The 99,666-nt window shown below is 43.3% G+C and carries 95 protein-coding genes and 2 riboswitches; of the genes, 22 read left to right on the plus strand and 73 right to left on the minus strand.

Annotated features, from left to right (window positions below):
- Nucleotides 1-92: 92 nt before the first annotated feature.
- The 6 genes from A7K50_RS02780 to A7K50_RS02805 form a co-directional block, all read right to left on the minus strand.
- Nucleotides 93-428, minus strand: coding sequence for a P-II family nitrogen regulator (locus tag A7K50_RS02780; protein WP_020491821.1), 336 nt, complete (start codon nt 426-428; stop codon nt 93-95).
- Between the two features lie 18 nt (nt 429-446).
- Complete coding sequence (locus A7K50_RS02785) at nt 447-1,064, minus strand: molybdenum cofactor guanylyltransferase (protein ID WP_243103613.1); 618 nt, start codon at nt 1,062-1,064, stop codon at nt 447-449.
- A 197-nt stretch (nt 1,065-1,261) separates the two neighbouring features.
- Nucleotides 1,262-3,721, minus strand: a complete 2,460-nt coding sequence (locus A7K50_RS02790) for a CoA-disulfide reductase (protein WP_020491819.1) — start codon at nt 3,719-3,721, stop codon at nt 1,262-1,264.
- A 74-nt stretch (nt 3,722-3,795) separates the two neighbouring features.
- On the minus strand, nt 3,796-4,092 hold the full coding sequence (locus A7K50_RS02795) for a metalloregulator ArsR/SmtB family transcription factor (RefSeq protein ID WP_020491818.1): 297 nt from the start codon (nt 4,090-4,092) through the stop codon (nt 3,796-3,798).
- A gap of 178 nt (nt 4,093-4,270) precedes the next feature.
- Nucleotides 4,271-5,110 (minus strand): DegV family protein, encoded by an 840-nt coding sequence (locus tag A7K50_RS02800; RefSeq protein WP_020491817.1) that lies wholly within the window; start codon nt 5,108-5,110, stop codon nt 4,271-4,273.
- Between the two features lie 36 nt (nt 5,111-5,146).
- Nucleotides 5,147-5,605, minus strand: coding sequence for a MarR family transcriptional regulator (locus tag A7K50_RS02805; RefSeq protein WP_020491816.1), 459 nt, complete (start codon nt 5,603-5,605; stop codon nt 5,147-5,149).
- A gap of 386 nt (nt 5,606-5,991) precedes the next feature.
- Here A7K50_RS02805 and A7K50_RS14135 point away from each other — a divergent pair, with 386 nt between their 5' ends.
- On the plus strand, nt 5,992-6,255 hold the full coding sequence (locus tag A7K50_RS14135) for a hypothetical protein (protein ID WP_165904919.1): 264 nt from the start codon (nt 5,992-5,994) through the stop codon (nt 6,253-6,255).
- A 250-nt stretch (nt 6,256-6,505) separates the two neighbouring features.
- Here A7K50_RS14135 and A7K50_RS02815 read toward each other — a convergent pair whose 3' ends face one another.
- From A7K50_RS02815 to A7K50_RS02885, 15 genes are all read right to left on the minus strand, one after another.
- A complete protein-coding gene (locus A7K50_RS02815; RefSeq protein WP_020491815.1) occupies nt 6,506-7,342 on the minus strand; it encodes an NYN domain-containing protein in 837 nt (278 codons plus the stop codon).
- A gap of 242 nt (nt 7,343-7,584) precedes the next feature.
- Nucleotides 7,585-10,260 carry a formate dehydrogenase subunit alpha gene (fdhF, locus tag A7K50_RS02820; RefSeq protein WP_083916765.1) on the minus strand — a complete coding sequence of 892 codons (2,676 nt, stop codon included), beginning with the start codon at nt 10,258-10,260 and terminating at the stop codon, nt 7,585-7,587.
- Nucleotides 10,261-10,375: 115 nt separating this feature from the next.
- A complete protein-coding gene (gene nuoF, locus A7K50_RS02825) occupies nt 10,376-12,322 on the minus strand; it encodes an NADH-quinone oxidoreductase subunit NuoF (RefSeq protein WP_026156363.1) in 1,947 nt (648 codons plus the stop codon).
- Between the two features lie 13 nt (nt 12,323-12,335).
- Entirely contained in the window at nt 12,336-12,833 is a 498-nt protein-coding gene (nuoE, locus tag A7K50_RS02830) for an NADH-quinone oxidoreductase subunit NuoE (RefSeq protein WP_020491811.1), read from the minus strand.
- Between the two features lie 40 nt (nt 12,834-12,873).
- Complete coding sequence (locus tag A7K50_RS02835; RefSeq protein WP_020491810.1) at nt 12,874-13,449, minus strand: 5-formyltetrahydrofolate cyclo-ligase; 576 nt, start codon at nt 13,447-13,449, stop codon at nt 12,874-12,876.
- A 341-nt stretch (nt 13,450-13,790) separates the two neighbouring features.
- A complete protein-coding gene (tsaD, locus tag A7K50_RS02840; RefSeq protein ID WP_020491809.1) occupies nt 13,791-14,810 on the minus strand; it encodes a tRNA (adenosine(37)-N6)-threonylcarbamoyltransferase complex transferase subunit TsaD in 1,020 nt (339 codons plus the stop codon).
- A gap of 32 nt (nt 14,811-14,842) precedes the next feature.
- The gene (gene rimI / locus A7K50_RS02845) at nt 14,843-15,328 is read right to left on the minus strand and encodes a ribosomal protein S18-alanine N-acetyltransferase (protein WP_026156362.1); all 486 of its coding nucleotides are present in this window, start codon (nt 15,326-15,328) and stop codon (nt 14,843-14,845) included.
- Between the two features lie 73 nt (nt 15,329-15,401).
- Complete coding sequence (tsaB, locus tag A7K50_RS02850) at nt 15,402-16,112, minus strand: tRNA (adenosine(37)-N6)-threonylcarbamoyltransferase complex dimerization subunit type 1 TsaB (RefSeq protein WP_020491807.1); 711 nt, start codon at nt 16,110-16,112, stop codon at nt 15,402-15,404.
- Nucleotides 16,113-16,147: 35 nt separating this feature from the next.
- A complete protein-coding gene (gene tsaE, locus A7K50_RS02855; RefSeq protein WP_020491806.1) occupies nt 16,148-16,573 on the minus strand; it encodes a tRNA (adenosine(37)-N6)-threonylcarbamoyltransferase complex ATPase subunit type 1 TsaE in 426 nt (141 codons plus the stop codon).
- A gap of 17 nt (nt 16,574-16,590) precedes the next feature.
- Nucleotides 16,591-17,814 carry an amidohydrolase gene (locus A7K50_RS02860; RefSeq protein WP_020491805.1) on the minus strand — a complete coding sequence of 408 codons (1,224 nt, stop codon included), beginning with the start codon at nt 17,812-17,814 and terminating at the stop codon, nt 16,591-16,593.
- Nucleotides 17,815-17,880: 66 nt separating this feature from the next.
- On the minus strand, nt 17,881-20,019 hold the full coding sequence (locus A7K50_RS02865) for a Tex family protein (RefSeq protein ID WP_020491804.1): 2,139 nt from the start codon (nt 20,017-20,019) through the stop codon (nt 17,881-17,883).
- A 173-nt stretch (nt 20,020-20,192) separates the two neighbouring features.
- Nucleotides 20,193-20,543: a type II toxin-antitoxin system PemK/MazF family toxin gene (locus tag A7K50_RS02870; RefSeq protein ID WP_015043684.1), complete on the minus strand. Its 351-nt coding sequence runs from the start codon at nt 20,541-20,543 to the stop codon at nt 20,193-20,195.
- Complete coding sequence (locus A7K50_RS02875) at nt 20,533-20,820, minus strand: ribbon-helix-helix protein, CopG family (protein ID WP_034382236.1); 288 nt, start codon at nt 20,818-20,820, stop codon at nt 20,533-20,535. Before A7K50_RS02875 ends, A7K50_RS02870 begins: the two co-directional genes overlap by 11 nt.
- A 159-nt stretch (nt 20,821-20,979) precedes the next feature.
- Entirely contained in the window at nt 20,980-21,780 is an 801-nt protein-coding gene (locus tag A7K50_RS02880; protein WP_020491802.1) for a glutamine amidotransferase, read from the minus strand.
- The gene (locus tag A7K50_RS02885; protein WP_026156360.1) at nt 21,777-23,204 is read right to left on the minus strand and encodes a Mur ligase family protein; all 1,428 of its coding nucleotides are present in this window, start codon (nt 23,202-23,204) and stop codon (nt 21,777-21,779) included. The genes A7K50_RS02880 and A7K50_RS02885 overlap by 4 nt, the downstream gene beginning before the upstream one ends.
- A gap of 143 nt (nt 23,205-23,347) precedes the next feature.
- Here A7K50_RS02885 and A7K50_RS02890 point away from each other — a divergent pair, with 143 nt between their 5' ends.
- Nucleotides 23,348-23,965: a gamma carbonic anhydrase family protein gene (locus tag A7K50_RS02890; protein ID WP_020491800.1), complete on the plus strand. Its 618-nt coding sequence runs from the start codon at nt 23,348-23,350 to the stop codon at nt 23,963-23,965.
- Between the two features lie 107 nt (nt 23,966-24,072).
- Here the strand turns inward: A7K50_RS02890 and A7K50_RS02895 are convergent, their stop codons facing one another.
- The 7 genes from A7K50_RS02895 to glp all read right to left on the minus strand — a co-directional run bounded on the left by A7K50_RS02895 (nt 24,073) and on the right by glp (nt 29,449).
- A complete protein-coding gene (locus A7K50_RS02895) occupies nt 24,073-24,513 on the minus strand; it encodes an MOSC domain-containing protein (RefSeq protein WP_020491799.1) in 441 nt (146 codons plus the stop codon).
- 87 nt (nt 24,514-24,600) lie between these two features.
- The gene (gene mobB / locus A7K50_RS02900; RefSeq protein WP_020491798.1) at nt 24,601-25,098 is read right to left on the minus strand and encodes a molybdopterin-guanine dinucleotide biosynthesis protein B; all 498 of its coding nucleotides are present in this window, start codon (nt 25,096-25,098) and stop codon (nt 24,601-24,603) included.
- A gap of 25 nt (nt 25,099-25,123) precedes the next feature.
- Nucleotides 25,124-25,618, minus strand: a complete 495-nt coding sequence (locus tag A7K50_RS02905) for a MogA/MoaB family molybdenum cofactor biosynthesis protein (protein WP_026156358.1) — start codon at nt 25,616-25,618, stop codon at nt 25,124-25,126.
- A gap of 23 nt (nt 25,619-25,641) precedes the next feature.
- On the minus strand, nt 25,642-26,133 hold the full coding sequence (gene moaC / locus A7K50_RS02910) for a cyclic pyranopterin monophosphate synthase MoaC (RefSeq protein ID WP_119774537.1): 492 nt from the start codon (nt 26,131-26,133) through the stop codon (nt 25,642-25,644).
- An 8-nt stretch (nt 26,134-26,141) separates the two neighbouring features.
- Nucleotides 26,142-27,104, minus strand: a complete 963-nt coding sequence (moaA, locus tag A7K50_RS02915; protein ID WP_119774538.1) for a GTP 3',8-cyclase MoaA — start codon at nt 27,102-27,104, stop codon at nt 26,142-26,144.
- A gap of 51 nt (nt 27,105-27,155) precedes the next feature.
- Nucleotides 27,156-28,175: a molybdopterin-binding protein gene (locus A7K50_RS02920; RefSeq protein WP_119774539.1), complete on the minus strand. Its 1,020-nt coding sequence runs from the start codon at nt 28,173-28,175 to the stop codon at nt 27,156-27,158.
- Nucleotides 28,176-28,231: 56 nt separating this feature from the next.
- Nucleotides 28,232-29,449, minus strand: a complete 1,218-nt coding sequence (glp, locus tag A7K50_RS02925; protein WP_020491793.1) for a gephyrin-like molybdotransferase Glp — start codon at nt 29,447-29,449, stop codon at nt 28,232-28,234.
- Nucleotides 29,450-29,522: 73 nt separating this feature from the next.
- Nucleotides 29,523-29,657, minus strand: a riboswitch (molybdenum cofactor riboswitch).
- 634 nt (nt 29,658-30,291) lie between these two features.
- Between glp and A7K50_RS02930 the strand changes: the two genes are divergently transcribed.
- The 4 genes from A7K50_RS02930 to A7K50_RS02945 all read left to right on the plus strand — a co-directional run bounded on the left by A7K50_RS02930 (nt 30,292) and on the right by A7K50_RS02945 (nt 34,754).
- Nucleotides 30,292-30,951, plus strand: coding sequence for a redox-sensing transcriptional repressor Rex (locus tag A7K50_RS02930; RefSeq protein WP_026156355.1), 660 nt, complete (start codon nt 30,292-30,294; stop codon nt 30,949-30,951).
- Between the two features lie 335 nt (nt 30,952-31,286).
- Nucleotides 31,287-31,766, plus strand: a complete 480-nt coding sequence (locus A7K50_RS02935) for an NAD(P)H-dependent oxidoreductase subunit E (RefSeq protein WP_020491791.1) — start codon at nt 31,287-31,289, stop codon at nt 31,764-31,766.
- On the plus strand, nt 31,750-33,036 hold the full coding sequence (locus A7K50_RS02940; RefSeq protein WP_243103614.1) for an NADH-ubiquinone oxidoreductase-F iron-sulfur binding region domain-containing protein: 1,287 nt from the start codon (nt 31,750-31,752) through the stop codon (nt 33,034-33,036). The genes A7K50_RS02935 and A7K50_RS02940 overlap by 17 nt, the downstream gene beginning before the upstream one ends.
- On the plus strand, nt 33,036-34,754 hold the full coding sequence (locus tag A7K50_RS02945) for an NADH-dependent [FeFe] hydrogenase, group A6 (protein WP_119774540.1): 1,719 nt from the start codon (nt 33,036-33,038) through the stop codon (nt 34,752-34,754). The genes A7K50_RS02940 and A7K50_RS02945 overlap by 1 nt, the downstream gene beginning before the upstream one ends.
- 289 nt (nt 34,755-35,043) lie before the next feature.
- Here A7K50_RS02945 and rpoN read toward each other — a convergent pair whose 3' ends face one another.
- From rpoN to A7K50_RS02960, 3 genes are all read right to left on the minus strand, one after another.
- Nucleotides 35,044-36,429: an RNA polymerase factor sigma-54 gene (gene rpoN / locus A7K50_RS02950; RefSeq protein WP_026156353.1), complete on the minus strand. Its 1,386-nt coding sequence runs from the start codon at nt 36,427-36,429 to the stop codon at nt 35,044-35,046.
- A 279-nt stretch (nt 36,430-36,708) separates the two neighbouring features.
- Nucleotides 36,709-37,377: an HD domain-containing protein gene (locus A7K50_RS02955; protein WP_020491787.1), complete on the minus strand. Its 669-nt coding sequence runs from the start codon at nt 37,375-37,377 to the stop codon at nt 36,709-36,711.
- A 98-nt stretch (nt 37,378-37,475) separates the two neighbouring features.
- Nucleotides 37,476-37,919: a PPC domain-containing DNA-binding protein gene (locus tag A7K50_RS02960; protein WP_165904931.1), complete on the minus strand. Its 444-nt coding sequence runs from the start codon at nt 37,917-37,919 to the stop codon at nt 37,476-37,478.
- A 235-nt stretch (nt 37,920-38,154) separates the two neighbouring features.
- On the opposite strand from A7K50_RS02960, the gene A7K50_RS02965 reads away from it, so the two are divergent.
- Nucleotides 38,155-38,523, plus strand: coding sequence for a metalloregulator ArsR/SmtB family transcription factor (locus tag A7K50_RS02965; RefSeq protein ID WP_020491785.1), 369 nt, complete (start codon nt 38,155-38,157; stop codon nt 38,521-38,523).
- A 21-nt stretch (nt 38,524-38,544) separates the two neighbouring features.
- The gene (locus A7K50_RS02970) at nt 38,545-38,910 is read left to right on the plus strand and encodes a NifB/NifX family molybdenum-iron cluster-binding protein (protein ID WP_020491784.1); all 366 of its coding nucleotides are present in this window, start codon (nt 38,545-38,547) and stop codon (nt 38,908-38,910) included.
- Nucleotides 38,911-38,988: 78 nt separating this feature from the next.
- On the opposite strand, the gene A7K50_RS02975 is transcribed toward A7K50_RS02970, so the two are convergent.
- From A7K50_RS02975 to gltB, 3 genes are all read right to left on the minus strand, one after another.
- Nucleotides 38,989-41,595 (minus strand): PEP/pyruvate-binding domain-containing protein, encoded by a 2,607-nt coding sequence (locus tag A7K50_RS02975; protein WP_119774542.1) that lies wholly within the window; start codon nt 41,593-41,595, stop codon nt 38,989-38,991.
- Between the two features lie 243 nt (nt 41,596-41,838).
- Nucleotides 41,839-43,323 carry a glutamate synthase subunit beta gene (locus A7K50_RS02980; protein ID WP_119774543.1) on the minus strand — a complete coding sequence of 495 codons (1,485 nt, stop codon included), beginning with the start codon at nt 43,321-43,323 and terminating at the stop codon, nt 41,839-41,841.
- A 2-nt stretch (nt 43,324-43,325) separates the two neighbouring features.
- Nucleotides 43,326-47,882, minus strand: a complete 4,557-nt coding sequence (gene gltB, locus A7K50_RS02985) for a glutamate synthase large subunit (RefSeq protein WP_119774544.1) — start codon at nt 47,880-47,882, stop codon at nt 43,326-43,328.
- A 310-nt stretch (nt 47,883-48,192) separates the two neighbouring features.
- On the opposite strand from gltB, the gene gdhA reads away from it, so the two are divergent.
- A complete protein-coding gene (gdhA, locus tag A7K50_RS02990; protein ID WP_119774545.1) occupies nt 48,193-49,527 on the plus strand; it encodes an NADP-specific glutamate dehydrogenase in 1,335 nt (444 codons plus the stop codon).
- A 222-nt stretch (nt 49,528-49,749) separates the two neighbouring features.
- Here the strand turns inward: gdhA and alr are convergent, their stop codons facing one another.
- The 5 genes from alr to A7K50_RS03015 form a co-directional block, all read right to left on the minus strand.
- Nucleotides 49,750-50,868: an alanine racemase gene (gene alr, locus A7K50_RS02995; protein ID WP_119774546.1), complete on the minus strand. Its 1,119-nt coding sequence runs from the start codon at nt 50,866-50,868 to the stop codon at nt 49,750-49,752.
- A gap of 13 nt (nt 50,869-50,881) precedes the next feature.
- The gene (locus A7K50_RS03000; protein WP_119774547.1) at nt 50,882-52,447 is read right to left on the minus strand and encodes an NAD(P)H-hydrate dehydratase; all 1,566 of its coding nucleotides are present in this window, start codon (nt 52,445-52,447) and stop codon (nt 50,882-50,884) included.
- A gap of 116 nt (nt 52,448-52,563) precedes the next feature.
- On the minus strand, nt 52,564-52,920 hold the full coding sequence (locus tag A7K50_RS03005) for a holo-ACP synthase (protein WP_119774548.1): 357 nt from the start codon (nt 52,918-52,920) through the stop codon (nt 52,564-52,566).
- A gap of 71 nt (nt 52,921-52,991) precedes the next feature.
- Nucleotides 52,992-54,299 (minus strand): histidine kinase, encoded by a 1,308-nt coding sequence (locus A7K50_RS03010; protein WP_119774549.1) that lies wholly within the window; start codon nt 54,297-54,299, stop codon nt 52,992-52,994.
- Nucleotides 54,300-54,320: 21 nt separating this feature from the next.
- On the minus strand, nt 54,321-54,926 hold the full coding sequence (locus A7K50_RS03015; protein WP_119774550.1) for a TrkA C-terminal domain-containing protein: 606 nt from the start codon (nt 54,924-54,926) through the stop codon (nt 54,321-54,323).
- Between the two features lie 329 nt (nt 54,927-55,255).
- Here A7K50_RS03015 and eam point away from each other — a divergent pair, with 329 nt between their 5' ends.
- Complete coding sequence (gene eam, locus A7K50_RS03020; RefSeq protein ID WP_119774551.1) at nt 55,256-56,518, plus strand: glutamate 2,3-aminomutase; 1,263 nt, start codon at nt 55,256-55,258, stop codon at nt 56,516-56,518.
- 11 nt (nt 56,519-56,529) lie between these two features.
- Here the strand turns inward: eam and A7K50_RS03025 are convergent, their stop codons facing one another.
- The 4 genes from A7K50_RS03025 to amrA form a co-directional block, all read right to left on the minus strand.
- Nucleotides 56,530-57,462 carry a TIGR01212 family radical SAM protein gene (locus tag A7K50_RS03025; protein WP_119774552.1) on the minus strand — a complete coding sequence of 311 codons (933 nt, stop codon included), beginning with the start codon at nt 57,460-57,462 and terminating at the stop codon, nt 56,530-56,532.
- A 316-nt stretch (nt 57,463-57,778) separates the two neighbouring features.
- Nucleotides 57,779-59,041 (minus strand): ammonium transporter, encoded by a 1,263-nt coding sequence (locus A7K50_RS03030; RefSeq protein WP_119774553.1) that lies wholly within the window; start codon nt 59,039-59,041, stop codon nt 57,779-57,781.
- A 283-nt stretch (nt 59,042-59,324) separates the two neighbouring features.
- Entirely contained in the window at nt 59,325-60,272 is a 948-nt protein-coding gene (amrS, locus tag A7K50_RS03035) for an AmmeMemoRadiSam system radical SAM enzyme (RefSeq protein WP_119774554.1), read from the minus strand.
- A gap of 21 nt (nt 60,273-60,293) precedes the next feature.
- On the minus strand, nt 60,294-61,556 hold the full coding sequence (gene amrA / locus A7K50_RS03040) for an AmmeMemoRadiSam system protein A (RefSeq protein WP_119774555.1): 1,263 nt from the start codon (nt 61,554-61,556) through the stop codon (nt 60,294-60,296).
- 352 nt (nt 61,557-61,908) lie between these two features.
- Here amrA and A7K50_RS03045 point away from each other — a divergent pair, with 352 nt between their 5' ends.
- Nucleotides 61,909-64,005: a glutamine synthetase III gene (locus A7K50_RS03045; RefSeq protein WP_119774556.1), complete on the plus strand. Its 2,097-nt coding sequence runs from the start codon at nt 61,909-61,911 to the stop codon at nt 64,003-64,005.
- A 125-nt stretch (nt 64,006-64,130) separates the two neighbouring features.
- Here the strand turns inward: A7K50_RS03045 and A7K50_RS03050 are convergent, their stop codons facing one another.
- Nucleotides 64,131-64,649, minus strand: coding sequence for a DUF2179 domain-containing protein (locus A7K50_RS03050; RefSeq protein ID WP_119774557.1), 519 nt, complete (start codon nt 64,647-64,649; stop codon nt 64,131-64,133).
- Nucleotides 64,650-64,916: 267 nt separating this feature from the next.
- Between A7K50_RS03050 and A7K50_RS03055 the strand changes: the two genes are divergently transcribed.
- From A7K50_RS03055 to splB, 4 genes are all read left to right on the plus strand, one after another.
- Nucleotides 64,917-66,062, plus strand: coding sequence for a hydrogenase small subunit (locus A7K50_RS03055; protein WP_119774558.1), 1,146 nt, complete (start codon nt 64,917-64,919; stop codon nt 66,060-66,062).
- Between the two features lie 22 nt (nt 66,063-66,084).
- Nucleotides 66,085-67,782: a nickel-dependent hydrogenase large subunit gene (locus tag A7K50_RS03060; RefSeq protein ID WP_119774559.1), complete on the plus strand. Its 1,698-nt coding sequence runs from the start codon at nt 66,085-66,087 to the stop codon at nt 67,780-67,782.
- 77 nt (nt 67,783-67,859) lie between these two features.
- Entirely contained in the window at nt 67,860-68,606 is a 747-nt protein-coding gene (gene cybH / locus A7K50_RS03065) for a Ni/Fe-hydrogenase, b-type cytochrome subunit (protein WP_119774560.1), read from the plus strand.
- Nucleotides 68,581-69,645 carry a spore photoproduct lyase gene (gene splB / locus A7K50_RS03070; RefSeq protein WP_199698213.1) on the plus strand — a complete coding sequence of 355 codons (1,065 nt, stop codon included), beginning with the start codon at nt 68,581-68,583 and terminating at the stop codon, nt 69,643-69,645. Before cybH ends, splB begins: the two co-directional genes overlap by 26 nt.
- A gap of 33 nt (nt 69,646-69,678) precedes the next feature.
- Here the strand turns inward: splB and A7K50_RS03075 are convergent, their stop codons facing one another.
- The 6 genes from A7K50_RS03075 to A7K50_RS03100 all read right to left on the minus strand — a co-directional run bounded on the left by A7K50_RS03075 (nt 69,679) and on the right by A7K50_RS03100 (nt 74,159).
- Nucleotides 69,679-70,818 carry a hydrolase gene (locus tag A7K50_RS03075; RefSeq protein WP_119774562.1) on the minus strand — a complete coding sequence of 380 codons (1,140 nt, stop codon included), beginning with the start codon at nt 70,816-70,818 and terminating at the stop codon, nt 69,679-69,681.
- An 87-nt stretch (nt 70,819-70,905) separates the two neighbouring features.
- Nucleotides 70,906-71,658 (minus strand): SGNH/GDSL hydrolase family protein, encoded by a 753-nt coding sequence (locus tag A7K50_RS03080; RefSeq protein ID WP_119774563.1) that lies wholly within the window; start codon nt 71,656-71,658, stop codon nt 70,906-70,908.
- 57 nt (nt 71,659-71,715) lie between these two features.
- The gene (locus A7K50_RS03085; protein ID WP_119774564.1) at nt 71,716-72,234 is read right to left on the minus strand and encodes a DNA-deoxyinosine glycosylase; all 519 of its coding nucleotides are present in this window, start codon (nt 72,232-72,234) and stop codon (nt 71,716-71,718) included.
- 1 nt (nt 72,235) lies between these two features.
- On the minus strand, nt 72,236-73,132 hold the full coding sequence (locus A7K50_RS03090; protein WP_199698214.1) for a pentapeptide repeat-containing protein: 897 nt from the start codon (nt 73,130-73,132) through the stop codon (nt 72,236-72,238).
- A gap of 37 nt (nt 73,133-73,169) precedes the next feature.
- On the minus strand, nt 73,170-73,748 hold the full coding sequence (locus A7K50_RS03095) for a DUF3795 domain-containing protein (protein ID WP_119774565.1): 579 nt from the start codon (nt 73,746-73,748) through the stop codon (nt 73,170-73,172).
- 36 nt (nt 73,749-73,784) lie between these two features.
- Complete coding sequence (locus A7K50_RS03100) at nt 73,785-74,159, minus strand: DUF1801 domain-containing protein (protein ID WP_119774566.1); 375 nt, start codon at nt 74,157-74,159, stop codon at nt 73,785-73,787.
- A gap of 222 nt (nt 74,160-74,381) precedes the next feature.
- Nucleotides 74,382-74,467, plus strand: a riboswitch (cyclic di-GMP riboswitch).
- A 95-nt stretch (nt 74,468-74,562) separates the two neighbouring features.
- Here A7K50_RS03100 and A7K50_RS03105 point away from each other — a divergent pair.
- The gene (locus A7K50_RS03105) at nt 74,563-75,624 is read left to right on the plus strand and encodes an HD-GYP domain-containing protein (RefSeq protein ID WP_119774599.1); all 1,062 of its coding nucleotides are present in this window, start codon (nt 74,563-74,565) and stop codon (nt 75,622-75,624) included.
- 59 nt (nt 75,625-75,683) lie between these two features.
- Here A7K50_RS03105 and A7K50_RS03110 read toward each other — a convergent pair whose 3' ends face one another.
- The 3 genes from A7K50_RS03110 to A7K50_RS03120 form a co-directional block, all read right to left on the minus strand.
- Entirely contained in the window at nt 75,684-76,124 is a 441-nt protein-coding gene (locus A7K50_RS03110) for a CoA-binding protein (RefSeq protein ID WP_119774600.1), read from the minus strand.
- Between the two features lie 169 nt (nt 76,125-76,293).
- A complete protein-coding gene (locus A7K50_RS03115; protein ID WP_119774567.1) occupies nt 76,294-77,085 on the minus strand; it encodes a lipid II flippase Amj family protein in 792 nt (263 codons plus the stop codon).
- A gap of 198 nt (nt 77,086-77,283) precedes the next feature.
- The gene (locus tag A7K50_RS03120; RefSeq protein ID WP_119774568.1) at nt 77,284-78,393 is read right to left on the minus strand and encodes a saccharopine dehydrogenase NADP-binding domain-containing protein; all 1,110 of its coding nucleotides are present in this window, start codon (nt 78,391-78,393) and stop codon (nt 77,284-77,286) included.
- Nucleotides 78,394-78,673: 280 nt separating this feature from the next.
- Between A7K50_RS03120 and A7K50_RS03125 the strand changes: the two genes are divergently transcribed.
- Nucleotides 78,674-79,240: a DUF4352 domain-containing protein gene (locus A7K50_RS03125; RefSeq protein WP_243103615.1), complete on the plus strand. Its 567-nt coding sequence runs from the start codon at nt 78,674-78,676 to the stop codon at nt 79,238-79,240.
- Between the two features lie 269 nt (nt 79,241-79,509).
- On the opposite strand, the gene A7K50_RS03130 is transcribed toward A7K50_RS03125, so the two are convergent.
- Complete coding sequence (locus A7K50_RS03130) at nt 79,510-79,953, minus strand: DUF3788 domain-containing protein (protein WP_119774570.1); 444 nt, start codon at nt 79,951-79,953, stop codon at nt 79,510-79,512.
- Between the two features lie 279 nt (nt 79,954-80,232).
- Between A7K50_RS03130 and A7K50_RS03135 the strand changes: the two genes are divergently transcribed.
- The 4 genes from A7K50_RS03135 to A7K50_RS03150 all read left to right on the plus strand — a co-directional run bounded on the left by A7K50_RS03135 (nt 80,233) and on the right by A7K50_RS03150 (nt 82,461).
- Nucleotides 80,233-80,463, plus strand: coding sequence for a helix-turn-helix transcriptional regulator (locus tag A7K50_RS03135; protein WP_119774571.1), 231 nt, complete (start codon nt 80,233-80,235; stop codon nt 80,461-80,463).
- Nucleotides 80,453-80,752 carry a hypothetical protein gene (locus A7K50_RS03140; RefSeq protein ID WP_119774572.1) on the plus strand — a complete coding sequence of 100 codons (300 nt, stop codon included), beginning with the start codon at nt 80,453-80,455 and terminating at the stop codon, nt 80,750-80,752. Before A7K50_RS03135 ends, A7K50_RS03140 begins: the two co-directional genes overlap by 11 nt.
- A 608-nt stretch (nt 80,753-81,360) precedes the next feature.
- Nucleotides 81,361-81,840 (plus strand): sigma-70 family RNA polymerase sigma factor, encoded by a 480-nt coding sequence (locus tag A7K50_RS03145; protein ID WP_119774573.1) that lies wholly within the window; start codon nt 81,361-81,363, stop codon nt 81,838-81,840.
- A complete protein-coding gene (locus tag A7K50_RS03150; protein ID WP_119774574.1) occupies nt 81,841-82,461 on the plus strand; it encodes a zf-HC2 domain-containing protein in 621 nt (206 codons plus the stop codon). It abuts the gene before it with no gap.
- Nucleotides 82,462-82,677: 216 nt separating this feature from the next.
- On the opposite strand, the gene A7K50_RS03155 is transcribed toward A7K50_RS03150, so the two are convergent.
- The 18 genes from A7K50_RS03155 to A7K50_RS03245 form a co-directional block, all read right to left on the minus strand.
- Entirely contained in the window at nt 82,678-83,688 is a 1,011-nt protein-coding gene (locus A7K50_RS03155; RefSeq protein ID WP_119774575.1) for a nitrogen fixation protein NifH, read from the minus strand.
- 76 nt (nt 83,689-83,764) lie between these two features.
- Complete coding sequence (locus A7K50_RS03160) at nt 83,765-84,094, minus strand: nitrous oxide-stimulated promoter family protein (protein WP_119774576.1); 330 nt, start codon at nt 84,092-84,094, stop codon at nt 83,765-83,767.
- 203 nt (nt 84,095-84,297) lie between these two features.
- Nucleotides 84,298-84,837, minus strand: coding sequence for a DUF1697 domain-containing protein (locus A7K50_RS03165; RefSeq protein WP_119774577.1), 540 nt, complete (start codon nt 84,835-84,837; stop codon nt 84,298-84,300).
- A 232-nt stretch (nt 84,838-85,069) separates the two neighbouring features.
- Nucleotides 85,070-85,441 (minus strand): hypothetical protein, encoded by a 372-nt coding sequence (locus A7K50_RS03170; protein ID WP_119774578.1) that lies wholly within the window; start codon nt 85,439-85,441, stop codon nt 85,070-85,072.
- A gap of 215 nt (nt 85,442-85,656) precedes the next feature.
- Nucleotides 85,657-86,181: a hypothetical protein gene (locus A7K50_RS03175; RefSeq protein ID WP_132102124.1), complete on the minus strand. Its 525-nt coding sequence runs from the start codon at nt 86,179-86,181 to the stop codon at nt 85,657-85,659.
- A gap of 136 nt (nt 86,182-86,317) precedes the next feature.
- On the minus strand, nt 86,318-86,929 hold the full coding sequence (locus tag A7K50_RS03180; protein WP_119774580.1) for a hypothetical protein: 612 nt from the start codon (nt 86,927-86,929) through the stop codon (nt 86,318-86,320).
- A 192-nt stretch (nt 86,930-87,121) separates the two neighbouring features.
- On the minus strand, nt 87,122-88,045 hold the full coding sequence (locus tag A7K50_RS03185; RefSeq protein ID WP_119774581.1) for a TIGR01777 family oxidoreductase: 924 nt from the start codon (nt 88,043-88,045) through the stop codon (nt 87,122-87,124).
- 331 nt (nt 88,046-88,376) lie between these two features.
- On the minus strand, nt 88,377-88,664 hold the full coding sequence (locus tag A7K50_RS03195) for a DUF2442 domain-containing protein (protein ID WP_119774583.1): 288 nt from the start codon (nt 88,662-88,664) through the stop codon (nt 88,377-88,379).
- A 13-nt stretch (nt 88,665-88,677) separates the two neighbouring features.
- Nucleotides 88,678-88,938, minus strand: coding sequence for a DUF4160 domain-containing protein (locus A7K50_RS03200; protein ID WP_119774584.1), 261 nt, complete (start codon nt 88,936-88,938; stop codon nt 88,678-88,680).
- A 465-nt stretch (nt 88,939-89,403) separates the two neighbouring features.
- Complete coding sequence (locus tag A7K50_RS03205) at nt 89,404-89,775, minus strand: zf-HC2 domain-containing protein (RefSeq protein ID WP_119774585.1); 372 nt, start codon at nt 89,773-89,775, stop codon at nt 89,404-89,406.
- Entirely contained in the window at nt 89,769-90,251 is a 483-nt protein-coding gene (locus tag A7K50_RS03210; RefSeq protein ID WP_119774586.1) for a sigma-70 family RNA polymerase sigma factor, read from the minus strand. The genes A7K50_RS03205 and A7K50_RS03210 overlap by 7 nt, the downstream gene beginning before the upstream one ends.
- Before the next feature lie 642 nt (nt 90,252-90,893).
- Nucleotides 90,894-91,649, minus strand: coding sequence for a hypothetical protein (locus A7K50_RS03215; RefSeq protein WP_199698215.1), 756 nt, complete (start codon nt 91,647-91,649; stop codon nt 90,894-90,896).
- Nucleotides 91,650-91,818: 169 nt separating this feature from the next.
- Nucleotides 91,819-93,162, minus strand: coding sequence for a hypothetical protein (locus A7K50_RS03220; RefSeq protein ID WP_119774587.1), 1,344 nt, complete (start codon nt 93,160-93,162; stop codon nt 91,819-91,821).
- 227 nt (nt 93,163-93,389) lie between these two features.
- A complete protein-coding gene (locus A7K50_RS03225) occupies nt 93,390-94,103 on the minus strand; it encodes a hypothetical protein (protein WP_119774588.1) in 714 nt (237 codons plus the stop codon).
- Between the two features lie 242 nt (nt 94,104-94,345).
- Nucleotides 94,346-94,702 carry a DUF3784 domain-containing protein gene (locus tag A7K50_RS03230; RefSeq protein WP_119774589.1) on the minus strand — a complete coding sequence of 119 codons (357 nt, stop codon included), beginning with the start codon at nt 94,700-94,702 and terminating at the stop codon, nt 94,346-94,348.
- A 240-nt stretch (nt 94,703-94,942) separates the two neighbouring features.
- Nucleotides 94,943-95,875, minus strand: a complete 933-nt coding sequence (locus A7K50_RS03235; RefSeq protein WP_119774590.1) for a HEPN domain-containing protein — start codon at nt 95,873-95,875, stop codon at nt 94,943-94,945.
- Between the two features lie 261 nt (nt 95,876-96,136).
- Nucleotides 96,137-96,808 carry a hypothetical protein gene (locus A7K50_RS03240; RefSeq protein WP_119774591.1) on the minus strand — a complete coding sequence of 224 codons (672 nt, stop codon included), beginning with the start codon at nt 96,806-96,808 and terminating at the stop codon, nt 96,137-96,139.
- A gap of 221 nt (nt 96,809-97,029) precedes the next feature.
- Nucleotides 97,030-97,605, minus strand: coding sequence for a hypothetical protein (locus tag A7K50_RS03245; protein WP_119774592.1), 576 nt, complete (start codon nt 97,603-97,605; stop codon nt 97,030-97,032).
- A gap of 285 nt (nt 97,606-97,890) precedes the next feature.
- Between A7K50_RS03245 and A7K50_RS03250 the strand changes: the two genes are divergently transcribed.
- Complete coding sequence (locus tag A7K50_RS03250) at nt 97,891-98,766, plus strand: AraC family transcriptional regulator (protein ID WP_119774593.1); 876 nt, start codon at nt 97,891-97,893, stop codon at nt 98,764-98,766.
- A gap of 131 nt (nt 98,767-98,897) precedes the next feature.
- Here A7K50_RS03250 and A7K50_RS03255 read toward each other — a convergent pair.
- The coding region (locus A7K50_RS03255) for a polysaccharide deacetylase family protein (protein ID WP_243103616.1) at nt 98,898-99,666 on the minus strand (769 nt) is incomplete at its 5' end.

Genomic DNA, 99,666 nt, shown 5'->3' on the forward strand with positions numbered 1-99,666 from the left:
TTCATCAATCTTTAAATTACTATAACGCCTAATAAATACGTTATATAGAATAACCGTAATTTTCCTTATTTATTCATTATTATTAGCAGATTTCAATCAAGAAAATTTTCACCGGTACGGATCCGGCGGAAGTCTTCAACAGGGGTCACCCAGATGACACCATCGCCAAATCTACCGGTTAGAGCATTCTCCCTGATGGTTTCCTGAACACTTTCACTTTCCGAGTCATTAACAATAATTTCGAGTTTGACTTTAGGAAGTAGCCGGACGGATACTTCCGTTCCGCGGTAAACCTCGGTAATATTCCCTTTCTGCCTTCCCCAACCAAGAACCTGAGATACGGTAATCCCGCTGATTCCCAAATTACTGAGTGCCTTTTCCACTTGGTCAAGTTTATTGCTGCGAATCACTGCCTCAATCTTTTTCATTCCGACCTCCCCAAAGCATTATTGTATTTTTTGTAAAATGAGATCCCACTCCTGAGGCGTATTGACATTCAAGAAACTTTCCTCAATCACTTCCTTCAGCGTACTGCCTTCCATCTCCTCAGAAATATTCACGATCTTATGCCTGCATTCATCAGCAATATCAAAGAGACGCAGTTTGTCCTCTTTAATCCGTTTCTCCACAACTTTAAACACATTTTTGTGGTAAAAGGCGTGCAGCGGATGCAGTCTGTCCCGAACATACGGGAAGACCAACTTATAATCCTCAATTCGTTCATAAATATAGGCAATGGCTTGACTGCTCAAGAACGGCATATCACAGGCAGCCACGAAGACGTAGTCATACTTGGCCACCGGGAGGACGGAATACAGCCCGCCCATCGGCCCTTTACCTTTGATTTGGTCGGCAACCACCTGATAACTGTATCCCGAATATTGTTCAGACTCCCTACAGCTGATCAGGACCTCGCTGCAGATACTGTCCAGCACTTCCAAATTTCTTTCCAGAAGTGGTTTTCCGCCTATCTCAAGAAATGCCTTATTCCGGCCCATTCTTTTACTTTCTCCTCCGGTAAAGAGCACTCCTGTGATCTCCAGCTTTTTCTTTTCCACGCGCATCTTCCTTCAGACATATTTGAACCTTACGATTTAGACGTTGCCTGTAAAATACCTCTAAATACTTGTGAACCCTAAAATAATTATGATGGTATATCTGGTACTAGGTCTGTACTTAATAATCTATCATATTTTCAGTGGAGATTACAAAACTATTTTACTGAAAGTTGGAAGATCCTTGAAACCAACTATTTTATGTTTTAGAAAAACAGGTTCAAGTTTGATTCCTCAGCCTTGGCAAGCATTGTGGCAACACCGCCGATTTCCACTCCATCGATCAGTTCTTCCTTCTTGATGCCCATCACATCCATCGACATGGAGCAGGCTACAAGCTTAATACCCATTTTCATCGCGTTGTGCAGCAGTTCTTCCAGACTATCAACATTTTTCTTTTTCATAACATGCTTGATCATTTTCGCACCCATGCCACCCATATTCATATTGGAGATAGGCAGTTTTCTGGGTCCGCGGGGCATCATAATGCCAAAGGCTTTCGCCAGAGAATCCTTGCTTACCTTAGGTGCGTCATATTTTTTAAGAATATTCAGCCCCCAGAATGTGAAGAACATCGTTACGTCCTTACCCATGGATGCTGCGCCGGTCGCAATGATAAATGAGGCAAGGGCCTTATCCATATTCTGCTCGAATACAATCAGCGTTGCACCTCTGGGTTTTTCCTCCACCGCAACATTTACCTGCGGCTGGCCAACAGGCTTCACGCTTCCTTTGCGCAGATAGACCTTCAAATAATCTCCGTTTAATTCTGTTTTCAGTAGCGTATTGCCTGTCTTGCTGCACCAGAACTCAATATCCCTTGCAAATCCGGGATCCGTAACCAAGATCTCCAGAACCTGGCCATCTTCTAGCACCTTCATATTTTCAAATACCAGTTTAATTGGTCCGGGGCACTGCAGACCGCAACAATCGATCACTTTATCCGCTGTGATTTTAGCCTCCGGGGATTCGGTGAAAGCTTTTCCGGTATCATCAACTTTTACCGTTCCTTTATCCTTTTTTTCAACCGCCCAGTAAACACTGGTATACGTCCGGAAACCTCCGTCAAGGTTGATCGGGTCATAACCATGCTGCTCTAGGATTCTAGCCGCAATATATCCCCTGAGGCCGACCTGGCACGTCAGGTAGACCGGCTTGTCTTTCGGCAACTCTCCAAGCCTCTTTCTGAGCTCCGGAAGCGGGATATTGATTGACCCGTTGATCTTGCCCAGTTCTACTTCTTCTGGCTGTCTCACATCAACCAGAATATTTCCGGCAGCGACGATGTCGTCGATTTCATGGTATTGAACAGTCTTGACCATATGATCCAGCAAATTGGCCGCAGCATACCCAATCATATTGACCGGGTCTTTTCCTGAAGAATAAGGCGGTGCATAGGCCAGTTCCAAATCCTGCAGGTCATAAACAGTTAAATTGCCTTTGATAGCCGTCGCGATTACGTCAATTCTCTTTTCTGCACCCTTACGCCCGACGGCCTGCGCGCCAAGTATTTTTCCGTCTTCAGTGAAGACCATCTTCATATCAAGCACCGTCGAACCTGGATAGTATCCGGCATGGGAATTCGGGTGAATATGAATGACCCTATAAGGTATTCCCATTTTAGCTGCTGTTTTTTCATTGATGCCCGTGGAAGCGGCCGTCAAATCAAATACTTTGGCAACAGAAGTCCCCAAAGTTCCCCTGTAAGGCTTACGGCTGCCATACAAATTATCGGCTAGAAGCCTACCCTGCCTGTTTGCCGGCCACGCCAGCGGTATATTTGTCGGAAGTCCTGTAATATAGTTTTTGACTTCAATTGCATCACCGATTGCATAAATATTTTCATCACTGGTCTGCAGATATTCATTAACCCGGATAGATCCTCTTTCGCCGATCTCCAGACCGGCCTGAACGGCGAGTATGCTTTCCGGACGAACGCCGATAGCCATTACGATTAGATCTGCTTCAATCTCCTGACTGCTCTGAAGATAGACCTTTGATCCTTCCAGCTTCACGACACTGTCCTTCAGAATCAGCCTGACACCTTTTTCGCGGAGATGCGTGTGTAGAAGGCTTGCCATTTCATAATCCATTGAGGGTTGTACCTGATCAGTGGCTTCAACCAGATAGACATCAAGGTTACGTTCTTTTAGATTTTCGGCCATTTCAAGGCCGATAAATCCGCCGCCTATAACGACCGCTGTTTTAGCCTGGTTTTGATCAATATAACTGTCAATGGCTTCGGCATCGGGAATTGTTCGAAGCGAGAATACCCTCGGGTTGTCGGTGATGCCCTCAATCCCCGGAATGATAGGACTTGCTCCGGGCGAAAGAATGAGTAGATCATAGCTTTCCTCATAGACGACACCTGTGGCGAGGTTTTTTACCTGAATCTTTTTATCCTGCCGGTTAATCGCGGTTACTTCTGATTTTATCCGGATGTCCAGATTGAATCTGTTGGTCATTCCTTTAACGGTCTGGACAAGAAGTTTATCCCGTCCTTTGATCACGCCTCCAATATAATAGGGCAGTCCGCAATTCGCAAAAGAAATATGTTCGCCTCTCTCGAATATAACGATTTCCGATTCTTCATCAAGTCTTCTTAATCTTGCAGCAGTGGTTGCTCCTCCAGCGACCCCACCGACAATCGCAATTCTTTTATGCATTAGATACGACCTCCTCGACCCTATATTATTAATGTTTTTTTAGTTTATTGCTTAATAATTCAAATTCAAAATATTTAATATTGTTCGAAGAACATCAGGTGGATCAGCTTTTTCACTAATGGATTCTGAACCGAGTAAAAGACCTCTAGTCCTTCGCGTCTACCCCTTATAATTCCCTTATTTCTCAACGCAGATAAGTGCTGAGAAATTGTCGACTGCGGAATACTCAGACAATTCTGCATGCTCATTACGTTGCTTTCCCCATTTTCCATCAGGCCTTTAACAATGCAAAGCCGGACAGGGTGGGAAAGTACTTTTAATATGTCCGCCCTTTCTTCGAAATAAACCGGATTATCTTTGTAAGTCAACAAGCAAACCCCTCCTCCATTCTTATATTCTAATATTACGATATAGCAATATATTTGTCAATTTTGCATTCCCGTTATCATTCTTTTATTTTCTCTATCCTTAAATTCTATTTTTGAGATTTTAAAACCCGCACCTCCTACTGAAGATGCGGGGCAAATCATCATAAACCGGTCTGCTTCCCTATCCCAAACAGCTTATCCCTATGCAGCCTGCACCAGCGTGGGTTCCAATCACAGGGCCTAGCGAAAATACCACAATTTCTTTTGGCACATATTCTTTGAGAATGATCTGTTTAAATTCCTCCAGACTCTCAGGTGCTGCAGCCTGAGCAATACAGATTCTCTTATTATTCAAATCCACATGGTTGTTTTTTAGGTTTTCCAGAATCCAAAAGAAGGCTTTCTTTCTTCCTCTGGCTTTTCCGACGACAATGACGGCTCCATCTTTGATAGAAATAATTGGCTTAATACCCAGGATACTGCCGGCAAATGCACTGGTCGCTGATAGTCTTCCGCCTTTTTTCAGATTCTCTAGATTTTCAATAACACCATAGAATTGAACCTGATCTTTCAGAATCTCAATTGTTTGAACGATCTCTTCCGCACTTTTACCTGCAGCGGCCATTTCGGCTGCCTCAATGACCAATAGTCCAAGTCCGAAAGTGGCGCTATTAGAGTCGATTACATAGATTCTGCCCTTATTCATGATCTCCCTGGCCATCACAGCGGAATTATACGTTCCGCTCAGCTTGGAAGAAATAAAAATACCGATGATTTCATCGCCTTGGTCTACGTGTTTGGCAAATTCCGCGACAAATTCACCCGGATTCACCTGGGCTGTCGTCGGCAGTTCTTTATGCCTGGCCATTTTAGCGTAAAACTCTTCGTTGGTAATATCAATTCCGTCCCTGTATTCCTCTTCCCCAAACAAGACTTTCAACGACACAATCGTAATGTTATATTTCTCTATTATATAGCCGGGGAGATCACTGGTACTGTCCGTAATAATCCTGACTGGCATTCTTTCCAACCTCCCGTATCTGTTCAGCTTGCTCTGTTATTTTTCTCTTCTTTTCAAATTATACTTGACCTTAAAATACCCATTGATATTTTCGAGAGCCGAAACAAGCACTTCCATTTCCTCACCCGAAAGTCGGGAAATGGTTGTTTGGATCATTTCATCATGAAACCCGGCGTGATGCTTATACGCCTGTACACCTTTGTCCGTAAGAGAAACTAGCACAATTCGTCGGTCATCATCACTTCTAATCCGGTTCACATAGCCTTTTTGCACAAGGTTATTAACCGAAATGGTCAGAGTCCCGATCGTAATGTCCAAGTCTCTGGCTACAGAAGACATGTTGCGCTTAGCGAGGCCAATTGCTTCAATCACATGTATTTCTGTGATAGAGAGATCGCTAAACTCATTGTCCTTAAGGGACAATTCTTCGATTTGGAGAATGTCGTTAAATAACTTTACCAGAAGTTCATTTAAAGTCCCATAAAGATTATTCATAGCGTATCACTTACCATCATACTTCTTTATTTTGACGTTCAAACTAAATTAGTTTTACTATATGTCAGGCCAATGTTTTTGTCAATTCCGAAATATGTTTTTAGAAATATTTTTAGAAAAATACCATAGAATCCCTTGGATTATGAACATACCTCAGACAAGCCGAATAATATAAAAAGACAAGTCGATGCTGTGACTTCATCATTAACCCAATCGCGATTCTGTCCGGTCTGGTCTTACTGCTTCTCGGGATCATCCTTTTCCGTTTGAGTCTCTAAAGGGATATAGCAGTTTGCGGCTGTCCAGATATTTTGGGGGCAGCCCACGTTCCTCTTATCTTATTAAAGCCCCTTGGGCCTATTTCCATCTTAAGAGGAGGAATCTCAATGTCACTACTTTTTAATCGACGGTTAGGCGGCTGCTGCAAGTGTGCTCCTTTCCCCTCCAGGTCACCTTTGTTTACTATTCCGCCTGTTCAGCCACTTTCACCAGTCTCTCCACCGCCTGTTATTGGTTTTATCCCGCGACTGATAGGCGGAATTGTTTTAGCAAGTTTATTCCTTATTATTAACTTTTTTATCTTTTTTCCGGTATTGATCATCGCCTTTGTCATCTTGCTTATTGCATTAATGATTTTAGCCCTCAGATAAGCGCTGTTATGGAATAGGAAACACAAATAGGAGCATCTGGTCTTACGGAGGATTCTTTGCTAAGAACCCTCCTTTTAATATACAAAATAATGTCAAAAAACTCTGGTATGTACGCCAGGTACAAAACCAGAGTTTGAATGCTGAGCTTAGAACCTTACTTGGAGTGTTTCGAGAACCTGATTAATCGGATTAATAATTGTACTTTGATTTGAGCCGCCAAACAATAGACCTACAGCCCTGTTTCTTCCTGTTACTTCTCAACAATTTCTGAACTTAGTCTTGTGTAACGGGCTGCAAGCTGTTCTGTCAAATTACTGCCTAGAATTTTTGTGACCAATGGGTTGACCAGGTTTAATAAATAAATTTTGGTCTTTTTGATGACAAGGTTTGGATCATGTAATTCTTTTTCTATCAAGCAGTTCTCCGTCAAAAGGTACTGGATAAAATCTTTGACTTCAGAGGCCGTTCTTCCAAGCTTAATACTTAAATATGACCGGGCCCTGGTAGAAGCAACATAGGGCAGTCTCATCTGCATCTCAGCAATCAATTCGATTCCTATCGACAAATCATCAACAGGCATATACTTGGCATAATCCTTATTGAGAAGATTGCAGAAAACATCCAGGCTTTCACAGTAAGGGATCAGCAGGTGATTGATTTTGTCCTTAACGCCGATGATTCGGACTTCTTTCCCCCAGGCACGAATTCTTCGGATGATAGGCAGGAAATCGCCATCACTTGTAAATAAAAGAAATAACTCTGCGGCTTTCGGTCTGGTCACTAGAATTTCTTGAACCTCCAGCATCAGTTCCGTATCCGCTGCATTTGCACGGACTTCAGTTTTCACATAGTTATTTTTTCCATAGACATGACGCGTGAAGATGTTTCTCTTTTCAAAGGCAGTTTGGGTCCTCCAGAATTCTTCCTTGTCAAAATTTGCATACAAATAGACGGCCTTCAGATCGACTCCGATATGATCAGCATAATCCTCCAGAAGCTGAATAAACTCCTCTGGCATCAGCCTGTAGCCGTATTCGTGAAGGCCTTCCCAGATATTTTCGTAATCAACAAATGCTATTGCCTTCAATGAAGATACCCCTTTTGCTCATTGTTCCTCTACCAATATATGTCTGCCTCGGACAAGGAGTGACAGGCTTATGTTTATTAAAAGTCTGTCACTCCTTTTTACAGAAAATAAAGTCTTCCCCCGGTTTTAACTCTGAAGGAAGACTTTTTAGTTTGTAACAAATTTTTGTATTTTTGGCCTTTCATGCATATTTGTTTAAATTTATCTTGATGATGCAATACTAAGCAGCTGCCTGTATGGTTTTATTTTGAAATTCTAACTGCGCACACCTTGTATTCGTACGTACCCGAGATCTTGTCACAAGCTGCGTTTGTCAGGACGTTGACTGGGGAGCTCACATAGTGGAATGTCATGAAAATCATTCCGGGCGGAACCTTGTCTGTCAGCCTAACCTTTGTCTCCACTTCACCCCGGCGTGAGGAGACCCTGACCTTATCACCGTCACAGACATTTAAGTTCCTGGCATCTTCAGGGTTGACCTCGGCAAATTCTTCTGCCGAATAAGCACTTAATACGTCTGAATAGCGCGTCGAGATGTTATAGTGGCTCAGTTTGCGTCCGGTACTAAGCAGGAAAGGATACTCCTTATCAGGCAGCTCATCCGCAACTCTGGCTTCAATTGGCATAAACAGCCCATTGCCCCGTGTGCAGCCATCCATATGCAGAATTGGAGTACCCGGATGGGTCTCACAGGTAACCGGCCACTGCAGGCCATTCGTTCCGAGACGTTCGTGCGAAATACCCGCGTACTGCGGCGCCAATGAAGAGACTTCATTCATGATGTCTGCCGTTGAACGATAGTTGAAATCAGAGCCCATTCTTTTGGCAATGGCACTGATAATCTGCCAGTCCGGTTTGGCGCCTTCAGCAGGCTCAACCGCTTTGTTGACCATTTGCACGCGGCGTTCGGTATTCGTAAATGTTCCGGTTTTTTCCGCGTAGCTCACGCCAGGAAGCACAACATCGGCCAGTTTGGCTGTCTCGGTAAGGAAGATATCCTGGACAACCAGAAAGTCAAGTGCCTGTAGCCCCTTGCGTACATGATGAGCATCCGCATCCGTTGAAACCGGGTCCTCACCCATAATATACATTGCTTTCAGCTTCCCTTTAAGAGAGGCTTCAAACATATCCGGGATCATGTACCCTTTGTTCTGGTTTAAAGGTACTCCCCAGACCTTTTCAAATTTGTCTCTTGCTTTTTCGTCTTCCACTTTCTGATATCCCGGGAAGAAATTCGGCAGCGCACCCATATCACAGGCTCCCTGGACATTGTTTTGTCCCCGCAACGGATTGACGCCGGAATTTTCTTTGCCAAGATTGCCGGTTAACATGGCCAGGTTGGCCAGGGACATCACATTGTCCGTACCGGTGATATGCTCGGTAATGCCCAGTGTATAGAAGATTTGGGCACTTTCGGCCGTGGCATAGATCTCCGCAGCCTGGTAAAGAAGTTCCTCCGGAACCCCGGTAACCCTGCTGACATACTCGGGCGTATATTTGGGGAGAATCGCCTTCAGTCCTTCAAAACCTTCCGTCCGTTTAGCAATAAAGTTTCGGTCTTCCCAACCTTTATTCAGAATAATATACATCAACCCATTAATCAGCGTGATGTCCGTTCCAGGCCGTAGTCTCATCCAAACTTCGGCAAACCCGGTCAGCTCAATTCCCCTCGGGTCGGCTACAATCAGTCTGCAGCCGTTCAAGACTGCCTGCTTGATCTTGCCGCCGATGACGGGATGGGCTTCAGTCGTATTGGAACCGATCACAAAAATAACCTTGGAATGCGGTATTTCACCAATTGAGTTCGTCATAGCTCCCGAGCCAAATGAAGTGGCCAGACCGGCCACAGAGGGAGCGTGTCAGGTCCGGGCGCAATGATCGATGTTATTGGTCCCAATCACTGCGCGCATCAGTTTTTGCATCAGGTAATTGTCTTCATTGATACAGCGTGCTGAGCTTAAAGCACCCAGCGAATCAGGACCGTTCTCGGCCTTGATTGCCGTAAATTTCTCTGCGATAAGGTCAAGGGCTTCGTCCCAGTCCGATTCGACCAGTTTACCGTCTTTTCTGATCAGCGGCGCTTGCAGGCGATTTGGGCTGTGGATCGTATCATATCCAAACCGTCCTTTCACGCACAGTGCCTTGCCATTGACCGGTGCATCGGAACTGGAGGTTACTCCGATCACTTTGCCATCCTTGACATTCAGGTCAAAATTGCAGCCTGTTCCACAGTAAGGACACGTGGTCCGAACCTTTTTAATTTCCCAGGGGCGTCCTTTGCCGATCATTTGTTTTTCAGTCAGCGCACCAACCGGACAAACGGCCAGACATGAACCGCAGAATACACAATCTGAGTCACCGTACGGCAGGTTAAAAGCAGGCCCGACCTGGGTTTCAAAACCGCGTTTGGAATAATCCAGAACGTTATTGACCTGAATCTCGGCACAAGCCCTCACGCATTTGCCGCATAAAATGCATTTATTCATATCCCGAAAAATGAACGGATTGCTGTCATCCAGGTCGGAGCAGCGTTTCTCTCCCTGAAAAGTATTTCCTTTAACCTGATATTCATAGGCATAACGGGAAAGATCGCAGTCGCCCATCTTTTCGCAGGTTAGGCAGTCAATATCATGGTTCGCTAAAATCAATTCCAGGATGGTTCTGCGGGCTTCCCTAATTTCCGGTGTTGAAGTCCTTACGACCATCCCCTGTTGTACTTCCATCGTACACGCTGTGGCCAGGTTTCGCATGCCTTCTACTTCGACCATGCACAACCTGCAAGCGCCCCAATTGGTTAGCTCGGGAGCATGGCACAGTGTCGGAACAGAAATCCCGTTTTTCCGGCAAGCTTCCAAAATCGTGGATTTCGCAGAGGCCAATACAGTTTTTCCGTCAATTTGGAGTTGAACCTTTTCCACACTCTCACTCCTTTTCCACTTTTCATTCAAGCAAACAATACAAATCACTCGACATTCAAATATACGAACACCCGATCAGCCATTCTTAGGCTTATCTAGATAACTATTTGAAATACTAAGCTAGGCTGATTGCATTAAATTTGCATTTTTTCAGACAAGCCCCGCATTTAATGCATTTCTGCGTATCGATCACATAGGGTGTATCTTTATCCCCAGTGATGCAGCCGACCGGGCAGACTTTGGAACATTGCCCGCAGCGCTTACATTTTTCATTATCAACCGTATATTCCATCAGCGCGGTACAGGCATGCGCCGGACACCGTTTCTCAAAGATATGGGCTTCATATTCGTGACGGAAATAGCGCAGTGTTGCAAGTAATGGATTCGGAGCTGTCTGGCCCAGACCACACAGTGATGTCCGTTTAATAACCTTGGCCAGATTTTCCAGCGTATCCAAGTCCTCAGCTTTCCCCTCACCTTTGGTGATCCGGATCAGGATTTCGAGAAGCCGCTTCGTTCCTTCCCGGCAGGGTGTACACTTGCCGCAGGATTCCTTCTGGGTAAAACTTAAGAAAAAACGGGCAATATCGACCATACATGTCGTATTATCAAGAATAACCAGTCCGCCTGAGCCAACCATTGCTCCTGCGGCGGTCAGATTATCATAATCGACTTTAATATCCAGCATTTCCTCGGGAAGACAGCCTCCCGAGGGCCCCCCGATTTGAACAGCCTTAAATTGGTTTCCGTCCTTGATCCCGCCGCCGATATCAAAAATGATGTCTCTCAGCGTGATACCCATCGGTACTTCCACCAGGCCGGTGTTATTGACCTTGCCGGTCAGAGCAAATATCTTGGTGCCTTTGCTTTTTTCAGTGCCGAATTGCGTATACCAGTCTGTGCCATTCCGTAAAATATACGGTACATTGGCCCAGGTCTCGACGTTGTTAATATTGGTCGGTTTTCCCCAGAGGCCTTTGACGGCAGGGTAGGGAGGCCTGACCGTCGGCATCCCACGCTTGCCTTCGATGGAAGCAATCAGGGCCGTCTCCTCGCCGCAGACAAAAGCGCCTGCACCGGCTTTGATCTTTAGTTTGAAGTTAAATCCGGAATTCAGGATGTTATTGCCCAGTAATCCATTTTCCTCAGCCTGGGCAATCGCGGTTCTCAGCCTGTCGATCGCGAGCGGATATTCGGCCCGGCAGTAGATATAACCCTCGTCGGCGCCAATCGCGTAAGCGCCGATCAGCATTCCTTCAATCACCGCATGCGGGTCTCCTTCAAGAACGCCCCTGTCCATGAATGCACCAGGATCTCCTTCATCGGCGTTGCAGATCACATATTTTTTCGCGCCCTCTGACTGGCGGCATAGACTCCATTTAAGTCCTGTCGGAAAACCTGCACCTCCGCGGCCTCTCAAGCCTGATTTTTTAACTTCCTCCACAACCTCGTCCGGGCTCATGGTTTGGATCGCTTTGGCCAAACCCTTGTAGCCATCTTTAGCGAGATAATGGCTGATTTCCTCCGGGTCAATCTTACCGCAGTTATCAAGGATGATCCGTTTCTGTTTGGCAAATAGATTCACGGTCTCAAAATTTGCCGCGAGTTTTCCAGATACCGGATCCTCGTAAAGAAGTCTTTCAACTTTTTCATCACGTAAAATATCTTTTTCAATAATTTCAGAAATGTCCTCTTCCTTGACCTTCGTATAGAAAGTCTTATCCGGTTCAATGATCACGGTCGGCCCTTGTTCGCAAAAACCGTGACAGCCCGTAGAGCGGACGTCAGCCGTATCAATGCCTCTTGCAGCCAATCCTTCCCTGAGTAGATCAATTAATGTCTGGGAACCTGAAGAAAAGCAGCCTGTTCCATTGCAGACCAGAATCTGCTTATTTCTTCTGTCTGGTTCCAGGATCAAAGACATCAGTCTCTGCCTCTGCTGTTTACAGGAAACATCGTCATGGCACAATGGCCCTTCCGTCCTGCATTGAACATAATCGGAACAGGGAGTGGATGCTGTATGATGACATTTTTCACAACACGGGTTCACTAAAACCTTCATCGTTTCCCCTCCCTTATTTAAATCTTTTCAGAATATCCGGCACCAGGCCGGAATTCATATTTCCAAAAACCTGACCATTGATGGTCATGACAGGAGCCAGTCCACAGGCTCCAATGCAAGCAACGGTTTCCAACGTGAATCTTTGATCAGCGGTAGTCTCTCCGGCAACAATTGCAAGTTCGCGTTCAATCTCAGAAAGTACTTTCTGAGCGCCTCTGACGTGACAGGCTGTTCCCATACAAACCCGGATCAAATTACGGCCTGTTGGTTTCAGTCTGAACTGAGCATAGAAAGTAACGACGCCAAATACTTTTGCCTCAGGGATCTTCAGTCCTTTGGCAATGGCCCGCATGACGGCTTCAGGAAGATAACCATACATTTCCTGAGCCTCTTGGAGAACCGGAATAAGAGCACCATCATGACCCTGATAAGCAGAGATAATCTCATTCAGCCTGTGTTGATTGGAATCAGCAAATACTGCCTCTTGTTTGGAGTCACAACACTTACACATATTCACTCTCCTTAATTTGTCCTAATCTTAGCAAATGTGATTATGGAACATAGATTACACCATTTTCTGTAAGCAGTAAAGACATTTTAAAATCATGATCCTCTGCTGCAATTTTTTCAACCAGCTGGCAATCATACGCCAAACCGATGATGCAAACGTCTTTCCTTAATTGAGGCAGGAAACGATCATAAAAGCCTTTGCCAAAACCAATCCTTTTGCCTTGCCTGTCAAATACGACACCCGGAACTAGAATCAGATCAATTTCTTCTGGGGGTATCGGATGTAAGTAGTCAGGACCCGGCTCTCTGATCCCAAAAGTCCCTAACTGTACATCATCTTTAATATTTTTGATTTGACACGGAATAATGGTTTCCCCCTGACAAAACGGAATAATCAACTTTTTTCGTGCTTTGAGCGTTTCTTCCGCAACCCCGGTAGTTTCTACTTCATCCCAATAATTTAAGTACATCATAATTATCTCCGCGTTCTGATAAGCTGGCAAAGACGTTATATTCCTTTGAATCCGATCATTTTTTTGCCTGCGTTCATCAGCTGTCATGACCCTCCTGATTTGAAGAACTTTTTTTCGAAATAAATCTTTTTCTTTTTTGTTCACGTTCTGTCCTCCTGGTCATATGTCTGCATTACAGAGCAAAATTAATCATATTTTCGACATTAATCACTTCAAAAATCATAATTTCTTAAAAATGGTGTTCATTTAGCATTTTTTCCTAAAAATTATCCCCAGCCGCACTAGCCAAAGAACAAGTTTTTTCATGGTTTATCCACATTATCCACAACCGTTGTGGATAAATATTGCATTCTATGTTTTTCTTATACCTATTCTTTTTTGTCGATTTTTTTACCATAATAAATAAAAAATATAAAGTTTTTGATTATTCAATCAATTATTAATGAATAATTGAAAATAAACCGATGTAACTGCGTCCTCCAATTTTACATATTCAAGCCAGGAACCGCATTTAACTTCCATGAAGCATAATCATCATTCATAAAGCGATAATAACCGGCCAGTGCAATCATCGCGCCATTGTCGGTACAGTATACCGGTGAAGGATAAACAAAAGAGATTGCGCGGTGATCCAGTTCCTGCTGCAGCACTTGCCGCAAATTGCTGTTTGCTGCAACCCCGCCGGCCAGGGCCAAGGTCTTAATCGGATATTTTTCCAAGGCCCGGAGAGTTTTCTGCACAAGCACCTCTACAACGGCAGCCTGGAAAGAAGCTGCCAGGTTGGCAGTATTCAAAATTTCGCCCTTCATCCGAGCACTGTTTAAGGTATTAAGAACCGAGGACTTTAATCCGCTGAAACTGAAATCAAAGCTCCCGGTTTCCAGCATTGCTCTGGGAAAATCAAAAGCTGCTGCATTTCCTTCGAAAGCAGCCTTCTGGATATTCGGACCGCCCGGATATCCAAATCCAAGCGCCCGGGCTACTTTGTCAAAGGCTTCTCCGGCAGCATCATCCCTGGTTCTACCGATCACTTCATAGTCTAGATGTCCCCTAAAAATAATCAGATTGGTGTGTCCGCCGGATGCCAAAAGCGCCAGCAGCGGGAAACGCAAGTCCGGATGCTCCAAGAAGTTGGCATAAACATGCCCCTCCAGATGGTTGACGCCGATTAAAGGAATGCCTGCTGCATAGGCCATGGCTTTGGCAGCAGATACTCCCACCAGGAGAGATCCCACCAACCCAGGGCCGTACGTCACTGCAACTGCAGAAAGATCTTTAAATCCCATACCTGCTTGTCCGAGGGCCTCTGAAACTACCTGACTGATATGCAGACAGTGTTCCCGCGATGCTATTTCCGGGACAACGCCTCCATACTTTTGGTGGGTACCAATCTGAGATGAGATGATGTGGCTTTTTAAATCTGTACCGTTGACTAAGACCGCAGCCGACGTCTCATCACAGCTTGTTTCAATACCTAAAATTATTACATTTTTGTTATTGTCCACAATACTCCTCCAACGAAACTAGTTAAGTTCTACTAGAGACTGGCCCACATAATCAGTGCATCCTCCTGGTTGTCGGAATAGTACCCTTTGCGTACTCCGGCTGCCTTGAAACCTAATTTTTCATACAGATTCCGCGCCGTCTGATTGGATACCCGAACTTCCAGTGTAAACCGCATCACACCTTTAGCTATCATCTGATAAATCACGTTTTTCATCAGGTACTCGCCCCAGCCCTTACCGCGGCATCCCGGCCAGATTGCAACATTTGTAATATGCCCCTCTCCCATGACGATCCAAAGCCCTATATAGCCAATAACCTTGTGATCCAGCTCTAGGCAAAAATAATTGGCTAAAACATTATTTTTCAATTCTGATGTAAAAGACTCCGTTGTCCATGGCGTGGCAAACGATACTTCCTCAATCGCCACAATGGATGGGATATCCCCAAGCTGCATAGGGCGAACGATAGCCTCGGCCTCAGGTTCCCTATTCTGTTTGGCCCGATCTCTTTTTAACATTTTTATCACCTAATATCAGTATTCCTCTTAAATGATGTTTCAGAATCATAGTATGTTGAGAATACCAATATGACTACTGCATTTTGCCTTGTTTCTTAAGATAATTGGTTTCAGCTTCTGAGAGACGAATATAAATGGGTTCCAGCGCATGAAAATTCCCGTCAACGCATCTTATCTTCCACTGTTCCCAAACCTCACATGCTGCATAGGCTCCTCTTGGAAGGTACTGGTATTCAGACAGTATAACGGCCTGGCTACCAAGTTGTTCCTCCAGAAATTTTCTACCCCCGCTAACCGCGTCCCCAACAAAAAAGCAAGATTTTTGAAGTTCCTTCAATTCCGCTGTGAGCGCTTCCGGCTTAACAGCTTTCGGCCCGTCCAGGCATTCTCTGTCTTCCCTCCAAATATATCGAGCATAATACCATTCGTTTTTGCGGGCATCTAGGATCACAACGGTTTCTTCCGACCTGCCCTTTCCAGCCCAGGCCAACGTATCCAGCGAAGTAATTCCGACCAAAGGAATATTGAGGACCTGTGCAAGTCCCTGGGCTGTGGCGATTCCGATCCTGATGCCGGTAAATGACCCTGGACCCCTGACTGCGCCGATAAAATCAAGATCCACGGGTTTCCAGTCTGCAGCATTCAGCAGCTGATCCAGCATCGGGATTAGTCTTTCAGAATGGGTTTTCCCAGTGTTCAGGAATCCCTCTGCGACTAGCCTGCCATCCTGCCCCAGGGCCAGCGCAGTTATCTTTGTTGTTGTATCGATTGTCAGATATTTCATAGGCCTCACTGCTTTTAATTATTTTTTCGCAAATGTCAAAAATTGAGCATAATTGAACGTGTTTGATTACCGCTTCCCTGAATTCTGATTTCGAGCCTGTCTTCCGGCAGTAAATCTACAATGATTTCCGGCCATTCCAGCAGGCAGACGCAGTCATCCCCGAAATAATCGGCAACACCGATGATTTCTGCTTCTTCCGGGTGGTGGAGTCTGTATAAATCCATATGAATCAGTTTCAGTCCATCAATTTTTGTACTGTATTCCTGAATCAAGGTAAATGTCGGACTTGTCATGGTGTCCGTAACCCCGAGCCCTTCACCGAGCCCTTTAGCCAGGACTGTTTTGCCCGAGCCCAAATCTCCATAAAGACAGATGACCGTACCTTCCCGTAAACTTTGTCCGAGCAGTTTTCCGAGAAGAAAAGTCTCCTCAGAACTTACCGATTCAATCAGCCGTTCCATATTTTCACGCTCCCGTCTCACTCGGGCTTTACGATCAGACCATTGATCAATACTGTATGGGGCGTGGCCTCAAAACTGAGCGGTTTGCCCTCCCATACGACAATATCAGCATCTTTTCCTACTTCCAAAGATCCGACTCTGTCGGCGACCCCGAGTATTTCAGCCGGCCAGATCGTGATTGCTTTCAGCGCGTCTTCCTCCTCAAGTCCGTTGCGGACAGCCATCGCTGCACACAGCGGCAGATGCTCGATAGGGGTAACGGAATGATCCGTGATGATCGCTATTTTAAGTCCCGCTTTGTTCAATACTCCCGGCGTGCTAAATGTTTTATCTTTAAGCTCTACTTTGGCCCTGTTCGTGAAAGAAGGACCGACAGCCGCAGGGTAGCCATATTGCTGAAGCACATCGGCAATTTTATGACCTTCAGTACAGTGGTCCAAAACCAGATCTACGTCAAACTCGCGGGCTATCCGGATAGCGGTCATTATATCATCCGTCCTGTGGGCATGAGCTCTGAGCGGTATTTTTTTGTCCAGTACAAGATTGATTGCTTCGAGTCCGAGGTCCCGTTCAGGAAGTTTGTCCAAATCCTTTTGGCCTTGTTCCAGTTTCTCCCGATAGTTCTGAGCATCTACCAACGCCTGCCGGAGCAAGGCTGCTGTTCCCATTCGCGTCATCGGCATTTTTTTCTGTTCTCCGTATACAAATTTGGGATTCTCACCGAACGCGATTTTGAGTCCTGCAGGGTCTCTCAGAATCATTTCTTCGACCACACGTCCCGCCGTTTTGACAACAACACCTGTACCTCCAATGACATTTGCGCTTCCGGGGCAGGTAAAAGCAGCGGTGACTCCTCCGAGCCGTGCATCCCTGAAGCCTTCATCTTCGGGATGGATTCCGTCAATCGCGCGAAGTTCCGGGGTCAGGGGATCCGTCATTTCATTCAGGTCGTCACCTTCATGCTGATAGATTTCTTCTCCAATCCCGACGTGGCAGTGCGCATCAATGAAACCAGGCAAAACCCATTTTCCCCTGGCAGATACAATGTGTACCGACTCTTCCGTACTTAGGCCGAACATTTCTCTGAACGCGTTTTCTTCGTCTTCATCTGTCGCCGTAACCAAATGCTTTATAATTTTTGCAATTTTACTATCTTTGACCAAAATACTCCCTGTAAATTCGAGCTCTCCGGTCATCGGTTTGATATTTCCGCCGGCAATAATGATCTGTTGATTGCTCATATGAAATATTTCCTCACTTAAAAGTATTTGTCGTCGATGCTCCGCTTACAGCGGAAGAATGACTTATTATATATCCTTCATTGAGAGGCTGACTCGGCCTCTAGCCAGATCGATACTGAGGACTCTGACCTTCACGATATCGCCGACCGAGATAACTTCCATCGGATGTCTGATATAACTGTTGCTGAGTTCCGAGATATGAACCAATCCGTCATTCTTGACGCCGATATCGACGAATGCGCCAAAGTCAACAATGTTCCTGACAGTCCCCTCCAAACTTACTCCTACCTGCAGGTCCTCCAATTTGGTGATATCCTGACGCAGCAGTGGGCGCGGCAGATCCTCACGCGGATCCCTCCCCGGTCTCAGCAAAGCCTCGAGAATATCTTTAATGGTTGGTACGCCTGCCTGAAGTTCCGCAGCTAATTCCTCAGCGCTGAAACCTCCAAGCGCAGCGCGCACCTTCTCTGGATTTGTTTTGAGGTCGATCGCTGTTAAATTGGCTTTTTTCAGGATTGCCGTGGCAACATCATAAGACTCCGGATGAACCGGCGTATTCTCCAGATAATTATCGCCATCCGGCAGCCGAATAAAACCGGCACATTGAATATAAGTCTGCTCCCCGAGCCTGGATACCTTCTTCAATTCTTCCCTTCGCCGGAATTTACCATTCTTCTCCCTGTAGGAAACAATATTTTTGGCGACCGTATAATTCAATCCGGAGACAAATTTCAGAATAGACGGCGAAGCTGTATTCAAGTTGACTCCGACTGTATTGACGCAGGATTCGACGACACCGCCCAGCGAGCTTTCCAAAACCTTAGGCTGGATATCGTGCTGATACTGACCAACGCCGATTGCTTTCGGTTCAATCTTGACAAGCTCAGCCAAAGGATCCTGCAATCTGCGGGCGATGGATACCGCGCTTCTCAGTGAAAGATCAAAATCCGGGAATTCCTCTTTGGCCAGTGGCGAAGCCGAATATACCGAAGCCCCTGCCTCACTGACAATAATGTATTCCAACGGAAGCCCACTTTCCCGGATGAATTCGGTGACGAGCTCCTCCGTTTCGCGGGAAGCCGTTCCATTGCCGATTGCAATAATCTGGACGCCATACTGCTCCACCACTTTGGCAATGAGTTGTTTGGCTTCTTGCTTTTTATTCTGTGGAGGGTTTGGATAGATCACCCCTACCTCTCCGAGTTTTCCCGTATCATCGATCAGGGCCCATTTGCAGCCTGTCCTGTAACCGGGATCGAGCCCCATGATCACTTTATCTCTTACCGGCGGCTGCAGCAGAAGCTGCCGCAAGTTGGCGGAAAACACCTTGACAGCTTGTTCTCCTGCCCTGCTGGTAATCTCGGCCCGGATCTCCCTTTCGATTGATGGGTAGATCAGCCGCTTATAGCTATCCTGCAAAGCCCCTTTCATCAACTCCTGGCAAGGGCCCCCCTGCAGGTATTTCTTTTCCAATAATTGCAGAATCTTATCCGCTTCAATCTCAAGCCCTACGGAAAGGAATTCTTCCTTTTCTCCTCTATTCAAAGCCAGAACCCGGTGCGGCGGAATTTTACGGACAGGTTCCTTATATTCATAGTACATCTCATACGGCGAACGCTCTTCTTTTTTTGCTTTGGCTGTGATTTCCGCCCATTCATAGATCCTGGTCCGAACTAGTTTTCTTGTTTCCGCATCATCGGAAACGTTCTCAGCAATTATATCCTGAGCCCCGCTCAATGCCTCAGCAGCATCATGGACACCCAAATCGGGATTAAGATACTTAGCGGCCTCTTCCTGCAGGCTTCCTTCGGCAGGCTGGTTGAATAACCAATCTACCAAAGGCTCCAAACCCTTTTCTCTGGCTATCGAGGCCCTGGTTCTTTTTTTCTGCTTGTAGGGCCGGTACAGATCTTCGACTTCCTGCAGTTTCGCTGCAGCTTCTATTTTGGATCTTAAACCGTCATCGAGCTTGCCCTGTTCATCAATCAAGCGAATGACTTCCTCTTTTTTGAGCTCCAAGTTCCGGAGATATTCCAGCCGGTCTGCCATGGCTCTGAGCACAGTTTCATCAAGTTCTCCGGTTGCTTCTTTGCGGTAGCGCGCAATAAACGGAATGGTATTCCCCTGGTCCAGGAGCTTTACCGTTTCCCCGACCTGCCAGGTTTTCAGTCCTAACTCCCTTGAAATGACGCTAATAAAGTCCATTATTATTTTTTCCTCCAATCATGGGAACATGGGGACGTTTCTTTTATCCCTTCGAGGGGATAAAAGAAACATCCCCATGTCTCCCCTCCGTATAAAAAACAGCGTCAGGTGTTAGAAGCCTGTACGCTGCGTTATTCCGTACTATGTAATTTGGCCTCATCCATTGAAATCCTTCAGATCTCCGTCAGCCCAAGGCTTATTTCAATCGCTTCATCAACCCTGAGCATTACTTCCTCATCGAGCACTGCGACTTTTTCCTTCAAACGGCTTTTATCGATCGTTCTGATTTGCTCAGTCAAAATAACAGAATCTCTTTCCAAACCACTTCGTTTCGCTTTGACTTCCACATGGGTCGGCAGTTTGGCTTTCGAAATCTGGGATGTAATTGCTGCGATAATTGTTGTCGGGCTATACTGGTTCCCAATATCATTCTGAATAACCAAGACCGGCCTAGTGCCGCCTTGTTCAGAACCTACAACGGGGTTTAGTTCCGCATAAAAAATCTCCCCGCGTTTAATACTCATACCCGACACTCCAAGCTAGTTTCCCTTCATAGCGCATCGTTGCCTCTTCTTCAGCCTGGCATAAATCTAATGCCATTGACAGGTTAATTTGAGCCATTTCAACATATCCCTGCCGCATCTGCTCTCGTATTCCTGCTTTTCGCCGTTCAATCAATACACTGTAAACAGCTTCTTTGATAAAATCACTCCGGTTTAATTTCTCTGACGATACGATTTCGTCTACTTCCTCAATAATGCTTTCCGGCAAACATACAACAATACGCCTAGTCTCTGCCAAGCAAGGCACCCCCTTCATGGCCACGGAAGGCCCCATTAAGCAATCCTATTTTATTATAGCGACTCACCCTCTAAAGTGTCAACGAAGACACGGGTGGGTACAAGCAATATTCAATCATTCTTTCTGATTTCCAGCATGTAATTTTTTCCTATTGTAATCCTATTTAGATCCGGCTATGGATCCTGCCGTAAGAAAACGTTCTATAACCGCATGATGTGCTGCTTTTTCCAGAGAGTCTTTCAGGATTTGAAGCTGATAAGCCGGATCCTTTCTTCTTGTCGCCAGACCCAGCAGCAGGTCGGCAATATGGGGATTTTTAGGCAGCAACGGTCCATGAAGGTAAGTTCCAAAAACATTTTTATACCTTACACCCTCCTGTAAATCCTCACCGTTATTGCCATAACCCCTCAGCACTCTTCCCAAGGAATTCAACTCTGGTCCAAGATAGGTCTTCCCAGAATGGTTCTCAAATCCGACCATGGTATTGTGCACCCCAACTTCATCGGACTGCTGGGAAATGTTTTCTGACATGGAACCCAAAAGCTCAGGTGACGTTTCAACAATGACATTGCCAATCAGTCGTTTATTTCCAGCAATAGTATAAAAGTCCAGTATGCCCAATCCCGGGATTTTCTCCCCGTCTCTGGTCTGATAATACTGCCCCAAAAGCTGGTAACCGCCGCAAATGGTCAACATGACAAGTCCATCGTCAATCGCTGCTTTAAGCTCTGAGGATCTTGTGCTTAAATCCTGAACCAAAAGACTTTGCTCCCGGTCCGAACCTCCTCCCAGAAAAAGAATATCCGCCTCGGAAAAATCCATTTCTTCTCGCAAAGATATTCTGCGTATCTCGACATCGATTCCACGCCACCTGCATCTGGCAGCCAGCGCCAGAACATTTCCCCTGTCCCCATATAAATCAAGCAGATCCGGATAAAGATGAAAAATCGTAAGCTTCATACATTTACCGCCTTACGCTGTTTTTCTCCGGTTTTTCTTCTCACCAGAATATCCCGTATCGGGAAAAGGGCAGTATAGGTTGGCAGAATAAATACGGCTCCTCCCTCTGCTATGCTTGCAGCCGCCTTGAGCGCTGACGCCGCGCTGATGCTTGGCTGTTCCAGCATCTCCACCGCTTTTTCCAGAGAATGTTCCATTGTAATTCTGTCTTCCTTAATTCCGGCATACTTCAGTCGCAAAGCCATGTCCTCAGCTCTTAAACCGGAGCATATGATTTGTGGTACGTCATCCTGACGCAAAGCCAAAATTTCAAAGTCGACATCCCATAACCAGGATATATCCCTGCCATCGGCCGCCAGATCGTTAATCGCAATCAGCAAGCGGACAGACTGAGGTAGCTCTGCAATGGTATGGATGACCTGATTAAAACCTGTTGGATTTTTCACCAGGGTCAGCGTCGCCTCACATCCAAGGAGCGAAAACTGTTCCATTCTCCCTGCATCGGAAACATACCGGTTCAGTCCGGTACCAATATCTTCTCTGGATATCTGCAGACGGTCCGCAGCACAGAAAGCTGCCAGCACGTTGTACAGATTATAATACCCTTGCAAAGGTACCTGATAGACGTGGTTGTCATGGTCATCATCTATCCTGAACGAAATCTCCCTGCTTTCCATTTTGACTTCTTTCGCTTCAATATAAGGATTAGGCCGGCTGAAACCGCAGCTAGGACACCTATAGTTCCCTAACTGGCCGTAATGAAACAGCGTGTAAGACAATTCCTGACCGCAGTGCGAACAGTATCGTCCTTCCCGCGTTTCCGTGCTGTCGGCAGAGCTTGTGGGCAGTGTGCTTACCCCAAAGTAGAATACACCTTTCCGGCCGGTTCCGATCTGAGCAACTAGCGGATCATCCGCATTCAACACCAATTCTGTTGCGGCAGGTAGCGACTCTTTTACCAGCTTGATCGTCGTATCCAATTCGCCATACCTATCCAGCTGATCCCGGAAGAAATTCGTAATCACAGCAAGCCTCGGAGTCAGCTGCCTGCATAACCCCGGCAGTGTAGCCTCATCCACTTCGAGCAGCAGGACAGAAGCTTGCGGCATACCTGCAAATGTAGTATTCTGCAGCAATGCTCCTGCAATACCCGTAAGCATATTGGCTCCTTCCCGGTTAAAAGCAATCTTTTTTTCGGCTGTCTTCAGAATGGAAGCCAGTAGGTTGTTCGTTGTCGTTTTGCCGTTGGTTCCTGTAATAATTACTGCACCTTCCGGAAAACGGGAAGCCAAGAATCCAATCATATTCGGGCAAATTTTAAGCGCAATAAATCCTGGGAAGGTTGTGCCTTTCTTCCCTAGAAGCCTCATCAATATCGATACGATCTTTCCTGTCCAAAGCGCCAGGTAGAAACGGACTGTCATCAGAAGGTGCTCCTTATCTTTTAATTGCTGTAACACCATATTCGTTTGTTATTTCCAAACATTCTTAAACATCCTTATTAATATAACCTAACTTACACCTAAAATAAACAGCAACTTAAGGGTTTGTTGTTATTTAAGAAAACGTGGCTTCTGCCAAGCCTTTTGTTGGCAGGTCTTTTATACTTCTCGACAAAGGCCGTTCTGAAATCTATAATATTTTTAAAGCCAAAAAGCAAGGAGCAACCATTCTTATGATCATTCCCTATCAAGACGTTAAACCTTCGGTCTCAGAAACTGTCTATGTGGCGGAAGGCGCAAAAATCATTGGCAGAGTAACCATTGGAGACTACGCAAGTATCTGGTACAATTGTGTTTTACGCGGAGATATTGCCCCAATTGTCATCGGTAAAAGAACAAACATCCAGGACTTAAGTGTTATCCATGTGAATACTGATCTGCCGACGCTTGTAGAAGATGAGGTTACTGTCGGCCATGGGTGTATCCTCCACAGCTGTACAATTCGTAAAGGCTGCCTGATTGGGATGGGCTCCATCATCATGAACGAATCTGTCATTGGCGAAAATTCGATCGTGGGAGCAGGCTCCCTGGTCCCGGAAAGAAAGATATTTCCTCCAAATTCACTGATTCTTGGCTCTCCCGCGAAGGTAATCAGAGAAATTACGCCGGAAGAGCTGGCCTCCATTCGCCAAATGACAGAAAGATACGTTGCCAAAGGCCAGGAATATCTCGTTCAAGGATAGCCGATATCGTCATTGTCTTTTCCCTCTGAATTTTGGTAGTATGAAAAAGATAGTTGAAATACTTTTATCAACTATCTTTTTCATTTGGTTTGTTTGTAAGAAATGGTTTACTGTTCCACGATCTCAATGCTATCCCCCGGTTTAATCCATCCCGGAGACAGGACTTTGGTAAAAATCCCCTCACGCGGCATTACGCAGTCCCCGGCAAGCCGTTTGATGGCGCATCCGCTGTTATGGCATTGTTTGCCGATCTGGGTCACTTCCATCAGCGTCTCACCGATTTTAAGCTTCGTACCAATGGGAAGCTCATACAGAATGATGCCTTCCGTCGTGAGGTTTTCCGCAAATCTGCCGTTATCCAGGCCTGTGAGTCCAGCCTGTTTTAGTTTATCGACACTTTCAGTCCCAAGCAAACTGACCTGTCTATGCCAGTTGGCAGCATGCGCATCTCCGACTAAACCATGATCCACTTTGAAGTAGCCCTTTTCAATTTCTTGTTTTGGAACCCCTGTTGTCTCACTGATATTGACAGCAATTACTTTTGGCATGTGGGGTACTCCTTCCTTTTTTGGTATGTTCATCTTATTTTAGACTGCTAAACAGATAGGATTAAGCAAATAATCGTCAACGGATACTCAGGACAGATACTTTTCAGCGATAAGATCCGCTACGGTTTGATAATCGTTAATATCGATCACCGGAACCGGAACAGCAAGATCATTGACATCTGTGATAATGCCAATTAAGTTCTCCAACGGAGAAACAATGTCGGTGCCCAGCTCTCTTCTTACAACTTCAAATCTTGGTCTTTGGGACATTTTGAACCCTTCGACCAGGATGATATCGACACCTTCAATCACTGCAATTACATCTTCAATATCTTTCTTCATCTCGGTTTTCTGAATGACAGCATATTGGTCGGGCCCGATAATCGCCGTAGATCTTGCACCCGCCTCAGCAAATCGCCAGCTGTCTTTACCTGGTTTATCAATATCGAAGCGGTGGGCGTCGCTCTTGATCACTCCGACCCTAAAACCACGTTTCGTCATTTCCCTGATTAGTTTTTCCAAGAAAGTTGTCTTTCCGGTGCCTGATTTCGCGGCAACAAAACATATGACTGGAACATCATTCACAGTGTTCTCCTCCCTGTCGTTTTTGTTAAAATGGCTGCGCACACTCTCCGGTAGTCCCTTTTAGAATTTCTATGCCGTGCTCCAACGACTGCAGAACAACTGCCAGACATTCTTTAACACCTTTCGGGCTTCCCGGTAAATTGATAATCACAGTTTTGCCTCTGATTCCAGCGGCTGCTCTGGAAAGCATCGCTCTGGACGTGACCTTTAGGCTCTCCAGTCTCATCGCCTCGGGAATTCCCGGGGTGAGCCTTTCGACGACAGCCAGCGTAGCTTCCGGGGTCACATCCCTCGGTGAAAACCCGGTTCCTCCGGTCGTGAATATCACATCGACTTTACGTTCGTCGGCATATTCAATCAGCTTGGCTTCAATGATCTTCTGTTCATCCGGAACAATTTCCAGAATCTTAACTTCCCAGCCAATCTCTTCGACCATATTTTTAATGACCTGTCCGCTTAAGTCTTCGCGTTCTCCTCTGGATCCTTTATCACTAGCTGTGATAACGCCTACAGTGATCATCATTCTTCACCTCTCCGAAGAGTTTATTTTTTTGTTTTATCCGCTCGGATATAATTGCCGCTTTTGCCGCCGGACTTGCTGACCAGACAGATATCCCCGATCACCATATCCTTTTCTGCGGCCTTGCACATGTCATAGATGGTAAGCGCTGCGACAGAAACTCCCGTAAGTGCTTCCATCTCGACGCCGGTCTGCCCGGAGTTATTAACTGTTACCTGAATTTCAATCTTACTTTCCTGCTCGTTGATTTTAAAAGAAACATCTATTCCCGATAACAGCAGCGGGTGGCACATCGGAATAATATCAGAAGTCTTTTTGGCACCCATGATACCTGCAACCTGCGATACCGCCAGCACATCCCCTTTAGCTATGAGTCCTTCCTTGACCAGCGCCAGGGTTTCAGGCTTCATCCGGATCTCACCGCGTGCTACCGCTACGCGAGTGGTTTCAGCCTTCCCGCTTACGTTAACCATTCTGGCCCGTCCCTCTTCATTGAAATGTGTCAGTTCACTCATGTTATTTTTCACCCGCCTATTTCATGCATATTTCTTATTACCGGCTGATAATTACTGCTCTGGATACAATGCCGGGTGGGTTTTGCCATGATTCCATCCATCAGAAACTTCTCAAGTCCGTTTTCAGCGTAATTTCGGATATCGATCTCAACATTGGAATGAAGACATGGTTTCAGTTTGCCATCGGGCGTAATCCTGATCCGGTTACAGTAATTGCAGAAATGGCTGCTTAACGGGCTGATCAGACCAACCTTGCCTTTGCTGTTCGGAAGTTTGTAGAGACGTGCTACGCTGCCATGTCTTTTAAACGGCAACGGGATCAACGTCGGTACTCTTTTCAGTATTTCTTCGTTGGACAAGAAATGCTCCTGGCCCCACGCTCCGGCTTCCCCGATCGGCATAAGCTCAATAAAACGAACTTCGATATCATGATCCATCGTCATCGCAACAAAATCTTCAATTTCATCGTCGTTAAACCCGCCAATAAGAACGACATTGATCTTTAATGGGAATAATTTTACTTCTTTTGCTGCCCTAATCCCTTCCAGAACATCCTGGACATTGCCGCAACGGGTAATTTCCTTATATTTGGTCGGATCCATGCTGTCAATACTAATATTCACCCGCGTCAACCCAGCTTTTTTCAGGTCATCCGCATATTGTTTCAGAAGCAGCCCGTTGGTCGTGAGTCCCAGTTCCTTGAGTCCTTTGTTTTTCAGCAAGGCAATATTTTGGACCAGATCCAGGATCCCTCTCCTTACCAATGGCTCTCCGCCAGTGAGCCTGATCTTGGTGATTCCGAGTTTAACGGCTGTCTCGGCAATTTTCTCCATAGTTTCCAGGCTTAAGATATCGCAGCGTTCTTTTTTCTCAATACCTTTTTCCGGCATACAGTACGTACATTTTAAATTGCATAAATCCGTTACAGATATTCTTAAATAATTGATATCCCTGCCATATGCATCGATCATTATCTCAACTCCCCACTTACACTCGTATACCCGTACACTGAATGAAAATTCTTATCTGCAGAAATAGCAGTTTGGATATTGACACATCTGGCAGTTCAAACATAAACCGCCTTCACCCATCCGGATAAAATCATTTTTGTTCAGTGTCTCTCCAGCAAAGATCTTCGGCAGTACCACATCCAGGACAGTTGTCCTAAAATAGGCGGCAGCTCCGGGGACCCCTAAGATAGGTACCCCGTTCAAATAAGCCAGCATAAACATATTACCAGGCTGAACAGGAACACCATAAGTTACAACATCTGCACCGGTGCCCCGGATCGCTCCAGGGGTAAGATCATCGGGATCTACGGACATTCCCCCGGTCATAATAATCATGTCAGCTTTTTGCTCCATATAACCTGTGATCTTCGCTTGAATTAATTCCAATTCATCAGGACAATATTCCTGACCGATGATTTCCGCGCCAAAATACTCAAGTTTTTTCCTGATCACAGGCCCGAATTTGTCCTTGATTCTTCCTTTATACACTTCACTTCCGGTAATCACAATCCCAACCGTGAGCTCTTTATACGGCTCAACATGAAATACCGGACCATAAAGGGTGCATAATTCCTCTACTTTGCGAATATTTTCTTCTTTGGTAACCAGCGGTATAATCCTGGTTGCAGCAACTTTCTGATTAACTTCAACCTTGAAGTTATTCGGTAGGGACGGTATCGTAACATGTTCGATCGAATTGATTTCGTGCAGCAATGAGCTTTTGATCCTCAGCAAACCTTTTTGAGTCGAAATCAACGTAGTTTTACCTTCCTGAGGTTCCGAAAAACGGATGTTCTGACCCATGACAGCTTGGGCCATTCTGATCGCCGCATCGTCTTCATGGATTTCATCGGCATTTTCTTCCCAGACGTAGATGTGCTCTTTACCAAGACTCAATAGTTCCTCGATATCTTCCTGCTTGATCACATGATTTCTTTTAAAAGCGGGGCCTTTGAATTCCCCAGGAATCACTTTCGTTATATCGTGGCAAAGGACCATGCCGACTGCATCCTGAACTGCTATTTTTTTCACTTTTATTCATCTCCTTAGATTCCATTCTTATTGATTCCAACTTTTTCATTTTGCTTCTATTCAATAATATAAGCGATTAATTTTTCACCGGCCTTGACCGGGCCGCTCTTTTCCGGAATTTCCGCCAGGATATCACAGCCGAGCATGGAGCGCAGCACACCATTGCCTTGTTCTCCAGTCGATTCCATGATGACCATGCCATTCTCGTAAAGCATTCTACCGCGCAAAAATCTTCGGCGAGGACTTGGTTTTCGAAAATCCTTCTTCAGAATCACTTCGATCTTCCGGTAATAATAATCCTTTCTGCCAGCCATTTTTTTAATGTAGGGGACAGCCATCAGCTGAAAAGTTACCATTGCCGCTGCCGGATTGCCCGACAGGCCGATCAGCATCTTCCCGTCCTTCACTGCGGCCAGACACGGTGAGCCCGGTTTGATCTCAATTTTCCAGAAAAGTATTTCGGCACCAAGATAATCGGCTGCATGCCGGATCACATCATAGTCTCCCACTGATACGCCCCCGGTCGTCAGTACCAAGTCGGCCTGCTTCCAGGCCTTTTCGACCAGGGCCGCAACTTCTTCTTTCTTGTCTTTGCAGATCCCCATCACGACAGGCTCTACACCAAGTAAACGGAGATAGCCTTGGAGTGTATAGCTATTGCTGTTTCGGATCTTACCTGGAGCTAGAGGCTCCGTTACATCACGAAGTTCGTCTCCGGTCGAGATAATCGCAATTTTTGGACGTTTATAAACTGGTACTTCGGCAATCCCCAGGGAGGCCATCAGCCCCATCAGAGGCGCCGTAACAACGGTTCCCTCAGCCGCAATCAGATCACCTACGGCAATATCTTCACCCTCAGGCACAATATCTTCGCCGTGCTTGAAGGCCTTTGAAACAGATATCTTGCTGCCCTGGACTTCTACCTCTTCAAATTTAACAACTGCATCGGCGCCTTCAGGAATCGGAGCTCCTGTCAAGATTTTAATTGCCTGACCCTTGCTGACAGCGTTTTGGGCCGTATAACCTGCCGGTACTTCTTCAATCACCTCAAAGGTGACCGGGTTAGCTTCGCTAGCTCCCACAGTATCTTCAGCCTTGAAAACAAAACCGTCATAAGGTGAACGCGGAAACGGCGGAATGTTTTCTCTGGCGACAATATCCTCTGCCAGCACTCTAACGAGGGTATCCGCTAAATGACTATTCTCCTTTTCGGCCAAAGGACAATAATCAAATATCAAATTTTGGGCTTCTTCCAACGAAATATTTTTTTGCATGCGTATCCTCCTTATTAATCACAAAAATCCTGCACGGACATGCAGGATAAAGATTTTTGGTTCGCAAACAAACCAATTCTTTTTCACATCTCCTTCGCGATACAGCAAGTAACAGAATTTCTTCTGCTACTCCGTGGACTTTGTCCAGACCTTGCATCCATGGCAGCATTGCAACTTTAGGATCCAAGGCTCGGAGAAAAATATTCTAATGTTGTGATCCGCCGACTCCTTTGCTTATATTCGTCTCAACAATTGGAGGTGGTACCCTACTAGGTGAACACTCCTAGTAGGGTTATATAAAGGGAAGGAACACACCCAAGGGTAATGGCACGATAAGATAGATTATACTTATCATACTTGTTCCTTATTCAATAATCAATACAAAATATGTATCAGTTTCAGATTAGATTCGCTTGTCGTCGTGAATAATCGGTCAAACCTTTAAAAATGCCAGTCTTGTTATCACCGAGCATATTTCTGGTTCGTTCAACAATGCTGTCATTTCTCAAAAATAAGTATATTGTTTTATTTATTGTTTCACTTGTTATTTTACACCCGTTGTACCCGGCAGTTCAAGCCATTATATGTCCAAGTTCCAACCAAAGGGTCAGAAGTTTCAAAATCATCATTGGTCAGGATATTCGCGTTACTAATCTTTAATTTAACTCTTAAAGTTGAAAAACGCATCAGATAATACATATAACTTTTGGGTAAACTACTATCGGGAGACTAAATCAATAATATTCAATTTACAAAAAAAATTAAGGAAATTGGAGTAGAAGGGGAATATGCAATTATGGTATACTATACTGCATATTATTTTATTTCGGAGTGAGCTAGCAATGGACGAAAAGAAACTATCCAGTCAGGTTGTAAAACGTTTGCCCAGATATTACCGGTATCTTTCAACGCTGCTGCAATTGGGAATCAGCAGGATTTCCTCTAAAGATTTAGGCAACCGAATGGGTCTGACCTCTTCTCAGGTAAGACAGGACTTTTTTTGTTTTGGTGGCAACGGCCTACAGGGATATGGTTATGATGTCAGCTTTCTGCATCAGGAAATACACAAACTACTTGGACTGCAGCATTCTCATAACATGATCATTATAGGGGCCGGAAGTTTGGGCCATGCTTTGGCTAAACACACGAATTTTGAAAAAAGCGGGTTTAGACTTGCCGGAATCTTCGATGTCAAGCCTGATCTGATCGGCGAAAAAATTAGGAACGTTGAGGTCCAGCCCGTGGATGACCTGCCGAATTTTTTAAGCAAAAACTCTGTGGATATTGCGGTCTTGACTGTTCCGGAAAATTGTGCCGGTGAAGTCGCCAGGTTGGTTACTGATTTAGGCGTTAAAGCTTTATGGAATTTCTCTCCGGTCGAACTGATGATGCCGGAAGATATTATTGTGGAAAATACCCATATGATTGACTGTCTGATGGTGCTTGGATATAACCTTCAGGAAAAGTCTCTGAGGGAAGAGTCTCTGAAAGAAACACCATAAACAGCAGTTATTGTTGAGTAGATCATAAAGCAATCAACAATTAGGCGAACAAATAGGCATATAAAAATAGAATAATTGATTCCAAGAAATAACAAATAGTCCTGATAATCTCCCTGTTAAAACTGAACCGGGAGATTTTTGTTTATTGTTAAATAATTAACGGCATTGTTAAATATATTAATAACTTTGCTAGCAATGTCTATTATTTTGCATTGTTATTCTGTTATTTTGTCAAATAAATAACTATTCTTGATTTACATTTTGCCCCATATTACACTAAAGCAAGCACAGGTAAACTTTCCTGCAGAAAGGTTACAGAAAGGCAGTGTGATCAAATGACGGCAATCAAAGAAGTTGTCAATCGGTTTGGAAAAGAAGAAGCCTTGTTGCTTCAAGTAATTTTAGCCGTTCAGGATGCTGACCCCCAGAATCATCTGAGTGAAGAAGCCGTAAATGAAATTTCCCGGGAAATGAATATCTCCCGAAGCAGGGTTTATTCCACGGCATCTTTCTATAGTGAGATCTCCTTGAAACCGAGGGGCATGCACATTATCCGGATATGTACCAATGCGCCGTGTGAAAATGCCAACAAAGCTTCCATCCTCGCTGCAATTAAACAGGAACTCGGGATTAAGATCGGACAAACAACAACGGACGGGCTTTTTTCTCTGGAAAGCGTCAATTGCCTTGGTGCCTGCTATATGTCTCCGGCCATCAAAATTGATGATGCGGTCTATGGTGACCTGACTCCGGAAGCTGCGGTCGCCATTATCCGTAATTTAAGAAAGGAATATCAGAATGAACAAAATGCTTGATGACGATCAGATTTTTAATATTTCTCCGGGCAGGCATGTTGACTTGGACCATCATTGTCAAAACGGCGGATATTCCGCGTTAGCCAAAGCCCTGGCCCAGGGTCCTGAAACTTCCCTGAAAGAAATATCGGATGCCGGACTGCGCGGCAGGGGCGGAGCTGCTTTCCCTACTGCTGAAAAAATAAAAATGCTACGGGCCAACACGGAAAAACTGCGTTATATCATTTGCAATGCCGACGAAGGTGAACCAGGCACCTTTAAGGACCGGTTCATTATGACCCATATCCCTTTTCAATTGCTGGAAGGCATCACCATCGCGGCGTTTATGGCCGGAGCTTCTGAGGGTTATATCTACGTTCGGCACGAATATCCTGAAGCGCAGAAAATCCTGCGCGAAAGCATTGAAGAAGCCGAGCGCCGCGGATTCCTTGGAGAAAATATTCTTGGCAGCGGTTTCAGCTTGTCTTTAAAGCTATTTTCCGGTGCCGGAAGCTATCTTTGTGGTGAGGAAACCGCTTTAATTTCCTCCATCGAGGGCAAAAAAGGCCGTCCGCGTCTGAAACCCCCTTACCCGACCCAAGCCGGTCTCTGGCAAAAACCCACGTTGATTAACAATGTTGAAACGCTTGCCAATATCCCCAAAATCATTGAAAAAAGTGCATCCTGGTATCGTTCTTTTGGTACACCGGACAGTCCCGGAACCAAGTTGATTTCGCTTTCCGGCGATGTCCAAAACCGCGGTTTATTTGAAGTACCATTCGGAATGACCTTTGCTGAAATCATCAGCGAATATGGCGGTGGAGCAAAGACCGGAAAAGCCATAAAAGCTGTAAACATTGGCGGCGCTTCCGGTGTTCTGATACCGCCTGAGATGCTTTTTACCCCACTGGAATATCTGGCCTGTTCCAAGACCGGGATTACGATCGGATCAGGGGCTATCTTTGTTTTGGACGACACCCGTTCGATCTTGTCAAACGTTCAAAACCGGCTGCGCTTCTTTCTACATGAAAGCTGCGGCAAATGCACGCCCTGCCGGGAAGGACTGCGTCAGGCCAATCTGATCCTTGACAGACTGCTCGCCGGAGAAGCCGTGCGTCAGGATGTTAGCACGCTGGAACGGTATACCCGGGCGATTCAAGAAGCTTCCTTTTGCGGTCTCGGCCAAGCAGCCGGCAACAGCCTTCGTTCCTCCCTGGCCTATTACCGGGATGAATATCTTGCTTCCTGCCGTGATAACAAACCATCATTCATTGAGGAGGAGACCGCCTGATGCAAAACATTAATATTACGCTAAACGGTAAGGTAACGGCAGTTGCACCTGAAATCACTATTTTAGAGGCAGCCAGACAACAGGGCATTGATCTTCCAACCCTTTGCCATCATCCTGATCAGCGCGTCAAGGCAAATTGCCGGATTTGTGTGGTCGAGGTAGAAGGTGTAAAAAACCTCGTACCTTCCTGTTCCACTAGGGTAACAGCCGGAATGAACATCACGACGAATTCTCCGAGAGTCAGAGAAACTGTACGCACCATTCTGGAATTAATTTTTGCTGACCATCCGCAGGAATGTCTGACCTGTATCCGTAACGGTAACTGTGAACTCAGACAAATCGCAGCTAAATTTGGAGTCAGGGATATCCAAGGAGAAAAAAGAAAACACAGTTTCTCTCAGGATTTCTCAACCCCTTCGCTGGTCAGAAATCCGGATAAATGCATCAAATGTGGTCGATGTGCAGAAGCCTGCCACTATATTCAGAACGTTGGAATCCTCTATAGTCATAACCGCAGTACGGAAATCAGCATTTCACCGGAATACGGTAAACAGCTGGCTGATGTTGCCTGTGTGCTGTGCGGACAGTGTGCTTTGGTTTGTCCGGTAGGTGCAATTCATGAAAGGGATGATACAGACCGCGTCTGGGAAGCTCTTGCAGATCCCCAAAAACATGTCGTCGTTCAGGTCGCTCCGGCCGTCCGGGTATCACTAGCTGAGGAATTTGGATTCCCATCAGGCGAAATCGCGACAGGGAAACTTGTTTCTGCTTTGCGCAGTCTGGGATTTGACCGGGTTTTCGATACAGACTTTTCTGCAGATCTAACCATCATAGAAGAAGGCCATGAATTACTGGACCGGATAGCAAACGGCGGTGTCCTGCCGATGATTACTTCCTGCAGCCCCGGCTGGATCAAATATATGGAACACTACTATCCGGAATTGATTCCGCATCTGTCGACCTGCAAATCTCCCCAGCAAATGTTTGGGGCCCTGGCCAAAACGTACTATGCTCAGACCAGCGGCCTTGAAGCCAAGGATATCATTGTCGTCTCCGTGATGCCCTGTACCGCCAAAAAATTTGAAGCCGAGCGCCCGGAAATGGATGCAAGCGGCAGCCAGGATGTAGATATCGTCCTCACGACCCGCGAACTTGGCAGAATGCTGCAGCACGAGGGAATTGATTTTCGGATGCTCCCTGAAGCTGAATTTGATTCGCCCCTCGGCATATCAACAGGTGCAGCCGCTATTTTCGGAGCAACCGGCGGAGTTATGGAAGCAGCCCTGCGCACCGTGTATGAAGTTGTTACAGGTAAAACCCTGACTGACTTAAACTTTACAACCGTGCGTGGAATGACCGGCGTAAAAGAAGCTTCGGTTGATCTTGCCGGAATGGAAGTAAAAGCGGGGATCGCCCACGGGCTTGCCAACGCCAAGAAAATCTTAGAAATGATCAAAGCCGGCCAGTCCGATTACACGTTTATTGAGATCATGTGCTGTCCCGGAGGATGTATTGGCGGAGGAGGTCAGCCTTACGGTACGACCAATGAGATCAGAGCCAGACGGATCGAAGCCCTGTACCAGGTCGATGAAAATATGCCGCTACGCAAGTCGCATGAAAATCCGGCAGTACAGGAACTCTATCAGGACTTTCTGCTTGAGCCCCTCGGAGAATTATCTCACAGGCTTTTGCACACCCAATATTGCAGCCGCAGTTAAAACAATGATGCCGAAGCAAAAGCCCCCCCGTCCATGAACACCCTTTTCTGGAATGTACCTTCTCCTTGAACACTCCTTCCAATGGACACTCTTTATCTGACTATACCTTCTCTCTGAGCGCACCCTCCCTTGAATTACTATTCGAATATAATGCGAAGGAACCGCAGATGTTATTAAAATACCCGCGGTTCCTTCGCATTTATTGACTAATCTTCCACCCAAATCAAAATTATCAATGCCACTTGAATTTCATGCCCCGTAAGCTTAGGGAATTATAGGCTTTGGACAATTAATATCTTTTACGGTGTAGATTTGTCGGTATCCCCATACTCTGACGGTACTTATTGACCGTTCTCCGAGATATCTTTATCCCCTTGCTCACAAGCATGTCCATAATATCCTGGTCGCTCAGTGGTTGGTTCGGGTCCTCTTTATTGATGATATCCTGAATCAAGTGTTTGACACTTTTCGAACTTATTTTGTCGCAGTCATAAGAACCCACACCGGAGTTAAAGAAATACTTCAAAGCAAACAGTCCACGCGGCGTCTGAACGTATTTGTTGCAGGTGACCCGGCTTACCGTAGATTCATGGATACCGACCAAATCCGCAACCTGACTCATGGTCAAGGGCTTCAGATATTCAATGCCATTGTCAAAAAATTCTCTTTGAATATCAACAATACTTTGCACAACTTTGTAAATGTTCAGTCTTCTTTGTTCAATTCCGCGGATGAGTCCCAAAGCGGAATCAAACTTTTCTTCAAGATATTTTCTTACATCATCACATAACGCATTCGAATTACGGAGAATAGCCACATACGTCTGATTGATTCTCAAATAGTTAAAATCGAGGTCGTTCACAATAACCAAATAATCGTTCTGGTCTCTCATAATCGTAACATCAGGCCAGATAAAAGGATTTCTTTCAGCGCCAAACTGCAGTCCGGGTTTCGGATCAAGCGTCTTGATAAGATCATAGACTTCTTGGACCTGCTTCGCAGATACGGAGAGGGCATTGGCTATTTTCATCATTTTTTTGTCGGCAAGATCCTGGAAGTAATTTTGAATAACCCGTTCCGCAAACTCGCTGTCCTTGCCGTTTGCTCTCATTTGCAGAAGCAGGCATTCCTGGAGATTACGGGCACCTACACCGATAGGATAGAAGGTATGAATGACCCTCAGGACCTCTTCCACTCTCTCAACGGCAACATTCAACTTTTGGCTAACATATTCCAGTTCTGTTGTAAAATAGCCGTTCCGGTCAATGCTTCCTATTAGAAAGTTTCCAATGACAATATCCGCAGGATTCTTGATCTCTAAATTCAATTGTAATTCAAGCTGTTCATATAAACTTGGCCGATCAGACAAATATTGTTCGTATCCGGTGTTATTTTCATTCTTCTCGTTCCAGATATAACCAATATTACTGTCGCTGCTGAAATGTTCAATTAGGTCGTCCATATTAACCCGGGTTGCAGTTTTGCTGACAACCTCATTGTTTTCAGCAACGGGTTCATCTTCGTCCAGGAAAGGATTCTCTTCAATTTTTTTTGTGATATACTCGCTTAGCTCCAGAGTCGACATCTGCAATACAAAAATTGCCTGACGCAGTTCAGTGGTCATGAACAATCTCTGTTGCTGTTCAAGAAATATATCTTGGCGTATCTGCCTCATATTTTCCATCCACCTTCTGAATCAAATCAAAATACTATACAGATTCCCGGACAGACGGCATTTTCATATTCTTTTCACATTAGAAGCCGGGATTTCCTCGGGCATGATACATCACTTGACCCTCACGGCAAGATTCATGCCAAACAATATCTGAGTTAAGTATACAACCTATTTAAAATACTTTCTATTATCGTTTTTTAATTTTTTTATGTAAATTATTCTTCATCTGCCACCAATTTCAACGGTTTATAGATTCGTTCCAAGGACTATTTATTTCGATTATTTATTTCCTGTTACTTCTTCCACCAAAGTCTCGAAAAACAACTCCATAAATCTGACCCTTTTTCTGGCGATTACTTTCGCTTCTTCCGTATACAGCCTGTCCGGTATTTTTCTCAATTTAAGCTCAAATTCCAGGTTGGTCGTATGTTTGGAAGCATCTTTAATCCTGCCGTTCTCACCGATATTTTCCTTTAGATATTCTTCGACAGAAACCTCATGATATAGTCTTTCCCCGTGCTGTCCAGCAAGCATGAAAGAGCGGGCAATCCCAGTTGCTCCGATAATATCAAGTTTGTCGGCATCAAAGAGGATTTTGGCTTCGATGCTCTCCGGCTGATGGCCCGTCCTGAACCGGTGCGCTAAAATACAGTGTGTGATCTCCTGCCTCAAATCCGGATCATAATTTAGGTCTTGAAGGATCTTCTCGGCCATTTCCGCACCCAATACGGCATGGTCGATCTCTCCGGAATTATCTTCATCCTCTTTGGCTCTGGCAATATCATGAAGCAGGACGGCCGGAATCAATACTTCCGTATCGACATCATCCCGCTGCCCGGCCAGAATCAAACAAAGATGATAGACCCGCATAACATGATCCAGATCGTGGGCCGCATAAGACAGCTCTTTCTCTACAATATCCTGCAGAACCCGATACCGTTTTTCCATCGATATATTTTATGCCTCCCTGTCCCAATAAAGCATTGTATTCGCCCACGGCGCATTCAAAATGAAAAAATACTGCCAAGAATCAGTTGGCGTATCTACTATATTTCGAGCAACTCAAAACCTGTGGTAGGATTAATCTTTCTAGAGCCATCACTTGTATTCAGTTCAATCATGACGACCTCGCCGATTTGCCAGATGTCGACCCCTTCACGTACACAGCCTGCTACTGTTTTTTCCTCTCTGCCAAAAGCGGCGTGCATATGCAAGACCGGGTTCCCTTGTTCGTTTCGAAACAAAGTTCCGACTCCCAGTGTTTCGCTGGCGCCTTGAAGCTCTGTCATCATCTTGCGGGGTTTAAGGGCCTGTCCGTCTTCAGGTCCTACGACGACCTTGCTGCCCTTGTCCGCCCCTCCCAGAAAATGAACCAGTGCGGAATTGATCTGGTGTTTTTCGGCAAAATCCTGAATAATGGCCGGGATTTTTTCTCCGTGTTCCAATCTCAGGATGAATATTCTCCCCAATGTCGCTTCTATATATTTCAATGCTGTCCCCTTCTTTCTATGGCTGTAATCATTTTGGGTTGCCAGTAACTTGCAATAAACGCTTTTAATGAAGGCATAAAAGTACCTCATATCATTATAACATACAGACAAAAATGCCATGTTCATAAGAGTTTCTTTTATAACCAGGTTAGAAAACATTTTGCTTGACTTTAACTACTTAAGTATTTTATAATTTAGTTAAGTATTCAGTTAACTAAAAATACCCGGAGGATATATGGATCAAATTGTGCAGGTATTCAAAGCGCTCTCTGATGAAACAAGACTGCAGATCTTGCTTATCCTGTCTAGAAGAAGCATCTGTGCCAAAGGAATTGCAAGACATCTTCAAATTTCCGAAGCAGCGGTGTCTCAACATATTAAAATTTTAAAGGAAGCCGGCCTTCTGATTGGCGAGAAAACAGGCTACTTTGTACAATACAATTTACAGCAATCTGTTTTTGAAGATGTGATCGGATTCATTGAGCAGATATCAGGCACCCACACCGCGGGTCACTACAAAGATGTTTTCAGCGTCCCATTTAATTGTCAATATGCTTGTAAGGCCCAGCGTGAAAAGTGCTGTGAGCGTTCAAGCAATAAATAAACTTCAGAAAAGGAGCTAAATATGAAAATTTGTATCCCTGTAAAAGAAGACAAAGGACTTGAGAGTATCCCCTATGATCATTTTGGCTCAGCCCCATTCTTTCTTATCTACGACCCGGGTAAAGAAGAGATAAAAGTCATCGGCAACGGAGATTCTCATCATGAACACGGGATGTGCCAGCCTTTGAAGGCATTGGGCGGAGAACAGGTGGACGCGATATTAGTCGGCGGAATCGGTGCAGGCGCCCTGATGAAACTTAATGCGCAAGGAGTTCGTGTTTTTCGGGTTGATAATACCACCGTTTCGGTTAACATCCAGCTCTTCCTGGATAACCAGCTTCCGGAATTCTCTGCCATGAACAGCTGCAGCCATCACGGATGCCACTAACCTTGATAGATATTTTTTAGCCCTAAGGGAAAGTAATGACCCCGAAGGGCTACTTTTTTATCTTGTCAGCATCAGATTCTATTTAAAGAAACATACCGCCTTTTGTTTCCCGACATCAGCAATAATCTCCAGATCTTTATGCGTTCCTTTATTGACATCGTATACTTTAATGATTTCTCCAAGGGAGGCGCTCAGTGGTAGCAGCTCAGGAAGCAAATTTTGAAAGTGGTTTAATAATTTTGTCTGAAGGACTCCTCCCCTGCCTTCCGGGAAAAGCGCCACATAAAAAATATCACTTTCAATAAGATCCTGAAAGAAATGCGTTCCGTAAGATATTTCTGGGGTGAACCCGCCCTCTTTGACTGCAATTTCACCAAGCACGGTGATATTATTAATTTCGGAAAAATAAACAGGCACGCCGAGCGAAGGTGTACTGGTTCCCCATCGTCCAGGGCCGAGCAGCAGCACGGTCATGTTTTCTTTCTCAATCTGGCTGTTCAATTTGCCGATACATCTGGCTACCCTGTATTTTTCGAGATCACTCAGCCGGCTGTAGCTTTCAGGCTCGACATAAATGATTCGCTGAATACCGTAATGGATATTCCCACCCATAAAAGTATTATGGCTTTGAAAGAATGTTTTTTGGAAATCAATATATTTCGGGAACACCACCTTACTTTTGAGACCTTTTGCGGGCAGCGGCCTGCACTGCAGGAGATTGATCTGATAATGATCCATATCTTTAAAGTTAACGGTAAATTCAATGTCCACTGGATACGCATAGAATTTTTCCAGGGATTTAAGCATTTTTTGAATGACCCCGACGAAAGTGGAATCGGACAGAAATTGATCAAAATTAATAATCCAGGCCTGCCGGTCTTGCTGGCCTATTTCTTTCATCATTTTTTCTGCAGTATAATCTCTCTGCGCAAAATAATGCAGTTTGGGATCGTCAATTTCGTTTAAAAGATCGTTGAACGCGATACCAATCATACTGTTTTTGGTTACCATCAGCGCATCAATATTTCTTTGGGCATATTGCCTGTAATCGTCAAAATCCGTTAGAGGTGATGACAAAGGTTCATCAATCGCTATAATTCTGGCATAGTCGCCCGCCGTACGGTTTACAGCCCGGGTGCCTAGACCTACAACTACCCGCAGCATGCCCGCTTTCGGAGACATTTTCTCATCCCAGACATAGATATTGTTTGAGTAGCCGACCCCAGCAAGATCCGGAAAAAAATATTCTTTACGATAAGAACCCGATACGCGTTGCACAAGCAAAGCCATCTGCTCATCCTGGTCGGCTATTCCTCGTTTCAAACGGTACATCAGCGCGTCGTCGCTCATCGTGCTGGCAAAGACTTGTTTCACAGCGTTTTCAAATTCAAGATAGCGATGTTCGAGCGTACCTTGGTTCGTACAAAAAACACTTTCATATTTTCCAGCAAAAGAATTGCCAAATCCATCTTCCAAAAGGCTGCTGGAGCGGACAATGATTGGTGATTGTCCAAAATACTCCAGGACCCGCAAAAAATGGTTTTTTACATTCTCTGGAAAAATACCGCTAAGTATTTTGCTTTTAATGACTCTGGCCAGAGAAAAATATTTTTCAGGTTTTCTCTGCTCCATTCTAAGTTTCCAGAGACCATTTTTAACAAGATAAGTGTAAAAGACATCGGAACCAATGTAGAACGAATCATGGGGTTCGAGAATTTTTTTATAATCAAAATTTTTATCTTCAAGCAAAATTTTTCTGGCCAGAAGCATTCCGACTGCTTTACCACCGATAAATCCAGATCCAATTAAACTTGACTTGATCTGAAGCAGATCTTCCAGGGTAAAGACCTTCGTCAGCAACTCAAGGAATCTTTCATCGCGACTTAAAACCATCCGACAGAGCTTCTCTACCAGGTTTTTTTCCTCAGCAGACGGCATACGGCTGAATTTTACCTTTTCATAGGTGTCTGACGCCTTCAAAAACATCCGATCCCAATAATCCAAATGCCTTCGCGGAGCATCAAACACATTCAGGGACATATCTGCAAACAGCTTTGAAGCATCACTACTGCTTGTTAACGGAATAAATTCCTGCGCCTGTTTGATATGCGGCAGAAACATCGTCGGTGAGTACCTGTCAATCACCTTGACCGGATGAATATAGGTCTGTCCCCTGACATTATAGATATTGATCAATACCTGAGTCGTTTCCCGAATCGCCGAAATCGTCTCATACGAATTCATATTTTTATAAATTGCAAAGAAAGCTACCGTTTTCAGTTCATATAAATACGGACAGGTGATCTGGAAAAAGTTGCCGATCATAAGATCCGTTGCCCAGGTGTACAAAAGATCGGACAGACAATCAAAAACGTAAAAGGCCTCTTCTCCCTCAGCTGCAATAATCTGGTGGACCTGCGTGGAAAAAGCTTCGAAACCGTGTTCGGCGTCAATATGGTACACTTTAACATTTTCATTGTCGTCAATAATTGGAGAATGACGCGCAAACCGCATATAAATCACTTTTCTGCCCTCGTCCAGACTCGTTCTGATAAAAGGCAGCACAAAGGATTCATAATCTGCGATATTGTCAACCTGCAGAACAACATTATCACCAATCCTGAGATGGTCGATGATCTCATCGAGCCCCGGCAGGCCGGACCTTATTTTCTTACGCTGATCCATTACACATCATTCCTTACGCCAATTTAGCTATCATTTTATCCTTAAAATTAATAATTGCTGACATTCAAATCTATATGTGCAAGCAGCCAATAACCGATACGCAAAAACCAAGCAATGAATCCTGGCATCTATCCATTACTTGGCTTTACTATTCGGTATGATAAAGCATAACGGTAGATGCCGTGTAATATCATGTTATCACATCCGGCATGAACATTACACTCTGTTTATCATAACAAGTGGCTAGATAATTATACTTTTGCCCATCAAATATTTGTCCACTTCTCTGGCTGCCAGCTTCCCTTCCTGGAAAGCCCAGACAACCAGACTCTGACCTCTGCGCATGTCGCCAGCAGCAAAAACTTTGTCGACATTCGTCTCAAAAAACGCATATTCCGCTTTGACATTGCTGCGGGCATCCCGCTCCAGCTTAAGCTCTTCAGGTATACTGTCTTCCGGCCCTAAAAAACCCATGGCAAGCAGGATCAGGTCCGCTTCCCATACCCTTTCGCTTCCTGGAATCACCTGCGGAACCATTCTGCCGGCAGCGTCTTTAACCCAGGTCAGGTTGACTGTATGGACTTCCTTGACCTCATCGTTCTCATTGCCCACAATCTTTGTGGTGGAAATGCAATAATTTCTCGGATCCTTGCCATTGAGAGTGATTGCTTCTTCCTGTCCGTAATCTACTTTTAGCTTTTTCGGCCATTCCGGCCAGGGGTTCGTAGCTTCAATACGACGAGCAGGCGGCTCAGGCAGAATTTCAAACTGGAAAACACTTTTGCAGCCATGCCGGATTGCCGTGGCCACACAGTCTGTCCCAGTATCCCCGCCGCCAATGATGATGACATTCTTACCCTTGGCACTGATAAAACTCTCATCCTTCAGGTTGGAATTCAATAGACTTTTGGTGGTCGCTTTCAGGAAGTCTACGGCATAATAAACCCCTTTCAGATCTTTGCCTTTCACATCCAGCCCCCGGGGCTTGGTAGCCCCTGTGCACAGCACAACGGCATCATAGTTTTCTACGAGCTCCTGGGCCTTCATATATTTGCCGACTTCGGTATTCAAAACAAACTCTATCCCGGACGCCTTCAGTACATCAAGCCGCCTTTCAATAAATCGTTTATCAAGCTTCATGTTGGGGATCCCATACATCAAAAGTCCCCCGGCCCGATCATCCCGTTCATACACCGTGACCTTATGGCCGACGGCATTCAGATAATAGGCCGCCGACAGTCCGGACGGGCCTGAACCGACAACAGCGACTTTTTTACCGGTGGCTTTGGCCTTCTTAGGGGTCACCCATCCTTCGGCAAACGCTTTCTCGATAATCTCATATTCAATGCTGTTAATGGTTACAGCGTCCATGATATAGCCTTCGGTACAAGCCCCTTCACAAGGTGCAGGGCAAACCCTTGAGGTGAATTCCGCGAACGGCGTTGTTCTACTCAGCCGTTTGTACGCTTCTCGCCATTGTCCTTTATAGACGAGCTCATTCCACTCTGGAATCAAATTGTGCAGCGGGCAACCTGAAGCGGCGCCGTTCAAGAGTACACCGCCATGGCAGAAAGGTACCCCGCAGTCCATGCAACGCGCACCCTGTGTCCGAACAATCTCGGGATCCTGGGGAAGCTTGACTTCATTGTAGTCTTTGATCCGCTCTTCAGGCTTCCTTTTCTTCGGATCGATTCTGTTATACTCTAAAAATCCTGTTGCTTTTCCCATGATCAGACCTTCCCTTCAAAGGCAGCCGTCAGGGCTTCTTCACCGCTTAAGCCAGCCTTATGAGCTCTATCGATATTTTCCATCATCTTTTTATAATCTCTGGGTATGATCTTCGTAAATCTTGGCGTGTAATTCGCCCAATCATCCAGTACTTTCCGGCCTAGGGGACTTCCCGTGTGCGCTACATGTTTACGGATCATTTCCCTGATTTCTTTCAGTTCCTTTTCCGAAGTGATTTTTTCCATGAGAATCAGGGACTTGTTGCAGTATATTTCTTCAAAATCAAGGATATAGGCAACACCGCCGGACATACCCGCAGCAAAGTTCCGTCCTGTCTTACCCAGGATCACAACTTTTCCTCCGGTCATATATTCACAGCCATGGTCGCCGACACCTTCAACAACCGCATTGACGCCGCTGTTTCGGACACAGAATCTTTCGCCGGCAATTCCGTTGATATAGGCTTCACCTGAAGTTGCGCCGTAGAAGGCGACATTGCCGATCAGGATATTTTTCGCTGGTTCAAAATCTGAAGTTTTTGGCGGATAGACCATAATTTTACCACCCGAAAGGCCTTTGCCGATATAGTCATTAGCATCACCTTCAAGTTCCAAAGACATGCCCTTGGGTGCGAATGCACCAAAGCTTTGACCAGCAGAACCTACAAAGGTCAGCTTAATGGTATCCTCCGGAAGCCCTTCTTCCCCGAAACGCTTGGTTATTTCACTGCCGACAATGGTTCCAACCACGCGGTCCACATTGTTGATCTTCAGTTTGGCCCGGATTGATTTTTTGTGTTCCAGGGCCGGCTTGCACATTCTTAAAAGCTTGCGCATGTCCAAGGATTCTTCCAGTCCATGGTTTTGCTGCTGTGACTTAAATCTGCCGACATCTGCACCGGCGTAGGGCTGATACAGAACCTGGGAAAGATCAACCTGGGCTGCTTTCCAATTCTTAATATTTTCTTTGTGTTTGAGCCTGTCTGTACGTCCAACCATTTCATTAATGGTCCTGAAGCCAAGTTTCGCCATGATCTCCCGCATTTCTTGTGCAACAAACAACATAAAATTCTCAACATGCTCAGGTTTGCCGGCAAAATTCTTGCGGAGCTCTTCATTCTGGGTTGCAATACCTACCGGACAGGTGTTCAGGTTGCAGACGCGCATCATCACACAGCCCATGGAAATGAGTGGAGTGGTGGCAAATCCATATTCCTCAGCGCCAAGGAGCGCAGCGATGACAACATCTCTGCCTGACAGAAGCTTACCGTCTGTTTCCAGGACGACCCTGTCCCTCAAGCGGTTAAGCACAAGGGTCTGATGGGTCTCGGCAAGACCCAATTCCCACGGCAATCCTGTATTTTTAATGCTTGTTCGCGGTGAAGCACCTGTACCGCCATCATAGCCGCTGATCAGAATAACGTCGGCCTTGCCCTTGGCCACACCGGCCGCAATCGTACCGACACCCACTTCAGAAACAAGCTTAACATTGATTCGGGCATCACGGTTGGCATTTTTAAGGTCATGGATCAGTTCCGCCAAATCTTCGATCGAATAGATATCATGGTGCGGCGGGGGGGAAATTAGTTCAACGCCTGGTGTCGAGTGTCGGACTTTGGCAATCGCCGGAAAAACCTTCCGGCCTGGAAGCTGCCCGCCCTCTCCAGGCTTGGCTCCTTGTGCCATTTTGATCTGTATTTCCGAGGCATTTACCAGAAAGCTGCTGGTAACACCAAAACGACCTGAAGCAACCTGTTTGATGGCACTGATTAGACTGTCGCCATTAGGCAGTTTTTTAAATCTTTCAGGATCCTCGCCACCTTCACCACTGTTACTTTTGCCGCCCAAACGGTTCATGGCAATCGCCATACATTCGTGGGCTTCCTTACTGATCGAGCCATAGGACATCGCCCCGGTCTTAAATCTTTTGACGATAGACTCGACCGGTTCGACTTCTTCGATTGGAATCGTATCTCCGGCGCTTATTTTAAAATCCAGCAGCTGCCTGAGTGTATAGATCTCCTCGTCATTAATTTTTCTGGAGTAATCTTTGAAAAGATTGTAATTGCCTTCCCGGCAGGCGCGCTGAAGCAGGTAGATCGTTTCCGGGTTGTAGAGATGAATCTCCCCACTATCTTTACATTGGTAGAAACCGCCGATTTCCAGTGTATCTGTGTAGAGTGCATTCTCATCAAAAGCACTTTCATGCCGCATTTGATTTTCCATCGTAATTTCTTCCAGACCGATTCCTTCCAGGCGGGATGGTGTCTGAGTAAAGTAGCGGTCAATCAGATCTCTTTTTAGGCCGACAGCTTCAAATATCTGGGCACCGTGGTAGCTGCGCATCGTCGAAATACCCATTTTCGTAAGCACCTTTAAGATGCCTTTGATCGAGGCTTTAATATAGTTCTTTTTTGCCTCCCGATAACTTAGACCATTCGTCATTCCTTTGGCTGCCAAGTCTCTGATCGTTTCGTAAGCAATATAGGGGTTGATCGCGGTAACACCGTACCCGATCAAGGCACAGAAATGGTGTACCTCCCTGGCTTCTCCGGTCTCCAGAACAATACCTACACTTGTCCGGATTTCACGGCATATCAAATGGTGATGCAGACCTGAAGATGCCAGAAGAGCGGGGATAGCGGCAAATTCTTTATTAACGCCCCTATCCGAAACAACAAGAATATTTGCGCCATCAGCAATTGCTTTATCTGCTTCCCGGGATATTTTGTCTAAAGCTCTTTCCATTGCTCTAAGCCCGCCAGTCGCCTTGTAAAGAATGGAAATCCTGGCTGTCTTAAACTTCCCGTTATTTAATTTCATAATGGTATCCAACTGCGTATTGGTGAGGATCGGTGATTCCAAATACACTGCGGAACTATGCGTCCGGTCAGGATCCAGAAGGTTTCCCGCATTCCCCAGGAGCATTGTGCCGGAGGTAATAATTTCCTCACGGATGCCATCAATCGGGGGATTCGTCACTTGGGCAAAAAGCTGCTTGAAATAATGGTACAGCATTTGAGGTTTGTCTGAAAGTACCGCCAGCGGTGAGTCCATACCCATCGATCCAACAGGGTCAATGCCATCAGTCGCCATCGGCAGAATCATTTTATTGATATCCTCATGGGTATAGCCAAATGCTTTCTGCTGGGAGATAATATCTTCCAGCATCGGTGCTTCCAACTCGTCGTCAGCAGGGAGATCACTTAAATAGACAATATGCTTCTTATTCCACTCTTCATACGGATGCATCAGGGAAACACTCTTTTTGATTTCCTCATCAGAGATGATCCTTTGTGCTTCCGTATCGATCAGGAGCATTTTACCCGGTTCTAGACGGCCTTTATATTTGACATTTTCAGGTTTGATGTCGAGAACCCCCACCTCAGAGGCGAGGATGACTTTATCATCTTTGGTGACATAATAACGTGATGGTCTGAGTCCGTTCCTGTCCAGTACGCCACCGATAACCGTTCCGTCCGTAAAGCCCATGGCAGCCGGTCCGTCCCAGGGCTCCATGATAAAATTGTTAAACTCATAAAAGTCCTTTTTTTCTTTGGACATCAGATCGTTCTTTTCCCATGGCTCAGGAATCATCATCATGACAGCATGAGGAAGCGATCTGCCGGTAAGATGGATAAACTCAAGACTGTTGTCAAACATGGCCGAATCGCTGCCCGACTCGTCAACAATCGGATATACCTTGGAAATATCATCAAACAACGGTGAATCAATGCATTTCTGTCTGGCCTTCATCCAGTTCACATTACCTCTGATGGTATTGATTTCCCCGTTATGGACAATATACCGGTTCGGGTGCGCCCGCTCCCAGCTCGGAAAGGTATTGGTGCTGAACCTGGAATGAACCATGGCCAGTGCCGAAACAAAATCAAGGTCGGAAAGATCCAGATAAAAATTCCTAAGTTGTTCGGCTGTAAGCATACCTTTATAGACAATGGTTTTGCTGGAAAGGCTGGCAATATAGAAGGAGCCGCCCTTGTCTTCACACATTGGGATGATCAGTTTTTCCGCTCTTTTCCGAATGACATAGAGCTTTCTTTCAAAATCCATATCATCGGTCAGATCAGGGCTTCTTCCGATAAAAACCTGTATAAACCGAGGCATAACAGCTTTGGCACTATGGCCGACCGTCGATTTGTCAATCGGGACTTCCCGCCACCCAAGAATCTTCTGTCCTTCCTCACGAACAATCTTTTCAAAAGAATCCATCTGGGTAACCCGAAAATCTTCATATTTATGGGCAAAAATCATCCCCACACCATATTTGCCCTTTTCCGGTAAATTAAAACCAAGAACATCACATTCCCGTTTAAAGAAGTCATGGGGTATTTGTACCAAAATACCAGCGCCGTCACCCGTATTCTCATCCGCACCACTGGCACCTCTGTGGTTTAAATTCTCCAGAACTGTTAAAGCTTCCTCGACAATGTCGTGCGATTTTTCACCTTTGATATTCACGACAAATCCCATACCGCAGGCATCGTGCTCAAAGGCCGGATCGTAAAGACCCTGTTTTCTTGGCAATTGATTGTATTCCATATTACACACCCTTTGTTGGAGTTTACATCGATAGTTTCTTTACGATTTTACCAAAAATCCATCAATAACATAACTGTTTTAAGTAAAAAATATTGTATTCATTTTAATTTTTTCAATATTTCTTATTTTTTTATCAATTTATTGCCAATGTTTAAATATTAAAATTTAATATTTAAAATTCATTATTTTGCATCACTAATATCTTATAATGAATACAGTATATTGTTTGTTTTGTTATATTCAAACGCAAATTAATATTGTAGAATACGGTTATTGATAAAAACACTATTTTTTTCTGGAGGGTAAAAATATGTCTTATGTCCAACAAGTCATGGAACAGGCTATTAAAAGAAGCCCTAACGAGCCTGAGTTCCACCAAGCGCTCAAAGAAGTACTGGAATCTTTGGAACCGGTAATTGCCAAACATCCCGAATATGAAAAAGCTGGTATCCTCGAGCGGCTCGTCGAGCCCGAGCGCGTGATCATGTTCAGAGTTCCCTGGGTCGATGACAAAGGAAATGTTCAGGTTAACCGTGGTTTCCGTGTTCAATTCAACAGTGCTATTGGTCCTTACAAAGGCGGCCTGCGTTTACACCCGTCTGTTAACCTTGGCATCATCAAATTTTTAGGTTTTGAGCAAATCTTCAAAAACTCCCTGACCGGACTTCCAATCGGTGGCGGCAAGGGCGGCAGTGACTTTGATCCCAAAGGCAAATCCGATAACGAAATCATGAAATTCTGCCAAAGCTTCATGACCGAACTTTGCAAACATATTGGTGCAGACACTGACGTTCCTGCGGGTGATATCGGTGTTGGCGGCAGAGAAATCGGTTACATGTTCGGCCAGTATAAGAGAGTCAGAAATCTCTTTGAAGGCGTACTTACTGGAAAAGGCCTGACTTATGGCGGAAGCTTAGTTCGTACCGAAGCAACCGGCTATGGTCTGGTTTATCTGATGGACGAAGCAATTAAAGATATCGGCAAATCCTTTAAAGGTGCTACCGTTGTTATCTCCGGTTCAGGCAACGTTTCGATTTATGCAGCCGAAAAAGCCATGCATCTGGGTGCCAATGTTGTTGCCCTGAGCGATTCCAACGGCTACATCTACGACAAAAACGGTATCGACCTGAAGACCGTTAAGCAGCTCAAAGAAATTGAAAGAAGAAGAATCAAGGATTATCTGGAATTCCATCCGAAGGCCGAATACAAAGAAGGCTTCGAAGGCATCTGGACCATTCCTTGCGATATCGCTCTTCCCTGCGCTACGCAGAACGAATTGAACGAAGAATCCGCCAAGGCTCTGGTTGCCAATAAATGCTTTGCTGTCGGTGAAGGTGCAAATATGCCTTCTACTCCGGAAGCAGTCAAAGTATTCCATGCCAATAAAATTATCTTTGCTCCTGGTAAAGCTGCCAATGCCGGCGGTGTTGCAACCTCCGCTCTGGAAATGTCCCAGAATAGCATGCGTTATTCCTGGACTTTCGAAGAAGTTGACGCCAAACTTAAGGACATCATGGTCAACATCTATCGCAATGCCAGCTCAGCTGCCAAAGAATACGGCTGTGAAGGCAACCTGGTTGTCGGCGCCAACATTGCCGGCTTCCTGAAAGTTGCTAACACTATGATGGCTCACGGCGTGATCTAAGCTGGAGCTGCCTAACGATTTGTATACCCATAATATAGTCTTGATACCATTGAAATTAAAAAGACCTCTTGGGGACTGAGTATGTTCAAACAACTCGCACCCAAAAGGTCTTTTTTATTAATATAAGTAATCAATTCTTTTTAAAAACAGTCTATAATTTAGTCCACAAATGTAAGTTTTCTATCTCCCAGAATAAAAAAACATACAGACTTGCTCAAATAACTATTTGCTCTCAACCATCACCCTCGGCACTCTCTTAGAAATACCGCACAGGATCTCATAGCTGATCGTTCCGCATCGTTCAGCAATCTGATCTGCGGAAATAAACAAGTCACCGTCTTTGCCAAGTAGAACAGCTTCATCTCCTTCTTGGATCCCTTCAATTTCTGTTACATCAACCATGGTCTGATCCATGCATATTTTACCGATGATCCTGGCTTTCTTTCCCTTCAGCAAGACCTCAGCACCATTGGATAGAGAACGGCGCAGACCGTCTCCGTAACCGATCGGCAGCGTTGCCACTTTTGTGGGTCTATCGGCAATAAACGTACGTCCGTAACCTACACTTCCACCCTTTTCAATCGTCTTCAGCTGGGAAATGCGGGCTTTTAAAGACATGATCGGTTCAAAGCCAGCTTCCTGTCCAACATGGTCCATCGGTAAAAGTCCGTACAAAATGATACCCGGACGGCAAAGTTCGTAATGGCTTTCGGGAATCTGCATGATTGCTGCGGAATTTGCGGCATGACGGAGCGGAATTTTTATTCCAGCCGCGCACAACTTTTCATATAAGTCATCAAAGATCTTTAGCTGCTGGTTTGCATAAGACAAATCAGTGCTGTCGGCCGTAGCCAAATGGGTATAGATTCCCTCCAGATAAAGGCCTGGAAACTTTGAAATTTTTTGGATATCCTCAAGTGCATTTTCGCAAAAACCTGTCCTGCCCATTCCCGTATCCACTTTGATATGGAGTCTTGCTGTTTTATTCAGCTTCAGCGCTGCGGTTGAAAGCGCTTCAGCCTGTTCGATTTGAAATATTTCGGGAATGATCTCTTCTTTGACCAGTGTTTCTGAATACTTCGACAATGTAGGCCCAATGATCATTAGGGCAATATCCGGGAATTCTCTTCTGAGCTCCAAAGCTTCTTCCAGGATAGCAACCCCGAATCTGGTAACCCCTTCTTCCTTTAGAGTCCGAACAACCTCGACTGCACCGTGTCCGTAGGCATCTGCCTTGACTATGGGCATTATTTCACTGTCGGCGTACTGCCGTATCCTTTTTAAATTGCGTCTTAAAGCCCCCAAATCAACTTCTGCCCAAACCGGACGAAAAATATTCATTCTAAAAATCTCCTCACTGCTCTATCTCTTTTCTGACCCTCGGGAGGCAATCAGCTACTTCCGAAGCTGTGAAACCTGATAAACCAAACTGATCCTTTAAAACATCTCCAGCCTTGCCGTGAAGATAAACCCCCATGCAAGCCGCCCCTAACGGAGGGACACCCTGGGCAATCCAGGACATAATACTTCCGGTCAGTACATCCCCTGTGCCGCCTGTGCCAAGTCCTGCATTACCTGTCGGATTCAGAAAAACTCTGCCGTCCGGCGAAGCAACGACCGAACCTGCGCCTTTCAGGACAACAATGGCACCCCATTCCAGGGCTTTGGCCAGTGCTATCTTCAAGCGGTTTTCCTGAACCTCGTCAATTGAACAGCCGCATAAGCGAGCCATTTCCCCAGGATGAGGCGTCAGAATAAGATTGCCTCTTCCTTTCCTTAAGCTGAGTACATCCGGTTCGCGAGAAATTAGATTCAACGCGTCTGCATCCAGAACTACCGGTACATCGGTCTCTATCAGTATATTTTTTATGACATTAAGAAATGACCCCGTTTGCCTGAGTCCGGGACCTGCTGCACAAGCGTCAGCTCCTTGTAACCGCTCCTGAATGACCGGCCAGGCATTGACGCTTAACATCTCATAATCCTTTGCTGGCCAAACCGTAGCTTCAATGACTCCCAAATCGACCGTCTCAGCAATCGCTTCAGGGGTAACGATCTGAAGAAGCCCTGCCCCGCAGCGTAGAGCCGACTTTCCTGCCAGGATGACAGCCCCGCTCATTCCAAGCGATCCGCCAATCAGAACCGCCCGGCCATGCGTACCTTTATGGCCCATTATGTGTCTTACTGGAATCAAAGGCCGGATGACTTCATCCGTCAATAGATAGGCAAATATTTTTTCTTCGCCTATCACTTTTTCGGGAATTGAAATTTGGTCAATGACCAGCCTTCCTGTATAGATTAATCCTTCTCCAAGAAAATGTCCAAGCTTTGGTAAGCCAAATGTAACTGTCACATCTCCTTCTACTGCAATCGTATGAACTTTCCCCGTATCTGCTTCCAGACCGCTGGGAATATCGACACAAACCACTGGCATGTCGGCTTTGTTTAAGTCTTCAATAAAACCTGCTAGGGATTCCGGAATTTCTCCTTGAAAGCCTGTTCCATACAGCGCATCAACAGCGACCTGAGACTGCATCAGGGCAAGCTTGAATAGACGAAGCTGTTTTTCGTCTTCGACAGGAATAATCTTTTCCCCCATTTTCTGGAACAATTCATAATTCAGCTTGGCATCCCCTTGAAGCTCAGTAGGATTTGCGAAAAGAAAAACGGTCACTTCCATCCCCAATACACAGAGATGCCTGGCCACTGCCAGACCGTCACCGCCATTATTGCCTTTTCCGGCAAGAATAACTGCCCTCAAACCGTGAAGCGACTTCTTTTCGTCCTTCAGCAAAATAATCTTTATTTCCCTTACCACTGCCAACGCGGCATTCTCCATAAGAATTGCCCCGGGGATTCCAAAATGATTGATTGCGTTGGAATCAATGCTGCGCATTTGTCCGGCACTTACAATACGCATTTTTCTATCCTCCTCGGAAAAACTTTTCCTACTCATTATAATGAACACAGCCTAGAACCTTGTCAACTTCAAAATGAATGTTGGTTGCTGTCTAATATTTGGGGTACCAACAATATCTATTCCAGAATAACAGATGCTATGGCCGTATCTTTACTGTGAGAGAGGCTTATTCGGACTGTCTCAGCTCCTCTCAACCGTGCTGCAGCCTGTGCCCTTTCACTCAAATATACAACTGGTTCTCCCACTTCATTCCTCAAGATCTCAATATCATGCCAGCTAAGACCCCTGAGTCCGATTCCCAGTGCCTTAAGCACCGCTTCTTTGCCTGCAAACCTAGCAGCTAGGGAAGACACATGTTTTTTTGATAGTTCGGTCAGTTCCCTATCGGTAAACAGTCTGGCAACCAGTTTCGAATGTCTCCGGCAGGCCTGCTCAAATCTGGCTATTTCAATAATATCTATACCTGGATACAAATGGACTTCCCCGTTTCTTCGTAAAATCAAATACCTTTTCTGTCCCCGGTACTAAGAATAGCGTCCTGAATTTAGGGTTCAGCAGAAGGCTGCTGTGGACTGATCTGCTTGTATGGAAGCCTCATTTCCGCAGTCGTCCCCTCACCTATTTTGCTTTCAATGTTTAATCCGTATTCTGAACCATATAAACCCTTTAGGCGGGCATGGACATTAGCGAGCCCTACACCATTGCCTGAACCTACACCGGGCAGCAGCACATCTTTTAGCCGGTCTTCTTCAATCCCCATCCCGTTATCAATGACTTCTACAAAAAGCTCGCTTTTACCATCTACCAGCCCGAGTTCCCTGACCCGGATCGTTACAACACCACTCGGCATGATCATAGGGGTAATCCCATGTTTGACCGCATTTTCAACTAGGGGTTGAATACTCAGTCTTGGCACCTCGGCATCCATCAGTGCCTTAGGAATTTCCAGCTTAATCTTCAGCTTTTTTCCAAAGCGGGCTTTTTCCAGCACAAAATAATTATTAACAAATTCCATCTCTTCCCGAAGCGAAATGAGTGCGCCTTTAGATTTTAAAGACTTTCGGAAAAATTCGGCAAGATGGATCAGCAGCCTTCTGGCCCGGTTAGGGTTGGTTCGACTGGTGGCAATAATTGTATTCAGAACATTAAAAAAGAAATGCGGATTGATTTGAGCTTGAAGCGCATCGAGTCTGGCTTCCATCGTCAGATTGGTCTGATGGTCCAGTTCAGCCACTTCCACCTGAAGGCTTAAAATCTGGCCCATACCAAGTGCAAGTCTGATCAGGTCAGGAGAAATATTTCCTCCCTTCGTTTCATAGAGCTTAAATGTTCCGACAACATTTCCTTTGCATACGAGCGGAACAATGACTGCCGCCGCCAAAGGACAGTCACACGTTTCCGACATCGGGCAGTTTAATTCTTCCTGCGTCTGAACAACTTTATATTTTGCAGTGTTTATGACCTCTCTGGTCGCTGCCGTCAGAATCTTATCGCCGGGATGGTGTCTGTCACAGCCTGCCCCAAGATAGGCAAGCTGTTTCTCACAATCGGTGATCGAGACTGCGGCCACCTGAGCAATCCCGTGAATGATTTTAGCAATGGCTTCGGCATTTTGTTTATTCAAACCACCGCGCAGGTAAGGAAGTGTTTCGTTAGCAATCTTTACACTCAGGTCTGCCCTGCTTAACGTCTGCTGCGGCACGACCTTTTTTTCTAAATTTTTCATATTCCAGAAGTAATATCCGGCATCAATTACCATAAAAACGGCCAATAGCAAAGCATTCTGTAAATAAAGGCCTAGGGAAATTTCAAGGGCTATGACCACAATAAGGATTATATTCTTATTTTTCATCGTCACATCTCCCCCAAAAAATTATTTTAATAAGCTCCGGACTTTTTTATTGCCATTCTCCGAGCTGACTACGAGAAGAATATCTCCTTCTTCGAGCAGAAAGTCGGCTTCAGGAGAAAAATTCTCATTACCGTTTCTGACAACCCCTACGACTGTTGCTCCAGTTTTTTCTCTGACTTTAAGTTCTCTCAGAGAACAGCCAATTGCGGATGATTCTGACTGGATTTTGAGTTCTTCGACATCATTCCAGCGAGAGATATATCGATCGGCATAGGTCGAAACTTTTGCAAGCAGCGCATCAATTTGCTTATCAATTTCCTTTCTCTGTTCCATCAGGCTTTTCAACTCGTCAATAAAGGCTTGAACCTCATTTTTTTGGTTAAAAGACTTTAAAAATTTTTCGGCCTCTATTCTGGAGTTTACAATAATACCAATACCTGGTTTAACCCTGACGATTCCTTCATGTTGAAGAATAGCAATTGCCCTGCGGATCGTCTCCGGAGAAACATTGAATCTTCCTGCCAGGGTCGATCTTCCGTGGATTTTTTCCTCTTCGCGGAACTCACCGAGAACAATAGCATGTGCAATCTCATTTGCAATTTCCTGATATTTGGCCTGTTCTAAGATAATCCCTTTCTTTCCTTGCTGATTTCAGATACTAAGCGGCCAATCATTCTATATCTTCTATGATGCACGCATCAAATTTTTTGCCTTTTACGTAATTCTACCCTAGGTAGTTGGGGAAGACAATCTTTTCTATAAAAAAGACCATTTCCAGGCAATATTGAAGTAGCGCCATACCCGCTAATATCTTTCCATTATTTGACTAAATCGGACATTTTAACCCTCTTGACACCCGACAACTTGCAATGATATGATTGGTTGGCAGTATAATTAAGTTACTTTATTCATAGTATGGAGGTTTTTTGTTATTAGCGTTTGGAGGAGGGATAAATATGGCAATCGAACTATATAGACCGCATCGTGATTATCATTATTTTTCTATAAAACGTGCCGAGGAATTAAAGGAACGAATTGAACCCTATCTGCAAAAAGCTAACCAGATACCTGCCGGACTTAATTTGACAGATTTATATTCTGCCCAAAAGGAAAGGATCCTTCAATACTTTGGGGCAACCCAGGAAATTTGGGATGACTGGCGGTGGCAAATGAGCCACAGGATCATGGATGTTAACACACTGGATTCTCTTTTTCCGTTAACCGAAGCTCAAAAAAATGAGATCTCAACAGTTGGCCGGATATACCGTTGGGCCGTATCACCGTATTACCTCAGTTTAATGGATTTTAGCAACCCTGAAGACCCCATCGTACTACAGGGTATACCCAAAATAGAAGAGCTTTTCGATAAGAGTGGAGAGGAAGATCCGATGGGAGAAGCCTTAACCTCTCCCGCTCCGTGTATTACCAGACGTTATCCAGACCGTTTGATCATTAACGTTACAAATATGTGCGGCATGTACTGCCGTCACTGCCAGCGCCGCCGCAATATCGGCGAAACGGACGGACATAAAGAAAAAGAAGATCTTAAAGCCGCTCTGGATTATATCCGTGAGAACCCAGAAATCCGGGATGTGCTGATCACAGGCGGGGATGCGCTTCTTTTAAGTGACCAGACCATCGAATGGCTGCTTGCTGAACTTCATAGTATTCCACATGTTGAAATTAAACGCCTTGGAACCAGGGTCCCTGTAACCCTACCGATGCGGATTACCGATGAACTTCTGGCCATACTTGCCAAATATCCGCCAATCTATATCAATACCCAGTTTAATCATCCGAAAGAAGTGACGCTGGAAGCTAAAAAAGCCGCAGATAAGCTTGTTTCTACCGGTGTTGTACTTGGCAACCAGGCCGTACTGCTTAAAGGCATTAATACGGACCCGGATGTCATGAAGAAAATGAATCAGGAATTGCTAAAAATTCGTGTTCGTCCCTACTATCTCTTTCATGCCAAAAATGTCAAAGGAACGCGGCATTTTATTCCGTCTATTCAGGAAGGGCTTACCGTTATGGAAGCCCTCAGAGGATTCACCTCCGGCCTGGCTGTTCCTACCTATATTATCAATGCACCAAAAGGAGGCGGCAAAACCCCGCTTCTCCCTCAATATCTTCTTTCCCTCGATGAGCACCAGGCTATTTTGAAGACATGGGAAGGGAAAATTGTTTATTATGAGAATCATTGCGCTGATGAAGGCTAAGTTAACCGCATTTACCAGGTTAGCGGGATTTTGGCGTTATAATGAATTCCTTGAAAGCTTCCTCTTCGTTCCATCTCTTGATCGATACCGTTTAAGACCTCCCATTTACGTCGGGTCCACATTGGGGCAATAACATCTTTGAGTGGTCCGTCACCCATGAGTCTGTGGATAATCATATGGGGAGGAAGAATCTCCAGAATATCGGCTACGAGGTCTATATATTCTTCTATTGAAAGCAGCTGAAGACCGCCCTGGGTGTAAAGATCAGCCAGCGGAGTCCCTCTTAAGATATGCAACGAATGAATCTTTACCCCCTGGATCGGGATTTGGCTGATCGCTTGTGCTGTCCTATACATTTCCTCCCGGGTTTCACAGGGCAGTCCCATAATGATATGGGCACAGACCCGGATATTCCTTTGTCTGAGCTTCTTCACACCCTCCAGGAAACAATCAAAATCATGTCCCCTGTTCAACCAGTCCAAGGTTTTGTCATGAACAGACTGCAGACCCAGTTCTACCCATAGATAGGTCTGTTTATTCAGGTTTTCCAGAACATTAAGGATTGCCTCGTTCAGACAATCCGGTCTGGTCGAGACTGATAAGCCGACGACATCTTCCAGTGCCAATGCTTCCCGGTATAAATTTTCCAGATAATCTTCAGGACCATAAGTCGCAGAAAACGATTGAAAATAAGCAATATATTTTGCTTTTAGCCATTTTTTTAGAGTCCTTTCCCGAACCTGGTTAAACTGTTCGTGAATGGACAGACCTCTTTGCCCTGCAAAATCGCCGGAACCTTTTTCACTGCAAAATATACAGCCCCCGTCACTTACCGTCCCATCCCGGTTTGGGCAGCTGAGACCTGCATCCAAAGATACTTTGATAACTTTTTCGCCGAAAAATTTGCGGAAATGTTCATTTAATGTATAATAGCGTTTGTTCATGTTCAGCCCCAGTTTTAACTTGCAATATCTTATCTCTTCTCTATGCCATGTGTTCAATAACTCTCTGTATCGTTGACTTGTCCGTGTCATATATACTTTTGTGTCTTTTCCTGTATCCTATTATAGCTTTAGTTGGTCTAAAACAAAACAACAATGGTAAGATCTGTAATTTATTTCCAATAAAACCAGAGACCGGAATCAAATGTATTTCCAGCTTAGAGGTGACATACTTTGAATTCCGGTCTCATTATCTTCATAAGATTACATCTGCTTATCATATTTTTAGGTCTGTACTTATAACGTCAATCTTGTTGCTTTATAAATTATAAATTGAATTTGCTGTTAATCCTTCAAAATCGGGATAAGCACTTTCTCCGTGTTGGGTCGTATCAAGACCGCTGACCTGTTCAGCGTCTGTAGCTGTAAGCGGAGTGATCGCTCCGATGGCTTTCAGCAGGATAAATGTTACCAGACCTGCGTATAAATATGTTGCCAGTACTGCGATGAGCTGTATGCCGACTTGATGGAAATCGCCAGTGTAGAACAGACCGTCTTTACCGAGAGGGTTAATTGCGGTTGTGCAAAAGATACCTGTCGCCAGAGCTCCCCAGGTTCCGCCGATTCCGTGGATGCCAAAGGCATCCAGCGCATCATCATAACCAAGCTTATCTTTAAGGATTGCAACTGCAAAGTAGCATAATCCGCCGGCTCCAAGGCCGATTACCATGGCGGAGGCGTTTGTTACATAGGCACAAGCAGGTGTTATGGCTACTAGCCCTGCAACAGCTCCGGAAATCGCCCCCAGGACAGTTGGCTTTCCACGATGCAGTTTTTCTGCAACGACCCAGCCCAAAAGCCCTAAAGCGGCCGCAATAAATGTTGTCACAAAAGCAATTACTGCAATTCCGTCAGCCGCCAGTTCACTGCCTGCGTTAAAGCCAAACCAGCCAAACCATAACAGGGCGCCGCCCAGAATCACGTAAGGAATATTATGCGGAATGGTCGGATCTGTGGACTTATTAATGCGTTTTCCGATCACAAGTGCTGCAATCAGACCGGAGAAACCTGAACTGATATGAACGACAGTACCGCCGGCAAAATCAAGTGCACCTAAATTTCCAAGCCAGCCGCCGCCCCATACCCAGTGCGCGATCGGAACGTACACCAGTAAACTCCAGAAACTCATCAGTAAAACAAATGCGGGAAAACGCAAGCGTTCGGCAGTCGCACCGGTCATCAAAGCCGGTGTCAGAATTGCAAACATCATCTGGAAAACCATGAAAAGAAGATGTGGAATTGTAGCACCTTCAGTTCTTGGCTCCAGCCCTACACCCTTCAGCATTAGATGGTCAAGACCGCCGATGACTGAACCGATATCTGGTCCAAAAGCAAGCGAATAACCTAAAACTACCCAGATAACTGTTACAACACCCATCGCGATAATACTTTGCATCATCATGGATAAAACATGGCGTTTTTTAACCAGTCCTCCGTAAAAAAAGGCCAGACCGGGTGTCATTAACATAACAAGTGCAGTGGAAATAATCATAAAACCGATATCCCCAGTTGTGTAATTCATTTTCTTCTCCTCCTTAGTTTCTTGGTGTATTTCTTATAGGTTTATAGATAGTTTGATACAAGCCTTTACCTACGCGCGACGACTAATAAAAAAAGCCCCAAAAAAGTATTGCACTTTTTTGAGGCCCCGTTGCCTAATTGACTTGTGTATAACAAACGATCTATCTGTACTATATTATCCGGAAACCAATCTGTAAAGAGGTTTTTTGTTTAAATAATGTATACATTCCTGTATACATTCTTCAATATTACGCATACCTGGTTAACCCTAAACCTGTCATTGGTCATAAGAGTCCAACTCCCCAGATATCCCGGCCGCAGTGCCCGCATTTCCCTTCCGTGGTTTTCATGGTCACCCAAAGGTCTCTGGTGATGACTTCCTGCCCGCATTGCGGACAATAGGTCGTATTTCCTCCTGCCATATTCCCGAGGTATACATAGGGCAGGGTTTCTTTGGCCAGCGTCCATAGTTTTTTTAATTTCTTTTCATCAGTTGCCGGTATTTTGCTTTTATGCATAGGATGATATTTGCTCAAATGCCACGCCAGCGGAGTATTTAGACCGGATAGCCATTTGGCCAGCGTCTTAATTTCCTGTGGACTGTCATTTAAGTTCGGGATAACGAGCGTTGTAATCTCGGTATGAACGTTTGGCACCAGCGTTTCAACTGTTTTTAATACCCACTCCAGTTTCCCTCCGGTGTATTTCTCGTAGAATTCCGGAGTGAATCCTTTAATATCAATATTGACCGCATCGAGGTATGGCATCAGATATTCGAGGTATTTCTGTTCGATAATCCCATTGGATACCAGAACAACCTTCCCTCCCCATTCTTTAATAAGAGGAGCTGTCTCCAAGATCATTTCGTACCAGACCAGAGGCTCCGTATACGTAAAACAAATCCCGATGGACGGGTCTTCCGTGGCCATTTCCGTCAACTGCTTCGGGAAAATCCGGCGGCCCTGCTCATATTTCTGGGAAATCTCATAGTTCTGGCAAAAGAAGCAGTGCAGGTTGCAGCCATAGCCGCCGACCGAGAATATCTGCCTTCCCGGGTAGAAATGATAAAGAGGTTTTTTCTCCACAGGATCAAGATGAAACGCAGCGACTTCAGCAAAAGTCAGTGGTATGATTTCACCATTTTGGCACCCTCTGACCTTACAAAATCCAGACTGGCCTTCTTTAAGTTTACAGTGATGCGGACATAGCGGACATTCAGAAAATCCTGCCATATGCTTCATCCCTCTTTCCTGTTATTCAAAAAAACGTTCGACTTCAAAACGCCAGAGTTCGACATCCTCCCCCGGCTCAATACCAGCTTTCTGTTTGGCTATTCCGACCTGTTCCTCAGCCTTATCAATCCCTTCAAGATGAGGCAGCAACAACCCGACCTTTCCACCCCGGCGTACGATTACCCCGTAACGCTGAGGATCCAGTTCTTCAGGCCCAGTAATCTTCTCCGTGTCTCCAAGAACATCGACAGATACAGATATTAAGGGCAGTTCTTCCGGTTGGACCGGCCAAAAGCGTGGATCCTGGGTACCTGCTGCTATGGCGTTATGTCTAATCTCTGAAGCCAGGTCTTCTCTTACCGGTTGGATCGTGCCAATGCAGCCCCGCAAAGTCCCATCCTTTTTAAGGGAAACAAAGCAGCCTTTCTTTTCTTTCAGTAGAGGATCTCCAGGAATATTTAACCTGTCAAAAGGCTGGGATGTAAGATAGTAAGTCAGGCATTCCCTGGCATAGCCGGCAATCGGTGAAGAACGGAAGATCTCAGCAATGAGGTAACCTACACCAAATGGTCCTTCATAGGAGAGAACCTTAATCGCGCCTTCTCTCGCCCCGAGTGCAAACAGCAGAGAATGATAACCGCACTGAGCTGCTTCATCCAAGAGACTTGCGGGAATCGCCCTAAGCAGCGTCGTGTCTCTTTTCAGTCCTTTGACTATAAGCTGGTCCAGTTTGGGGCCGGAAGGGTGGGACCCATAAGGCCCGTCTTCTTTGAGCCGGTGGGAAAGGTCACCGCTTGCAATCAAGGCGCAGCATTCGGCTGCATCATTTAAAATTTGGCCAACTTTTTGTCCGTAATGTTCCGGACGGATCATCGGCATGCTTAAGACAACGATCTTTCCGGACCATCCGGCTTGATGAAGAAAGTAAAGCGGGATGAGTGAACCATGATCGAGCTCTGCCCGAACAGGAAAAGCATCAGGAATCTTTTCCCTGATGTTCTCTACCAGCTGTTGATCCGTTTCAAAGCTCAAATTCACCTGCCCAGCCCCAAAACGGCTAAAACTCCCAGAAAGCGTCTCGCCGCTTAAATACGCCAAACCCTGCTCAGCCAGCGGCGCATGGGGGGATACAATCAGGATCGTCTCCGTATTCATCTTGATGACTTGCTGAACAAGCGTCCTATAAGCATCTACTGTTTGCTGACAACCTTTTTCTTCGCCATGCCCGACCTCAGGCACAAGAATCGGAGGATGAGGAACAAATCCCACATAGACAAGACTCATAGCAATACCCCCTTAGTTTCTGGTATATTGAGAATTAAAAATTCATTTTATCTATGATTAATTTTTTTATATATTTTCTTTTTATATGCACATTTATCCTGCCATTGCTTCTATTTGGATTGGATTAATTATTATCCGAATATATTTTGTATACATCGGAATAAACACTTGTTATTTCTAAAAAAGTATGTTAACTTTTTGATATATTTTTATAGGTAATTTGAGCAAAGATGCTTATTCCTCGATCAAACGCTTTGAGGTCTAAGTTTGTTTTTGCTTTTTTTGCTTTTTATGGTTATTTAACTATTTACCATTATCTAATATCTAAATTCTGAAGGGAGATTTCGAAACAATGGATATCTTTGCAATGAACGTTTTTAACGATGCCGTCATGAGGGAACGGCTGCCCAAAGCAACCTACAAAGCTTTGAAAAAAACAATTGAGGACGGGAAAGCGCTGGACCCCGATGTTGCAGAAATCGTTGCAAATGCAATGAAAGACTGGGCGATTGAAAAAGGAGCTACCCACTATACCCACTGGTTCCAGCCGATGACAGGACTCACTGCGGAGAAGCATGACTCGTTTATTTCTCCGACTGCCGACGGCAAAGTCATTATGGAGTTTTCCGGCAAAGAACTGATCAAAGGCGAACCTGACGCGTCTTCTTTCCCAAGCGGCGGCATTAGAGCTACGTTTGAGGCCAGAGGCTATACTGCCTGGGACTGCACCTCTCCGGCTTTTGCCAGAGAAGAGAAAAACGGCAACGTCACGCTGACGATTCCCACAGTATTCTATTCGTATACCGGTGAAGTTCTCGACAAAAAAATTCCGCTTTTGCGCTCTATGGAAGCACTCTCCAAACAAGCAGTAAGACTGTTAAAATTATTTGGCAATACGACAGCAACCCGGGTCATTTCTACGGTCGGACCCGAGCAGGAATACTTTCTGATTGATAAAAGTTTTTTTGATGCCAGAATGGATTTAGTCCTTACCGGCAGAACACTCTTTGGCGCTCCTCCGGCTAAGGGCCAGGAAATGGAAGACCATTACTTCGGCAGCATCAAAGAGCGCATTGCTGCCTTTATGAAAGAATTGAATGAAGAACTCTGGAAGTTAGGCGTTTTGGCTAAAACGCAGCACAACGAAGTTGCTCCTGGCCAGTTTGAAATTGCCCCAATTTTCTCGACAACCAATGTTTCTACCGACCATAACCAACTGGTCATGGATACTTTGAAAAAGGTTGCCTTGCATCATGATCTGGTCTGCCTGCTTCATGAGAAACCGTTTGCAGGCGTCAATGGTTCCGGGAAACACAATAACTGGTCCATGAGCACCAATGATGGACAGAATCTGCTTGATCCGGGAAATACCCCGCACGATAACGCTCAGTTCTTAACTTTCCTTTGTGCTGTCATTAAAGCTGTGGACGAATACTCCGAACTGCTCAGGGTGTCCGCCGCCAACCCTGGAAACGACCACCGTCTCGGTGCGAATGAGGCTCCCCCGGCGATCATTTCCATGTTCCTCGGCGACATGCTGACGGATATTGTCGAACAAATCCAAAATAACGGCGGTGCTGTATCATCCAAACCAAATGGCACTTTGACAGTCGGCGTGTCCACGCTTCCGGAAATTCCAAAGGATAACTCCGACCGCAACCGGACTTCACCGTTTGCCTTTACCGGAAATAAATTTGAGTTCCGCATGGTTCCTTCCAGTGCATCCATTGCTGGTCCGAACATGGTCCTAAACACGATTGTCGCTGAAAGTATTTGCCAGATTGCCGATAAGCTTGAAAAGGCTGCCGATTTTAACAGCGAACTGCAGGCCCTCTTGAAAGAAATTCTGGTCAAACACAATCGTATCATCTTCAATGGCAACAACTATTCCGAAGACTGGGTCGTAGAAGCAGAAAAACGCGGTCTGCCGAACATCAAATCCATGGTGGAAGCTTTGGAGCACTTCATTGATGAGAAGTGTGTTAATGTGTTCGAGAAACACGGTGTATTGAGCAAACAGGAAGTTCATTCCCGCTACGAGATTTTGCTGGAACAATACAGCAAAACGATCAATATCGAAGCCAAAACGATGATTGATATGGCTAACAGGCTGATTCTTCCCGCAGCTGCAAAATATGTAGCTGACCTTGCCGGGTCCGTACAAAGTGTTAAAGCTGCTGTAGTTGCTGCGGACACCTCCGCGCAGGAAGAAGTCATTAAAGAAGTATCCTCGGCTTTAGGTTCCTTTAAAGCCAAAACTGTAGCTTTGGAAAAAGCGGTCCTAGGTGCGTCCGACGTTGAAGATGTCCATGCCAATGCGGTTTGCTACCGTGACATCGTCTTTGCCGCGATGAATGAATTGAGGATCTATGGGGATAAGCTTGAAACACTTGTTGACGCGGAGCTTTGGCCGTTGCCGACTTATGCGGAAATGCTGTTCCTCATTTAATCCATACCCTTCAGAAAAAAATAGCAGAGGAGAGGGCATCAGCCCTCTCCTCTGCTATTTTATTGATTATATTCTTATCGTCGTTGCCCACATCAGCTTTGCAGGCCATTTACTGTCTTAACATCTTACCGTCGGCCGGCCCAAAACCCCCCATGAAAATTCTTAGGTTCCTGGAAGAATACAAACGCGCTTGGGCAGGAATCATTAACAATATTCAAAAGTTCTTTTTGCCGGTTTCTTTTGGCCAGAACCAACATCAGGAGGCGTTTCCCGTCGCGGCCTTCCCCGGTCCAGGTCGTAACGCCAAATCCTTTCTTACGCAATAATTTGGGAAGCGTCTCATCGAGCGAATCAACAATGACCTCTGCAGTCATGTACCCGAGAGCAAGTCTTTCCTCGATCCTGCTTCCCAGATACACTCCGATCCCATAGCCGATGCAATACGCTGCGATGTTCCAGTAACTGTCCAGGTTTTTCAGTATAATAGACAATCCGGCAATGTACACGAGCACTTCGATCATGGACAGCATGGAAGCATACTCCTTTAAGCCCTTGATCACAAGGATAAACCGTACCGTTGTCAGTGATACGTACGTAATATTAATAGCCGTGATCAGCAGAACAAATAGGACTGCTTGATTCATTCTTATCACCAATCTTCTTTTTCAGACTGGATATTTCTTTGATATTATTATGATCTATTTAAGGGTAATTCTACTCTGCTGTTCCGAATTTTTCTGAGTTGCTGTTTTTCACTCACATTGCCGGCTATCTCCTGCGTATTACAAAATACCTGTATATGTAAAGAAATGTATAAAATATGCTATGGAACACACAATAATGATGAATTAGCAAAAGACCGGCTTTTTTTCATTCAGTAGCCAATTATACTATGTCGGGAGGGGAAAATATTGAAAAAGGGCAGCTATTATGACTGGGCCCGCCAGAAAGGAATATCCCGGCGGGACTTTTTAAGGTTCTGTGCCATGACTGCAGCAATGCTGGGACTCGATGCAACCGCTGTCCCCAGAATTGTGGAAGCTTTGGAAAACAAGTCACGCCCACCTGTCATTTATCTAAATCTGCAGGAATGCACCTGCTGCGGCGAGTCTTTCATCCGGTCCGCCCATCCTTTGTTTTCGGACCTGATCTTCAATATGATTTCCCTTGATTATATGGAGACGCTGCAGGCCGCAGCCGGAACACAGGCAGAGTCTGTCCGTCTGAAAACAATGCAGGAACATTACGGGGAATATATTCTGGTAGTCGAAGGCAGTGCCACACTGGCAGAGGGCGGCATTTACTGTACCATCGGCGGAATGACTGCCAACGAGCTTCTGAAGGAATGTGCCGATGGAGCAGCTGCCGTGATAGCGTATGGCTCCTGTGCGACTAACGCCTGTGTCCAGGGGGCACACCCCAATCCAACACAGGCTGTACCGATTCGGAGAATTGTCAAGAACAAGCCAGTCATTGACGTTCCCGGATGTCCGCCCATTGCTGAAGTCATCACCGGTACAATCGTTCATTACCTGACATTTGGGAAAATCCCGGAATTAACGAGCCTGGGCCGTCCTAAAGCCTTTTACTCCAAACGTGTCCATGACGGCTGCACCCGCCGGGCCTTCTTTGATGCCGGCCAGTTTGTTGAGCGCTTCGATGACGAAGGTGCCAGAAAAGGCTGGTGCCTGTATAAAGTTGGCTGCAAAGGCCCAGTCGCCTATAATGCCTGCGCCGTAACGGAATGGAATGACGGAGTCAGCTTTCCTGTTAAATCGGGACACCCTTGTATGGCCTGTTCCGAGAATAATTGGTATGATTCCAGCACGCCTTTTTATGCTCACCTGGCTGAGATCCCCAATCAGGCCATCGGCGGCAACCCTGACCATATCGGTCTTGCCGCTTTAGGTGTGGCCGGTCTGGGTGTTGTTGCCCATGGGGGAATTACGGCCGCTGCCAAAGGGCGTGGGAAAAAGAACCACCCGAACAGAAGTACGGATACTGAACAAAGAAGACAAGTAACTAAGAAGACTAAGACGAATGATAAAGAAGACTAATGCAGAAAGGTTTTGAATCTCAATGACAACAAGAATTGTTGTGGATCCTGTCACCCGGATCGAAGGTCATTTACGCATTGAAGCCATTGTTGACGGGACAAAGATCAGTGATGCTGTCAGCTCAGGAACAACATTTAGAGGAATTGAGAAGATTGTCGAAAACAGAGATCCACGTGATGTCTGGGCATTTGTCCAACGAATTTGCGGTGTTTGCACGCACATTCATGCGATTGCTTCCGTGCGGGCAGTGGAAGATGCCTTGGATTATTCGATCCCGAAAAATGCCAACTACATACGCAATATCATGACGCTGACCCAATTTACCCAGGATCATGTGATTCATTTTTATCATTTGCATGGTTTTGACTGGATTGATGTCTTAAGCGCATTAAAGGCTGATCCTAAAGCAACAAGCAGTCTGGCCATGTCCATCTCCTCGTGGCCTAATTCTTCCGAGGGTTACTTCAGGGATATGCAAAACAAAGTTAAGAATATTGTCCAAAGCGGTCAGCTTGGTATTTTTGCCAATGCTTACTGGGGTCATCCAGCTTATCGCTTGCCTCCGGAAGCCAATCTAATGGGAGTCGCACATTACCTGGAAGCATTAAGCTGGCAAAAGGAAATTGCCAAAGTCCATACTGTGTTCGGAGGGAAAAATCCGCACCCAAACTATCTGGTTGGCGGGCATGCTTCGACCATCAATCTTGATGACGTTCATGTTCTGAATATGGAACGCCTGAATCTTGTAAAAACGAAGATTGATGAAGCCCAAACGTTTGTCAACCAGGTCCTTATTCCAGATATTTTGGCCATTGCTGGCTTTTACAAAAAAGACCTTTGGGGAGGCGGAATCGGCAACTTCCTGGCCTACGGCGGCGTACCGCTCGTCGATATCCATGAACCGGATAGCTACCTTTTCCCGCGCGGAATCGTCCTCAACAGGGACTTGAGCAAAGTCTATGATCTTGATCTAAAGGATCCAAGCCATATTCAAGAATTTGTATCTCACTCGTGGTATCAATACGAGGATAAGGATGCCGGGCTTCACCCGTGGCAGGGGCAGACGGATCCAGCGTATGACGGGCCCAAACCACCTTATCACAATTTGGATGAATCAAAAAAATACAGCTGGATCAAAACACCGCGCTGGCAGGGCCATGCGATGGAAGTCGGCCCGCTGGCCCGCTCCGTGGTTGCTTATGCCAAGGGCAATAAGGAAATCAAGGAAATGGTCGATAGCTCCCTGCGGAAACTGGACCTTCCGCTCACTGCTTTGTTTTCAACGCTCGGACGAACGCTGGCCAGAGCACTGGAAGCAAAATTTTGCGCCGATCAACTCGCCGGTTTTTATGCGGATCTAATCGCTAATATTAAAGCCGGTGACACACAAACCTTCAATCCTGAAAAATGGGAACCCAGCCGCTGGCCAACAGAAGCCCAGGGTGTCGGCTGGGCTGAGGCCCCGCGGGGAGCTCTGGCTCACTGGATTAAGATCCGCGGCGGCAAGGTGGAAAGCTATCAGGCGGTTGTGCCGACAACCTGGAATGCCTCACCGCGGGATGCTACAGGACAAAAAGGTCCATATGAGGCATCTCTGCTCGACACACCAGTCGCCGCTACCGACCAGCCCCTGGAACTGCTCCGGACCATTCACTCATTTGACCCCTGTATCGCCTGCGCAGCACACCTGATAACACCACAAGGAAAACTATTATGCTAGGGAAAATCTAGGGGCCACAATATCTGCGTGCCATGGTGACGCTAGAATACATTCTAAGTGATACGGAGGGATTACGATTGGCCTTATCCAAAGAAAAGAAGGGTTCCGCCCCGATGTCGCAACGCAGACCGGTATACGTCTGGCAATTTCCTGTCCGGATATTTCACTGGATCAATGCAGCCGCCGTCACCGTACTCTTTCTTACAGGTCTGTATATTGGAAATCCTGTCTTTATTACCCCCGGAGAAGCTTTCCAGCAGTTTTTAATGGGATCCGTTCGCTACTGGCATGGAATAGCCGCTTTTATCTTTACGGCCAATCTGTTATTTCGCCTCTATTGGTTCTGGGCAGGTAATGAGTATGCCAAGATACGTTTCTGGCAGAAGCCTTTTTGGCAGGACCTCAAGTCGACAATCCGCTACTATTTGTTTATGAGAGGAGAACATCAGGGACATCTCGGGCATAATGCCCTAGCCCAGCTGTCTTATCTTCTTTTCATCTGGATCGGAAGCTTTTTCATGATTATAACGGGTTTTGCTATGCGGATAGGCACCAATCCGGACGGTATATCCGGAAATTTGTTTTCCTGGGTCATTCCGGCTTTTCACAACGAAAATCTGGTTAGAATGAGTCATCATCTTGTCGCCTGGGGTTATGTGGTCTTTTTGTTGATTCACCTCTACCTTGTATTCAGACAGGATCTTCTGGATGATGATGGTACTACCTCATCCATGATCAATGGGTATAAATATGAATTGCCCTCTACTGTCGGCACTGAAGAAGTCCATACCTCTGAATATGTTGTACTCCAGAAGGGGGATTAACTTGAATTTCGAGCCCAAACAGGTCTTTTATGAGCCTGAGGCCTTGAATTATCCACTTGGAAAGAAGCTTGTTGATTATTTTCGGCAAACCAAGATTCCGGTCAAAGCGACAAGCTCTCATAACAGAATAACCGGTCTGAGCGGAGATACTGCTGCCGAAACCTATTTTGAAGCCAAAAAAACATTGGTGATCGGTGTCAAACGCGGAAAAACGTTTCAAACCTGCAAACCCTCGGCTCATTATCAGCTGCCGCTGACCACAAGCTGTCCCGGGATGTGCGAATATTGTTATTTAGCCACGACGCTGGGTACAAGACCGTACATCCGCATCTATGTCAATATGAATGAACTGCTTGAGAAAGCCCAAACTTTAATCCAGGAACGTTTACCCGAGATCACTTATTTCGAAGGAGCCGCAGTTTCCGACCCAATCCCGGTAGAACAATATACAGGCAGTCTGAGAAAAAGCATTGAATTTTTCGGAAGACAGCCTCAGGGCAGGTTTCGCTTTGTCACAAAATTCACTGACGTCGATTGCCTTTTGAATTTGGAACATCACGGCCATACCAGGTTTCGTTTCAGCCTGAATTGCGAGGAAATCATCAGAAATTATGAGCATGGGACACCATCCGCTGAAAATAGAATAAGGGCAGCCGGAAAAGTACTTCGTGCCGGCTACCCTTTAGGTTTTATTATTGCCCCGATTATCAGATTCGAGAATTGGATGGATCAATACGAAAAGCTCTTTGCTGACCTGGCAGAGCAGTTAAAAGCCGCTTCTCCGGCAAACTTTTCTCCTGCAGCGCTTACGTTTGAATTTATTACACATCGTTTTTCTTCCCGGGCCAAGTCCAATATTTTAAATATCTATCCGCAGACAAGCCTACCGATGGATGAAGCTTCGCGCAAATTTAAATTCGGGCAGTTCGGCTACGGCAAATATGTCTACCCACCCGTTGAAATGGAAGAAATAAAGACTTTCTTTCTGGCTTTTATGAACCGTTATTTCCCCGGAGCAAAAGCCAAATACTTTATTTAGCTTTTTGGCTATAGTACCGTCCATGGCACGTCATTACTCCTTGCTAGTATGCTGGTATTCGGCATACCATCTTTTAATGACTTTCTTGCTCTGCTCGCTTGGGTAATAATTTTTGTTTTCATCATCTTTGCCCACAGCGAAAACAGAAAACCCAAGATGCCAGGTCTCTTTTTCAAATACTTGCTGATAAGCCAGAAAGCAATCTGCCTGCTCTTGGTTATTGATAATGTCCGACGGCAAGGGGTTCCAGGGATGAACCGCGGCACCGCTTCTTTTTGGAAAACCCAGTTCACCAAAGAATACGGGTTTATTCCATTTGACAGACAATTGCTTTAATTCGTCGTAGATATTCTGGTTTCTGTCAAAAATCTGAGTCTTATAAATTGAACTTACAAGGTTCTCCACGGTATTGGTTTCTTGGTCGGTCAATTCAAAATAAGCTGCTACAGAGATAAAATCCACTTTTCCAAGAACCGGATTATTTAATTTGGCAATGTAGGTATCATACGCCAAGTCCTGCCCGGTATTCCATTCAGCTGTATACCACCAGTTTGTCCGGTAAGTCACTTTGCCCTGGTATTCCGCCCTGACAAAATCCGCAACATCGGTCCAATAACCGCATTGATCCTCGAATTGATCAAAGTTGGAACCGATACACACGGCGTAGACTTTATTCGGCTTAGCCACATCACGGATAAGTTCGGCGAGGACGACCTGTTTCCAGTTCCAGAACCATTGATTGATATGATCCGGCTTGAGATCCGTCTCATATTTCTCACCGTTTTGAATATACGGATAAGGTTCCAGAATGACGTTAATTCCTTTATATTTTAAGCGTTTAATCAGCCGGACCGCTTTCTTTTCGCTTTCCGCATTGATACTCATCGTACTGGCCGTCAACGACGGAATATCAATTTGAACAGGGACATTCAGGGTATTCAGCCCGAGACTGTCTATATCGCTTAGAGCCTGTTCAATTGTATAATCTACAGAAAGGTTTGCGGATTTTATCTTTTCCCCCCATGGGGTAATAATCCTGTTCTTTTCGTATTGGTGGCCAATATAGACAAAATCCACCAGGACCAGTTTAATGATTAGCAACACCACAATAATGACACCTAACACAATCAGCGGGGTTTTGTTTCTTTTGAGCGTATTCAGCAAATTCTTCAATATTCTGATCCTTCCTGAGAATAGTACCAAGATAAATAGATTGATGATTAGAACCGTAAAGGGTGAAAAGCTTATACTTTCTAAATACTAAGAAAGACTGTCCGCGGAAGAATCTTTGAGCAGAAAATTGTAATTCTGTCTGAGGTATTCCGTCACCTTTTGGGCAATGACCTTATGCCCGTCTTCATTCGGATGGATCCCATCAATACAAAGCAATTGCGTAAAATCCGGTGTCTTCAGAAAAGCACCTCTTACATCGATCCATTTCGTCTTTGTTTCCTCTGCAATGTTCACAATCATGGAGTTGTAGCGTTCCTGCCACCAGTATATCTTTGTAACGCTTCCCAGCCAAATTAATATATTTTTCCCTATCTCATTACTGTTTTTGCTAATCCACTTGAAATACCGATCAGCGTCAAGCGGAGGGAGCGTCATCAACACCGGGATAATATTATTGTTTTTAAGCGAAATAATGGTATCTGTGAGCATTTTTCCGAAAACGTTAAAATCCGTTTTGGGTTCATGCTCTGCCATTGGATCACTCGCAATCTGCATCCAGTTAAAGTCACAGTCATTGCCTCCAAATTCGATCAGTACAATATCCGGACGCGTTTTGGATACATCCCGATGAAGGCGTTCAATGCCTTTTTTTATGGTGTTGCCAAATTTGGCTGCATTATAAACGATGCCCTTCAGGCTATTCTGAACCAGAGAAACATAGTTTCTGTCCAATAACGAATATTTTCCCTGATCCTCGTTATAGATCACGCCTTTGGAAATGGAATCTCCTACAATCAGAAATGTATAATTTTCTTTCAGTTCAGGCTGATTGTTATCCATCAATTCACACCTTTCACAACGACTTGCTTAAAACTTCATGGGTATTACTTCAAGATTTCATAAGTATTTCAAAATTGCTTTCCAATGTGTCAGCTTTTCCTCAAATTTCATCGTATTGGCCGGACTGGTCGAGGGCAATAGCAGATAGGCAATGGAAGCAGACTCCAGACGGATTTTCCTCTTATATATATTAAAGCCCTTTGCTCCGTTAAATGCAAGTAATTCCAGATTTGGGTACTGAATAAATAAATTTTGAAAATCATTGACCTGTTCATTGACGATATTGCTATCGAGGCTGCCTTCTCTGGAGCAGTTACGAATGACATCCCAGAGGGCAATTTTTCTGTCTAAAAGAAATTGTTTCCTGCTATCATAATCATCCATGGCATCCGCGGCATTAGACCATCCACGGGCATCGTCAAAAAGCGCATACATAATCCGCCAAAAGTGATTGTAAGGATGTGCATAATATTTCTGCTCCCTCAACGATTGCACTCCCGGCATCGAGCCGAGGATCAATACCCGGGACTCCTGATTGATGATCGGTTCAAATGAATAGATAATTTCCATTTCCATATCAGTCCATACTCCATTGTCTTGGATAAAAAAGTGATGGCGGCAGCTTGGTACGCTTGTCTCCCTTCGCTGTATTCAGCTGGGCCTGAGTCAGGAAAAAACTTTGGCTTAAATCAGTACCGCTAAGATCGGCATCACGCAAATCCGCCCCGATCAAATCAGCTCCGCCCAGATCGCTCCCGCTGAGGTCTGCGGCAATCAGACAGGCTCCTCTAAGGTTAGCCCCTCTGAGGTCTGTTTCCCGGAGATCTGCAGCAATCAGACTATTCCTGCGCTTAAACGTCTTCCGAATCCCAGCCTGAATATTCCGTTCCTGACAAACAAAAGCACGGACCAGTTCACTTGTTTGAAGCAGCAGGGTATTTACTTCGGTACGATATAAGGGTACATCCATTTTCAGAAGCTCGCCTGGGCTGAGCAGTGTCAGCCGTTCCGTCTCTTCCCGCAGGGTACGAAGCGCCTCATGAATTGAATGAGCCGGCCGTAATGTCTCTGCTTCTGTCAAATACCAGAGCATCTCCTGAAGCTGGCGAATGACAAGGAAAACTTCAAACATTTGCTCCCGGAATTCCGGTGATCGCCGCCAGTCTCTGCCGCCGTAACTGAGCTTGGATACTTTTGGCCCTGCGCCAAAACAGTCAAATGCTATGCAGCCTTTCAGACCCAGTCCCTGAAGATCTTGATAGATACTGCAGCGAAAATTTTCCTGCAGGTTCCGACAGGGTTGACCAGCCTCTTTATCGTTTGGGAAGCCTTCCGAAGCTGAAAAATACAGCGCGGTGCAGCACAACCCGAAGCAGTTCTCGCAGTCAGTTCCCAGACTGCGCCTCTGCTCAGCAAAAATGTCTATTGGTTCACGAATTCCAGACAATATTTGATCCTCCAAAACAAAGAACATTTGATTTATCCCCAGAAATGATGCTTGAATAGTCTGTTTAATCCTTTTTAGCCTTTCTAAGAACCAGTTGAATATTCAGACTATCGGCTTCCGCTTTTAGCAAGCGGACAGCTTCTTCAGCACTGCCCTTACAGTTGATCCGATCCATATGATGGATCTTATCCATCATATTATTCAGGACGGCAAGCGGCAGCAGGTTCACCGCCAGACAATAAAATCCCTTTGATTTGCCGTCATTGTAATCCGCGATTAGTTCCCCTAAAATTTTGTGTTTTTCCGTCAGTTCTTCAAGATAATTTTGAAGATCCATTTTAGCCTTGGCTTGATCCTGCAATACATTTTGATAGGATATAAAAGAATCGGCCTCGCTTGGAGCCTGATACCTCTCACATGGATAGACACTGCATTCAAAACAGTATTCAACATTTTGATGCTTTTTATTACAGGTAATTACGGCACAGGAAGGATGCTTCAAAAAAAAGTCCGGGCCCCCGCAGCCGGGGCACTTTGAAGAACCTTCCGTATGAAAACGCGGACAAAGACAGCAATTTAATCCGCATAATGAAAAGTCGGCGCATTTCCGCCTGTATTCTTTACTTACCATTGATTTGACCATCACATGCATCTCCCGGCAATAATCATTTGATAAAGATCAGATTTCAACCCCTGCAGAACAGTTCTCTGCAACTCTGTACTTCACGATCTTGCTTATTAACGCATACGGCATAGGCTTATTTAACGGGAATTGTACCGACCCTTTGGCTCCCTTATAACCGGCCAGTTCCTGTTTAAAGGCTTCAATCCCGCTTGGTGTCGGATAAAATCCAATGTGGTTCTTGAATGCTGCGAAATGAACGAGATTACCGTTCAGTACAAACGTAGGCATCCGATAGCTAATCTTTTCCACTGCGTCCGGTGCTGCTTCTCTTATCACATTTCTAATTGCTCTTAATATTTCCTGTATCTCATCAGGAAACTGCAAAATATACCCATCAACTGATTCATGAACCACTTTATCCGTTCCCATTTTTAGTTTCTCCTTTAACTATTTTCAGAATGTTATCCGCACGTATATAAATATCATTAATGAGTTATATGAATTTAAGCAGATTCCTCTGCTAAATTAAGAGACATTGATCATTTGGCACCAAAATAAAGAATAATTTTCCAAATAACCCCTGTAGAACCTGAAAGCAATGTGCTACAATGGTTCTATGACCGAAATATTAATCAAATAGGGATACAGGAGCAACGACAATGGCAAACCTGGTGAAAGCCAGGGACGCAAAGCTATGGGTCTTCCAGAATAATTCTGATGACTGCCAGGCTACCGAATCCGCTCAGGTTTGTTTTGAATGTCGCCATGCAGTCTGCTGGTGATTTTTTTGTTGCTTCAGCCAGCACTGATTTATTGGAAAGGAAGATTACAATTGCGTCAGGTAAGTGTAAACCGGCTTCAAAAGGGAGACGTGTTGGGAAGAACCATTTTCTCGCATAACGGCCGTTCATTGCTTGGTAAAGGAGTCACGCTGACCCAGCCATATATCGACCGGTTAAAAGAACTGGGCATTAGTATTGTCTATGTGGACGATGACGAAACCAAGGATATCGTTATTGAGGATGTTATTTCCGAGGAAAACAGGCGGGAGGCAATGAACTCCATTGAGCATTCAGCGGAAGCAGTACGAATCGGTAAAGACCTCAATGGTTTTCAAGTAAAAAAGACGGTAAACAACATCATCGGAGACATCCTGTTTCAAGAGAAGATATTTCTGAGCCTGACAGATATGCGGAGCTATGATAATCAAGTTTATGCGCATTCAGTCAGCGTCTGCGTCCTCGCAACCATTTTGGGCAAAGCTTTGGGACTGGATAAAGATACCCTGGAGGCGCTGGCAGTAGGGGCTTTGCTCCACGATATCGGGACTGTCAAGCTGCCAAAAGAGCTTGTCGCCAAACGTGAGGCCTTTACTCCGAAGGAAAATGACCTATATCAAACGCATACCATTCACGGATATGAAATACTTCGGAACAAACCCGAATTAAACTTATTGAGTGCGCATATTGCTTTGCAGCATCACGAATGGCTGAACGGAAGCGGCTATCCCCGGAAGCTGTCCGGCCGGCACCTCCATATCCTGGCCCAAATCGTCGGGCTGGCCGACTTTTATGATAATCTGGTCAATGATGGCCCGGGCCACTCCCGGATCGTACCGCATGAAGCCTGTGAAATTGTAATGGGATGTGCAAACAGACTATTCTCCCAGCAATTGGTTGTAACGTTCTTAAAGCATGTTGCGGCCTATCCGACCGGCTATACAGTTAAACTTAATACAGGTGAAGTTGGGATTGTAGTTGACCAGAATAAAAGTTTGCCGATGCGCCCGATTATCAGGGTATTAATCGCTGACAAAGGGCTGGCCCATGTCCAGGCTAAGGAATATAACCTTGTCGAAGATCTTACAACCTTTATTGTATCCATTGTCGAGTGAAGCTGATCCATTTTTTGAAAAAAATGCCGGCTCAAATGTTTTTTGGGCCGGCTAACCTATTATTTTGGAAGTTTTCCAAACACCTTCAGTATGGACCGGTGGAACGAATGAGGAAACGATGGTTCTGCAAACATTAGGACGCATTGGTCATGGATGACGTTTATCTGATTTTCCGTACAAAAGTCTATAGCCTCTTTGGATTCAGCCCCCTGCTGAATCCAGATATGTTTGACTCCGGCTTCTACCGCGTCCCTAACGACCTTATTGGTTTGGTCCGGAGGGATAACGATCACTACGCCGTCGGCTTTCTGCGGCAAAGACTGAAGGTTTTCATAGCAGATCTCGCCGTCAATACTGTCCGTATTGGGATTTACGGCAAAAACATTATACCCTCTCTTTTTTAACGATTTATACAGCCTATGCGAGAACTTCTTTTCGGATCTGGATACCCCGACCACAGCTAAAGTACGCTGGTCTAGAAAATCAGTGACTGAGCTCATTGTCGTCAAAAAAATGACCCCCCTTAATTAAATTATTGTTTATTTCTTGGCAATTTGGCTAATTCCTTCTTCCAATATTTATTTTCTGTGAAAACTATTTCAGTTCCTATCGTATTAATAAACAGGCTCTTATTTCCTTGCTTATATTCATGATGAACAGGCATTATTACTACATGTAAAAGCTTGCAATAATCTGGGCGGCCGGCAAAAACAGCACTTGCCCCAATAATGTGCCAATTAGTTTTGTAGCAATAAGCATAATGACCAATGCTTTCACATCAGCATAAGGCCTTATTCCTCTCAATGCCTGGTCTGTAATAATTGCTGATTTTGGGTCGATAAAAAAAGTAAGTAGAATACTTGCCATGCCATTAATGATTCCTGATGAAGCTGCTGCTGCTAGTGCTGCTTGCTCCGGGACCAGAAGAGCTGAGTAATTAGCGGCAAGGACCCCAATGGTATATATGCCTGTAACCAAAACATTGATAACAAGTAACCTTTTGGGTATCTCTCTATACCTTAGTCTTTCCAACATTGTCTTCGAAGGCCGTACAGCACTTTTTACAATTCGCTTAATATTATTTGCCTGCAGGGCCTCGACAACCAAGGAAGGTACAGAACCGGCTAATTCTAAACGTTTAACAGCAATTTCAAATATCTTTAAGAATGTAGGTATGAGCAAGATTCCAAATAAGGTCCCTGCTGTCGCTGCAAAAATAACCGACCGCAAATCACTGGCCGGGTTCAGTCCTTGCGCTATACTTAAACCAACAATGCTTGCAATTAACGGTCCTTGAAACATGTTGGCTGTCCGGGAAACAAGAACAAACATGTTAAAAAGAGAAAAGGATAAAGCAACCTGTCCGCTTTTTACAGAATTTAAGCGTACAGAGTAGGCCAGGGTATCGACAAGATGAATGACAACTGTGAGAATCATTAATTCTATTAGCATCTTTTCCATTTATTGCAATCCATACGTTTTCAAAAGAATTAATACCGTATTATTATGCTGTATTTGAAAATCGTCCACAACAAAAAGACCATTGCTTTCTAATGCTTTTGTTAATCTCTCCATGCGATTACTCCTTCTATAAATATGTATTTGCATTAAGTCTATCTCTCAAAATCAATTATAGAAACTCAAATAAGCAGCTGCCGTTTATGAAAAGCTTGATATGCATTTCACACCCATTTTTTCCATATCCTTTAGAAGACGATTGGGTTCAGCCAAATGTCCCATCATCCAAAGTCCAGGCTTACGGGCAGAACCATCCAAGTATTGCAATAAAGTTGCAACAACAGGGATAGCTGTTAATTCGTAACCATCGGGATGAGAAACGCTGACGTGGGGTTGAATCATCTGCCCATCTTTAGATCCAGATGCCCTAACCAGAAGTTCAACCCGATAAGGCGGTTTGTGAAAAGTACCCATGCTCCACCATAAAAACTTACCAATGGATCTGACAGCGTTTGGCATGATCTTTAGCCACATCCAGACAACTGGCATAACCACCCAGTCTGTCACCCAGTGTGACTCCGATATATAAAAGCCAAGATCCTTGAGCGAGGGGTATAACTCCGGCAGCGGCTGCAATTCCTCAAAGAACATAGAATAGCACAGTTTCAATCCAATGTCGCTCCCAAAATCTATTTTACGTATTTCATAGGAGCTTTTTTTCGTCCATTGTCCGTTCTTATAGACCTGAGCCTGATATTCTTTGAAACACTCAACCAATTCGTCAACTGCTTCGGTATAAGGAAGATCTTTCCCCATATTGAGATAGCCGGCTGTTATGGCGCTTTCAATTGAGTCCATATGGGTAGCCACGTAACGAACCAGTGCGGAAGGAAGCCCAGGATGGAACCCGGCCTCCGTGATAAAAGTTCTTCCAGCGCTTTTGATTTCTGTAGCAAGGGACTGCAAATAAGCAAATTTCTTAGAGCCAAGCTGCACATCGAGATAATCAATCCCAGCCTGAAGCGCAGCCTGGGCCACGATTTCGGTATAGGCGGTCGTGGGTGCTGCGACCACAACGATAGACTGGTCTTTAAACGCTGTTCGTAAGGATTCCGCTTCTGATGCGTTTGCATAAACAGCCGATGCACGTAAACCGGGGTACTGTTGATTCAGCTCATCAACAAATACCTGTGCCTTGTCGGGATATCGTGTCCCAATTGTAACGGTAGCTTCGGAATACTGCAATAGATGACGCGATATCAATCTGCCAGTTTGACCTGTCCCACCTAGGATAAGGATTTTAGACATCATTTTCTCTTCCTTTCTTTTAGCCTGTACTTCTCCTCCATTATTTTCTTCTTGTACAATTGCGTTTGGGATTATTCACAAGAACCATGTGGCAGCACAAGTAGTATTTTCCTAGTCCAAAAATACTTATATAAAGCTTAGCATGTATTTTTCTATAACCAGCTTATTTAGAGTAATTGCAAAGTGCTTTGCATAATTTAGGCTGGAACCAAGATATTGTTTCTGAATCAAAAAAAATGTTTTGAGAAATAATAAATATTACAAATTAATGTTAGGGGGAAATATGATGGCAAATAAATCTATCTATAAACGATGGTGGTTTTGGCTATTAAGTATCATAGTAATTATCATACTTGTCCAAGCATGTAGTGGCGGTAAGTCTACCCCTGCTCCGACTCCCGCTCCAAATTCGTCTACCCCTCAAACTTCCACTCCCCAGGAATATAAGCTAAATGATGAGGTTAAGGCAGGAAATATTGGGTATGCTGCAAGCGAGGTAAAAAGGAGTACTAAAATCGGGCAAAATCAATATTTGCAAAAAACAACCGAAAATGAATATTTACTAATAAAAGTAAAGGTATCAAATAACGATAAAGAGACTCGTACTATTGATACTAGTTTATTTAAGTTAAAAGATGCTGAAGGCAAAGAATATTCTGCAATGGCTGAAGCAGACATGTATGTAAACACCGATAATAGTTTCTTTCTAGCCCAGGTAAACCCGGGAACAAGCAAAAGTGGATATATTGTATTTGAAATTCCTAAGAACCTAAAAGGTTTAAAATTACAAGTTTCAAGTGGTTTAGGATGGTCTGGTGGACAGTACCAGATAATAAACCTTGGTCAATAGGCTTTGAAAAAGTATAGGTTTTGGCCGAATCATAATAAATTGAGATTCGGCCTTCTTTCTTTATGTTTTTTCACTTAAGTACACAGAGATATTCCGGTCACTACAAGTTATTAACTTTAATACTGAATATTATGTAATTTATAGCAGCTAGCTTTTCAAAGTATGATAACTTGCTAAAATAAAACAGGTCCAATCTTTATGAGAATTTTTTAACCATCATACTGTGGTAAGCCTTGCCACGGCCGCAAATTCGGCCAGCATCTGATATGTTAGCCCACCGTACCTTTGGTCTTTACCCTTATTGCGATTAAGCTCTTAATATCATCGAGTACAGACTTATCTCTTACCTCTATCATTAGCCAACGTCCACCACAGGAAAAAGACGTTTTCCTGTATAAGTTTTGAACATATGGTGTGAATGTCCCTAGTGCCATTTCTACCTCTTCTTCCTCCTTTGCCCCTACAACAACTAACGCAATAAAATATCCTTCCATTGGATATAGGGTACATAATGATTTACTATTCTTTTGATATTTTACATTCCAACCCGGCTGAGCAGAACATTTACTATACGACATTTTGGGTTGAACTTGATATCTGAAATCAATATATGCAAGTAGTTCAGACCAAAATGGTCCCCCTTGACCAATAAATTCTTTTATGTCTTCATAAGTCGGCTGCTGATTGGCGTTAAATAACTCACTCCAGTTCATAAACTCAATCTCCTTTATCAGGTTGTGTTCCGAAAATCCAGTTCGATGCCTAAAATATCGTCTTTCACAAGATAGTTTCTGCGACACGATATTGCGGCCTTCGCGCGCGATTTTATTTAACGTTTTGCGAATTGCCGAAGTCTGTTACTACTTGCATATTCTCCCAGATTTCGGGAATTAACAATAATCAACTCCTCTTAATAGGCATACTTGTCTATTTGCCTAGTATGCTTTACATTTTCTTTTCTCTGTGCTACTATCTAGTCAGGAGGTGATAGTTTGAATGATAATATTCAGCTTAAAAATCGATTAAAAGTCGCCCGAGCAGAAAAGAATCTTTCGCAGGAACATCTTGCAATTCTTGCAGGCGTAACAAGACAAACAATTAGTTCTATTGAGACAGGTCAATACTGTCCGACAGCAAAATTAGCATTAATCCTATCAAAAGTTCTTAATAAACAATTTGAAGACTTATTCTATTTTGAGGAGGTTATAGAAAATGGCCAGTAATAGGGTTGAGAAAGATGAAAGAACAACATTTATCGAAAATATTAGTTATAAATTCGGATATGTTTTTATTACGTTTGCTTTGCTTCTTGATGTTGTATATAGATCGTTAAAACTAAATGAAGCGCCCTGGGATCTGCTTGCATTAATTATTATAAGTGGTCTGGTTATGTCCTTATATCAATACAAACAAAAGATTTTAGGTAAGACTTGGATAAAAACATTCATTTATGTATTTACAATTTCCTTTATTATCGCATTTATAATGGCATTCATTAGAAAATTATTCTGAGACTATTCCACGCATGGAGGCGCTGTCTCCCGCATGGTCTTTCGCCTAACGTTTATGTGTTTGCGACGCGTCCCATACAGCTTTCATATTGGCAAAGTGTCGCTAAACACAGTGTTAGGCGATGGCTTTGTCCCAAAAGAAAACCTCAGGAACCTTTCTTCCCAAATTCGAGACAGTTCAATTTTCTTCTTAACGTAAAGCTGATACATAATATCATCCCAAGTGGCTTGATCAGGTAAGTTAGTGATTATTTTGATTGCAGCCCTCTTTTGCTTGACTCATATTTTTCACCTCTCAAAGCATCTCTAATAATAGTATATCACCAAAAATTGACTTTCTACATATTATCTCGTCCATACCATTTCATTTTTGCTTCAAACTCTTTCCAGGTGAAGCTTCTTCTTTAACTCTTCGGTTTAGCCATTTGTACAGGATTTTTTGAGTTAATGTTGTAGAACTCGTTGATTCCTCTGCTGTTTCGTATTACACCATAGTAATTGTAACCTTTGTTTAGCTGTTTGCTTAAGCGGACAGCTTTTTAAAAAATTTAATTATGGTGTAACGAAACACTGCGTTATCGGATATATGTTTTGAAGGAAGTGAATTGCATGTTCGACATAGATGACATTTATAAGGAATATGCAGAGACAGTCTTTAAATTTTTGATCATTCTTTGTAACGATGAGGATACTGCGGAAGAGCTCACGCAGGAGACCTTTTACCGTGCAATAAAATCAGCTAATCGATATGACGGTACATGCAAAGTCTCGACATGGCTTTGCCAAATTGCAAAACATCTGTGGTATCAAGAAATTGATAAAAGAAGCCGCAAAGAAACATCTATGCTTAATGACAATATTGTTTCCAACAAATTGAATCCGGAGGAAGAATTATGTCTGATAGAAGATAAAATGCAACTTATCAAAGCAGTACATATTCTCGATGAAACTGCAAAGGAGATAGTTCTCTTACGCATCACGGGTGCATTTTCTTTTAGAGAAATTGGGGAAGTATTCAACAAAAATGAAAACTGGGCAAGAGTCACTTTTTATCGTGCAAAACAAAAAATTATGAAAGGAAGATCGTAAATGAAATGTGAAATTATAAAAGACCTGTTACCAAGCTATATTGATGGTTTGACCAGCTCTGAAAGCAATCTGGAAATCGAAGAGCATTTTAATAATTGTCCTCAGTGTAAGGAAATTTTTGAGCAAATGAAAGCAGAGGTTAGGGTAGAAAATACCGAATACAACAAAGAAAAAATCAAACCATTCAAAAAGCTGAATCGAAAAGTTTTAAAAGCAGTTCTCATCACCCTGGCAGTCTGTGCCTTGGCGGTAGTATCTTATTTCTATTTCTTTGCATTTGGCTGGAGAGTAAATTCCAATGATATGAACATCTCATATGCTTATAAAGATGACAAAATTCAATTTGAATTTGAACTGACAGATGGCAGGGTTCTTAATGCTTGGACTCATCTGGACGCGGACAACATTCATGTTAATACGATTCAGTTTACGGAATGTTTCAGCAGTATCTTAGATGACAGAGGCGAATATCCGAACAAGTTTTTCTATGGCATACACTGTACCACTTATAACGGCAATAAAGTACAATTTACTCAGGATGATTGCGTTATCTTACGATTTAAGGACAAAACGGAAACTTTCTATTTGAGGGAAATAGCGAAAGAATTAAATATAATGTAATCGTCATTTATAGGAAGAATCTGTAGTTTAGACCAAGCATATATTATTGGATGGTCAGCAGTTCGTAGAATGTATCGGCGATCGTTTTGCAGCAAGCGGCGCATTTTTCTTCATACTCCGTGGTAAAGGTTGTTCTGCCGATATTATCTGACAAGCATCGGGGTTTTTTGGGGGATAATATTGTCAACGATGCTACACACATTATAAATATTAGCATCAACCCCTCTTATATCGTTTTAATACTCTTATAGCCCTAAGCGTAATCCATTTACTTTGTTCACCTTTTTGCTCCAATGGGATAAGCAAGCGGTCAGTGTTGGATGTGTTTTCTATTCTCCATCTGCCCATGTCATCCTGTCTTGTAAGGATGATATTTAAGGCATCATTCATGCGGTCGTCTGCTATACCAAGCTCCGTTAGAATATCTAATATTTCCAGCACATCGGTCTGGTACATCAAAGGAAAACTGAATTTTAACCATCCAGGCTTGGAAGTTTTACTTAAATTATGGCTACGTTTATAAATATGGTGAATTAAGAGAAATTCGACAGATTTGTTTATGGTATCATTTATTTTGCTTGTCCTTTTTTCCTGTGGTATGGCACTTAATCCTCTAAGCGCCTTGACTATGCCCATAAAACAGGTGTGCTTGCCCCAACATATTTCAAGTCGGTCGTATGGCGGACTTTGTGGATTATCTTCAACACCGTCATTAAAACGCATAAAGCGGGTAATCCAATAAATCGCCTTCTGTAATCTCGGATCGTCAAGGTAGCCAAAGTGTATCAGGCTCCATACCATATTCCCTGTAAGGCATGGGAGAACTTCACTTATCCTGCCGCCGCCCTTCTTCGCCGCCATATTCATAGCAAAACCGCCGTCCTCGGCTTCCTGCGAATTATTGAGTATGTATTCGCATTGTTCTATAATCTGTGAATTGGCCTCAGCGCCCATCTCCGCAAGCACAATTAGTTGCCATGCAAGACCTTTATATTTATCAAGATAAAATTTGGAATATGTTTTAAGATACTCAGCCTCCTGCTGTTTCCCTAGAATATATGGTACTATACTGGATTGCATGATATTATGCTTCACTTGCTGTACTTCTGGATCGTGTTCCGGCTTGTCTAGAATATCCTTTAATGTAAAATACCGCACAGAAGGGTTTTCATCTTCCAGCAACCAATTAATTGGGTCTGCTTTAAGTTTGGATTTCCAATCGCGCACCTTTATACCCCCTTGGGATTATGTAATAGATTGCTAGCCGTTCTTTTTCAATAAAGGCAGTTAATTTAAGAGCCAATCATGCTTTCCTATTACTCCTCTTAGAATCTATTATGTGATATAACGTTAATATTGGGTGCCTAAACAGCATCCTTGGCCCAGAATACCTCATAACTTTCTTTATTTCTACTCTCATTTCTAGCTTATAACAATGTATTTTACATCTTGCACAGACTGGTTTGTTCTCACCAAACATGCATTGTTCTATTTTCTTGCTTGAATATTTATATAATCTCTCACAGTCTTCACACCTTCTATTTTGTGGGGTATGGGTTTTCTTGCAATAAATATTAATCATTTTCTCAACCGTTACCCGTTCTCTTCTTCGCCTTTTGCTATCTGTACTCATTTTTCTGTCCTTATAATTAATTTTATTTTAAAAACAAGACCCGTAAGATTACTTGCAAGGCCACCTTTCGCTTAACGTCCAGGCGTTCCCGAAGCTTCTTGTCGCATTTATATATTCTAACGGCGTGTTAAATGAAGTTGGTCACCCCCAGATCCAGGGTCGACAGGACGTCGACCCTTCCCAGAAAATTCTCATATTACATTTTATGATTGTGCCAATTCCAATAACTTCTTTGTTGTATTTGCGTTTCGAATTGTAATATATTGATATGCCTTTGTTCCAACTATCTTTGACCACCGGGTTCTAGAAAATGTTTTTAATGGAGCTGACCAAAATATAATCTCTTTATAGGCATAAAGTTGTTCATACTCTGGCTTTATTTTTCCTGCATCTTCAATAATTTCTTCCGCTGTGGCAGGTTGGATTACAAATATGGCATTATGTTTTGACTTTGGATCATCTCCCCACCAATCAGGAACATGCTCTAATGCCTCTTTTAATGTATGAACATCAATTAATGCTAAGCCTATAGGAAAGTCAAATTTCTTCTCCAGAATATCATGGCAATTATTTGATAGATCTATGATACTTTGTTGTTCACTGTCAAAGATGACATTACCGCTATTTATATAAGTCCGCGTATTTATAAAACCTGCATTCTCGAAACAGTTTTTCAAATCATGCATAGAAACTTTGTTTTTTCCGCCAACATTTATTCCTCGGAGTAGTGCAATATATCTCATAAAAAACTCCTCTTTAATCTTTTGCAACAATATTAAACTTTATATCAATCCACGCCAGGACGGCGCGGCCTTTGCGACCAATTTCATTTAATGTCCCGCGAAGTTACGCAGCGTCTTAATTCATTCATAAACTCTAAGTTGCGGAACTTCGCTGTTATCTGAAGTTGGCGACTTGTAACTCAGAGGATGCCATGGAGGGCATCCCCTTCAACACAACAAAGCCCTGCGATAATTATTCACTAGAAACATTAACTTCAATATTCCAATTCAAAAATATATTAATATCGTCTATTGCATCAATAATTCGCCATTGAAACTCTTTCTCATCTCTCAATGCTTTTAAAACTATTGGTTTAACAACATCTTTTTCAAGTTGCCTCTTCGTCCGAGCGATATACGCTAAACCTAATATTGCATTTGCTCGGACACTTGGTTCTGGATAAACAGCTAACCTTACACAAATATCCTGAGCATACTTCCAATCTGAATGATATTCTCCAATAGATAAAGGAAGTATAATCAGTTTGTCAAGATTATCTGATTCCAATATACACTTAATTTGCTCTTCTGTAAGAATTGGTAGCGGCTCATATTTTCTATCCATTTTCTCTCCCCAATATGGATCCTATTCAAACCGCGCAGGACGCGCGGCCTTTTCGCCAATTTCAGATAACGTCTTGCGTGTTCGCGACGAGTCCTAACCGCATTCATATTGACAAAGTGTCGAAAAAACGCTGTTATCTGCATTGCCACGCTTCTTGTTCAGAGGCCACCACGGACGGTGGCCCCTTGGAGCCAATTCTCTTCAGCTTGTTATTTTTAACTATCACTGATTCTAAAACATTCTCTTCGCAACTCATAAAACAACTTAACTAATGGGTGTTTATAATTACTTATATCAATATTTAAAAATCGTCTTTTACCTAGTCTTTTATCAATTAAAGCAAATGCTGTGTAAATCGGATTATTCGATTCCAAGCAATCTTCAAACGGTGTATTGATATAATTCTCTAAAACATCTCTAATATGAGTTGTTTCATGAATACCTAACTCCATAATCTCTTTTACTTCTCTTAATTCAATTTGTGGCAAATAGAAATCTTTATGATAAGCTCCTTGAAAACCTAATTTATTGATTAATTCTTGAGGTATATGAGCCATATACCAGTGATAATATCCTCCACCCAAAACTTTTTGACCATCTAAAGTAATCCACGCTTCACCATAATCATCATGGGCATCATGATAACGTGTGCAATGAACATCAATTCTATCTCTTAGCCCTGGAGTAATAAAATCTTTTATTTTCTTCCTTAATTTAGACCAAATCATCTCAGACCCCATATATGTTACTATTTTATTTCCGCGCAGGACGCGCGGCGTTCGTGGCATTGCAGATAACGTTTCGCGAAGTTCCGAAGTCTGGTTATTGCATTCATATTCTCTCAGATTTTGGAACTTCGCTGTTATGTGATGTCGGTTAAGACAACCCAGACAGTTCCTCAATTATCTGATCAATTCTATTCTTATCTTCTTTGTTAAAATAGAATTTACTTTTCCCTTTTATTCTAAAGAATAAATATTTCTTCTTTACACGGAAGATTAGTTTATTATCGTCATAGCTAAATGATAAAACTTCATTCCAATTATAGTAATTGTTCCAATCTACTATCCCCTTTTCCGCTAAACCTGTCTTTGATAAATATACAGAAAACGAATCAAACGTCATAATAGCAAATAGGATTATCATTGCTAGTCCGGTAAATGAAGGTCGTATATTAAAATACATATGTAGCCACAGAACTAATACGATACCTGAAGAAATTGTTAAAAATAGTGGTTCCATAGTAATGTTAGGCTTTAAAAAACAGATTATATTTCCAACCTTATTTCTTTTATAAACTCTTTTAAGAGCCTTGTTACAATACACGGCCATATTTAATAAAATTAAACAGCCTAGAATAATATTAAACTTATTTATTCTATCAAAACTATCTAGATCGCTATAATTCATTATGTATACTATTACAGCCAATATCACCAGGAAAAGCATCCCTAAGAAAGTTCCAAATTCGATTAATCTCTTATTCAAAAATTAAACTCCTTACATTCTGAAATATTAAATCAAAAAACGAATTTCTTTATCAAACCTTCTCCAATCCTCAAAAAACTCTACCTTAATTTTCATCACGATTTCTTTCGAGGCATAGATGTCACATAACGTTCAGGAGTTCCCGCAGCGTCCCAACCACATTCATCATCCTCTAGTTGAGGGAACTTTGTGTTAGACGCCGCTCCGGTTCCCCAGAGCATTTTCTAAAGCTTCCTTCAACTTTGGAAACCTATATGTAAAATCAGTACTTAGAATTTTTTCCGGTACAGCACGTTGTCCATTTAATAACATTTCTGACATTTGTCCTAATGCTATTCTTAATAAAAATTCCGGGACTGGTAACCATGATGGTCTATTCAAAACTTTCCCTAGTATCTTGCTAAAATCTCTCATTTTTACTGGATTTGGAGCAACAGCATTTATTGGTCCAGCTAGCTCCTGATGTTCGATAATAAACCTTATCATACTTATTAGATCCTGAACATGTATCCAGGAGAGCCACTGACTTCCATTACCCAATGGGCCACCTATGTAGAATTTAAATGGTAGTGCCATTCTTTCTAGTGCACCTTCGTTTCCTAAAACCACCCCAATCCGAATGGTCACTACTCTGGTTAAATCACTTTGGGCCTTATATGCTTCATTTTCCCAATCACGGCATACATGTGCTAGAAAATCCTGCCCCACTTCTTCAGACTCGGTTATCTCTTCATCCTCGCGGGGTCCATAATATCCAACTGCTGAAGCGTTTATTAGAACTTTGGGTTGAATTGCACCATTATTAATAGCAGCAACTATTATGCCAGTTGTTCTAATCCTGCTCGCAATGATCTCCTCTTTTACTGAATTGGTCCATCGACGATTTCCAATCGACTCACCCGCTAGATTGATTACTACGTCGATTTGATCCAAATTATAAGTTAATGATAGAGAAGAAAAATTGTCCCATTCGATTACCTGAATTTTATTTCCTAATCGGTTAGCAGTTTTTTGAGGATTCCTCGTTACGATATATACCTGGTATCCATTCTCAAGTAATTTATTTGCCAGATTACTTCCTACAAAACCTGTCCCACCAAAAATTAAAACATTCATATTTCCCACCTCCGGAATGGCGTCTAACGTCCCGCCGGTTCCCACCGCGCCCCAACCACATTCATATTGACATAGTTGCGGGAACAGCGTGTTATACGATGTTTCCGCTCTCTTGCACAGAAAAGCCGGATGATAAAATCTGTTCCAGAAGATCAAGTTGAACATGACTGACATGATTAAAAATATGAAGAGTTGACAATATCGCTTGGTTTGCCATAGGTATTGCCATCATCAACGCTAAGTTTTGGAACTCCCCTGTTATGTGAAGTCGGAAATCCTCAAAAGCAAACATAAAAATAAAAGGCCAACAATCTCTGTCAGCCTCTTATTGCTAGACTATATTAACTTTAGGCTCTGTCACCTCTGGACATGAATTATATAGTTCCTCGGGATCTAAATCTAAACAGTTATTGGGATCAAACTTCCCAGTGATATCCCAAGCCAAAGTGTCATTAAGAACTGTACATGAATTTATAAATAGCTCGATATTCTGAAGTTGTTGAAAAACTCCCTTTTTGATGAGCTCTGAAGCATCGAAAAGCTTAATCTTTCCATCAACAAAATAAATATATACTTTGAAATCACTTGTTGGTACTACTTGTATAACTTTATGAAACATTATAGCAACCTCCTTATTTCAGCGGGTCTATCCTAATAAACTGATTGTTTTCTCTGCCGTTTTCCCAATTAACTATTAATTCTTCCCTATGAATCTCGCACCATGCAAGAACAAGTTTTAATTGTTTTGATGGGAATATCCCCTTTAATACGGTCGCATTCTGTATGTCAACTAATATTTTATTTTCTCCATACTCTGCATGGAAATGAGGTGGAACATGCTCATTCCAAAACATCATGATTTTTATACCGTAGAATTCGCTTACTATTGGCATATTAACACCTCTTATTAATTATACCCCAACTACCTTCAGATGAAAATAAATTCCATATATTTCTGCTCAGATATTTCCGATTTCACATAACGTTCCCGGGATTACCGTAGCGTCATCATACATTCATCTTCACAAAGTTACGGTAATCCCGTGTTAAATGAAGTTGGTCGCCCCCATACTCAGAAGTCGCCATGGAGGGCGACCCCTCAAATCTCAAATAACCATGCAAAATAAATAGAGAGATTACGTCTGAAATCTTTAAATATCACATTATGCTCATTATCTTAACGATAAATTGAATTTGTCAATCAAAGTAAAATAGTTCCTCAAATTTATTTCAAATGCAACACAAAGGATACGGCTAATTGGCAATACTCCAAACCGATATAGAAAAACCAGAGAGAGGCATCGTCCTGAAAGGGATAGTGCCTCTTTTTTTCTCTGGTATAAGTTCGTCCTCTACCATCAGCGTCTGCGCCAAACGGCTCTTACACCAAGCACCACTAAGCCTATCATCAGCAAGATACCAATTAGAGCAGCTCCGGGCGCGTCATCGGTTTCGCCAATGTAAATACCTGCAATGCCAATCAATATACCGATGACAAAGAGGCAGACAGCGATGCCCAACGCCTTGCGCCTAACTTTCTTCAAATAGTCAACCTCTTTATCAGTTGTTGGCGGCAGCGGTGTCTTGACAGGAGATTTCATCTTTTCATAGTCCGAGCGGCAGTCCTCACATTCCTTCAAATGCTGCTTAACCTCCGCTGTCGTTTCATCGCCGAGCAGTCCGTCGACATAACCCGGCAATAAGTCTTTGACAATATAGCATTTCAGCATGACAACACCTCCATTATTTTTTGCTTTGCCCTGTAAAAAGTTGTCCGCGCCCAGTTTTCGCTTTTGCCGAGGACTTCCCCGATTTCGGAAAAGGAGAACTCGCCGGAAAGCCTCATATGGACAACTTCCCTCATCGGCTCGCTCAAAGTATGGATTGCCTTATACAAGAATAACTTATCACTGGTCAGCAGAGCCGATTGTTCGGGCGTCGACGACTCAGGTATATCTTCAGTCAGTTCCTGCGCGGCGTTTCGGTTTCGCTTCCGTAATTCCTGATACCAAACATGTTTAGCAATCTGACAGAGCCAAACTGATATTTTACAGCTGCCATTATATTTGTGAATAGAATAAACGGCGCGATAAAAAGTTTCCTGAGTCAGTTCTTCCGCCGTATCCACATCGTGAGACAGGGAGAGCAAGAACTTGTATACGCTTCGGGCGTGTTCTTTGTATATTTCTTCAATGCGGTCACCCACTACCGTGCCTCCTTTCAATCAGTTCCACTTATATATCCCGAAAACGAATGTTTCGTTACAGAGAATAAAATTATTTGAACAAAAGCGGAGAGAAATATCTCTTCTGCTCAAAACTCCGCCTTCTATATAATCCTGATTTGCCAAATGAGTATTATACTCATTACCCATAAATGCGCCTGACTATACTCGCATATAAATTTCGGTTTGTTAGCTTACGGTTATACTCATAATCTCACTGTCAACTTAGCGTTTAAGCTTCTTTCTTCAGGAGATATCTCTTTATTCTTTTCTATTTCCGCTAAAACAAAAAATTTCGATAGATTGTTTCACTCAAATCACTCCTGGTTTTTGTGTCATTATTAAACTTTGCTCAAGTTCTTATTTTCCGCGCTGAGAAAGATTATAAATAATTGGAACTTCAAATCATAAAATTCTTCAAATCTACTCGCAGAATCCGCGCCAGGACGGCGCGGCCCTTTGCGACCAATTTCATCTAACGTCCCGAGTGTTTACGACGCGCCCCAACAACATTCATATTAGCAAAGTGTCGTAAACACTCTGTTAAATGAAGTTGGTCGTCCTGCATAGCCGAGGCTGACATGGATGTCAGCCCCTCGAGTATTGCTTAAATTCTTAGAAAATCTATTTATTCTTACTCATTTTTCTTCTTGTTTCTCTATTTGGTTGCTTAGAACTAAGTGAAATGTCACCGGATTTTACCATCGCTGAAATAAATGGTTCTGCAATTTTAGGATTTCTAAGCATAATCGACATCATTTCTTTTTCATTAATTGCCTCACCATTTTGCTGTTTTAATAACATATCTAATAATTCAGGACTTTCTAACATTGCCATCATTATCTCTGTTTCTTTCGGCACTTCTGGCTCTTCACAATAATCCGGAAATTTATATTTTGTCAACTTTGCTAATTCAAGTAAGTGGCTATCTGGTCTATTAGGATCCTTTTCATAAAGTGAAAAATACAACTTTAACGTTTCCGAGAGTTCCTTCAATCCAGTAGCAGTATTTTCATACTCGATGTATCTTAAATGCGCAATATCAAATGGAACTTTCGGAGCGTTCTTTTCTCTAATTATTATTGTCCCAGGTTTACATGCATGTCTTAGCCCTAATTCATAAAAAACATTTGGATTAGGAAAACTCACGTCTGCTACTACGAAATTTGAATGCATAATTCTTGTTACAATATCAGTAGTTATGGTTCCCGGCAGAGAAATCTCATCAGCTCGAACAACCTCAATTCCTGGTCTTGCTTTTAATATCGCTTCTTTAATTAAATCATCATATCTTTGTTTTAATTCTTCCTTTGAAATACTAATATCCGGATAATTCTGTTCACTAATGGCCATAATCACGAAACAGTTTTGTATTGACATCCAAAATCCTCCTCAATAATTGTTCTTTATTTCTACGTCCGCGCCAGGACGGCGCGGTCTTTGCGACCAATTTCATCTAACGTTCTGAGGGTTTGCGACGTCGGGTTACTACCTTCATACTTCTCCCCGATGTCGCAAACCCTCTGTTATCTGTCGTTTTGCGCCTTATCTATATGCTCGTTTGATTGTTCTTTGTAATTATATCTTTTAAAGCTACAACAACATCAGTTACACTGTTATTGTGGTTTTTATCATTGTCAATAGAATTTTTCCCTTCTTCCACAAAAAAATCATTATTTCCAAAAATTTTCTTTGCAAGTTCTTGTTTAATTTCTTGTTGTTGCTCCTTTTCAAGAGTCAATAAGTATGGATCTAATGAAGCTAATTCTAGTTCTAGTTTTCTATAATATTTTTCAGATTTATGATTACTCCCTGCTTGTTTCCCCGAATAGGTTGCTATAGAAGCAAATGCAGCAGCAACAAACCATTTTGTACCCGTGACTACCCAATTAAAATTCTCTTTATTGTATAAAGCATGTTCTGCTGCCTTTATTGCAAAAATAATCATTCCAATCATACTTGCAACAGCAACAATCTGCCAAATTATTTTAGTCCACATAGATTGATTTGCATATTTTCGATATCCATAGGATAATCCATTATTTGTTAAGGTTCCAACAAGATTCTTAATATAACTTCTCTGTTCCTCTAATTCTTTTTCGTATTTTTGTGCATTGGCTAAAAGTTCGTTTTTAAAATTTTCCATGTAAGTAGATAAATTATTGTTGAAATTTTCTATATTATCTTTCGTAGTGTTAAGCAGGTCATTAAAAGTAGCGTTCCATTCATCGATTCTTTCCTTATTCTTTTGTTGTAAAACCTCAAGCTCTTTTGTATAGTTTTCTGATCTTTTCTCTTGTGAATCCGTAAATTGGTTCTTAAAATTTGCGATACTATTTTGAGCATCGTTGATTATATTATCGATTCGGTTTTTCTCAGTTGTTATGTTCTTGGCTAAGTCATTTAGCTTATTTTCAATGTCTAATTTCGTCTTTAACAAATCTTCATAGTCTTTTTCGGTATTAGACTTGTGCTGAGAAACGGAACGTCTTAATGAAACAATAATATCTTTAAACCCCTCAAAGTCCTCTGGTGTTCTTGGATAATATATAGTACCAAGTTGTTGAATTACTCCTTCTAAATGGCTGTTTATTTGCGCAATCGCATTCTCTCTATTAGATTGATTACTGTCATTAATATAATTTCTTATAATACTATTTATCTGAATCATAGGATTTTGTAAATTTTGTAGAACGTTGAAAGAAAATATGGAGGTATCTACATTGTCAAATATACGTCCCAGTTGTTGATATACTCCTTCAACTCGTTGGAAAGTTTCTTCATGGAAAGGATTACTGATATGCAACTTTCTAGCTTCTTCAATAAGGCTAGAAATTTCCTGAAGACTTTTCATGACTTGATGATTATTGAATCTTTCGTCAAAATGACCCATTTTACTTGACCCCCAGTATAATCTCATACCCTAATAGTACCAAGATATCAATGGAAAATAAATACATATTTCAACATAATGTTACTATTTTAAAATGACAGATAACGTTTTGCATTCCCGCCGCGCCATTCCGCATCCATCTTCCTCTAAGTGGCGGGAATGTGGTGTTATGTGAAGGCCGAGACCCGCAGAGCAAGTGCTTAAGCTTAATTGATGCATTGTTCTCACTATTCAGCTTTCATAGACTTTTCTTTGAGCTTTTTTATATCCGACATAACTTTATTACACATATTGTCTAAATCTTTATCTATATTTAACTCAATTTGTTCGTTAACACTAACATACTTAATCATATCCTGATTAAGAAAATCATCACAAAATACTCTCTTTGATAACTTATCTATGAATTCCTTGTATCTTGTACCTTGAAACATAACAGATTCCCCAATTGAATCCAATTCATTAAGTGTTTTCAAATCATCTCTTAACATTTCTAGATCACCATATAGTTTATAGATATAATCAATGTTTTCTAATTTGCTTGCAATCATAGCTACATTTCTAATCCAATTACTACTCAAAAACATTCTTGTTGGTACATCTTTAAACGATTGATTTCTGTGGCTAATATAAATTTTCTTTAAATCAGTTAACCCCAATATCAGATCATAATATACAATTAAAACATTTTCCCTAATTTCAGATTCTTCTTGTATTGTCTTCCCTTTGTTTAAACTAATTAATACAGCTGAAAGAGTGGCAAATCCACCTACAATCCCTCCAATATAGCTTCCAAGAAATCCTGCCCATTCTCCATTACTTAAGTTCGATTTTATATTGTTTCCAAATATCAAACTGTCGAAAAGCCAAGGAATCAAAATAATAATTACTATTCCGATAGATACATAAATTATGGTTTTTGGGTTTTTATGAAATTTCAATGAAAAATACCCCCAAAGTTTTTTACTACAATGATAACCAAAAATTTTCTCTCGGCTTTCACATAACGGTTTGCGTGTTTGCGACGCGTCTTTACCGCATTCATATTGACAAAGTGTCGAAAACACGCTGTTATGTAAAGTCGCGCGTCCCCGGATTCAGAGGCCGACAGGACGTCGGCCCCTGGAATCTGACATAATATTTACTATCGGATCTATCGAAATCACAAATCCGATAACTATAATCATTTCAACTTGGACTGAGATTCTTTTTCTCTATTAATTCTTAAATCGGTTTCTTTGTTATCAGAACTAGGTTTCAGACAATACTTATTCGTATAAATGACTAACATGACCACCGAAACAAAAACAATAATAATATAGACAATGGCGTTAATAAGTGAGAAAGCTAAGGCCATAATTGCTATCGAAGTTATCATTAACATTATACCTGTAGCTCGGGTTAGCTTCTTTCTATCATATTTGCTCTGTTGCTCTTTACTCATCGTATTATACCCGGCAATTAGCCAGCTCCCTCTTCCTGATAGCAAGATTATTGATAATACAAACATCAACCCTGCTAATATATATGCGACAATCATCTTTTCCCCTCCTTACAAAACTATTCTATTCATATTCAAGAGGTCTAAAATAAATCTTTAATGAAAATCCGCGCATGGATGCGCGGTCTATGCGCGCGATTTTATATAACGTCTCGAGTGTTCCCGAAGTCTGGTTACTACGTTCATATTATACCATATTTTGGGAAAACTCTGTTAGACGACGTGGTATGCCCCACGTAGCCAGAGCCCGGCACGGACGCCGGGCCCCCCAGAAACTTATTAACAGATCTTTAAATCACTAATTAATTGAGGCTCTTTCAAAGCATGTATGATAACTTTTTTTAACAAAAAGTACAAGAAATCAATTGCCCTTTCTTTCCCAACAATTGCAGATAACTCTTTATTAAAATTTGAAAAGTCTCCATGTGCAATGTCACTTCTATATGAATATAATTTTTCAATTATTAACTCAAACGTATTTGAATCTGGCCCACCGAAGAATAATCTAAAATCAATTTTTTCATCAAATCTATTATTTAGAAGGTTCAATTTTGTTTTTAGTTGATGAGTTATACTACTATCTCCTTTTTGCGGGTTATGTACTAAAAGAGTTTCTAGTATCGAAAAGATTGCAACTATCATAAATGATGATTTTCGAGGTATTTGTTTCAGACTTCTAAAGTCCGCTAAAGATTTATAAATGTATGAATAAATATCTTTTCTGATCTCAATAAAGTTTTCTATTAAATAAGTTAGTTCCCTTACCTCTATTAAGTTTTCCTTAGTAATAATCTTTTTGTGTAATAACATCGTATTATCTGAAAGATAGTTATGTAAACCTTGTATACTATACATTCTCCCCCCACTCGGGATTATTTGAAAAAGAACATGGATATCTGCTTTGGACAATAATAATGATAAGTCAATATTATCATCTACTTGATTTCCATCATATTCAATTATCCAATACTTCCAATCAGATTCTTCAAGCCCAATATAACTACCTGAACCATTACTCTCTTCTTTCTTGTCTAACTCATATCTTTTTGTAAAGCCAAATGTATTATCGGTTTCGGGTATACTCATTTTAATTGTTTCTATTTGATTAGAGTTTGCTTTCTTTAATAAATGTCCGGGGATTATTTCAAACTCACTGTCAATATTCACTTCTAATATATCACCTATAAAAATAAATCCTCTTCTATTACCCATATAGCACCTCTTAACTAATCACTTTATAAAATATCTGCAAAACTATTTCTTAATAAACGTCTAATACAACTTTAATTTATCCGCGCCAGGACGGCGCGACCTATTGCATACCATGTCGTCTAACGTCTCGCCGGTTCCCGCCGCGCCCTGACCACATTCATCATCCTCCAAGTGGCGGGAACCGGCTGTTCTACGACGTGGGAAGCCCCGTGATTCAGAGAGCGCCATGGACGGCGCTCCCTTTAACATAATTTCATTAAATTAATAGTAAATTGCGAAATGAAAAACATCATGCTCATTTCCTAAGAATAAGCAATTGTAACCTTCTTTCACATCTCCAATTAAGTTAACCGGTAGGGGTTTATAGGCATGGTTATAGTTATATACCAAATCGGTTGTAAGCGCAGGAACGTTCATTTTAGTCAAAAAAGGAAAATAACAATGTTTTTTTTCGCTCGCCTTAGGTTTATTGCCAGCTCCTTCTCCTAACTGTATAAGTTGTGAGAATCTATCGACACAGTTGAACCAGCCGATAATAAAAGCTCTTTTCCCTTTATTTCCACTTCTTGTTTCATGTAATAGCCAATCAAAATCTGCCTGGTATTTATCCCAATTTTTGCTTGCCGAATTAGTCTGAGATGCACTCTTCCAATTCTTTAAATATTTTACTTCAATTTTGAAATCTTTGGGTTCAATATAAATATCATGATTAACTTTACTCTTATCTTGCCTTTTACTATCGCCGACAGTATAATGTGCCATTTGTCTAAATGGATATCCAATTCTTACGCAAATATCCATTTCGTTATATTTCTCATCTGCTATCTTCTTAATTTCACTTTTTGGCAGGTTCTGATAGAGCCCATTAAATTCATCAATAATAAAAAGACAAGTTGATAAAAGATACTGATCAATAGTAGGATTTAAGTTCATAATATTACCCCTCTCTCCTCTTAATCATAAGATAACCACTTATATTTATGCGCCATGGATGGCGCATTTTGCTTCCCATGTCGTAGAACGTTCAGCCGTTCTCGAAGCGTCTTGTCACATCCATCTATTCTAAGTTTCGGGAACGGCGTGTTCTACGACGTGGGAAGGCCCGTAATCCAGAGAGCGACACGGATGTCGCTCCCTTATAGAAAAGTGTAGTTTTATTCATCGATAAACGTTTCTTTTATTTTTTCGTAAACATAATTTATATCTTCGATCTTCCCATTGTATTCAACCATTTTAAAATTACTGGAATTTCTATCGAATTGAGCAATTTTCACATTAACAAACACATCATTTTTTCGTTTATATTTGTCATAAATATAATTGGTGAACAATCCTTTTATAAGATCCCATAATTGTTTTCCGATCCAACTACCTACTGTAATAATAATTGGTAATGGTATAATATTTTCTTGGGTAACTGAAGGCTTCTCACTTTGAATAACCTTTATTTTGTGATTCTGATATATTTCTTCTTTTCTAATCGCAGATATGTTTCCTGTTGATGTTGAGACAGTCTCTTCAAAGTTCAAATAAACTACATTTTGTTCTATCAACAAAACATCTGATTGTTCCATTTTTACTACTTCTTTTGCATCTTCCTCTGTCAAATCTAATGATTTGAAAAAAGTTTCGGCAGAAATATCATTCACATCAACTTTTGCTATAACTCTATCAGTTATAGGTTTACTGGTTGAGACAGATTCCAAACACTTAGGTGTTGGTGGCTGCATACTCTATCCCCCACATTCTTATATTTATTTTCTTTCTTAATCATCCTCGCAACAGGATGTTGCGACAACCTTCCCATGTCGTAGAACGTCCCGAGTGTTCCCGAAGTCTGGTTACTACATTCATCTTACTCCCAGATTTTGGGAACACTCTGTTATCTGCAGTGGCGATGAGGTGCTCGCAAATTCATTTATTTACTAGTAACACAGATCCTACAAAACTGTGCACGAATTATCGGATATGTAGGTTGTTTTTCTGCTATTCTATTTGTAAGGGAGGTCTTCCAAATGAATTTAATAAAGAATCTTAATGACGCATTAGACTATATCGAAGAAAACCTTACAAATGATATTGACTATAAAGAAGTCGCACGTCTGGCTTTTTGCTCGGAATATCATTTCATGAGAATGTTTTCTTTTCTAGCTGGCGTAACGCTCGCGGAGTACATCCGAAGAAGACGCCTAACTCTTGCAGCATTTGAACTAAATGATACTGAATTAAAAGTAATTGATATAGCATTGAAATATGGCTATAGTTCACCTGATTCTTTTACTAGGGCTTTCCAAAATATGCATGGAATAACTCCGGCAGAAGCCAAGAATAATGGTCAATTACTAAAAGCCTATCCACGGATGACCTTTCATATATCAGTTAAAGGAGAAAGCGCTATGAATTATAGAATTGAAGAAAAAGAAGATTTTCGTATTGTTGGTATTCAAAAAAGGGTTCCCATAATTTTTAACGGAACTAATCCTGAAATTACTTCTATGTGGAAGAGCCTTACGGAGGAAAAGATAATTCAACTTAAAAATCTATCTAACGTCGAACCTTTAGGGCTGATTCAAGCATCAACGGACTTTTCAGAAGGGCGTATGGAGGAAAAAGGTGAACTTGATCATTACATTGGCGTTGCGACAACTAATGTCTGCCCGAATAACTTTACCAAGCTTGAAGTTCCTCCCTCAACATGGGCTGTATTTGAATCAGTCGGACCATTCCCTGATATACTTCAAAATACTTGGGGGCGCATCTATTCAGAATGGTTCCCTTCCTCCAACTACGAGCAATCAGAAGGCCCAGAAATATTGTGGATGGAGAATTTTGATGTTTCTTCTCCCACTTTTAGAAGCGAAATATGGATACCTGTTCGGAAAAAGAAATAATTTTTACTTCAGCCATTGCAGATAACGTTCAGCCGTTCCCGAAGCGTCATATCACATTCATCAATGCTAAGTTTTGGGAACGGCGTGTTATGTACAGTTGGCTTCCCCATTTTTACTAAACAAATACTTATTTAGTACTCAAGCAATTCCGACACAGTTTTAAACGTATAGCCCTGTTCTCTTAGCCCGTTTACTATTCCTTCAACCGATTCCAACATTACCTGTCTACTGTCATACATGACATGTAGAAGAATTATCGAACCCGGTTTGACATTCTCCATAACATAGTTTGTAATCTTTTCAGAACTACTCATTATCTCTGGGTAAGAATCAGGTTCTAGGTCCCACATTATAGTTTTACGATTGTGTTGTTTTAGGTAATAAGGAAGTAAGAATAACTTTTTCCCATTCGGTGGTCTGAAAACAATTTCCCCTTTATAACCTGCTTCTTCTATTAGCTGGTCTGTCTTTTCAATTTCATTTTTAATATAGTTATATGATTTTAATACCATCCGATTATGAGAGTAAGTATGGTTTCCTAATTCGTGTCCTGAAGCAACAATTTTTTGACCTTCAGACATATCCTTCTCAAGGTCACTCCCAATTACAAAAAAGGTTGCTTTGATATCTAGCTTACTGAGAATTGATAAGATCTCGTCAGTTTTATCAGTCGGTCCGTCATCGAAAGTCAGTGCAACCACTTTTTCAGTTGTATTCATTCTGGAATATATATTACCGAAAAATTGAAACGTCCGTGATTTGGATAAAGTCCATAAACCAACTACAATCATAAATACCACTGCAATAATAGATAGCGTAAATAAAATCTTTTTCAAAATCATACACTCCAAATAATTTCTTAAATAGCCAATTGTACATAACGTCCTGCGTATTCCCGAA

It is taken from the genome of Dehalobacter sp. MCB1, from assembly GCF_003590275.1.
Classification (GTDB): domain Bacteria; phylum Bacillota; class Desulfitobacteriia; order Desulfitobacteriales; family Syntrophobotulaceae; genus Dehalobacter.

Bases quoted from the DNA above. Each gene is read 5' to 3' on its own strand.
- A7K50_RS02780 (WP_020491821.1), bottom strand. From the start codon at position 428: ATGAAAAAGATTGAGGCAGTGATTCGCAGCAATAAACTTGACCAAGTG.
- A7K50_RS02785 (WP_243103613.1), bottom strand. From the start codon at position 1,064: ATGCGCGTGGAAAAGAAAAAGCTGGAGATCACAGGAGTGCTCTTTACC.
- A7K50_RS02790 (WP_020491819.1), bottom strand. From the start codon at position 3,721: ATGCATAAAAGAATTGCGATTGTCGGTGGGGTCGCTGGAGGAGCAACC.
- A7K50_RS02800 (WP_020491817.1), bottom strand. From the start codon at position 5,110: ATGCCAGTCAGGATTATTACGGACAGTACCAGTGATCTCCCCGGCTAT.
- A7K50_RS02805 (WP_020491816.1), bottom strand. From the start codon at position 5,605: ATGAATAATCTTTATGGGACTTTAAATGAACTTCTGGTAAAGTTATTT.
- A7K50_RS14135 (WP_165904919.1), top strand. From the start codon at position 5,992: ATGTCACTACTTTTTAATCGACGGTTAGGCGGCTGCTGCAAGTGTGCT.
- nuoF (WP_026156363.1), bottom strand. From the start codon at position 12,322: ATGAAGGTTTTAGTGAACCCGTGTTGTGAAAAATGTCATCATACAGCA.
- nuoE (WP_020491811.1), bottom strand. From the start codon at position 12,833: ATGTGTAAGTGTTGTGACTCCAAACAAGAGGCAGTATTTGCTGATTCC.
- rimI (WP_026156362.1), bottom strand. From the start codon at position 15,328: ATGTTAAAAAGAGATCGGGCCAAACAGAATAGGGAACCTGAGGCCGAG.
- tsaB (WP_020491807.1), bottom strand. From the start codon at position 16,112: ATGAAATATCTGACAATCGATACAACAACAAAGATAACTGCGCTGGCC.
- tsaE (WP_020491806.1), bottom strand. From the start codon at position 16,573: ATGGAACGGCTGATTGAATCGGTAAGTTCTGAGGAGACTTTTCTTCTC.
- A7K50_RS02860 (WP_020491805.1), bottom strand. From the start codon at position 17,814: ATGAGCAATCAACAGATCATTATTGCCGGCGGAAATATCAAACCGATG.
- A7K50_RS02865 (WP_020491804.1), bottom strand. From the start codon at position 20,019: ATGGACTTTATTAGCGTCATTTCAAGGGAGTTAGGACTGAAAACCTGG.
- A7K50_RS02870 (WP_015043684.1), bottom strand. From the start codon at position 20,543: ATGAGTATTAAACGCGGGGAGATTTTTTATGCGGAACTAAACCCCGTT.
- A7K50_RS02880 (WP_020491802.1), bottom strand. From the start codon at position 21,780: ATGAAGCTTACGATTTTTCATCTTTATCCGGATCTGCTTGATTTATAT.
- A7K50_RS02885 (WP_026156360.1), bottom strand. From the start codon at position 23,204: ATGACAGTCCGTTTCTACCTGGCGCTTTGGACAGGAAAGATCGTATCG.
- A7K50_RS02895 (WP_020491799.1), bottom strand. From the start codon at position 24,513: ATGCCAAAAGTAATTGCTGTCAATATCAGTGAGACAACAGGGGTTCCA.
- A7K50_RS02905 (WP_026156358.1), bottom strand. From the start codon at position 25,618: ATGATCACTGTAGGCGTTATCACAGCTAGTGATAAAGGATCCAGAGGA.
- moaC (WP_119774537.1), bottom strand. From the start codon at position 26,133: ATGAGTGAACTGACACATTTCAATGAAGAGGGACGGGCCAGAATGGTT.
- moaA (WP_119774538.1), bottom strand. From the start codon at position 27,104: ATGATCGATGCATATGGCAGGGATATCAATTATTTAAGAATATCTGTA.
- glp (WP_020491793.1), bottom strand. From the start codon at position 29,449: ATGCAAAAAAATATTTCGTTGGAAGAAGCCCAAAATTTGATATTTGAT.
- A7K50_RS02930 (WP_026156355.1), top strand. From the start codon at position 30,292: ATGGACGAAAAGAAACTATCCAGTCAGGTTGTAAAACGTTTGCCCAGA.
- A7K50_RS02935 (WP_020491791.1), top strand. From the start codon at position 31,287: ATGACGGCAATCAAAGAAGTTGTCAATCGGTTTGGAAAAGAAGAAGCC.
- A7K50_RS02940 (WP_243103614.1), top strand. From the start codon at position 31,750: ATGAACAAAATGCTTGATGACGATCAGATTTTTAATATTTCTCCGGGC.
- A7K50_RS02945 (WP_119774540.1), top strand. From the start codon at position 33,036: ATGCAAAACATTAATATTACGCTAAACGGTAAGGTAACGGCAGTTGCA.
- rpoN (WP_026156353.1), bottom strand. From the start codon at position 36,429: ATGAGGCAGATACGCCAAGATATATTTCTTGAACAGCAACAGAGATTG.
- A7K50_RS02955 (WP_020491787.1), bottom strand. From the start codon at position 37,377: ATGGAAAAACGGTATCGGGTTCTGCAGGATATTGTAGAGAAAGAGCTG.
- A7K50_RS02965 (WP_020491785.1), top strand. From the start codon at position 38,155: ATGGATCAAATTGTGCAGGTATTCAAAGCGCTCTCTGATGAAACAAGA.
- A7K50_RS02970 (WP_020491784.1), top strand. From the start codon at position 38,545: ATGAAAATTTGTATCCCTGTAAAAGAAGACAAAGGACTTGAGAGTATC.
- A7K50_RS02975 (WP_119774542.1), bottom strand. From the start codon at position 41,595: ATGGATCAGCGTAAGAAAATAAGGTCCGGCCTGCCGGGGCTCGATGAG.
- A7K50_RS02980 (WP_119774543.1), bottom strand. From the start codon at position 43,323: ATGGGAAAAGCAACAGGATTTTTAGAGTATAACAGAATCGATCCGAAG.
- gltB (WP_119774544.1), bottom strand. From the start codon at position 47,882: ATGGAATACAATCAATTGCCAAGAAAACAGGGTCTTTACGATCCGGCC.
- gdhA (WP_119774545.1), top strand. From the start codon at position 48,193: ATGTCTTATGTCCAACAAGTCATGGAACAGGCTATTAAAAGAAGCCCT.
- alr (WP_119774546.1), bottom strand. From the start codon at position 50,868: ATGAATATTTTTCGTCCGGTTTGGGCAGAAGTTGATTTGGGGGCTTTA.
- A7K50_RS03000 (WP_119774547.1), bottom strand. From the start codon at position 52,447: ATGCGTATTGTAAGTGCCGGACAAATGCGCAGCATTGATTCCAACGCA.
- A7K50_RS03010 (WP_119774549.1), bottom strand. From the start codon at position 54,299: ATGAAAAATAAGAATATAATCCTTATTGTGGTCATAGCCCTTGAAATT.
- eam (WP_119774551.1), top strand. From the start codon at position 55,256: ATGGCAATCGAACTATATAGACCGCATCGTGATTATCATTATTTTTCT.
- A7K50_RS03025 (WP_119774552.1), bottom strand. From the start codon at position 57,462: ATGAACAAACGCTATTATACATTAAATGAACATTTCCGCAAATTTTTC.
- A7K50_RS03030 (WP_119774553.1), bottom strand. From the start codon at position 59,041: ATGAATTACACAACTGGGGATATCGGTTTTATGATTATTTCCACTGCA.
- amrS (WP_119774554.1), bottom strand. From the start codon at position 60,272: ATGGCAGGATTTTCTGAATGTCCGCTATGTCCGCATCACTGTAAACTT.
- amrA (WP_119774555.1), bottom strand. From the start codon at position 61,556: ATGAGTCTTGTCTATGTGGGATTTGTTCCTCATCCTCCGATTCTTGTG.
- A7K50_RS03045 (WP_119774556.1), top strand. From the start codon at position 61,909: ATGGATATCTTTGCAATGAACGTTTTTAACGATGCCGTCATGAGGGAA.
- A7K50_RS03050 (WP_119774557.1), bottom strand. From the start codon at position 64,649: ATGAATCAAGCAGTCCTATTTGTTCTGCTGATCACGGCTATTAATATT.
- A7K50_RS03060 (WP_119774559.1), top strand. From the start codon at position 66,085: ATGACAACAAGAATTGTTGTGGATCCTGTCACCCGGATCGAAGGTCAT.
- splB (WP_199698213.1), top strand. From the start codon at position 68,581: ATGTTGTACTCCAGAAGGGGGATTAACTTGAATTTCGAGCCCAAACAG.
- A7K50_RS03080 (WP_119774563.1), bottom strand. From the start codon at position 71,658: ATGGATAACAATCAGCCTGAACTGAAAGAAAATTATACATTTCTGATT.
- A7K50_RS03085 (WP_119774564.1), bottom strand. From the start codon at position 72,234: ATGGAAATGGAAATTATCTATTCATTTGAACCGATCATCAATCAGGAG.
- A7K50_RS03090 (WP_199698214.1), bottom strand. From the start codon at position 73,132: ATGTTCTTTGTTTTGGAGGATCAAATATTGTCTGGAATTCGTGAACCA.
- A7K50_RS03095 (WP_119774565.1), bottom strand. From the start codon at position 73,748: ATGGTCAAATCAATGGTAAGTAAAGAATACAGGCGGAAATGCGCCGAC.
- A7K50_RS03100 (WP_119774566.1), bottom strand. From the start codon at position 74,159: ATGGGAACGGATAAAGTGGTTCATGAATCAGTTGATGGGTATATTTTG.
- A7K50_RS03110 (WP_119774600.1), bottom strand. From the start codon at position 76,124: ATGAGCTCAGTCACTGATTTTCTAGACCAGCGTACTTTAGCTGTGGTC.
- A7K50_RS03115 (WP_119774567.1), bottom strand. From the start codon at position 77,085: ATGGAAAAGATGCTAATAGAATTAATGATTCTCACAGTTGTCATTCAT.
- A7K50_RS03120 (WP_119774568.1), bottom strand. From the start codon at position 78,393: ATGATGTCTAAAATCCTTATCCTAGGTGGGACAGGTCAAACTGGCAGA.
- A7K50_RS03125 (WP_243103615.1), top strand. From the start codon at position 78,674: ATGATGGCAAATAAATCTATCTATAAACGATGGTGGTTTTGGCTATTA.
- A7K50_RS03130 (WP_119774570.1), bottom strand. From the start codon at position 79,953: ATGAACTGGAGTGAGTTATTTAACGCCAATCAGCAGCCGACTTATGAA.
- A7K50_RS03140 (WP_119774572.1), top strand. From the start codon at position 80,453: ATGGCCAGTAATAGGGTTGAGAAAGATGAAAGAACAACATTTATCGAA.
- A7K50_RS03145 (WP_119774573.1), top strand. From the start codon at position 81,361: ATGTTCGACATAGATGACATTTATAAGGAATATGCAGAGACAGTCTTT.
- A7K50_RS03150 (WP_119774574.1), top strand. From the start codon at position 81,841: ATGAAATGTGAAATTATAAAAGACCTGTTACCAAGCTATATTGATGGT.
- A7K50_RS03160 (WP_119774576.1), bottom strand. From the start codon at position 84,094: ATGAGTACAGATAGCAAAAGGCGAAGAAGAGAACGGGTAACGGTTGAG.
- A7K50_RS03165 (WP_119774577.1), bottom strand. From the start codon at position 84,837: ATGAGATATATTGCACTACTCCGAGGAATAAATGTTGGCGGAAAAAAC.
- A7K50_RS03170 (WP_119774578.1), bottom strand. From the start codon at position 85,441: ATGGATAGAAAATATGAGCCGCTACCAATTCTTACAGAAGAGCAAATT.
- A7K50_RS03175 (WP_132102124.1), bottom strand. From the start codon at position 86,181: ATGGGGTCTGAGATGATTTGGTCTAAATTAAGGAAGAAAATAAAAGAT.
- A7K50_RS03185 (WP_119774581.1), bottom strand. From the start codon at position 88,045: ATGAATGTTTTAATTTTTGGTGGGACAGGTTTTGTAGGAAGTAATCTG.
- A7K50_RS03195 (WP_119774583.1), bottom strand. From the start codon at position 88,664: ATGTTTCATAAAGTTATACAAGTAGTACCAACAAGTGATTTCAAAGTA.
- A7K50_RS03200 (WP_119774584.1), bottom strand. From the start codon at position 88,938: ATGCCAATAGTAAGCGAATTCTACGGTATAAAAATCATGATGTTTTGG.
- A7K50_RS03205 (WP_119774585.1), bottom strand. From the start codon at position 89,775: ATGCTGAAATGCTATATTGTCAAAGACTTATTGCCGGGTTATGTCGAC.
- A7K50_RS03215 (WP_199698215.1), bottom strand. From the start codon at position 91,649: ATGTCAATACAAAACTGTTTCGTGATTATGGCCATTAGTGAACAGAAT.
- A7K50_RS03220 (WP_119774587.1), bottom strand. From the start codon at position 93,162: ATGGGTCATTTTGACGAAAGATTCAATAATCATCAAGTCATGAAAAGT.
- A7K50_RS03230 (WP_119774589.1), bottom strand. From the start codon at position 94,702: ATGATTGTCGCATATATATTAGCAGGGTTGATGTTTGTATTATCAATA.
- A7K50_RS03235 (WP_119774590.1), bottom strand. From the start codon at position 95,875: ATGGGTAATAGAAGAGGATTTATTTTTATAGGTGATATATTAGAAGTG.
- A7K50_RS03240 (WP_119774591.1), bottom strand. From the start codon at position 96,808: ATGAACTTAAATCCTACTATTGATCAGTATCTTTTATCAACTTGTCTT.
- A7K50_RS03245 (WP_119774592.1), bottom strand. From the start codon at position 97,605: ATGCAGCCACCAACACCTAAGTGTTTGGAATCTGTCTCAACCAGTAAA.
- A7K50_RS03250 (WP_119774593.1), top strand. From the start codon at position 97,891: ATGAATTTAATAAAGAATCTTAATGACGCATTAGACTATATCGAAGAA.